The sequence below is a fragment of the Nocardia sp. CA-107356 genome, from assembly GCF_050946365.1.
Classification (GTDB): Bacteria; Actinomycetota; Actinomycetes; order Mycobacteriales; family Mycobacteriaceae; genus Nocardia.
Genome location: NZ_CP191992.1, coordinates 4529738 through 4645080, shown reverse-complemented (window position 1 = coordinate 4645080; position 115343 = coordinate 4529738). Strand labels below are relative to the sequence as shown.

Genomic DNA, 115343 nt, shown 5'->3' with positions numbered 1-115343 from the left:
CCGACCTCGGTCAGGAGCGCCGCATGAACGCCGCCCACTCACCCTCTTCCCGCCACCGGCCGGTCGCAGGCACAACCAGCCACGCCGAAGCCGTGGCATCGGTGCTCGCAACCGCCTACACCCCTGGTGACCAAAACATCTCGGTGCGACCGCGATCGGCAGGAATCGACACGATTCATATCGATGTCCGCCGCGAAATCTACCGGTTCGTCATCGACGTCCCCGCCGCCCACGCCGTCCAGGTCGCCGCTGTTTTAGCTGGTCTCACCGCACCGCAACCCCAGACCGAGGACCACGACTGGGTCCAACTCGGCCGCGACGGATTCAACGCCGGATTGGAACACCCATCACCGCTGGCCAATCCCACTGTCGCTGCGGCCATCTCCGCAAACATGTCCGAACCCGACCGCGTCGCCGAGATCACCGCGCAATACCGACGCGGCTGGGACGCAGCCTCCGAGGACAGCGCACGAGCCGGGCTTCCGTATTCATATACCGCACCCAACCAACCCGCCCCGCCGAGCCAACCCGTCTATTTCGTGTGGGACCACCAGCACGACGAGGCGGTCGCGATCCTGCGCGAGCACGGCCACACCCCGTGGCGTCGCTACCGTGCCCTCAGCGCCGACGGACATGCCCGCCTCGTGTCACCGCGATGGGTCAAGCAGCAACAGCCCGCGACCACGGCGCAAGCTGCATATCTGCTCCAGCAGATGATCCTCGCCGGCTACCGCCCACATGTCCTGGCATCCATGCCGAACTAACCCACCAGTCCGCCCGGTTCGCCTCTTCTGTGGTAGCGGTGCACGCCGGTCCGAACCTGCGATCACTGAACTCTCGAGGCTCCCCCGATGACCGATTCTTTCGACACACAGCCGGCATTCTTCGATGTCGAGCTCGCCCGCGTTATCACCGCATGCCGCAACCATGACCATCACCTCACCGACAGCGAATCCCGCACCCTCGCAGCGGCATACGCCCAGCAGGGCACACCACTGGCGAACTGGGGCACAGGCATCGATGTCGCACATACCGCACGCTTGTTCACTGACACACGGCGGCTGCTCGATGCGGCCAGCATCCTGGCTGATGACACACGCACTGCCTTGTGCGCGCTGGCCGAATACCTCCGTGACCGCGCCCGCGGGGTGCCCACCCGCGCGGACTACGAGCATGAACTCATCCAGATCTATGCCCGCGAAATCGCCTTCCTGCGCGCCCGGGGGCATATGCCATACATCGCCAGGACCGGCTTGGGCGGCAGCTGCACCGGGCTAGCGGCATCTCTGAACGACAAGCACGAGCTCTATGCCACCAACGGTGATGCCTGCCTGGTCGGCAGTGAAACCGAGGAGAGGCCTGGACCGTGGTCGGTGGGCATCTACGAAATCGACACCGGCCATGCCACGACCGACGCCGTGCACCCTTGCTTGGCCACCGCATACTCCGACGCGGTCGCAGCGCTTCCTCGACCTCGCGCCCGCACTCCACTACATCTGCTGCGGCGGATCGCGACGGCGCTCCGCCTTTACCGAAAAGGACCCCACCAGGTGAAAACGACCCTGCACCTACCGGCTCATTTCGCTGATCGCCTCGATCAGATCGTCGGCCTCGATGCCCAAGGCTGCGTAGTGATCGACGACCGCTCGGTCGGCCTGGTGGCGCTGACTGCCTGCTGCCACGCCTACGGGAAGGGCTCGGCCCATTCAACCAGCGGCGTCAGCTGCCGCGCCTGCCACAACGACGTCGACATCAAACACGCCGGAGGCGATGTCGAGGTGGCCATCGGCCGCGACAACATTGACATCGTCATCGAATCCTGACCTTGATATTCGGGCAGACTCGAGCCCGAAAGTGCGTTTCCGCCACCGTGTAATTCATCCTTCCAGCGGCGGAATTCCTCGCTGTCCACGTCATCGGCGGACCTGTGACTTCCTCGACACCAACGCCACCGTCTGTCCCGTCAGCGCGGTGCCGGTCTGTCGGGACTGCGATGAGCTTTGAGGAAGCGGTGGTAGACCTCGACCCCTTACTCCCATCGGTGCCCGAGTGACTCCCGCGCCTCGACATCGCCGATCTGCCCATCTGCGCCGCCGGGCGCAGGCCATGAGCCCGCTGCAGTCCCCCAGAACGTCCAGTCCGATCACCATCGCAAAGCCGCCGTCAACCAGCGCGATGGTCGCCGCCCCTGCCTACCGCGACTGGGCTGGGTGCCTTCGCAACTCGCTGGTATTCACGCCGACCCCGACGAAGTAGCTGACATGCTCGAGGACGAACGAGAAGAACCCGGAATCCACTAATGTCCAAACATAATCCAACCCCCGACCGCGTCCTCGTCGATGAGATCGACGCCCTGATCGAGCAGCAAGTCAAAGCGGGCCCTGTCACCACCGCCCCTGAGACGTGCCCGAACTGCCACGATGACTGGCACATGCTCCCGATCCGAAAGACGCTGCTGATGATGCGGCTGAACTACTGCGGATGCGAAGACTGCCACCGCAACCTCGACGCCTACGACTACGCTGCGGACACCAGCGCCATCATCTGCCCCGGCTCGCGCTTCCACGGCCCCCTCGAACCCCTCGAGACACGCCTCGACCGCGCCGGAATCATCACGATCGACATCGCCGAACTACTGCGTGAACCTGCCGCCCAGACACCACTTCCACCGCCCCCACCCAACGGCTGTGCATTGCGCTTCCAGTTTCCCGCAACCGATACATACCCGAGACCGGTCTGGGCTTACCGGCTCTCACGCCCCTGGCGCGACACCGATTACGTCGTGGTCATGCACGTCCGCCGCGCCATCGACGCCGACACCGGGCCAGCCACGATCTCCGAAACCGTACTGTTCCGCTACTTCCCGCCCGGTACGCAACGACCACCAACCCGCGAATCAATCCTTATCGGCAGGTCACTGATGTCCATCGTCGACGACGACAGCGTCATCGACCGTCATGGCGTCAACATCGAACTCGGTGACCACGGCGCACGCCACCGCACCGACGGCCACGTCGACCCGGACCTGTTCGCTCAGCAGATCACCGGACAGATGGTCGTAGCAATAGCGGAATAACCGCTCACGGAACCGCCCGCCGCAAGACACCCATCCGCGGGCGGCCACCCACAGCACTCCCCCGCACCAGCAATGCCGTTGTGCGCTAACGATAGTCCCGGCCACGCTCCCGGACCGGAGTCGTCAGCGAATGCTGGCCTGTCGCAGTCGGGGTCTGATCCACCCGATGATCGCCTGCTGTGTCGGGTCACCCCTTTCTCTGCCCACACACCCATCCGGGACGCGAATATGACTGAATCCGGCGTACTGTTCGATCTTGCGGCACTGGCCCAACCCAATATTCGCCTCGATGACTTTGACGGACCGATGCCGCTGGTCTGGTCCTATGGGCTAGGTCTTTGGCCGGTTTCCGGTTGTTGCTGAGTGGATGATCTCCGACGGCTCGTCTGGGCGAGATTGCTGTGTAAGCATCTCGTTTCGTGCGATGTGACGACTCCTATTCCACAGTCCCTAGCGTGTGGCGGCTGCATCGGTGCAGCCCCGCTGTTGATCGACTCGGCGTCCTTAGCTCGCTTGACCTGCCGAACGGGTTGGACCTGGCTGCGTTGTCGGCGAGGAACGGCACCGTCGCGGGGCAGGAGTTCTTGATCAATACCGATGGTCGGGTGATTGTCGAGGTGAACGCATTTTTCGCATCGCGGCGGATGCGGAATCGCCGCTCTGGTACGCGAGAGAAGTACGCGCGCGGGTTGTGCGTATGGCTCGGGTATTTGGATGCCGTCGGCCGGTGTTGGCGCGATGTGCTGTCCGAGGATGTGGATGCGTTCAAGTTCTGGCGCATGACCGACGAGGCCAACCCTATGCGGGTAGCTGGTTCGTCGGTGGGCGATAACATCCAGGCGATCAACGCCTTCTACGAGTGGGCGCAAGCGCGCTACGGCGTGCGCAACCCTGTCGATCGTCGAGACTCGGTACCGCGGCGGTACGGGCCGATGCGGGTGGAACCTTTCGCGGCGACGCCGCACGTGGTGCGAGATCGCGACGTCAAGTGGCTCGATCCTGGCGGCTATAAGTGCTGGCGAGATGTCGGGTTGCGAGGTTTGGGTCGCGATGGCCGCGAGATGCGTGGTTGGCGTAGTCGAAATACGCAGCGCGACTGCACTTTTGCCGACGGCTTGTACGGTACGGGTTTGCGGGTGTCGGAGTGGGCGACCGTTCTGACAGTCGAACTCCCTACCGAGGACCATTCGCGTGGCTATTACACCTGCCGTCTTGCGTCCGAATGCGGCAAAGGTGGACGGGGGCGTCGTTATTGGATGCCTCGTTCGGTGTTGGTGGATGTGCTGTCCTACGTCGAGTCCGGCCGCGCCGCCGCCGTTCGCAGGGCCCGGGTAAAGGGGCTCTACGACCAGATGGCCGACCCGCTGTTGTTGGTGTGGCGGGGTCGCAATCGTCGTGTGCGGCTGCGCGCGGTCAACGGGACGGTGGCGGAGGTGTCGTTGGATGCGCTTGATGCCGTGATGCGGGCGCGGATTTTCCGGGAGACTGCCGCGGGGTTGGAGCCGGTGGCGTTGTGGCTCAACGAAGATGGGCTGCCCCGTCTGGCGACTGCGTGGGAGCATACGTTTACCGAGGCCAATCATCGGCTCGCTCGGATCGGGTTGGGGGCGGTATCGGCGACACCGCACATGTTGCGGCACTCCTTCGCTTTGCGTTGGTTCTCGGTCGGCCGGTTGATCTACGAGCAGCGGTTCGCCCATTTGGATCGTGAGGAGTTGCGGGATTTCCGGGCGCAGTTCGGCGACACCTGGTACCTGGTGAAAACGCTCATGGGACACGCTGATGTCGCGGTGACCACGAGCGTGTATTTGGAGCCGTTCCGTGATCTGGACGTGTCGGTGCTCATCGAGCATGCGCAAGGTGCGGCCATGTCGGCGTTGATGGCGGAAATGTTCACCAGCCACCCGCAGGTGATCAGTCGCCCGTCCAGGGGTGGCGCGTGAGCCGGGGGCGGGCCGCGGTGCAACCGGGGGCCGGGTATCGGCTTCCTCAGCGGCTGTTTCTCGGGCCGAACGAGTGCCGGGTTCTGTTCTTTCCTGAGCGTGGCGGCGATCCGGTCGAGCTGAACTTCATCGATTTGCCGGTATCCAAGGAGTTGCGAGACTGGTTCGCTACGGCGACGGCCGGGGCCACCGGGCCGTCGGGTCCGCGCCGCACTGCGATGTCGGCCAGCGACATCGTCTCGACGTTTTTGCGGTTCGCCCGATATCTCGACGGACTCGACAATCCGCCTCGGTCGCCGCAACAGCTTCAGGCTGCCCACATGAGCGGCTATATCCTGACCGGCGGAGTCGGGACCACGTTGCATCGGGATCTCGCGACGCTGCGTTCGGTGTTCCGGTTCGCTCCAGAGGTTCCCGCGGAGTTCGCCGCACGCCTTGCGACGGCGCGCGTCGCCAAGGGCGACGAGCGCGAGTCCAGCTACACCGAAGCAGAGTTCAAACGCATTCTGGGACACGCTCGCACCCAACTGCGGGCAGCCGCAACCCGGATCCGCGCCGCGAACAGCCTCTTGGATCAGTGGCGCGCCGACCAAGTCAACCAGGAATCCGACCCGCGACGCTGGGAGCTGGGGTGGTTGTTGGATCATCTCGACCGCGAAGGCGACGTGCCCCGTTCGGGAGTGGTGCCGGCCCGGGCCAACAAGCAACATCAGGCGGAAGTCGTCAATCGCCACGGCGGCGCTGTGGCCGTGCTGGCTCATCTGTATCCGACCTACATGGAGGTAGGCGCCGCGGTCGCGTTGATGATCGGATTGACCGGACACAACCTCGGCACGGTCGCCGCCGCGACCGTCCATCACCATCGCGCCGATGCGGAGGCCGGCGGAGCACCGACGATCCTCGTCGACTGGGTCAAGCCACGTCGTGGATCTCGGCGCGCGAGCATGACCGTTCCCTTGCAGGACATCGCCCCCGACGGAGGCCGCACCACGGGGCGTGACGATCTCACCACGCCGTTCGGGCTCTACACCCTGCTGCTGGAATTGGGTGCCCGCGCCCGCGCCAGAGTCGGCAGCGACAGTCTCTTCGTCGCATTCACGCCCATGGGCAACGGCAGGGGTCGCGATGTCGCCGGGTTCCGGATACAGATTCCGAAGTCGATCCTGCTGCGCTGGGGCGAGGCGGCGAAGCTGCCCTCGGATGTCTCCGAGCCCGGCGGCGGTGTCCCGGAGGTGCTACGGGTGAGATCTCGGCGGCTGCGCCTGACGTTCCTGGAGTTGTATCAGCGCCCGGTCGCACACACCGAGACGACGCTGGTGAACGAGTACCTGGCGCGCAATCGCGGCAACCTCACCGAATACCAGCAGGTCGTCGCCGACGTGCTGACCGAACAGGTCGGCAAGGCGCGCGCGTCGACGATTCCGGTGTTGTCCCGAGACGACATCGCGGAGGCGCGCACCGATCCGGGCGCAGTCGCAGCCAGGTTCGGGATTTCGACCGAGACCTTGACCGAGTTGATCAACGGCAAGCTCGACACGGTGCTGGCGGGATGCGCCGACAACCTCAACAGTCCCCACTCGGTTGCCGGAAAACCCTGCCAGGCATCATTTCTGCTGTGTTTGTCGTGTCCGTGCGCGCGGGCGACACCGGCGCATCTGCCGGTTCAGGTCCTCGTACACGACGCACTGCTCACTCGCCGACCGGAGATGACACCGTTGACGTGGGCTCAGCGTTTCGCCGAACCCGTGACCCGGCTGGTCGACCTGCTCGATCAGCATCCCGTAGCGGCCGTCGCGGACGCGCGCGCGAACGTCTCTCGCTTCCAGAGGTTGCTCGTCGACCGCTTTCTGAGCCGTGGATTGGACATGCCGTGACCGCAGCCCTGCATCCTGTCAGCGATGATCTGCCAGGCCCCGACACGGTCGTATTGTGCAACGTTGCGCTGAGAAGCGGTACCGACCCGAAATGCTTGTCTCGGTTCGGCGATGACCGATGGAACCTGAGCCCCGGAGTTCTGCATCGCCACAGCAAAGCGATCTCCGTCGACTTCACCCGAGTACCCGACGAGTTCCGGGTTCCGGTCAAACACATCCTGTGGCTGCTGCTCAACGACGAGCCCGGCAAGGACGTGAACTACCGGTTCACCACAGCACGACTGACGATGTCCAGCGCTTCGGCCGTCGCGCGGTTTCTGCGCAGTTTCGCTCAGTGGCTGCACGCCCGTGGCATCGCCCGCCTGGCCGCGGTGACCGCCGCCGATTTGGACGCCTACGCAGTAGACGTCCGAGCGGCGGATTTCTCCCACGGCCAGCGCGAGGATCTGCTCGCGGCGGTCGTGAGAGCCTGGTCGGTGCGTGGACGTCTGCTTCCTGCTGACCGGCTACCAGAGGCCCCGCCGTGGAACGGCGACCGCCTCCGTGACGTACTCGGCACAGGTCGTGAGGTCGGTGAGAACCGAACGCCGCGAATACACCCCGACACGATGACAGCCCTGTTGGCGTGGTCGCTACGGTTCGTCGAGGTCTTCGCCGACGACATCGTCGCGGCGTTCACCGAATACCTCGAAATCTCCAGCGCGGCCTACCGCATGCAGCGCGATCGCCTTCCCAAGAACGAGATCTACAGCCGTCGCAGGCCGCCCGGCCAGACCAGACAGCTGTTACTCGCCCATCTCGACGAGTACCGCAGACAAGGGCACTCCCTGCCCGGGAAACGCAGCGCCGATGGCCGATTGGTGCCCAACGCCTACTTCCTCAGCGCCCAGGCCGGTATCGCCATCCACAGCAGGTCGCTCGAAGCGGTCTTCGCCGAGCACGGTGCGATGCCGATCGACGATGACACCTACCTGTTCGCGCCCATCACCGCGAGGCTCGACGGTCGTCGGTGGCAGAACCGGTCGATCAGCTACGCGCAGGCGCCGGTGCTCGCACGTCACTTGACGACCGCGTGCTTCGTGATCACCGCCTACCTGTCCGGTCAACGGCCCGGCGAAACCTTGAACCTCGAACGCGGGTGCATAACCCGCGACCCCGCGACCGGAATGATCCTGTTGCGCGGCAAACACTTCAAGGGTGTCCGCAACACCGACGGCACCCCGGCAACCGACGGTGTCGAACGTGTCGATCCATGGGTCGTCGTGGAACCTGTCGCGACGGCAGTGCAGGTGGTAGGCCGACTGCACGAGGCACCGCTGCTGTTCCCGAACACGATGGAGGTCAACGGCCGTTCCTCGCCGGACCAACTCAAAGCCCGAACCGTCCACGCCGCACGCAACGACCAACTGATGACCCAGGACATCGACGGCTTCATCGACTGGGTCAACCAGTACTGCGCCACACAGAACAGAACAGACGCCATCCCAGCAGATCCGGTCAAGGCGAGTATCAGCCTGGGGCGGCTGCGCCGCACACTGGCATGGTTCATCGTCCGCCGACCCCGCGGCTTGGTCGCCGCCGCCATCCAGTACGGCCACATCCGCACCGGCATGACCCTCGGATACGCCGGAGACTACGACTCCGGCTTCCCTGACGACCTAGTCTTCGAGGAATGGCTCACCCGCCTCGACGCCCTTGGCGACGCCCACCAACGTCTGCGCGACGGCGAGCATGTCTCCGGCCCCGCCGCCGAGGTCTACCGCCAACGTGTCGAGTCTGCGACCCGCTTCGCCGGGCGAGTGCTGCGCACCTCGCGCGACGCGGCGGCATTGCTGGCCAACCCCGATCTCCAGATCTATCAAGGCAACGCCATGACGTGCGTTCTCGATCCCGCGCGAGCGGCCTGTCGGCTCGCTGGCGACGACCAAGGCACCCGCCGCACCCCCGACATCACCAACTGTCGCCCCACCTGCGCCAACATCGCCCGCACCGACCGCGACATCGCCGAACTGCTCCGCCAAGCCGACCAACTGCGCCTCGTCGTGGCCGATCCACTCGCGCCGCCGATCCGGTCCATGCGCGAACGGCGGGAGCTGACCCGGATCGAGAAGATCATCGCCGACCACCGGAGCAGCTGATGAGCACGACCGACAGCGGCGAGCGAGAAGCCATCCGCGCCGCGATGGAACGGCTGCTGGCCGGCCAGCCGACGAACTCCACCGGCGCGCTAACCGTGCTGCAACTGGCAGCCGAAGCCGGAGTCAAACGCTGGGTACTGACCCACAAGTACACCGACCTACGAGAGGAATTCCAGACGCGCCGAACTCGGGCCAACGGCGTGCCCGCCGCCTACCAGCACCTGCATGCCCGCGTCGTGGACCTGACCGCTCGCAACGAGCAGCTGCGCGCCGACAAAGCCGAACTGGAACAGCAGGTCGCCGTCTACGCTCAACTTATCCACGAACTCACCACCGAGAACACGCGCCTGCGCAAAGCCGGCCCAGTGAACGTCACCGTCCTGCAATCGCCCGACCCTGATGCGGTCGGGCGTTCATAGGGCTGAGATCTGGCCGCGCGGCCGACAGCGGTGAACAGATCCGACGCTGCAGTGTGGACCTTTCGACCCGATCATCTCGGCCACCTCCTGCACCGTCGCCTGCGCGATCGATAGACCACGCTCGTTCGTTCCACCGGGCATCACCCGCGTGCCGTTGTCGACGTGCGGTCAGGGGGCCGTGTAGCAGCTGGGTCTATTGCGTCACCAGTGTGATGAATGCCAGACCCAGACCGGTGGTCCCGCCGAACGCGCCGAACCCGAACAGGGCGGCGTTGTAGACGTTTGCCCCGCCACGCCAGGACAGGAACCCTGCGAGCAGGCCGCAGATGGCGGCCACCGCCAGCAGCAGCACGCACGCCAGCCAGAACACACCCGACCCCGCGTGGACCGAGCCGACTGCCGTGTCTCCCACGGCGGCACTCCCCAAAAAATGCCTGTTCAGAGCTATATAGAGTTGCATGATAGCCAGTGTAGACTATCTATCATGGCAGACAAGGTGCGAATGACCCTCCAGACCCTCGCGGTGCTACGGGTCCTCCTCGTGCAACCCGCGGCCGAGAACTACGGACTACGCGTGGCCCAACGGTGCGGCCTGCCAACCGGCAGCGTCTACCCGATCCTCGCGCGCCTCGAGGCCGCCGACTGGATCACCAGTGACTGGGAGAACATAGACGAGTCCGCCGAAGGCCGCCGCCGCCGCAGGCTCTACCAGCTCACCCCCGGTGGCACCGACCACGCCCGCGCCGCCCTGCTCGAAACCCAGCAGAAGCTCGGCTCCTCCCACCCCACCGCGACCGGGAACCCGTCGCCCGACCTCGCCTGGGGGTACTGAACCATGGCATTCGTGTCCCGCAGGGCCGAACTCCTGTCCGATCTGCTCATTACTCTCACGGCGGGGATCCTGCCCCGCAGTCAACGCGACCGATACCGCGACGAGTGGCAGAGCGCACTAGACGACATGCGCGCCCAGCAAATGCCCACCACCGGGTTTGCACTCACCATGCTGCTTCACGCACCCTCGTTCCACAGGGCTGCCACCACAATCCAACACCGCCGGGGCATCCGCGCTGGCATCCTGATTCGCGCCGCCGTCGTCGCCGTCACCGCTATCGGGGCCACCGCCGCCGTCCTCGCCGGCATCGTCGCCATCGCCGTCGGTGCGGTCGCTATCGACGACGCCATCTACGCCGCTCGCTCCGAGGGCGCTGGCATCGGCGCTACCATCGTCACCTTTGTCGCTGTCGTCGCTGTCACCGCTGGCCTCGTTGTCACCGCCGTCACCGTCACCATCGCCGTTGTCAGAGACGACAGCGACATCGATTTCTTCGTCGTCATAGACTTCGCGCGTGAGATCTGGAGGCGTCGCGGAAGATCTGCTGACCGCCGAGACACCCCCCAATTCCCGTCCCTCGGTGAACGACCAATGGCCCCAGTTATAAGCGGTTGCGCGTCCACCGGCGCGGTCCAAGAACTGCGGGCGATCTACGACACCACCCTGAGCGAATACAGCTACCCGGAGATCATCTAGTACTCGCCCGCGCCACGGCCGCGACTCGGCCCAGGAGCCAACGACGAGAAGACCTGCTCTCGGAGAGCCATCTCTGCGAATAGTATTCCGTGACAGGCAATTTCGACAGTCGAGTTACAAGCTCGCGACACAGCTTTCCGACGGCTCAGGTGTTCGGTGGACACCTGGCACTGTGCCGTTCAGCCAGATATCACAGTACGAAAGCGGATTCGTCCGATAGGCATCCCTCAGACCTGTCCGGAATGGCGTATCGACCATGTCGATGATCCCGATCTGGCTGTGCCGGGCACAACAACCCTGAATTGGCGGGAGAAGAATGGGCGCTGAATCGACCGCCGCGATCGTACGGACAATACTGGACCCGGGATTTCGGCACCCGTGCCTGCTACCGGATCTTTCGAACCTCATTCTCGTGACGGCACAGACCGGCGATGAATTCTCCTCGCTCGCGGCACTGGTCGAACGCCACATCCTTCCTCTGCTGCGCGCCCACAACATTCGCCTGGTGGAGGTTGCTCGCGCCAGCTCGTTCAACGAGGACGGAATCATCGTCCTACAAGACACCCGCCAGCCCTATCACATGCATTTCGACGCCAAGGAACACGGTTTCCGCGCCCTCAGCGACGAGCACCGCAAAAACGGTGTCCTTCCGCAACGCAGCGGAAAAAGGACATGCACGTTGAAATTCAAGGGCTGGACCATGGATACGTGGCGCGACCGCGAACTCGGAACCCACCCGTATCTCCACGCGATCGGCTACAGCGCAGAGGAAGAAAACCGGATAGCCCGAGAACCCGTGCTGAAAATGGGCGGGCACCGGCAGATGATCTACCCGATCCACGCCGCACGCTGGACTCGCCAACAATGCCGTCAATATCTCTACGATCTCTTCGGTGTGTGGTGGCCGAAATCGCTGTGCCGACAATGCCCGTACGTATCGAAACGCGAATGGCCCGAACAGCTTTCACGATTCCTCGACGCCCCCGAAGAATCCTACCCGCATCTGGTCGACAAATTTTGCACCGTCGCGCTGAACGAAAAATCTGGACTCTTCGGTCCGGACGAAACCTTGACCGAACGACTACGCGCTTCGGGCGCGCACACGATCCTCGACCTGGCCGAACGCGAGATCCTTCAGAGCCCATGGGCCCTGTATCGGCTGCGGCGAGTCTACTTCGCCCCCGCCACTGGCGACCGATCTGTCGAGGTCGCACTCCGAGGCACCCCCGAATACACCCAGCAGATACGCGACCGCCTCTCCACAGCGCTCGACATCCCGACCATCACTGACCGCCACCACCACACCCGGCTATGGCTGGCCAGACGACCACCGCAGTCGAAAAAATATCCGCAAGTGGAGTGCTTCTACGTCGCCGCCCCCGCCCTCGTAGCCGACAAACAAAAACCCGGATTCGAAACACATTGGGTCACAAACACATCCGACTCCCTGCGTGAACTCGGCATGACTGCCGCCGACCACCTGCACCACCTCGTGAAGCAGTTATCCACCCCCGGGCCCGCGGCCCTGGCATCAACTTGAATACATCCCAGACGCGGACCGCATCCACATACCCGGCCCGACCACAATATGGCGCGCGGCGGCGCCATCGCCCCACCTTTCGATGACCACGCCACTCCCCGAGGGGCGCACACACGCCGACCAAGCAGGCGCAGGGGGCTCGTCACACCGGTTGCTTTGCTTCGTCGCCGAAGCGAATTCAACCAACGCCGATCCGCGGTGTCGCGCAATGCCTTTCATGGCCCCGGCCGTCGAGCTGGGGCCGACCGATTTCACGTTCACTCCCGCAGCTCAAGGATATTGCTGATGCCCACACTCCTCTACTACCGCGATCGCGTCACCGCTGACCTGAAGCGCGACGGCGCGACAGCCGACATCGCCGAACGCCTCGCTCAATGGCAGCCAACCGAGGATGACAACGGACTCCGTCTGGTTCGCGACCTGGTGCATACCGCTCCCGGTGGAGATGCCTTGTGGCGGCTGGACATCGACAACACCGACCTGGTGGTTTCGGCTGCTTTCAGCTGCGACGAAGACGGACTCCTCACCTACAACGGTGAACTGACACTGTCGATGATGATTGATGCCCGATTCGAGATCGCCGACACCGGGCTCGCCGCACTCGAAGACCTCACCGACTTCACCGAGCAGCAAGACGGCCAGCAACGGCTTTTCCACCTGTTGGACGCCATCACCGCCCACCTCAACACCGTCCTGTCCCAGGTGCTGCGCTTCTCCCAGCCAGAGGCCAACCCACGCAGTGAAGTTGCAACCCCGCAGCCGCCCTCGCCCGGCAACCCGGTACCCACCTTCGCCGAGATCGCCGCGCAGATGCGCCGCGACATCGCCTTCGTAGACCTCGCCGGGTTCCCCGATTCGAACAGCGCGTCGCCGCAGCTACCGCTCGGTGTGCGATCCAGGGCGAGCGCAGAACAGTTGATCACCCTGCGCGAGAAAGCACTCGGCCGAGGCCGCGACACCTTCCGGCAAGAACTCGACGACCTCATCGGTGGGTGGATCAACGCTGGCTGCCCGGCGATCGCGGTCGAGTCGATCACCCCTGCCGGGGGCGCCGAGCACGACACCGAGATCATATTGAGCAATGGGCTGCGGTTACTGGTCAACGAAACCGGCGTACAGATTGCCGACACCCGCGGGCGACGCCTGCACTTCCACGAGGCCATAGACACCGACGGCAGCCACGAACACCTCGACCTCGAAATCCGCCCCTAAAACTGACCGTGCGGGTTTTTCTCGGGGACAACCACTTCAACGATCACGATCGCCTGCGACGACCCCACGGACCATGCCATACGCCGAACGAACAGGCGATTGACATATTCGCCTCGCATGGCCTTCGCAACAACAGGTCGTCGCCAACAAGACTCGGCTGGTCCGAATGCAAACAGGCGAAGCGCGGCCACATCGTCGGCGACCTTGACGAAAGGAAAACAATGGAGCACATCGAGATTTGCCACCGCTGCGAGTTCGCGTTCAAGCCGATACAGGAATCCGGTGTGGCGATGCTGCGCGAATTCGAGGGGTACACCGTCGACTTGCGTCTTCAGCAGTTCCGCAGAGCCGTTCCGGGCGAGTGGCTCACGTTCATAGACTTCGATGAACCGAAAGGCCAAGAGTTGCTGAAGAAAATGCATGCGTATGTCACGGGCGCTGACACCGACAACGCCACCACCGCAGGACCCAATTGAATATCGCGATCGAAACCCTGCGATGCAACGTCTCTGGTGCCGTGTGGTTGGGCAGAACCGTGCGGACGGATGCCCGCGATTCGACGGCATTCCAGCAGACGCAAGGAGCCATCATGGGAAATAACACAACGGCAGAACATGCATTGACGGCGGATGAGATTCGCGCTCTACGGAGTGCGGACCATCTCGTATTCTCGACGCACGATGGGCGTACAGAAGTCAGAGCCATTGTAGACGAATGTCACTCATCGACCGGTTTCGAACAGCGTCGCGATATTCCATGTGACGTATCGGTCCTCGACTACGAACGGCCCGGCATCACATGCGCTGAAGTTTCCGCCTTCCACATGCGGCACTATGCGAAAACCGACCACATTGCAACAGTGACGCGGCATCTCGCCAAAGGTGATCGACTCATGCTGTTGTGGCGACGAAACAACCCGGATGATCCGCGTTACTTGAGTTCAGCTCCTGCTTCAGCGATCGATCCTTCCGGAGGAAGTGACTCACCGGCTCGCCTCCACACTTGATGGGCGTATCGCGGCGCTCAGGATCCGGTCTGCGCGCCAGCGATAGCCAGTCAAATTGACCGAACCGTCCGGCTTCCCGCACCTGCATCTGCGCCCCGGCCAAACCTCTCCATCGTTCAGTTCGACCCGACGGCTGTGACGCTCGGGCTCTCCCGTTTCGACGATGTCGGCGGTACCCACAGCGCTCTGCGGTGGCGTTCTTGATTGTCCGATTCGTGGGTTCCATTCCATCGCGCCCGAAAAGGTGCGGTGTTCGCAGTGTGCCCAACCGCCTCATCGATTCCGTCTCACCGGCCGCACGGGTGCTTCCCACGGGCAAACACCATTCCCAATTTCCCGATCGAAGGAGTATCTCGTGTCCGAAGTGATCGTTGCAGCAGACGGCGACCGCATAGTCGTCGCTGGGCTCAACCCCGATACCCCTGCGCACGCAGCGCTTGGCGCCCGTCCAGAGTGGACGCTGTCCGCGGACGGGCGGACTTGGACCCTGTCGGATACGCCCGCGAGCCGTCTCGGCCGCGCGAGCGTTGACGATGTTCGCGCGCTGCTCACCGGGTTTGGATGCACCATCGCCGAGGGACCGCGGCCCGGCGTCGCGCCTGCCGACTCGGCGAAGCCGTCAGTGGCGGTGCTCAATCACTCGGCGTTCCTGTGGGGACTGTCAGACGTGCTACGCGGGGACTACAAGCAATCGGAGTACCTGATGGTGGTGCTGCCGCTAATGATGGTCCGCCGCTTGGATTTCCTGCTGGAACCGACCAAGCGCGCGGTCCTCGACACCTACGCCATCCACGGCGACCGCCCGGACCTGCTCGCCGCTGCGGCCGAAACCCGAGGCCTCTACAACATCTGCCCGCTGACCTCGCTCACCGAGGTGCTCGCCGCTGCCGACCCGGCCGCCGCGATGCGCACCTATCTGGCGGGGTTTTGTGTGTCGGCACGAGAGCTGCTGGGACACTTCGACTTCGACACCCACATCACCCGCCTGGATCAGGCGGGTCTGGTTCGTGCCGTGCTCAGCGCGTTCACCGACCCACGGTTGGATCTGCATCCTGACCGGTTCTCCAACATCGAGATGGGTTTGCTCTACGAGGAACTGCTGCGGCGCTTCTGCGAGATCTCCCACGACACCGCCGGGGAACATTTCACCCCCATCGAAGTCGTCACGCTCATGGTCGACCTGTTGCTGGCCGACCCGCCCGCGCTCCCGAATCGGATTCGTGTCCTGGATCCCGCTGCCGGGACCGGCGGAATGCTCGCCGAGACCCACCACCGCCTGCGGCAGCACTACCCGGATGCCGACCTGATCCTGTGCGGGCAGGAACTCAACGCGCAAACCTACTCGATCGCCGCCGCCGAGCAACTGATGTCGGGGCGGTCCGGGCAGCTCGCATTAGGCAACTCGTTGACCGCGGACGCGTTCACGGATCAACGATTCGACCTGCTGATCGCCAACCCGCCCTTCGGTGTGGATTGGCGGCGCATCGCCGAGCCGATCCGCGCCGAACACACCCGCGACGGGTTCGACGGACGATTCGGCGCGGGCCTGCCGCGCACCACCGACGGCACCCTGCTGTTTCTGCAACACATGATCGCCAAGATGCGCCCCGCCGCCGACGGCGGCTCCCGCATCGCAATCCTGACCTCGGGATCGGCACTGTTCAACGGTGCCGCCGGATCGGGTGAGTCCGAGATCCGGCGTTGGATCATCGACAACGACTGGCTAGACGCGATCATCGCCCTACCAGAGGCCATGTTCTACAACACCGCGATCGCGCCCTACATCTGGATCCTGAGCAACCGCAAACCCGACGCCCGCCGGGGCCGGATCGCCTACATCGACGCCCGCGACCGCGTCACCAAGGCCCGACGTCGCCTCGGCTCCAAAAAGCATGAACTGACCACCGAGCAGATCGAGGCGATCGTGGCCGACTACCGCGACTTCACCGACAGCGCCACCGTCAAGATCATGCCCAATCACGCCTTCGGCCATCTCCACGTCAAAATCCGTCGCCCCATGCGTGCTCGCTGGGAGATCACCCCCGCTACCCGCGCCGCAGTCGCCGACCATCCGCAGCTGCGCGCGCTTCCCGACGAGATGCTCGCCGCTGTGCTCGCCAAACTCGACAGAGCCCCCGACCAAGTCATGACCGATCAGTCGAAGGCACGCATCCGGGTTGCCGAACTCCTCGCTGGCACCGGTGTCAAAGGTTCCCCCGTCCACCACGCTGTCCTCACGGCACTACGTGTCTGGGATCCCGACGCCGCACCAATGCTCGACAACCTGGGCCGCCCGGTCACCGACACCGACTGGTCCGACACCGAGCAGGTGCCACTGGAGGCGAACCTTCAGTACACCCCGGACCCGGCCGTGATCATCGACACCGAGCACTACCAGCGGCTCATCGAGCAATACCTCGACCACCACGTCCGCCCGCATATACCCGGAGCGTGGGCCGAGCCGACCAAAACCAGGCTGGGCTACCAAATCCACACCGTCAACCGGTACTTCACAAAGTTCCATCAACCCGAATACCGCGATCCCGACGAGATTCTCGACGAGATGATCGCCAGCGAGGAGAAGATCCTGGCGATCCTGCGAGAGATGAAGGGCGCGTTCGGCCGCCGCGTGAAGGCTACCGACAACGGCTGCTGACTCGTTTCTGGTACTCCCAGACCGCGCCGCACATCCCGTTCTGTTCATCCACGAAAGAAACTGTCCCGATTGAAAAGCTGGGCGCCGATCATGCAGATCAGCAACAGCTGAGGCCGCATCCTGAGCGTGGCTGTCGGATTCGCTGCGACATTCGAGCAGCCCAACGTATTGATCACCGACAAGACACACCGAATCCCACCGATCACCTCGACGCAGACAGGCGTCGATGAAGGGAAGCCGTGACCCGCCAGACATTCACCTTGGAGTTGACATTCGATCTGAATGTCGATGTTCCGGACGGAGTCGATCCGCAGATCTTCGGGAAAGCACTCGCCAAGGATGCCCACCAGAACCTGCGGTCAGCCTACCGATCGTATGACCCCGATAACCCGCAGTACTTCAACGCTGGTCTCGCCCGAGTCATCAGCTCGAAAGTCGAGGACGAGAAGACATTCCTTTAGGGGACGAGCAGAAGCGATGCCGCATGTACGAACACGACGCTCACACGGCCGCCGAGAACTTCCGGGATCTTCTGGAACGACTCGGCGCGCCACCAGAGCGAATCCGGCGAGCACGCCGCGACCTCACCGCCGCCATCGCGCGCTACGACGAGCTCGCCACCCGCATAGAGGAACAAGCCGGACTCCACAAACCTGAGGGCGCAGCGGATATCTCGCTCAGCGACGAGGCCAACCACTACCGCCGATGGTAGGCCATCGCCGAAGCGAAATTGGTTGTCCTCGACGACATAGCCACGACCGACTGAGACCGCCACATCGAGCCTGGCTGGTTCCGTCCCAGGGGGGACCACAGAACCCCTGACGACGATCCTCCTGTGAGTCGTAGGAGAAGCAGGCATATCGATAGCGGCACAATGCTTTTCGGTCTTGCGCTTCCTCTTCGTCCGCCTCCGTCCGATGCTGCTGTGCAGGCAACCTGGCTTCGCTGTCGCTCGGCTGGCCTAACTGACCGGTCGAACTCACCGTCGAGCGGCGCGCCACGGGCAGTTCGTCCTTCTCGTCAAGCGGTCTCAGCGCAGCGCTGCGACACCAATTGTCCTGCCCGATAAACCGATTCGCGCGAGCACGCGAATCTCATCCGGCGTGAGGAGCCCCGCATGACCAGTAATCGCGATGTCACCGACACCTTCGCCCGCCACGTCCGCCGACCAGACGACCGCGCTCACCGGGTCCGTACCCGCAGTGTATGGATCGGTGGAGACAGTTTGTATTCCTACGGGTCGCATTTCCCGCTGGCTCGGGTTTTCCGCGATCTCGATGGCATGGCGCGGGTGGTGTTGATCAATGACGACACCTCGAGCCGGACCACCGGCAAACACAAGTTCCACACTCAGCGCAGTCTCGATCACTACGCCAGCGACGTCCCGGCCATTCGCGCACCGTTCAGCGCGTTGACCGCAGCGAGGATCGTCGAGGAATCCATTCGGGTGCTGGACTGGCGCAATCACACATGGCGCCGCCGCTGCGGCGACCAGCCACCGCCTGGTGCGGTCATCACCGCTGCGCACCAAACGCGTTGGCGTGGCGGCCCGGCCCGGGACGTGGCCGATACCGATCTGGTCTGGAACGCCGCCGGTCAACAGGTGCGGCGTTTGGGCGACCAGTATGTCTGGCACACCCGTCGACCCGGACCGGCCGTGGGATTGTTCCCCACGGAGTATCGCGAAGCGTTGTTCGCTGCGGACTACCACAACTTCGAGTCTGGTCGGCGTTCGCCAGCGCTGTTTCTGTCCTCATGGGACGACCAGGACACCCGCTCCTATTTTCTGTGCCAGCTGCCGCCGTGCGACGCGGACACGATCGAGGATGCGCTCGAGGCACTCAAACCCGAGGCTGTGCGGCTGGCCGAAGCGATGGGCCGCCACCCGTCCCGCCAAGGTGACATGTTCGCCATCCCCATGCCGGGGCTGACCAGCAGCCAGCTGCGTCACGCGCACGCGACGATCACCCGGCGATCGACCGGCGCAATGCTGTTGGGCACCAACCACACCGCGTCCATGATCGCGACGCTGCCCGACGGCCGTCAATACGCCCGCGGCTGCTTCTACCACGCACCGACCGGCCGGCCAGCCGATCACGCCCGACGACCCATCGGCGACCGCCGCCAATGGCACGCCGTGGTCCCCAACACCGTCCCGCTGCTCAACTGACCGGCCCGCCGCGACGGCACATCGGCCACGGTCGCGGATCGACCCGACGCCGATAGCCGCAACCTCGCAACACCGAATTCGGATCCCGCAGCGGTGATCCCTCGCACTCAGAAAGGTGCCGCGTGATTCGGATACCGAACCTCGCCCACCAGGCGTGGATGACCAGTGACTTGCCCAGCGGCCCCGCACCTCTCGAAACCGGTGAAAAGGGCACCGTCACCGCTGTCCGCGACCCGATCCGTGGGCGGCGACAGAGCTTCGTCAACACAGCCAACGGACACGCCCTGATCCTGCCCGGCAACCCAACAACGTTCGAGGTTGCTGTGACCGACACGCACCAGTCCGGATCAGCTCCCACAGCTCGTGGTCCGCCGCGGGCTCCGGTGCCAGCCAACCGACCCGCTTACGCCCAGCCACATGATCAGGACTGCCCATGACTGTTCACGCTCAACTTCTCCCGCCCCTCACCGCTCCACTTCCCGACCACGACCTGACCTCGATCGGGAATGAGGTCGGCAACGACATCATCACCGCCACGATCCTCGCTGACCACCCGCGCACGAACCGGCCCGGTGCCGCAAAGCGCGCGTGGACTGTCGGCGGAAGCGGCGACTGAGTCGCGGGGCCTTCGCCCGCCGCGTCACTCGACGGGGCGAAGGCCCAACCCAAACTCCCACCAGCCGGGTTCGCCACCACCGGCATCCGGGTGCATTCCGTCAAACATTCAGCGCACCAACCTATTTGAGGAGGCTTCGATGACTGGAGCGAGGACGCATCGCGCTCGACGAATCACCGAGGCGATGCCTCTGGTCTCGATGCTGCGCGCGCACGGCCACGACTGCGACTACATGTGGTGGACCCGCCGCGATAGTCGCCATGATTGGTTCGAGTTGACCACTCCGCTGAGCATCGATGACCGGGGTGACACCCCGGTGAACGAGTCGAATTTCGCTGTCGCCGAATCCCGCATCGACGAGGTGGCCGCGTTCGGGGTCAGTTACCGATACGACCTGTGGCCAGGCGGAACCATCCGCACACTCGTGGTGCGTGGTGACGATGCCGCCGCGCTGCGCGCGCTCGATACGGTGCTCGCAGCCCTGGCCGATTCTGCTGTCCTCGACGACCAAGACGTCGCGCGACGCGAGTGGGATGAGAACCATCCCGACGGCGGCGAACGCGAATGCCGTGCGGACGAGGGCTGCCAGTGCATCTACCGGTCCCACCAGCATGTGCTCGATGCCCGTGACGACGCAGCCACCTATCCATGGTGCGGGGTGTGTTACCAGGACGTCGAGCAGTGGGACGACCACCGCTACGACCACCGCGACCCACGACCGCAACCGCGACACCCGTCCCACGACGAGGCGCAATTGGCGTTGTTCGCCACCTGAGCCGGCCGGGCGCCACTACCCAGTAGTCCTCTTTGCTACTGGTCGAGCGCACTTGTGCACGGACTGCGACACCCAGTTCGACAATCCACGCGTATCCGCTGACTGCCCCATTGGCCACGTACCGACCGAGCAAACGGACGGCGGAACCGATCACGTCTGTTCGGTCGTCAATCTCGTCGTCGCGTTCGTCGGTGACCACGGCGAATCCCCGCCGCATCGCGGGCGCTCGCCGACGACACCGAGCCGGTATCAACCGCTCGGTACCCGACCATCCACCATCGAATGGAGTACATGTCATGCCGCCCTTGTTCACCGTGTCCTGGACCGACGACTCCGACAACGTCTGCGCGTTGGTCGAGGACACCTTCGAGGAGTGGATCACGATGAAGTCGCAGGCGCCCTCTGGGCTTCTGCGGCCGTTTCGACAGAACTCACCGTCCTCGGAACGACGGTACTTCGCCGCCGGTCTCACCGAGACGCTGCGCAACGGCGGTAGCCAAACCACTAAGGTCACAGCGATACGCAGCCTCGATCCGCTCGCCAACGGCTCAGCCTCGGGACAGATCACGGTCGACGTTCACAACAGCAACCAGGATGCGCACGCTCAGTTTCGGTCGCCATGGCTCATACGGCAACTCATCGCGCGCGGTGTACGGCCTCGCGTCGCCGAAGACCTTCTCATGGTGTCGCCGACCATCATGCGCGGCGCCGACGCCGGAGAAGCCCTCGCCGAACAGGTGACCAGCTTCGAGCGGCGTCTGCCGATCGTCGTGATGAGCAGCGTGCCGGATCTGTTCCAGCGGCTGTTCCGCCCCTACAGCAACCCGCTCATACCACTGCGCCGCGACCATAGAACCCTGGCCGGGATCGCCGCCGGGACAGCTCGCTCGTGTGCCGGACTGGCGACCGTCGTGCTGGTCGATGAACCGTGTCGTGTCGTGTTCAACGAGGCGGTCGGCCCCTACTTCGACCTCGCCCTCGGTGGCTTGCGCGTATTCCGGCCGGACGCCGACCCAGCTGTGGTCAACGATGCCGGTCGTCACCCGCAACGCAGGGCCGAATCGTGGTACACCCACCCCACAGCGGCTCCCGCTTTCGTTGGACGCCTGCTCGCATCCGACGCTGTTTCCGCGGCCCGGGCAGCGGTGGCGGTCTGACCGACCGAACACCTGTCGGCTTGCCACAGCACCGGACGCCATTCGATATCCGACGCAAGATCACTCTGCGTTCGGTGCTTTTATGAGCGATTTGATGGTGCGACTCAAGAGCTGAACAGTGGTCGCGCTCGCAAAATTCACAGACGCTATCACCTTCGGGCAGGCGCCGCCGCAGACGTTTTCCAGTGCCGAGCCGGAATATCGCAGCAAGAGGAATGCGCATGCTTGGTGTGCGACGTTCGAAGTCGTGCACATAACCAGATGGGTGCGTTCCGGGATCTACCAAGATCCAGGCCAAACGCTTCAGGCTGATCTGCCGCAATGTGCATTCAATTTCCGGGCCGTCGAATTGACGGTTCTTTCTGCTTGGAGGATTTGCTATGGCGATTTTGCTGCCCGAAATTCGGGACGATGATAAGGAGCCGATTCGCTCGGTGCGCTATGTGCTCGTCTGCGAATTCGGCGATGACTGGGCAAACCGGCTGGCCAGCGTGGTACAGGTCATCGACTCCGCACCGACTCACACAACCGTCGACGCGACCGGGACACAGCAACACCGCCGCGTCGGCGGGGAGTATCTGATGTTCGAGAACACGTGCTTATCAGACGCATTGGAGTTTAACGACCCGATCGACATCGGCAACCATCGCCATCTGATGTGGAACTGGCCCGGTCCGGCACGGTCCTTCGACCCGATGGGACATATCGTCATCGACCTGGACGGTCCCGCGCCGATGGACCTGCTGGACGTCCTCGCCACGCTTTCCAACGGGACGATCCTGGACTGCGATTTATTTTCACGCGCCTGCCAGGACGTGATCATGAAGCAGTGGCGCGAGTACGGGTGCCACGAAACCAAGAACGCGATCCGTGTCGCGATCGGCGTCGACGAGCTGAGCGAGTACGCCGAGAAGATCATCGAGCAGTTAGTGTTCAGCGGCATCGTCGAAAAGGCCGGTGATGGCGGATATCCGAGACTCGAGGATGTCTCGTCGGTCGACTTCGGTGCAGCCGAGATCGCCGAGTGGATCACGGTGCGCCTCGACACGAGGGTGACCATCCCGAACGGCAGCATCGACTACGTGTTCGACCTTCGCCGGTCCCGTCTCGCATCGGCAGCGTGAACGCGGTGGATATCGAGCAGGAACGCACCGGGCTACTGGACATGCTCGCGGTACTGGACTACGCGATCATCGGCGAGGAACGCGACTTCGAGGACAGCGACGAGGAAGCTCGGGAAGCGCACGCTATGAACAAGATCCGCGGTGCGCGGTGGTACGTCCAGACCCGACTTCACGCGCTCGACACAGTTTGTCTGCTCAAGGTCCAGAGGGCTACGACGAACTACGGCATCGAGATATCCCGTGAACTCGTCGGAGTACCAGAGGCGAAAACCTACATCGCGGACATGCGAGCGACCGGCCACACCCTCACGATCACCGAAGGTGGCCGGGATGTGTTCGCGCTCAGTCCATCTGGTGGGTACACCATTGAGCTGCTGTTCCCCGAGGCGGCCAAACGATGAGCGAGATGCAGGTCTCGACGTGGGCGGACGGTTTCGGGTTCTGGCACGCGAAGGTGAGCGTGCCCTACAACGCCGAGCTGCCCGATACCGCCGTGCACGATCTCGCACGCCAGGCGATCCTGGCGGAACTGACACAGCGCGTGTCGAATTTGGACCGCGCCAGGATGCGGGCGGTACTGGTGGACATGCACCACGACACCGACGCCGAGACCCTGGTCGCAGAATATCGCGAGGAGTGGCCAGAACTCCTCGGCGACTGAGCAATTCAGAGCCCGTCAGCATGTCGGATGCACGATGAATAGAACAACCGGCTGAAGATCTCTGTCGATGCGAAAGATACGCGGGCTGGGATCGAATTGGTCGAGGCTCGCGTAACGCGAGCGGTATCCAGTGTGCTGAGCGTTGGCGCAGTTGTGTCGACGAAGTGGGACCGCCCGTTCGGCGATGTCGCGGCCTGGTCTACCTGGCACCGCTCTGATCCAACACGACCTGCATTTCGTCGCATCGACTGCAACGTCTTCATCGATCGGCGGGTAGGACTTCCCTGAAATCGTGCTGGGATGCGAATCCGTCGCGAAATATGCACACGTGTTACTTGGAGAAAGCCAATGGAAAAAATATGTGGTTGGAAATGTGGAGATAACACCCCAGGACACAATCATTACACTGTGATTGTCAGCGAGAACGGCAAATTATTGGGACGTCTCACCCCGGACGGCAAGACGGTGAATCGCAAGGTACATGCCGCAATCCTGTCCAAGGTCAAGGCCGACCAGATCGCCAGCCAGATCAACGCGGATAAATCAACCGCGTTCACCGCCGTCGTGCGCCCTTTCTGAACACAGAGACAACGGCGATGCCCCCGAACGCGTCTTCCACACGCCGGCCGGTCGATCCAATGATCAGAGCGAATCCCGTAACTCTCACCACAAATCCTTCGAGCCTTGCAGTTCAGCTCAGTCCATTTTGCGGCCACATGGCCACCTGTCTACGTCAGGAAGGAAACACTGTATGACCACCACGGAACTCGAACCCGCCCTCGAGGATCGGATCCCCGATACTCCCGGTGATGGCAATCCGCCCAGCGCGCTGGAGGTCCTTGAGGGGCTCGAGCTGGCCTATCCGACATACTTCGCCGAACCGATGAAACTCGTGCGCGGCCCTAACCGACCCGAAAAGCCCGACGATCCCGATTTCGATGCCGATCTGGCCAAGAACGGCAATGACATACCAATCATTGTCAGTGTCATCGACGGGCGCCTCGTCGTCGAAGACGGCTGGCATCGCACACGAGCGTTGCAGCGCGCCGCAGTCAAGGCGAGCGAGTCTGGTCAGAAGGTCCGCAAGGCGTGGATCATCGCCTTGCCCGAGGACACCGAGGCCGACGAGAAGCAGCGCGTGATCGCGCGCGTGCGAATGCAATTCTCCACCGGCAAGTACCGTGTCACCCAGGACGACGCCGACCGACTCGCCGCGACCGCGGCACTGTTCGAGGTCAAGGCCACCGACAAGGAAGTGCGCGAGAACCTCGGACTGACCACCCGCGAAATCAGGGCATATCGCAAGGTCGCGAAATCGCCGACCGCGACCGCTGCGGTCATGGACCACCAGTTCGACATCTTCCACGCCGCCGAGGCCGATCGCTACGCCGACGACCCAGACGCCAGGGCGCGGCTCGTCCAGGCCGAACTCGACGGCAACTTCGACTACGTCTTCGCCGAAATGGTCGCCGAGGACGAGGCCCGCGCCGCCGATGAGGCCGCCCGCGCGGAAGCCGAAGCCACCAGGATCCGGGTAGCCGCCGGCTACGAAGCGGCGGTCACCGACCACGCCGACCGCGGCTTCCACGTCGTCGACGAAATACCGGAAGGACTCGACTGCTGGCCCCTCGAGCTGCTGCTCACAGCCGCCGGTGACCGGGCCGGTGAAGTCGACGCCGCCGCGCAGCCAGATGCGTTCGCCGTCGTCCTGACCCAGCGGATCGTGCACATCGACACCGATGAGCTCATCGCCCCCGACCGGATCGATGACTTCACCCGCACCAATCCCGACGCCGAAGCCAGCAACGGCCAAGTCCACGCCCGGCACGTGCGTGAGGAAGACAGCTTCTACCCCAGCTATTTCTGCCTCGACCCCGACGCTGCCGCACTCACCGTCGACGAGGCCAGCTTCCCCGAGTACACCGACAGCGATGCCCGCGACAACCTCAGCAGTACCGCCGCGGACCAGCCGACGGAAACCATCGAGGAACGCCATGAACGCCAGCAACGCGAAGCCGAGCGAGACCGGCAACGCGCGGCCGACGTCAACCGGGTCCGGGCGCTGAACACCAAATCCGTTGCCGCGGCCAACCGGCGGCGCAAGTTCGTCCGCGAAAACTGGTTCACCGGAAAGAAGACCATACCGGCGGGAATGGGTGAACTGATCGGGCTGGTCGTGGGCAAGTCGGCACTGCTCGAGCGCTACACCACCTCAGTACTGGCCGCCGAACTGGGCAAGCACTTGTCCGATGCACCGGTCGGCGGCGGTGTGAAGGCCCGCGACAACCACGGTCTGCTCTACGCCGCGCTGCGGGTCGTCGCCGCGATGGAAGCCGATATCCTGCCCAACCTCGAGGTCAGTGAATCCAAGGCCAAGGGTTGGCGCGGCGTCCGGGAACCGCTGTGGAAGCCCTACATCGAACTGCTCGCCACCCACGGACACAAGCGCGCACCCTTCGACTACATCCTCACCGGCGAACTCACCGCCGACCAGGTGTACAACGGCGACACCGAACCCGCCGCCCCGGAGGATCAGCCCACACCTGAGACCGATTCCACCACCGATACATCGGATCCGGTCACGACCACCGGCCCGGACCTCGGGGCCGAGGGCTCCGACCAGGACGAGGCTATCGTGCGCGACGAGGAACTTGCATCGCCGAAGGCAGCCTGAAACCCGACAGGACCGTTCGGTCCCGGCGGAACGGCTGCCTGTCGGCTGTGACCGAGTGGGCGTTCTTCCTAGCCACAACGCTGGATGTGGAATCACGCTGTACCGCTGTTTTTCCGAACATCAGCTACACAGCTACCGCAGTCAGCGATCACCGCTGTGGCACAAAAGTTTTCGGTCAGTGCACTCACGTCCCATGTCCGGCAGTCTCTGCCTCCGTGTGCGATCGCCGGTTCGGCACACCGCGCCGGCGATCGCCTTCTCGATTCGACCGCCACTGATGTCTTCACAGTCCTCTTCGAGGCCCCGGGCGAGTACCGGACCCGCATCCGACAGCGGTCGGACACATCCGGGCTCGCGCCACCCTGGCGACATGGTTGCCTCCCGCCGCAGCCGCCACAGCGCACGCCTGATGCAGGCCGCCCTGACCGCAGCCGAACACGGACACCATGTGTTCCCGCTGCGGACACTCGCGAAAACCCCTGCCTACAAGGAGCATTGGCTCCACCACGCCACCGCCGATCCCGACGAGGTCCGCCGGATCTGGCGCGAACGCCCTTACAACGTCGGCATCGCCTGCGCGCCGAGCGGCCTCTACGTCATCGACCTCGATCCATCACACGGCGAGCAGGCTCCCGCGCCATGGGCCGGACTCGCCCACGGCCGCGAAGTCCTCGTCGCGATCGCCCAGGATGCCGGACACCCGTTCCCGGGCAGCACCTACACCGTGGCCACACCTTCATCGGGATTGCACCTGTACTTCCGTGCTCCCACCACGATCCGGCTACCCAATACCTCCGGCACCGTGGGATGGCGCATCGACACCCGCGGCGACGGCGGCTATATCGTCGCCGCCGGATCTGTACTGCCCCACGGCAACTACACCGTCATCGATCCGCGCCCACCTCAACCGCTGCCTGCATGGCTGATCACCAAGCTCACACCACCGCCCCTACCTACACGGCGGCCATCGCGACCGGTCGACATCGACCGCGCGAACCGCTACGTCCAAGTCGCACTGCACGCCCAAGCCGATCGGGTCCGTGCCGCGCCACGCGGTCAACGTCACACCATCCTGCTACTGGCCGCGAATTCCCTCGGACGCATTGTCGGCGCTGACATCCTCGACGAGAACAGACAACCACTCGCCCTCGGGATCCTCGACTACAGCACCGCCTATGCCGTGCTCTACGACGCCGCCAGCACCCACATCGGCATCGACGACTTCACCGACACCGAAGCCGCTCGCACCATCACCGATGGCCTCAACCACGGCAGCGCGCACTCGCGCCAGATCACACTGCGCACACCGTGATCACTGCTCCGTAACCGACACGGCCACAACTGAACTCGTCGACTGCGCCAATCACATAGGTCGGTTCGTGCGGATCAATCGGACCAGCAAATGAAGCAACCAAACGTCATCCGACCGCGACGGTGCCCCGGCACATCGTCGTGTACGCCCCAGCCTCAGCCACCATCACCCGCCGTGCAGTAGCCCACTAATGATGCGGCCGCGCATCAACTCGGCCCACACCTCCAAATCCAAGACACCGTATTGAGCGAAACCATCACTGTCACCACCCCGGACGGTCACGTCACCATCACCGCCCGCCCCTGGAATGCCGACCAACGCCCGCACGTGATCGCTGGACTCCGCCAGATCATCGACTCCCTGTACCGCGCGTTCCCTGAACTCTGCGGATCCGACACCGTCGAGCAGGCCGCATCCGATCTTGCACTCCGCGCAGCAATCGACAAGGAAGACGTCGCCGATGTTGTGTTGCAGACCGCGCCCGACGCCGAACTCGCACAGGCGGACTGCCATCGCTAGCGGCCATCACTCTCAAGCACTCTCGGTTCTTTCCTACTCAGTGAATGTGTCCTGAACCGGTCTGGGGTTCCCGCCCCCAGCGCGCCGCCGCCGCATTGCGCACCCGACTAGTCCCTAGGTGTCTGTCGTTCGTCGACTCGGCCGTGTACGCCGCTGCACCCTCAGCAGGTATCGGCGGTCCAGGGTTCCTTGGTCCGGTGATCGTCTGCGTGTCCGGATTCGTCGACGCCGTCGATATCGCGCACGTGTCCGGCATCACCCCGGGGCATCTCTCGGCACTCCACTCCCACCGGATGACAGACCCCACCCGAGCCAATCGGGGTGGCACTCATCCGCGACGACATCATCCGCCTGGACGCCGAATAGGCCGCCCAGATCACCACCTCTACAGAAGGAGACCGACCATCATGACCTTCGCCGACATCCTCGCCCTGTTCCTGTACATGATGCTGTGGGGGTAACAGAAATAATCCGACGTCGAATCACCACCGCTGGAACGGGATTCGTAGCCACAGCCGTCGCCATTGTCGTCGCGCTCTTCGGCTTCGCCTCGGGTATCGCTGGCCTCGCCAGCATCATCACATTCCTGTCCTCCTGGATCGGCCTGGCCGCGGCCGCCGCAATATGCGCGGCCGGAGGGTTCGCCGTAATTGGGTGGATGGCCTGGCGGTGGTCTCGTGCCCGCTGAAACCCCAGACACCATCGACGAACTCGTCGATCTGTAACTCAAACGCGGCATCGCCACTGGCGAATGCCGCCCTGACGCCATCAACCCCACTGAGATCGGCACACCAGCTGGCGAGGCTGCCCATTCGGCGTTGATCGGCATGCCGATCGACTCGGACACCCGTTCCTGCGTGTCCGATCCCCGCACGCGTGCTGTTGCTCCCGCCTGCGCGCACTTCCGACCCGAGAGGTATCACGATGAACAGCGACGACGATCCCCACAGACCCACGCCGTTGGGGACAACGATCATGGTTTTGCGGGGGCTGCCCGGGTCGGGCAAGTCGACGGTGGCCGCTCACCTCGCCGCCACCACCCCCAGAACAGTGGTCGTCTGTCGGGACACGATCCGGTTGCTCTACTTCCATCGCGACGGCATGCTCGATATCGAGGACGAGAACACCGTCACCGAACTGGAAACACGGCAGGCGCTCGACCACCTCGCCGCCGGGTTCAACGTCGTCATCGACTCCACCAACCTGCCCCCCGCATATGTGCACCGATGGCAGCAACTGGCCGCGACCCTCGCGATCGCGTGTGTGCTGGTCGACGTGCACGCACCACTCGAGACCTGCCTTGCCAGGGTCGCTGGCCGCCAGCAGACAGGAGGACGCGGCGTTCCTGCTCAGGTCATCCGCGACCTGCACCGACGGCATCCGCCCGAGACCTGGTGCCCACCGGCTGATCACAGCGTTGGTGAACGCCCCATGCCCGCCCCTGAACACCCGAAGCGCCGACGGAAGAACCGTCGGTAACCCGGCGACACCGCGCAAGTGCCACTCCGGCCAACGCGGATCTGTGTCGCTGCCGACACCGCGCTCGACCAACCTGAGCCGAATGTTGCCGTCGGTACAAGCTATCTCGGCCGATACTCACCTGCATTCGTCATGTGTTGCAACTCAGGCGGACGACCACTGTTGTGGTGTAACAAAACCCGTCACGGTCGGGATGGTTTCGCCTGAATCCGTCGCGTCCGTCGGCTCGCCTTGCCAGGGTTCGGGCGATTCGGTGTCGATGTTAGGCGGCTGCTCGCCGACACGGCTATCGACTGGATCCTGTTCGGGATCGCGAGCCGCGAACTCGGTGCCGGTGTCGGCGGTTCGGAGCAGATCCCGGACCTGTTTCGGCGATATCTGTATGATCTCGGCGACTTCACTGATGCTGCATTGCTCGGCGCGGATCGCGGCCGCGGCGTGTGCCTGCATTCGCTGGTGCTCGCCGATTTTCTCCTCTGCGCGTGTGCGGGCAGCCTGCACGCGGCGATCGGCCGCAGCGATCACCTCCGCGAGATCACCGTCGGCTGCCTCGATCGCGACAGCCGCGTCGATATAGGTCCGCTCAGCGGCGTCGATGCGGCTCAGGCGTTCTCGCGCGCGAGCATGACGTTGCTGACGCGCCAGCCGCTGCTGTTCGCGTCGCGCCGCCGCCGTCGATGGCTGTTGCGATGATCGAGCGCGCCGGGTGTTCGGTTCCTCCACGAGTACTCCTGACCGACTGATCCGATGATCACGCCAGTCCCCTGCCGATCAGCTTACGCCGCAGCACGAGCGTTCTCGCTCACCGCTATCGCGAACCGCTACAGTGGATTCCGCGCTATGTGTGCGGCACATGTTCCTGTCTTGGGCACAGCGCGTGTCCACAGGCCCGGCATGGCACTGCGGCAACCGGCGGGGAGTGTGTGCGAATTCGTGCGCACTCGCCACCGCGCCACCGCGTCCACCTTGGGCGAGCGACTCCCATCCCGACCCTGTCGACCACGACCGGCACTCTCTCTGCTCGTGTCCAACGAGCACATCCCGCGACCTCGCACTGTGTGCAATCCCTGTGTGATGACGCCGATCCTGGCACTAGGCGCCTGCATGAGCGGGGCGTGCCTCGTTCCGGTGATCGCTGGAAGGATTCCGAATGCCTGCCCTGTCCGTGCGTGCCTTGCCGGTGCGCGACCGTGTCAACCTGACTGACGTCGATCTCGCCGAACGTGAGCTCGGGTTGACCATCATCTGCCCCTACCCGCGCTGCCATGCACCTGTCCAGAGCCCCTGTGTACGCACCGATGTCACCGGCCGCCGCTGCGTGCTGCGGTTGCTGCATATGTGCCGCATCAACACCGCCAAACGCGAAAACACCATTGTTGCTGTCGAACCTCCGAAGGTCCGGTCACCGCGCCGCCGACGACGCTCACGTACCACGATCACGACACCCACGCTGGGACGAACAGCCCGCCAGCGCCCCGCGACACCCGACCGGCATCGCCGCCGCGCCGTGACCAGCCACGTGCACAGCCCTCGAAACCACCGCAGACGCTGACCACCCACGACACCTGGCCGACATTCCCCCAAGCGCCGCGATGACTGAGCCGGATGAATGACCAGCTCCACCGAGCTCGAACTCACCACCGCCACAGCGCATCCTGGCTGCCCGGTTCAACCCACACCGCAGCATGCGCGGCCCCGACGCACCCTCTCGCCGCACGGACGGCACCGCCCCACGCCCCGATATGCCCTACCGCGCAGGGCACCTCCCAACCCGCAAGGAAGATCCGATGAACCTCGAACCTGGTGACCGCGTCCGGATCACCGGCATCATGCCCAACGACCCGGACCCGCTCGCGGTCGGTGCCACCGGCACCGTGACCAAAGTGCGGGACTCGCAGATCGACGTCGACTGGGACAACGGGCGTCGACTGATCCTGCTTGATGACGATCCATTCGCAATCCTTACCGACACCGGCGGCGAGGACATCGAGCCCGCCGGGTCCAGTGAGCAGGGATCGTGATCGACAACGGCTGTGGCACATCGACGCTCACCGTCGAGGACATCGGTCCCTTCCAGATTCCATATCGAGTCATTGCCCCGTGGTCGACGCCTCAAACATGCACGAATACAATGCAACTCATCCTCGAAGGAGCCCACCATGGCTGGTGACACAGTCATCACCGTCATCGGGAATTTGACCTCTGACCCCGAGCTTCGATTCACACCCGCGGGCGTAGCGGTGGCGAATTTCACCGTAGCCTCCACTCCCCGCGTATTCGACCGCAACGCCAACGAGTGGAAAGACGGCGATGCGTTGTTTCTGCGCTGCAACATCTGGCGTGAGGCCGCGGAGAATGTCGCCGAAAGCCTCACCCGTGGTGCGCGAGTGATCGTTAGTGGGCGTCTCAAGCAACGCAGCTACCAAACCCGTGAAGGCGAGAAACGCACCGTCATAGAACTCGACATCGACGAAGTCGGACCCTCGTTGCGGTATGCCACGGCGAAGATCACCAAGACCCGACGCGGCTCCACCGTATCAGACGGTTTCGGCGGCACGGACAACGCCAGCGGCGGCGGCTTCGGCAACCAACCTGCCACGACAGACGGTTGGGCCACCGCCACCGCCTCTGGGGACGATCCGTGGGCCAGCCAGACCGCCGCGGCCGCTCTCGTCGGCGAACCGAATTTCTGATCTCGCCCGAATCCCCTGTGGCGGCTGCGGTTCCAGCGTAGTCGCCAAGGATTGGTGAGTGGCCGGGCCCGGGGTGTTCGTCTGGTCGGTCGCCCCGCCTGCCCGAGGGCTACCAGCTCGCACGGCGCCACGCGTCCGGGCCCGCGCCGGGGCGGACACGAATTTCCAGGGCGCGACGACCCCACCATATGCACGGTGTGTATGTGAGCGCGGGAAATTCGTCTCCGCCCTGATCGGCGCGTTCCCTCCCGAGTGTCGCCGTGCGAGCTGGCTTCACGCCCTCAGGCGGGTCGCCCGACCAGCCGCCCACCCCTCGTTTCGCAAGATGCCGCTTCGAGCGTGGGGTGCTTCCGCATATCACGAGACAGGAACACTCTGTTGCGTACGTCCTTCCTCGATTCCGTTGCATTGATCGACTACCAGCTCGGCCGCAATCGCGTCCAGGGCCGACGCGCTGCGGTGACCGCGCTGCGCTGCGCTATACCCGAAGACCTCGCCGTCGCCGAGTTCATGGCCACCGTCTTCACCGAACACCGCTACGATCACGCCCTGATCCGGCTCCGCAGCGCCTGGAAGCGAAGCTCCCCACAGTTCCGTGAACACCTCGACGCCCTCATGCCGTTCGGCGACCCGCATCTGTATCGCACCATAGTCCGAACCGAGGGCGCGCCCGGAACCGATGCCGACGAAGCCGACTCCACCGAGACAGACGCCGACGCACCGTCGCCGTGGAACCCGCAGCAGCTCGTGCCCGCCATCACCGACGAACGCCAACGCGCGCGCTTCAACACGGTGTTGGCGAAGATGGTCGACTTGTTAAGCGCACACCCCTACCCGAAGGCGCTCGACAAGATCGCCGACCTCCGCAAGCTGTGCCATCCGGACGACCGCGCATACCTCGACGCGTGCCTGCCCAGCGCTGATCCGCACCTGTACGAGGCTGTCGATCGCGACAACGACCTCGACATCCACTCTCGCGGGATCGACGCCACCGAATGGCGACCCGACCGCAGTCGTGAGCAGTTCCGACCGACTCGGATGCGGACCAGCGCGCCGGTCACCGCCCGAGTTGAAGCCGACCGCAACGATCCCGAGAAGTACCGCGAGCGTCGCCGCAAGGCCGAAGCGCTCCGCCGCGAGCGCGGCAAGATCGGCGAGCCCGCGATCGTCACCGACTACTTCACCAACCGCCTCTTCGAGGACAACGAAGCAGCCGCAGCCTATGACTATCTCGCGCTTCGGGCACGGATCTACCACAACCAGCCGCAGCCACCCGAGCAGGAGCGGCCTCGTCGACGCACCGCTGTCGTCGACGCCGAGGAGGCCCGCGCGAAATGGGATCAGTTCTATGTCGGCTTCGTCGGTGAACAGCTCGACCTGACCACGATCGTCGGTGGTGACCGCCCGATCTCGGAGGAACAGACCCATAGGCACGCCCAGAAGCGCACCAAGATCTGGGTCGCGGCCGACGATCGTGCCCCGTTCCAGAAGAACGGCAACGATCTCGACTACGACCAGCCTTCGACTCCGGCGCTGGCGGGCTGGCCCTGTGTGTCGTGCTTCATCGAACGGCCCGGGACCTGGAACCGCGCCGCGATGCATCGCATCGACGGCCAGTGGCGCAGCGACGACGGGCTGTGCCCGACCTGCCGCGCCGACGGACGCCACGGAATGCGGCCACTGCCGCAGGGATTCACCAACCGCGACCTGGTTATCGCGCGCTGCGCATACTTCACCGAGCACTATCCGCGCAGTGCTGATCACATTCTCGATCGCGTGATCTGCGCGCAGCCGCACCATCCCGCAGTGCCGATCATCCGTGACTGCATGAGCCCGGTCTATGGGCAACTCACCACTGGCACGGTCGATCTCGACGCCACCGCAGCCCCGAAGCCAAAGCGCACCCGCCAGCGCGGCCCTGCGCTCGGACGTGGTCAGCGCCAGGGCCGCTGCATCGGATGCTTCGAGGTCAAACCCGTTTACGACGATGACCACTGCACCACCTGCCGGGTCTACCTGGGGATCGTCGAGGTTCCCGACCGTCGGCAGACCGTAGCCGCCTGAGCACTTTCCACCGCTGACAGGGGCGGGGCGTCCAACAGTGACGCCCCGCCCCTCCTTCATCCGATTCAGGAGTTACCGTGCCCGGCACTCTCGCCCTCGCCGAATCCGCACACCCCGAACCCGGTGTGCGCATCCGAATCCTGCTCAACGCCCGCAGCTTCGGAGACACCCGCCACGCCCCGGTCATCGACTACATCCAGGCCTACGAGTATCGCGATCTGAGCCAAACCGCCAACGCAGACGACGCTCTGATCCTCGAACGCCAATTCGAGATGTTCAACGACCAGATCGAATCGGTGCACGCCGATACCTATTACGCCGCGGGCAACCGGTCGCTGTCAGTCGATGACGTCGTCGCGATCGAGGAGCGCTTCTATCGGTGCGACGGCTCCGGTTGGACTCTTCTCGCCGCCACGCCGAGCCTCGAATTGAGCACCACCAACTAACAACCACATCCAGAGGCCACGGATATCGATACTGGTGAGGCTTTGGTCACCCGGCCGATAGATGGCTGTCGGTGTCCACATCGCTCAGGGCGGTGCGTCGCGCGTTCTCACACGTGTCACCGCCCCCCTGGGGAAGTTCGAGCCGAGTTATTGCGACACGCCCCAGTGCCGGACTCGTCTGGTCAAGATGGCGTGCCTCGGCGATCATCTGCCGCGTCTGTTGTTTGGAGATATCCAGGATTTCGGCCACCTCATCGACGGTGCAGCCTTCATCGCGGATCGCGGCCGCCGCGCGAGATTGCTGGTGACGATACTGCTCGACCAAACTTGCGCTACGGGCAGTGGCCTCCACGATGCACTGCTCAAACCCTCTGATCTCCGTTGCTAGCTCCCTCGTGGCTGCCTCGATAGCCTCCACAGCGTCGACGTACAGCTTTTCGGCAGCATCAACGCGTAGTTGCCGTTCCCGCGCGGCTATCCGCCGGTCCAAACGGCGATCACGTCTCTTCTCGAGTTCCTGTGCTACCACCACAGGACGCCGACGTCCTCCACGTCGCGCCGCCTTGCCATCCATCGCTGCTCCTGACTGACCAGATCTGCGGGCCTCGCCAGTCCCCTGCACCACAGGGTACGGACCCGAGCAGTTCTATTCGGGTTCTCACCGCGAACGTCACCCCGGCATGGCTCCACCACCGTTGCCGCTGGGCGGACGCCGCTCCGCCCAGCGGAAAAATTCGCGGCAGGCTCCACATCCGCCCGCATTCACAGCGTCTGCGAACGGGCCGACCGGTATTCGCCACCTCCTGCCATTCAATCTTGTTCCTTTGTCACTCACCTAACGCGCATAACAACACACAATTTCTCCTTTGCCCACCTTCCCCCTCTTCTTTTCCCAACATTCCGCCGGTCAGACCTCTTGCATCCAGGCAGCACTTTTCAATAACGGCCTCTTCATGCTTTCTGCATTAATGCTCTCTGCATTAATGCATCCCCTGGCACTCGAGGCAACTCGCGGCCTGTCATGGAATGGTGACCGCGACCCTTCATAAGATCACCGCGGGCGACGGATACGAGTATTACACCCGCCATGTCGCGGCTCACGACGGTTCCCGGGGCCGGGAACCGTTGTCGGACTACTACTCCGCCCATGGTGAATCACCTGGACGATGGCTCGGAACGGGCCTTCATGGGTTGACAGTGTTCTACCGCGACCGGCGTCTGAAGTGTTCGCGTGTCAAGGCCGGAGACATCGTCACCGAAACGCAGATGAAGGCGCTCTTCGGTGAGGGGCGCCACCCGCAGGCCGATGCGATCGAAGACACAATCGTCGCCCACGAACTCGGTCGCGGGGCGAAACGCAAAGACGCCAAACGCGCCACGACGCAGGCGTCACGGTTGGGGTCGCCTTTCCGTATCTACAGTGGCGCCACCGAGTTTCGGCGGCGGTGCGCACTGGCATACAGCGATTACAACATCGGGCTCGGGCTCGATGAGTACGCGGCGATCCCCGATGAGGAGCGGGCGCGCCTGCGCACCGCGGTCGCTCGCACGATGTTCTCCGAGCAGATCGGGCGCCCGCCGCTCGATGTTCGCGAGCTATCCGGGTGGGTTGCTCGCGCCTCCCGCCAGCGCACCACCGCCGTCGCCGGATTCGACTGGACGTTCTCGCCGGTGAAATCGGTCTCGACGTTATGGGCCCTCGCACCACGACATATTTCGGAAAAGATCGAAGCGGCCCACCACGCGGCGGTGCAGGACGCGATCGCCTACCTCGAAGCCAACGCCGCCAACACCCGTCTCGGCCGCAACGGGGTGCGCCAGGTCGACGTCGACGGGCTGATCGCAGCGACATTCGACCATCGCGACTCCCGCAGTGGGAAGAACCAAGGCCAAGGCGATCCAGATCTGCACACCCATGTTGTGGTGGCCAACCGCGTTCGCACCCGCGACGGTGGCCTGTGGCGAACGTTGGACGGGACGATGTTCTACCGGGCGGCGGTGTGTGCCAGCGAGATCTACAACACCAGGCTCGAGATGCATCTCGAGACGATGCTGGGTCTGCACTTCGCCGAGCGCTCGGGCACCGATCCCGCCAAACGCCCGATCCGCGAAATCATCGGCATCGATCCAAGACTCAACGAATTCTGGTCCAGTCGCGACGCGGCAATCACGGCCCGCCTGGGCGAACTGACGATCCAGTTTCAACAGGAACTCGGTCGCGAACCCACCGCGGAGGAAATGTATCGGCTGATGCAGAAGGCGACGCTGGACACCCGCGGTGCCAAACATCCTCTGCGATCGCTGGCCGAACAGCGCGCGATCTGGCGCCAGCAAGCAATAGCGGTACTCGGCGGGCACACCCAGTTGGCGGCGATGCTGTCAACCGCCTTGCGGCAGCGCAGCGTTCACCGCGCTGTCGTCGATGACACGTGGATCGCGCGGTGCGCAGACCGGGTGATCGCCACAGTGTCGGCCGAGCGGTCGATCTGGCGGCGCACCCATGTGCGCAGCGAGGTCGAGCGCCTGGTCCGCGGGAAAATCCACCCCCACCAGTGGGCACAGGTGACCCGCGCGGTCACCGACGCTGCCCTGGCACCCAGTCGATCCCTGGCTCGGGGTGACCCCGACATTCGCGCCGAACCCGGATTGCGTTCGGCCCCCACGATATTCCGCCGCGCGGACGGCACGTCGGTCTACAACGCAGCCGATTCCCAGCTCTACACCTCGCCGAAAGTCCTCGACATCGAGGCACGGCTGATCGAGATGGCCCGTGAAACCGGCGCTCGCACAGTACCGATAGCGGTTGTCAAGGCGGCAGCCGATGCCTACAACCGGGACCCCGACAACCGCGACAAGCAGCTCAACGAAGGCCAGATCGCCACGATCGCCAGCTTCGCCACCTCCGGTGCGCGGATCCAGATCTGCAACGCCCCCGCCGGCACCGGCAAGACCAGCACCATGAAAGTCCTCGTCCGCGCGTGGATAGCTACCGGCGGAACCGTGCTGGGACTGGCACCGACCGCGCGGTCGGTGCGTGTGCTCGGCGACGACATCGAAACCCGTGTCGCGACCGTAGACAAACTGCTCGATGTCCTAGCCAAACACACCCCCACCCGGCAGCGGCTGCTGCAGGACACCGGAACGCTTCCGCCGTCATTGCCACAGTGGGTGCTCGATATCGACGCCGACACCTTGGTCGTGGTCGACGAGCACATCCAGATCTCCGACGCCGACCGGCTGCGGATGCTGATCTTCCTGCGCTCGCGGGGCGCGACGGTACGGATGATCGGCGATGACCAGCAGCTCTCGGCCATCGAGTCCGGTGGCGCGGTCATGGACATGATCGACGCGGCCGGGGACCTGACCCAAACACTGACCCACGTCGTGCGGTTCGCTGATCTCGCTGAAGGGTCGGCGAGTCTGCGTGTGCGCGAGGGTGATCCAGCTGGTTTGGGCTTTTACCTCGACCGCGGCCGAGTCCATGTCGGCAGCCCCGCCGCTGTGGTCGAGGGGACCTTCGCTGGATGGTTGGCCGACTACACCGCCGGCCGCGACACCATCATGCTCGCCCCGACCCACGCGATCGTCACCGAACTCAACCAGCTCGCCCGCGAGAACCGCCTGACCAGAGCCGGCGGTGTGCGCGGTCTGGAGGTCGACCTCGCCGACGAGCAGCGCGCATCGGTAGGCGACACGATCCGCACCGGTCTCAACAATCCCCGCATCCGCCTCGGCGCCGACGACTACGTGCGCAACGGATATCAGTGGGTGGTCACCGCTGTGCACGCCGACGGCTCGATCACCGCCGCGCGCCTGATGCGAGGCCGCCAGTTGGGCGGACGCGTCAGATTACCGGGCGACTACGTCGCCGCCCATGTTCGGTTGGGGTGGGCGGCCACCATCAACGCGGTGCAGGGGATCACCGTAGGGACCTGTCATACCGCATTGACCGGCCATGAGTCTCGTGAGCAGCTCTATGTCGCGCTGACCCGTGGTTGGTTGGCCAACCACGTATACGTGACAACCGCGATCGACGGCTCCGAGCAATCCTTCTGGACCGAGCTCGCCCTGCTGCCCCGCACCGCGGTCGATGTCCTGATCCGCATCCTCAGCCGCATCGGCGGGCAACGCTCGGCCCACACAGAGCTCGGCAATGCTCTCGATCCCTGGCTGCGGCTCGCACACGCCGCCGACATCTTCCTCGACGCGCTCGGTTTGGCCACCGAACACACCCTCGGCGAAGAAGCGATGACCCAACTCGACGCCGATGTCGAACAGATTTTGCCGTCACTGACCAGCAATCCCGGCTACCCGGTGCTGCGCCAGAACCTGGCGACGCTCGCCTTGCGCGGACGCGACCCCATCGCGGCGCTGTCCACCGCGATCGGTGCCCGTGAACTCGACACCGCCGACAACATCGCCGCGGTCCTGGACTGGCGCCTCGATGTTTCCGGGTCGCATTCAGCGACCCCGGGCCCGCTGCCATGGCTACCCGGCATCCCCACCGGCATCGACACCGATTCCGGCTTCGGTGAATTCCTTTCCGCGCGAGCGCGAATCATCACCGAACTGGCCGCCGCCATCATCAACCAAGCGCGCGAGTTCACCCCGTCGACCGCTCCGGTGTGGGCGCGGCCACTGGTCGGAACCGACCCCGGGCTCCTGGCCGAGATCGCGGTGTGGCGAGCGGCGTGCCAGGTCGACACCCAGGACCTGCGTCCGTGTGGGCCGTCACGATTCACCGCCGCCGAACGCCGCTATCACCAACACCTCGCCGCGCGGGTGACCGAGGCCATCGGTGATGTCAACCTCGCGGTCAACACGTGGGCGCCGCTGGCCAAACGCATCGACGTCCGCATCACCCAGGATGCGTTCTGGCCCGTTCTGGCCGACCGTCTCGAGACCGCCGACCGGGCCGGCATCGATGTCGAGACCATGCTCACCACAGCCGCCGCGCTGCGTCCACTGCCCGACGAGCTTCCCGCCGCGGCGTTGTGGTCTCGGCTACCGCTGGACCCCAGCGCACTGGACTCCACCGCCGCAGGCGCAGCCTCGGCGCGGCTCGCACCGCAGTGGGCACCGGTGCTGCGAGCGGTACTCGGAGACGAAGCCGCCGAACGGGTCATGGCCGACCCCGCCTGGACCAAAGTCGTCGCCGCGATCGAACGCGCCGACCCAACGCAGTGGACACCCAGCGAACTCCTCGAACTCGCCAGCGAACTGCTGCTCGGCGGCCGCACCGACCGCAGCGACCTGCTACGGCCCGACCAGTTCGCCATCGCGCTGGCGTGGCGCATCGACGCGATCATCCACAACGTCCCGACCTATCCGGACCCCCCACCGCCCGACGAACCCCCTGACCTCGACGACACCGGCCACCCCGACGATGTGCCCCCAGCACCAGGTGACCTTGCCACCGATCTACCCCCCGACGTGGAGCACAGTATGACCGAGGACGCCCACACCATCCCCGATCACAATCCACCCACCACCGGACCAGAGCCCGAACCTGCGCCAGCTCACTCCGCTGCGCCAGATAACTACACCCCAGCACCGGACAGCGCTGACCTCTCCGGTGCCGAACATTTATCCGACGACATCGTTGTCGTGACCGGTTTGTTCCGATCGGGCGGCATCGGCTTCTCCCAAGCGATCGCCAGGCTGACCAACCAGGCCAGCGACGAACAACTCCGCATGATGGGCAGGGTGGAAGCAACACTTCGCGCCTACGCCTTCCCGATAGCCCGAGCAAAACTGGAATGGGCGGCCCAGCAGCATCCCGAACACGCCGAACTCATCCGCGCCTGCATTCCCGACACCGATCCCGGCGTGTACCGCCCACCGGCCTACCGTCGTGATGACCACGCGCCACGTGACAGCCGCCGCTGGGTCGATCCTCGACGTCGTCGGCCTCCACAACCGGGCCGCAACGATCGACTCGACGAACACGACCAATACCTCGACCAACGGCCACATCAGTACCTGATCGACGCCGCCGCCGAACACGAGGAATACGTCGATGCCGCAGCCGAACCCACCGCAGATCCCCGGTCCCGGTATTCCACGGTGTCTGCCGAATACCGTGACTACGACGCGCCCGTTCGCGGCCCATGGGATCTGCCGTGTGTCGGGTGCGGATTGGAGCGGCCCACCATCGACCGCCCCGCGATCGATCAGCACACTCGGGGCAGCGAGTGCGACGACGGATTGTGCTCAGACTGCCGTACGGAAGGGCTACCCGGCATCCCCGTCCACGATCCCGCCCGCTACCTACGAGCCCGGTGCGCGTTCGTCGCCGACACACGATCTGCTGCCGATGCGATCGCGTTTCTGCGCCGGGACTACCGCCGCATGCGCAGCCGCGCCGGACGCCGCATCATCGCCGACTTGATCACCGACCACGGCCTCGACATCGCTGCGGCCGCCCCGGATGCCCCGAAGGCGCTCACCGACAGCGAACTCGCCCAGCGGATCGGTGATGTACACCAACAGATAGCGCTCGCTGACTCCTTGGATGCGGCGTTGCACGGCCCTGCCGCACACAACGCCGTTCCCGATGACCGCGGCAGCGACACCGCCGCCGCAGATGCCGTCACGAAGGCCCTCGCTGCAGTCGCCGCCGTGGACGACCTCAACAATGAAATCCAAGCGATCGGTCGACAGGCCGCACGCAGGCGCGCTGAGGTGGCCGGCGCCCGGATGGCGCTGGACTCGCTCACCATGCGCACAGAGGAGTTGACCCGAGAACCCAACTCCGCGCCGCGCGTCCTGGAACAGCTCGAGGCCCTCACCCGCCAGACCGCCAGTGCCCGCGCGGATCTGGCCGCCGCAAATGCAGCCCTCGCCGCCGCCGATGCCCGCAAGCGAGAACTGATCACCGACCGAGACCTCGCGCGCCGAGCCGCACAGGACGCGCACCACAATGCGGAGATGCTCGCCGGACCACCGGCGGGATGGGACCTGGTCCTTACCGGTGCGCATCGCACCGACATCCGCAGCAGCCCAACACAGTCTGTCCCCAGCAACCCGAAGGCAGCATCGCAATCCGACACGACACACGCCCGCCGCGAACTGGGCGCATTGCAAGCAGAACAGCGGCGCCGAGAACAGCTGACCCCGCAGCAGCGCGCGATCGAAGACCCCCACCGCCAGGCCCTGGCCCCATCCGCGACCGCACCCGATCCCGTCGAACGCGCAGCAGAGGCACCCGGCCAGGACCTCGGTCTTTAGATGAGTAAGTCCGAAGCACGGTCAGTTGCCGCAGGCGATCGGTGGCCGGATGACGGGTGCGCCGATGGTGTGGTTGTGCCAGATCGCAGCGGCTAGCGCGAGGAAGTGCTGGGCGACGCGGATAGCGAAAGAGAGAACACCTTTGGTTGTGGGTGCGCCTGGCCGCCTGCTCGCCGCGCAACGCCTGGTGTCCGTAGCAGCGGTGAGGCGGCGTGGGCACGGAGACCGAGACGCGACGAACCTTGGCCCGGGTGCTAGCGCTGTCGTTATTGCGCGCGGATCCATATCGGAGTGCCCAGGCAAATCACGTCCACATCGCCTGTACCGGGGAGAACAGCATGGATCGTCGCGCCGAAATCGGCTGCCGTGGAATCGTTCTCCGGTGTTCGGCCGCGGACGGTCATCGCTAGTTGGGTGATCTCGCGGGCGACGTTGATGTCGGCGAGCTCGGATGCTGCGGCCTCTTCGGTCTCGTTCTGATCGACGGCCAGCAGTTGCAGTGCGCGCCGTGCCGGGTCACTCAGTGTGGCTGGAATCGCTACCGGTACAGCTATGTCGGGGTTGGGTCGGTTGCCAGCTGCGCCCCACAAACACCATGCGACACGGATCGACCCGGCCCGGCCGATGCCCAAGGCCAGCAGCAGCCGCGGATCGGTGAACCCCTCGAACGCGAACGATGCTGTGCCGTGGACCGAACACGGTGTTCCCGGTCTGTGTGTCGGCGGGCCCGCCAGGAATTCCTCGGCGGAGGGGAGTTTCGCCACCAACTGATCTATCACTGCGTCTCGGTCCACACCGATCATTGTCCACTGTTGCGGATACTCCGCGCAGGTTCCCGTGTCGTGTGGTGAAAAGCCGGTGCGTCCGTGTTTCGTGCTACTGTTGCGGATTTGCCGCGCCGCAGGTCGGGTCGGACAGGCGACCGAGCAGGCGCGTGCACATATGGGAGGAGTGCCCAGAAGACCAGGGGGTGGCAACTTGCCTCGACGCCCCCGACCACACTGTGCGTGAACAACGATGACGAGCTGCGAGGTTTCACAGCTCGGTGTTACACACGAAGGACGATTCATACATGATCGTGTCCAGCCAAGTTCGGACCCCATCAGGGTTGAGCGCCAACAGATCTAACCGGCGATAGAACACCACGATCGCGGTCTTCCTCTGCATCTTCGGGCTGCCACCCCAGCGGCGAGCAGACACCTCCGAGGAGCCACCCGAATGCTGGATGGCACCGCCGGAGCCTATTCCGTATGCCGAATCGCCCGTGTCACACGCCAACAGAGGTAGATTGCCGACACCGCGAAGCCGACAGCATAAGACGACAGCAAGCTGCCCTCATCCCCGAACAGTAGCCCGACAACAACGCCCACAATGATGGTGCCGGTGATCAGGGATAGTCCCGAGCACCCCGCCTATCACCCACCAGATGATCCTGGCAGGAGTCCAAATGTTCGCCGTCTCGGCTGGGCGTGATCGATCGGAGAGTCCGCTCATCGGGCAGACCCTACCCACGACATCGGGGACCGGTCCCGGACGTGGAACTTGGCGACCTGGCCCGTGTTTCATGAGCGCGGTGCGTGGAGGATGGATCCCGTTGTCCGGGTTAAGAAGTTGGTGATGTGAGGTGGTCTGCGGTGGTTGGTTGATCGACCAAGATTCAGCTGAACACCCATCGTTTTGAGTATTGATGGATAGGAGCTTCAGGGGAGTCCCACTGTTACCGACTCGTCGATGAGCCGACGGTCGAGGTAGCAAGGGATCCGGCGGGGTGATGAGGGCCGTCGGCTTGGTGAGGCCCTTGCTCGGTTCAGCCCATGTGGGTAGAGCGGGCTAAGGGTTGATGCGGAGCAGGATGTAGAGGTTGTGGTGGTCAGTCAGGGAGACAGACAAAGTGCCCACCGAGCTGCGGTATAGGTTGTCGCTCGCGCCGATGCCGTCGGGATCATGCTCGAAGAATGTGGTGTTGAGGAGTTTCTCGCGTTCGAAGCGGACGTCCTGGCGCCAGGACAACGGTCCCGAGCGAATCCAGAGCTGTAGGAAGACCGGATGGAGTACCAGATACGCATCCGTGCCTTTCAACGATGCCAACTCCGCTATCCGCACGCCGAACAGTTCCTGATCGGGTTGCTCATCGATGAGTGACAGATCTAGCCGCTGGGCCAGACGACCCAATCCGGTCAGGCGCACCGGAACGACTAGTGTCCGCGCGATGAGCAGGACCAGCCCGAAACGCGTCCGGTGACCGCATCGTTTTCAGCGCGGCGCAGCTCACCCACAGCCGAGGCAGCCACTGCATGCTCAGCACACACAGACGTGTGACGACGACAGCACCGACCGACACAGCGACCGCGATAAGAGGGACTTTGGCGGCGAAGGTGAGGGCAAGAACTGCGACAGCGCCGTGGCCGACCACGATGAGGATCGCCATCCCCACGGTTTGCATCCGGAGTCCTCTGCAATCCGACAGGTGGAGAAAATGTCTTCTCCCACAGCCTAATTGGAAAATCCATTGTTCATAGCGGGGCCAGCGTGTGCCCGCTCTCCACCGTGCCGTAGCCACTGGTTGACGGCGGCGATGCTGACCGTGGCCAGGTAGGGGTGACCCGTTCCGTCGCTCACTCGTCGAAGATCGTGACGGGGCTCGCACAAATCCAGCAAAGTCGGAGCATGATCTCGTCCGCCGGATGCGGCCGCTCGTCGCCGGGCTCGAGCAGGAAGCCGCGCGTGGTCGCCAGGTTCTCACTGCCTGTGGCCTCATAGCAGGCCCGGCAGGCGGCAATCCGGCACGTCGTACAGCGGTACCCCCACCCGGCCCGGATCACCTCCTCGGCAGTCTGCGCGAAGTCCGCCGTGCACGAGGGGTGGCCACAGTCCGGGTCTTCGCATCGTGCAGCAGGCATGGGCGGCCGTGCGCGTGGCTCATCGCGTACTGGCCCTGGCTGCCGCGATCTGGCACAACGACACCATCGGTGCACCGGTCACCCGGTCACTGATCGCCTACGAATCACTGACCAGGCTTCGGACTTACTCATCCAGTCGCGTCCGGATCCAGGCCGAACAACCAGCGGCCCGACGAAAACCCGTGCCGCCGACGCCACGTCGCGGTCTCAAGGGGTGCTGAACGCCGCGCTGAGCATCCGGAAGTCGGGTCCGAATCCTGCCTCCTCCACAGGGATCTCATCCCCGGGCATCCCGAACCAGCCTTCGGGTACCGCGCGGAACGACAAGGCTGCGATGTCGTTGTGGTGTTCGGGCGAGCATCGATACAGCGGCCCGTTGGCGGCATCGAGGATCATGCGCATCTGTGGGTCGATGTGGTTGATGAACAGGCTGCTCATCGCGGTGCCGTCGTCGCTGCGGCGGGCGGCCTCGAATACCGCGTGCAGTGCGGCGAACCGCACCGCCACGGCCCTGTGCCGCCACCACTGCCGACACCAGGTGAGGTTGCCCTCCCGGTTCTTGCCCGCCAGCCGGAAGCACGTCACCGGCAGCAGCCACTGTTCGACGAAGTCGACGAAGCTGGTGAACCGCAAAGGCGGAGGTTGGGCAGAGTCCTCACCTGATGGCGATCGTGGTGGTGGTGGTGTCGGTGTCGCGAGTCCGAACCAGCCGGGCGGCACCGGTTCGGCTGTGAGCGAGGGGACCGCGACATGTTTGGTGCGGGTGCAGCGATGCAGGGGCCCGTTGGCCGCGTCCATGATCACTCGGAAGTGCGCGTCGACATGGTGCAGCAGATACGAGCTGACCGCGCCCCCGTCGGAGCGGGCCCGTGAGGTTTCGAAGGCCGGGTGTAGATGCGCGATCCGCACCGATACCGCGCGATGGCTCCACCACAACGGGCACCACGTGTAGGTGCCTTCCCGATTCCCTTCGGCCAAGCGCACATTGACCACCGGCAAAAGCCACGCTTGGGCGAAGGTCACGAAGTCGCGGTACTTCGGCGGGGGTGGTGTGCGCTTTTGTTTGCCGGTCATCGCTGCTCGTGTCCGTTTGGCGCGGCAACCTCGGTGAGCACAGGTGCGTTCGATAAGGCGGCCTTGGCGTATCGGTCCAGGGATTGCTGGATGACCACCGCGAATTCGGTGTCCTGCCACCAGATCTTGCGGATGAGCACCGGTTTGTGGCCCGGCAGCCGCACCAGCGCACGATCTTTCGGCAACGCCGCCAGCGCGGCCACGTTCAGGATCGGCTCGGCCCGCCAGCTGAGGCTGCGGTTGATCCCGCCCGGTCCGACGCTGTGGGAGTGGTCGGCGACGTCGTGTTCGTCGCTGAGCGCCGACCATTGGCCGAGGAATTCGGTGTCGCCGATCCCGCCGCCGTAGACCTCGATGGACTGCGCGCGGATGATCCGTAATCCGTTCTCGCCCCACAGGTCCTTGCCCTGTTCGAGGACCTGCAAGAAGGTCAGCAACACAACGCCGTGTCCTCCGGCGTAGGTGTAGTAGTCCGGCAGCGCCGCGATCGGGCAGCAATTTGCGGCCTCATCCAATACCGCCAGCATCGGCACCGCCAGCCGTCCATCCGGGCGCGCCCGCGCCACGGTGAGCGCGGACTCCAGCAGTTGTCCCACCAGCGCCGCAGTCAGCGGGGACGCCGAGTCCGGCCCAGCCATGCTCAACGCATACAACGTGTCGGTGGACCGGACGAATGCGCGTGGGTCGAACTCGGGCAGATCGTGAGTGGGCTCGGCTTGTTCGATGTCTACGATGACCTTCTCGTCGGGACCTTCGTGGGCGCTGATGATCCGTCGGCTCGGCGGGGTCACCATGTGCGCGTAGGTGGCGTCGCTCAGGACGTTCAGGAACCGTCGTGCCATGTCGTAGAGGCCGTCGCGTTGACGGCTGTAGAGGGCCTGCGTTTCCAGAATGCGGTGAGCCACAATCTCGTTGCCCGCCTTGCGCAGCAGCAACGCCGGTGTCTCGTCCTGGTCGCGTCCCAGCCATTCCACGACGTGCAGCAGGTCTCCCCCCGCCGATGCGGCGGCAAAGATATAGCTCGCGAGCAATTCTTGCGCGCCACCGTCGAAGTACGAATCAACTTTTGCTCCAGGCTCTTTCGAGGCGGAGACGAAGAACGAGGCGAGTTTGCGGGCCGCGGCCAACGTTCTCACCTGCCGCAGCAGATCGACCCAGAACCCGCACACCACCTCACCGGTGACCCCTTGCAGATCCGACAACCACACCTGGCCATGCTGCTCACGGCCAACATGGGTGTGCCGCAACAGGTCCGGTTTGTTCGAGGTCGCCAGCACCGGACCCCACCCCGACAGCACCGCGGGCACCGCCCACGCCATGGTCTTTCCGGTCCGGGTACCGGCCTCGAAGAACGCCCCCAACTCCGCGGGCACATGCAGCGCGACATCAGCGGCGACCGTTATCCCCAGCGGTGGGCCCTTCATGTCCCGGATCTGCGGCGGCGCGTCGGCCAGCAGCCGCTGCGCGGCGGTGGCGTTGTCGCTGACCCGAGCGATCCTCAGATCCCGTGGGCGTTGCATCGTCCTGGCGGCCGCGTCGATCTCCGGTCGTCCACCACGACGGCGCCAGATCCGCCATCCCACCGCTGCGGCGGCCCCGGCCATCGCGGCGGTGATCAGGGTCGACTGCCACGGCCATCGCCGTTGCCCCATCACAACTTCCACCAGCGCGGCGGTGGGATTCATCTGCACCGGCTGCCCCGCCCACAGGCTGCCCACGCTCAGCGCACCCCACAGGCACAATCCGAGGAAAATCGCCGCGAGCAGCACGACGAGTTTGGTCAGCTCCGGGCCCATCCCCGCGGTTGTCCGGCGCCGTGATTCGCGTGCGGCGCTCATCGACGACGCTCCAAGACAGAGGTCCCCGTCGATCGCCAGCCGCCGGTCGTGCGCGCATGCTGCGGGCTCATGCGACTGGTCCCGCGCTCGGTCCCGGCGCCTGCTGTGACGGCGCTGCCGTCGCGCCAGACGGTGACCAGTGCGTGTTCGTGCCGTCAGGGATGACGGCGCCGATCGCTTCGCCGATCACCTGCCCGGCGGCTGGTTCGCCGCCCTCAGCGGCAACCACGGGGATATCGGGCTGTGTGACAGCAGCTTCGGGTCCCACGGCGGCCGAGGGGTAAGGATTGCGTACGAAATCCACGATGTCGCGAGTCATCCATTTATCCAGCACCTCGCTTTGCATCCGGGCGACTTGCCGGTCGAGTTCGGTGTTGGCGTTGGTGACCGCAACGAGGTCGGTCTCGAGGCGATCCCGCTCGGTTTTGACTTGGGCTGCCTCGGCCCGTGCCGCTGCCAACTCTGTACCCAGTTGCTCGATGCGTCCGAGATAGCGGGCACCGGGCCGTTCGTGCCAGAACACGCCATCGCGCCCAGCACGGTAGGAGGCGTCGATATCTGTTTGGTCCAGCCCACTGCGGGCGGCGTCGCGGGTCGCGGCACTGATCGCGGCATTCAACCGCTCGAGCTGCCGGATGCGGGCCGGGTCGAACCCTTCGCGCTCGGCTTGCTCGGCCAAGAGGGTGTGCTGGGCCTCGAGATTCTGGATGTCGCGCGCATAACCGGCGAGGGAAGCATCCTCGATCGCGTTGAGCGTGTAGTCGAATCCGACCGGCGCGGTCTGGATGTTCGGTGGGATCAGTGCGTTTCGGGTCGGGAGGTTCTGCCCCGCCATCGTCGGATCAGGAGCAGGCGGGCTGGATAGGCGTTGGGATTGCGGGTGGTTGGTGGCGGGATGGGGATCCGTCATTGTTCGTCGACCTCACATGTCGAGGCCGCACGTGCTGGAAAGGGTGTTTCACGGCGGCCGGATGCGGTGTCCCCTGCGTTCGTCGCCGCTCGTCAGTGTTTCGACGAGAAGATGTGGGTATCAGCGGTTTTCGGCCTGGCCTATGGCCCTGCGGATATTCCGCGATCAGCGTTCGGTGATTGGTCCGGACCTCCCCCCGCGTGGTCGGTGGTCAGTGTTCGGTCCACACCGGGCGGTAAAGCGGCGATGATGTCGTGCCCGCGGCCGGTGTCTGGCTCAGCGACGATTACGTCCTTGTGGCGGCGAGGGAAACTCGCATGCGGATCAGTGAATGTGAGCTCACCGCGGTCGCGCGCCGCTGTGGTCTGCGATATCCGTGATCGCCATGCCGCCCCACGTTCTTGTTCTTGGGTGCCGTGGACTGCCGCTGATTGGACCGATTCCTCGATCATGACCCGGAACTGCGCCCGCGCGGTTGCTGGCGCTCCGGCGTCGTCGAGGCTGCTGTCGAGCAAGGCTAGTGCGTCGGTGTAGCGCTGGTGCCGGTCATGGAGGTCGGTCTCGCCGGCGGCGAGTATCAGGACGTAATCCTCGATATCTCGAACAGCCTGCGATTGCGGTGATCGCGACTCGTAACCGGTGTCGTACTGGTCTGCGGTGACGCCGGCATCGTAGAGAGCACCGACCATCCGATGGCCCATGCCAGTGGCCACGGCCGATGGCTCACTGATACGGCGGTCGCTATCGCAGTCGCGTTTGTGCATCTCCCCGATAAACAGAAGCTCCGGCAGCGCCGCCACCTCACCGAGATCAATCTTGTCGAGGATGTTGTCCATGTGGATCTGCTCGAGACGCAGCAACCCGTGCCCGTGGTCGAGCTGATCATCGATCTCCGCGCGGCTGCTGCGTAGTCGGTCGACCAGGCTATAGATGTCTTCGCGTAAGTCCCATGGCTCAGGTGTCATCGACTTAGAACCGTCGATCAATCGCTGCGCTGTCCGGTGTGCCTCACGGACGTGTCCTCGATATCCCCTCAGCCTTGCCTGCAGTTCGCTGCGGCTGATGTAGTTCGGCCAGATCGGCTCGGAACCGGTCGCTCCGTCCAGGATCGCGTCGCGACGAGACCGCACCAGTTCCTGATCGGGTGAGCTCAAAACCGACAGCATCTCGTCGAAAGCCGGCCCGGATAGATCATTCTCCGTGCTGTCGAACGGGTCTGGATCGGGAAGCGGCGCGTATTGCACTGTGTCGCGGATCCGCGCCTTGTGCTCTTCGCCGGGATCGACGAGCACTGGAGAATCCCCATACAGATCCAGTGACTCGGTACGGCCGCACAGGTAGTCGATAACGAAAAGCGCTGTCGTGGAGTCGCTGTCGCTCACCCCCAGCGCGGACAACGCGCTGCGTATCTGGTTACGTTCCCTCGGTGAGCGCGGCACCCGCAGCGCTTGGTGTGCCGCCGCGAGGTCCTGTCCGGTTGCGTCCGCGGTGAGGCAATGGCGCGCGGCCGCGAGGGCGAGGCGTTCGCGCTTGGACTCCAAGGCTCCTGTGCGCCACTGCTGTTCGCCGAAGCCATCGATGTTCCAGTCCACCGCGATCACGCCGGTATCGATGTCGATGCGCAGCCCGTACTCGCGGCGGTAGTGCTCGACAAGAGCGCTCGCCGCGGCTCGGGCGCGGTCTGAGTGTTCACGCCACACCACGACCTCACGCAGGGCTGCCGACGCCTCCTGAGGCGGTCCGGACAACCCGCGTGCGCGCATCACGGACTCGAATTTCTCTCGGTCCTCGTCGGTGAACCCGTTTGTAGCCTTGAGTGATTGGATATCGTCGTAGGCCCGGTACAGTGCCGCCCACACGAACAGGAAGGCGAGTTGCTGATGGGCGCCTTCTGGTGTCCCTACCAGTTTGGGGGCCAAATGATCGGCGCGATCGGCGTCGTTCATCGCAGAACACCTGATCCAGGCTCGCTTGCGCCAACCCCGCGGGTGACGAGGATCGGTCGACGATCGCAGTGTCCGGCGATATCGGCCGCGGCGTGCCGCGTTCGCCATCTGGTGACCACCGTGGATCGGTGTGAAGCAGGATTTGATCGCGCGACATCTGGTGTGTTGCAGTGCATGTCGACTCCTCCTTGGGGCTCGTATTCGTCGTGTCCGTTCACATTCCTGAGCTGCCCGGCCTCTGTCTGGCCGACTGCGGCAGCACCACAGATGCTGGTGAGTGGGCTCAATACACCAGTCGCCTGCCTGATCGTTCGGCTGCCTTGGTCACCGTTTCGTTCCCCTACCCTGGGCCTGATTCGGCTACCGGCCCGGGCTCAGCACCGAGGGCGGGCGGGTCTGAAGATGGTCGCGGGGATGATTCGGTCATCAGGGTGCGGTCGATGCCCTCGGGTAGTGCCGCGGTGATGAAGTCGCCGCCCCTGTCCGCGCCGATGGTGTCGGCAGCCACGCTGACATCGCGGGCATGGTTCGGGTCGACTTCGCTGCCTGCGAGCGACCCGAGGTCACGAGTGCGCACGATCTCGGTGGTGCGGCTGTGCCAATCGGATCGGCGCTCCCGAATCTCGGCACCGTGGAACTGTGCCGACCGAACGTATCCTCGGATCATCGATCCCAACGCCGCGCAGACAGTCGTGTCACCACCGGCTGTTTCCAGGGTCGAGACGAGCTTGCCGAGTGCGTACTCGAATTCCTGCTCGCTGTGGTGGCCATTGCTCGCGCCGTGGGCGAGTTGTTCGATGTGGCTGCTGATGGTGTGCACGGGCGCTGAGTCGTCCCAGGGTCGCAGCTCGTGGTTGGGGTCGTAGGCGAAGATCGGCACTCCAGCGTCTTCGAGGACTGCGATCATCTGCAGTCGCGCGGTGGTGGCAAGTTCAATGGGCAGGTGGTCGTATCGGTGCAGATCGCGGTCGCGCTTGTGCCGCTCACCGACCAGCCGCATCTCGGGCAGCACCGTGTCGCCCAGGTCGAGCTCGTCGAGGATGTGCTCGATGTGCTGGGCCTCGATGGGCAGCAGCCCGTAGCCATCCTGGAGATGTGCATGAATCGTTGCGCGTTGGGCGCCCAGGTCGTCGATGAGGTCGTGCAACCCCTGGACTCCGCGCTCGGCCAGGGTGTCGGGGCGGTCCAGTACCTGTCGGGCGTATCCGTGAGCGATCTCAAGCCCTCGGCTGTATGTGCGCAACTGTTGGTCGAGCGCATCGCGATTGACATACTCCGGCCACAGCGGCTCGGATTCGGCTTCGCCGCTCAGGATCGCGTCCCGACGAGCCCGCACACGGTGCTGATCGGGCAGGACCAGCATGGATAGATCGTGTTCGAACGCGGTGCCGGACAAGGCGTCCTCGGGGGCGTAGCCGATATCCCAGCTCCGAGGATCGGCGGCCGTGTGCAGGGTGTCGCGGATCGCGCCTTTGATCTCCTCGCCCGGATCGAGCAGAACTGGTGTTTCACCGATCAGATCGATATCGGCTGTCCCGCCACACAGATAGTCCATGACGAAAAGCACCGTCGTGCAGTGATGCTCGGCTATTCCTAAGTCCGCTAGGTCAGCCCACATCTGATCGCGTTCGGTGCGTGAGCGAGGGATCACCAGACGCGCCCGTGCACGCGCCTTGTCGGTATCGGTGAGTTCGATCCTGTCGAGGATGCCGAGGGCCGCTGATATCGCTGCGCGCTCCCGGTTCCACTGTGTGGCTCCTTCGCGCCGGTGTTGGTCGGCTTCCGCGTCGAAGCTCGGGTCGATGCCGATCACTGCGGCGTCGACATCGATGAGCAGGCCGTATTCGCTGCGATAGTGCTCGACGAAGATCGCGACCGCCGCGCGGCTGTGCTCGAAGTCTGCTTGCCGCGACCGTGCGGCCGCCAGTTCGGCGGCGCCTACGCCATCGACGATTGAGCCGAGGTCGACATGGTGTCGGCCGATGGCCGTAAGCGCGTTCACGTACTCGCGCTTGGCAATTGCGCGCCGCGCGAGCGCATCTCCCAGTGCCGCGGCGACCTGCTCTCTCGGGGCTGGGCTGGTCACCAGTTGTCGTGCCTGTGCAGCTTGGTTTTCTGCGTCGGTCACCTGATCGCGGGGATTGTTGTCGGCGGCCAGCAGGGAGGCGCGGTGCAACGCCGCCCACACCAGCAGGTACGTCATCTGCTGGCGTCGCCCTACCGGACGCGGGCCTGGCCGCAGCGACGGCACCGCCGGCTCACCAACAGTGTGACGGCCGGTCACCACTGCACACCCGATGCCGCCGCGATCTCGGGCAAGGTTCGCCTGCCAGGGCACGCGACGCGAGCAGCGGCCACGCTCCTGGCTCCTACGAGGGCTCTGCCAGACCCGGGTGTGGGTGCAGCGGACGGTTCATTCACTGCTCAACCTGATATCGTGTTGCAGATCGACTGGTTTCGGTGTCTGCTTGGATGCGGCGAAGGGACGTGTTCACTGATCTGGACCTGTGTCGACGTCGGTGCCCGGCCGTGATCCTGACCCGGGCGAGGTCTCCTCTACGGTCCAGTCGCGAGCGGGTGCCGGGGGCAATACTGCTTCGATCAACGCCGTAGTGGTGGTGGTGTCATCGACACCCGCCACGGTTACAGTGGCCGCCGCAGGCTGATCCAAGATCGCGGCGCGATCACGTTTTGCGGCAACTGTTCTCATCCGCGCGTCAAACCAGCGGCCGCGCTCGTCGGTCACCATCGCGTGTTCGTAGGCTGCCGCGATCGACTCGCTCAACGCGTCGCCTACCCTGAAGCGGACGTCGTCGCCGACACCGGCCCTGAACAGTTGCTCATCGAGCTCGTCCGCGTGTGAATGGCAGTCCAGGCGGGCCGCAGCGCTGTCGCGGGCAAAGCCTCGGGCCAGTCCTCCAATACTGATCGTTGTTGATTCCAACGCGCTGCGCACCGGTTCGACAGCGGTATTCGACAGATCCCCGATACCGACTCCGGCATCCTCGAGCAGGGAGATGATCTGCTGCTCACCTGTTTGCGCGGTCCGGGTCCCCGCCCAGGAGCGCTGTAGCAGATCGGCGAGCTTCTTGGAGCGTTCATCGACCAACACCAATGCTGGCACGTTCATCTCGCCTATCTCGGCCTCGTCGACCAGACAGCGGAGCAGGTCACGCTCCATCGGCTCGAGGCCGCGCCCATCGCGCACCATCGCAAGGATCGCGCTGCGCTGCTGAGCCATCTGTATCACCACCGCGTCGACCGACTCGTCGATCGGTCGACCAGGGTCGTGCGCCCATTGGTCGGCGTAGGCGTGCGCGGCCATCATCGTTGCTACATGCTCACCTAGCATCCGCTGCAACACATCCCGATTCACATAGTCCGACCATGGCGAATCCGATGGCTCCGCGGCCAAACGCTGATCGGGCGGGGACAACAACGCCAACTCTGCCAGCGCCTGAGGTCGCATCGACGCGACACCGGCTTCGGCGCGAAGGCTCGCGGCGCGCCCTTTCACCTCTTCCCCTGGATCAACCAGGACAGGTGAGCCGCGCAAGTCGAACTCCTCGGACCGCCACCCGGAGAAGTAGGCGAGCGTGAATTCGACTGTGCCCCTGGCCGCAGCCAGTTCGGGCCGAGCCGGAAACGCCGAAATAACCTCCTCACGCAGCCCTTTGAGACGTTCGCGCTCGGTGTCGTCGGCGGAAGCGGAGAACGACATCAGCCAGTGCGTCAACGCCGCCTTCACCGCTGCGAGTTCGTGCGGCAGCACGCCAGCCGATTCGATCACGATGTTGACCGATTTCCTCGCGCTCACCGCCCGTTTGAGGTCGGCTACACGTACCTCGCTGAACTCCTGCCACCCCGGGTCGATGTCGGGGTCCACCCCGACTCCCCCGGTTGCCGGGTCGATGATCAGCCCGTGTTCGGCTCGATAGAATTCGATCAGATTGGCCAGCGCCTCAGCCGCGCCCGGCGAACTGTCGCGCCACATCAGCGCGTCGGTCAGCGCCGCTGCCAGTTCTGGTTGCGAGCCGTCGTAGTTCAGGCGCCGCAGCCGCTCCTCGGCCGCGGCTCGGGCGGGAGCGATCGAATCCTCGAAAGCGCCGTCCATCTGCAGTGTCCCTGGATCGGGTGGCCTGCGCCATTCCCATTCGACCTGTTCGTCTTTGGCGCGGTGGAACGCAATCTTGACTAACAGATGCGCCATCCGCTGCACAGGCCCGGACCGGTCGGCCAACAAGCCGGGTGCTCCCGCGCTGGTGGGCGCCTGCGGTACATGGGGCGAGGGTTGCTGTCGGTTCTCCGAGGCGACCGCTGCCTTGTTGGTCTGAGTATTGTTCGCGGTCTCTTCGCCGACGATCGTCATCGCTGCTTGTTCGGTGAGCAGCTGGCGGATGCGCTGCACGTCGGATCGGTCGGGGATGTGCACCCGGTAGGACCCGTCCGCCGCTGCGACGGGTTCCCCGGCCGGATCCGCTTCGAAGAAGGCGCGTCCGTCGTCTCGCAATACCGTCGCGGCCCGCTGCGCTGCGCGCGCGGCCTCACGCGTCGAGGATGCACCGGCCTGCGGGACGACAATCACAACCGTGCCGCCGGTACTGGGTTGTGGCTGTGGGGTGATCACTGGCCGGTCCTAGCGCCGTGCGTGCCCCGTCGGCTGCGGTCGTGTGCGAGGCCAACGTCGTGAGGTGCCCAATCGGGCACTCCAACATCACCCCGCCACGCGCCACGATTCGTTTGTGCCTCGGCTGTCCGGCGCGTCCGAGCAGGGTGGGCCGGTCGATGCGGAACCGTGCACGCGCCACTGGCTTTCTCCTGGATCACCGGTACCGGATTCGATTGCAGCACAGCAGTTGTCGCGATCATCAGCACTTCACTCCGATGCATCGGGTCCGGTGCTCGCCGCGCGCGCTGCGCTTGGCGCGGCTGCGGGTGCGACCTGATCGACCAGGTTCTCTGACTGCGTAGCTGCCTCGACATCCGGTACAGCCGCCTCGATCGCTTCCCCGATCTGTTCCCCGCTGTCAGGCTGTGTCACCTCTTCTGGCGCGCCTTCGCTGTCGAGGTGATGTTTGATCGTGCGGAAAGTCGCGTCGGCGGCCATAGCCTCGACAGTTCCCTCAGTCGCCATATCGGGCGTTGGTACCTCACCCGCGCGCAGGGCTTCCTCGACGAAGGCCTCGGGATCGACATCGGCGTCTTCACGCAGTCGCGCAAAGTATTGCGCGGCCGCTTCAGCGTTCTCCTCGCTCAGATCGCCTGAACCGACAGCGGCTCCGAATCGGGCGGCCGCCTGCATCACGCTCTCATCGGCCTCCGCCTGCTGAGCCAGGTCCTCGCTCAAACCCTGCGCCCTGCGCCGGAATTCGCGGCGGTCGCGCACCTCCCCAACCTTCTCCCGCAGCAACTCCGCTTCCCCCGCGGCCTGCTGGTTGACGGCTGCGATCCGGGCCGCGTTCAGATCGTCGCGACGTGTCTGCTCGGCGGCGCTGTCGCTGGCACGGCGGTCGAAATCGGCCCGGTTGATGCGGCCTTCGTCCTCGATAACCGCCTTCGACGCCGCGAAGTTGGTCATCCGGGCTTCGTGCTGCGCAGCATCGCGTTCGTCCTCAGCGGCGGCGTAGCTCGTTCGCCGCCGATAATCGGCCACCTTGATCCGCGCCTCCAACCCTAGGAGGGCTTTGCGCGCGTAGTTGTTGTCCATCCGTGCGACATGTTCGGCCCAACCGCGTGCATCCTTGTTCGCGTCGAGCAGGTTCCGTCGCGCGATATCCTCATCACCGCGCTCCATGCTTCGGCGGGTGGCCTGCATGTCCAGTTGGTGCTTTTCGGTTTCTCGCTCGTCGCGTTGAGTGATGCTGTTGAGCCTGGCGTCTGTCTCGGCTTTGTCATTGGCGATACGGAGCTGGCTTTCCACAGCCGAGCGGGCCTCGCGGCTCAAATTCATCCACAGGTTCATCACCGAAGCACCAGTTTGAACTGCTCGCGCGAGCATCGCTGGCGACCCGGCTACGGCATCGACTTCGGCATTCATCGCCGCCGCCCGCCATCGAGGAAGCCGAAATCAGGATTTCTCCACGAGGCCAATTCCTGGTCGGCACTGGTGATGTGGCGCATGGTCAGCTTCATTTCCTGGCGGTGGTGGCCCTTCGAGGGAACACGCCGCAGGGGACTGGTGCTGGCGAAACGTGTTCCGCACGAAGGGAGGCGGCCGCGGATCGAATTTCTGTGCGACCGCCCACTCCCCATCACAGCCGGTGTCGCCCAGCCCATTCCAGTAGCCGCATTAATGCGGTTTGCATTAATGCAGCGCGCATGCCAGTACGCGCGCCAGTTCGCGATCACGTCAACGACACCGGCTCGGTTGAACCTCGCCGATCATCAGTTGCACCGCTTCGGTTTACACTGCCTGCCTCAGCAAATCGCTGGCATGGCGGCCATTTTCGGCGCACCATAGTTTGAGCCTGCACCGTTCGAGTACGAGGAGTTCGATGGAGTTGATCGCCACCTACAACTACGGCGGCGTAACTCATTTCGGCAAGCATCGGGGAGGCGCTGGTCGACTTGAGGACGATCCGGCGAGTGAGGCATACAACTCCTACGCCTGCATCGTGTCGATCGCAGGTTTGAGCCACCTGTATTTCGGTTTCGCGGTGCTCCTACAAGCTGCCCTCGCGATCGTCCGGCGGTGCCTTCAGTCGATCCGATACCGCCTGATCCGGGTGTCGGTGCCGACACCGGCAGCGCCGGGGCGCATGACTTCTCCGGGCGCTGCCTGTGAACAGGTCAGCACTCGTCGTCCTCGTGTCGATCGGCGGCTGCGTCGGCGCGGTCAGCGAACCCGCTGGTAGCGGTTGCGCTTTCAGGATCCCGCTCGGCTGCGTCGATGATCCGGTCGGTTCTATCGCCAGTTAGATCTGTTGCGGCTCAACCTGATTGGGATCGAATTCTTGCAGATCAGATCTTGCTAGATCGGCGGCTTGTTTGCAACAGTCTTCGATCGTGCCGGGAGACTGTCGCAGGCTTGGAAGTGGCCCGCCCGGGGCGGTTTTCATGGGGCGCTCACGGCGAGCTGGACGACCGTGGCGTCGGGAACTTCTCGGCGCGTGGAGTGGCGAGTTATGTTGTGGGAGTGGGCGGTAGCCTGGATTGATGATCCGGAATCGGAACCCGAGCTTCGAAGCGCAGGGGTGTTAGCGCGGGCGTCATCGGACCTAGGCAATTTCGGTGGCCGAAGAGTCGCCGGTGTGGTTCGTGCTATGTGTGAGTGGTGGCACAGATGAATACGCCTGCCGATGATGGTGATTCAGCGGATCCGGTGTGGCGGCGGCTGGAGGATCAGCTGGGTTGGTATCGGTCTCGTGGTGCGTGGGCGCAGAGCGCGTACAAGCGGGTGAAGGTCGCTCAGATCGTGGTGTCCGCGGTGGTGCCGGTGCTGGCCGCGGCCGGGGTGACGGGCTGGGTGACCGCGTGTGTGGCTGCGGTGGTGGTGATCGCCGAGGGCGTGCAGCAGATGTTCCAGTGGCAGTCGACGTGGTTGTTGTATCGCGGTACTGCGGAGGCGCTGAAACGGGAACGCTTCCTTTACGTGTCCGAAGCCGGCCCCTACACAGGCCCAGAGCGCCGTCGGGTGCTGGCCGAGCGAATGGACGCGATCATGGCAGGGGAGACCGCGTCATGGGCTGAGCAGCGCACACCCTCGGCGACCGACTGAACGGCTCCCGAACCTGTGTCGGACCGGATACCCTTGCGGCACTGTCGTTGTGCTGTCTCGGGGAGGGCCCGGTAACCGATGGCTCGGGTTTTCATCAGTCATGCCAGCGCCGACACCCAGATCGCGGTCGCGGTGAAACGGTGGCTGATCGGCCAACAGCCCGACCTGGCGGGGGAGATCTTCCTCGACGTCGATGACTTGCAGCCGGGCCAGGAGTGGAAAGACGCGTTACGCGACGCCTCGGACCGGTGCGAGGCGGTGATCGTGCTGGTATCGCAGCGATGGCTGGCCTCCCACGAGTGCCTCGCGGAGTACCGGGTCGCGGAGTATCTCGGCAAGCAGGTGTTCAGTGTCCGGGTGGAGCCGATCACCGGTGTCGACGTGACGTGCCAATGGCAGCGCTGCGATCTGTATGGTGATGGCCCGTCGACTGGCGTCTCGGTCGACGGTGCGGGGGATCCGGTGTCCATGTCGACTGCCGGGTTGGAGCGGTTGCTGGCCGGGTTGCGGGCGAGCGGGATCGGCGCGGATGTGGTGGTGTGGCCACCGGAAAATGATCCCGATCGGTCTCCGTACCGGGGGTGGGAGCCGTTCGATCCTGACGACGCCGCGGTCTACTTCGGGCGTGACGGGCAAATCGTGCGGGCGATGGACCGGTTGCGGGCGATGCGTATGGGCGGGGTGCGGTCGCTGTTCGTTATCGTCGGCCCGTCGGGGACTGGGAAGTCATCGTTCCTGCGAGCGGGACTGATCCCGAGGCTGCGGTGCGACGACCGGGATTTCGTGCTGCTGGATCTGGTGCGGCCCGAGCGCGACGCTGTCGGCGGTGTGCACGGTCTGGCCGCCACCATCCATGCCGCCCGCACACGGTTCGCTCTCACCGGCCCGTCTCTGGGCACGATCGCCGCCGCCCTCATCGATCGCGATGTGCTCAGGCTGAGGGGATGGCTCACCGGCATACAGCAAGCCGCGCATACTCGGCTACTGGACGCCGGTGCTGTGGCACCGACGCTGGTGTTGCCCGTCGACCAGGCCGAGGAATTGCTGGCGGCCGATGCCGGAGGCCTGAATCAGGTGTTCTTGGAGCTGGTCGGTGCCCTGCTCTCCGATGCTGCGGGGGTGCGGCCGTCGGTGATCGTCGCACTTACGATCCGCACCGATCGTTTCGACGCTCTGCAGTCACATCGGATGCTGGCGGAGGTCGGCAGTGAGGTGTTCGACGAGCTGAAACCGCTGTCGCCGGACCGGTTCCGCGACATCATCACCGCTCCTGCGGTCCGCGCGCCACACCGGCTCGAGCTGACCGCTGATCTGGTCGACCGGTTGCTCACCGACTGCGCCGACGGCGCGGATACCCTGCCGCTGCTGGCGTTAACGCTGGCGGAGCTGTACCGCGCGCACGCCTCCACCGGTGTCCTGACCCTCGACCATTACATGGCGGTCGGGGGCATCGAGCGGATCGTCGCCACCCAGATCGACCAGGTCCTAGACCCCGACCCCGCCACCCGCCGACAGCAACTCGACGTGCTGCGGTCGGCGTTCATCCCGTGGCTGGCCACCGTGACCGCCGGAAGCGAGGTCCCGCAGCGGCGGGTGGCGCTCTGGGACGATCTGCCTGTGGCGGCGCGGGGGTTGCTGGACCGGTTTGTCGATGCCCGCCTGCTGCTCAAGGACCGCCGCACCACCAGCGAGGGCGAAGACGAGACCGTGGTCGAAGTCGCGATGGAAAGCTTGCTGTGGCACTGGGACACCCTGGCCGACTGGTTGCACACCGAAGCCGCCGACCTGCGGACCGCCGACGACATCGAACGCGCCGCCGCAGACTGGCACCGCAACGACCGCGGCACCGCATGGCTGTGGACCGGCTCCCGGTTGGCTGACGCGGAAATCCTCGCGACCCAACCCGGCTACCGGGAACGACTCGCCCCCGCAGCCGATTTCCTCATCGCGTCCCGCCGCCAGGTCAACGACCAGATCACCAGCCTGCGTCGCCGCGCACGCATCCTCCTCGTCCTGACCGTGGTCACCGTTCTCACCGCCACCGCCGCGGTCATCGGCCTGATCGCCCAAACCCAGGCCAGCCATCGAGCCCAGGCCGCTACCCACCGTGCGGAAACGCTCGCGAAGCAAGCAGTAGCAACCCAGCTCACCGACCAGGCCGACAGCATGTTCACCGGCACTACCGCCGACGGCCCCTACCGCGCCATTCAGCAGGTCCTCGCCGCGCACGCCCTCTCGCCTGGCACGACCGATTCTGCTGTCCTCAACGCTCGCTACCGCACCAGCACCATCGCCAGAACCTGGAGATCCGAAGTGACCCTAAACAGTAGCGATTTGGGTGCCAGCAGCGATGGCACTACGGTCGCCGTCAGGACCGATGACCGTCTGGTCATCACACGCAGCGGCTCCCCCGATCAGCAGGTTCGGTTACCGGGCCAAATCGTACCGGGCCAGATCGGGAATCTGGCTGTGAGTGGAAACGGGAGTGTTATCGCCGCTGGCGATAACACTCGCAACCTGTTCATCAACCGCGTCGGCGCTGCCGACCAGTGGATCGAACTACCGCACCGGGTCAATGATGTGGCTGTCAACCGCGACGGCAGCACCATCGCGGTAGGTGACGACGATGGCAACCTGCTGATCATTCATAACGGCAGTGTTGATCAGAGACTGAAGCTGCCGGATGGTGTCGGCGCGGTAGCTGTCAGCGGCGACGGAGGCACGGTCGCTGCCAGCGATGCCAGTGGAAACTTGCTTGTTATTCGCTCCGGCCGTTCGGAACCGCTTCGTCGTATGTCGGGCACGTCCGGCAATGCCGTGGCCATCAGTGATGACGGCGACACCATCGCCGCCGCCACAGGAGACGGAAGCGACCTGATGATCGTCCGCGCTGGCGCACCGGACGAGCACGTGCCTTCGAACGGCTATCGGAGCGTGGCCGTCAGCGGTGACGGCAGCACCGTGGTCGCAGGGGGTGGTGACGACAACGGCGGTGTGCTGGTGATCGACCGTTCCGATGCACGCGAACCGCAACAGCTACACCTACCCGGAGCGGTCGGGGGTGTAGCTGTCAGCCGCGACGGAACCACTATCGCCGCCGCCGGCCCGAGCGACCTGCTCATAATCCGTCCCGGGATCCCGGACCAGCACGCGAAACTACAGGGTGAGTCACGGAGTGTTGTCGTCAGCCGCGACGGAAGCACCATCGCCGTCGGCGACCTCAACAGAAATCTCCTAATCAACCGTGCCGGTGCCTCCGACCAGCGACTGCAGCTACCGGGGGCGATCGAACTGGTCGTGGTGAGCGACGACGGAAACGCCGTCACCACGAGCAGCAGCGACGGCACCTGGCTGCTGCTTCATCCCGGAACCCAGAAGCCACACCTGCAAATGCCGCACCAGATCTCCGATATCACCGTCAGCCGTGACGGGCGCACCGTCGCGGCCCTCGATGACGACGGCAACCTCCTCATCACCGGCCCTGCTTTCCCGGACCGGCGACTACAGTTCCTAACGCCACAGAAGCAGTTCGCCAGCTTGGCCGTCAGCGGTGACGGGAACACCGTCGCCGTACTCGGGGACAACGACGTACTCGTGATTCGCCCCGATCGCCCGGTCGAGCACATCGGATTACCGCCGAACGACATCGGGTCGACACTCAGCGCTGATGGAAGCACAGTCATCGGTTGGGCGGCGGACGCCAACGCTGTCGACATCATTCGTTCCGGAACCTCGGCGCGGCGCCTCGAGCTGCCGCAGCAGATCGCTGGTGTGGATGTCAGCGATGGCGAACGCACCATCGTTGCAAATGACACGGCGGGCAACTTGCTCATCACTCACCCAGGTGTCCCCGACCAGCGCCGACACCTAGCGAAACCGGCCGCCGGTGTGGCCGTCAGCAGTGATGGGAGCACCGTCGCAGTAGGTGATGCGGATGGCGGTCTGTCCATCATCCGCCCGGGAATCCTGGACCAGAAAATCCAGCTGCTGATACCGATCCAAGCGTTGAGTATCAGCCGTGACGGAAGCACCATCGCCGCCTACGATGCCAGCGACCTGCTGATCATCCGCCCCGGCACCCCGAACCAGCAGCTCCCATTTCCTCAAGGAATCAGGGGTGCCGTCGTCAGCGATGACGGGAAGACTGTCGCCGTCGTGGACAACGGCGGCTCGGTGTGGCTTGCCGAACAAAGCGGCACCGAGTCAGTATCGGCAGTCGTTGCGACGCCAGGACCATCCATTTCCAGTCTCGCCGTTACGAATTCGAACGTGGTCTTCGTAACCAGCGACGGAGTCGTACATCAGGTGCCGATACTGACACCCGACGCCGATGCGCTGTGCGCGAAGCTCAAAACCAGTCTGTCAATTAACCAGTGGCAGCAATGGATTTCCCATGACCTGCCCTATCAACGGACCTGCCCCGCACTGCCGCCCGCACAGGACGGGTAAGCAGTCCGAGGTCCAGAACTCGCAAATGACGTTCCCCCTTCAGATTCTGACCGAGACTCCCGATTGCCCGTGGCAACAAGCCGAGCCAGGCAACAAGATAGAGCCAAGGCCATCCGGAACAGTTTGCCTCGCAGAGCCGACCGGATCCGGCCGCCAAGCCATCGCACCATCGGCACCGGGGTACTCGCCGACCGCCAGGTGTCGGCGAGACCAGACTTGAGCGCTGGTGGGCCGGTTTCAGCAGGGGCCAATGATCGTCCGCTGGCTGCGACGGCGTCGCCCGCCATCGAGATCGACGACCGGGCGCGTGTTTTCGGCAGCGTCCTTCTCCAGCATGAGGAGCTGGACCACTGATGCATAGAGCTGTAGCCGGTCTTCGAGGTCGGCGCAGTGGGCGAGCAGTTCGGCGTACTGGGTTTTCAGTTTCTCGTAGTGGCTGGGTTCGGCCGCCGACGCAGCTGCCTGGACGGCTTTGACGCGAGCCTGGAACAGTTCTTTCAGATCGGTGTGCTGGTGGGTAAGCCGCCAGCGTTCCAAACCGGCCTCGACGGCGAGCTGAGAGACGCTGAGACGGCCCGTTGATCGCAGTGGTTTGCCGGCGAGCAGGCGGTCCATGGCGGCGAGGAGTTTCTTGCGGATGGGGTCTTTCTCGGTCGCGGCGGTCGGGGTCACTGGTGGTTCTCCAAGATGGTGTCGAGGCGGTCGAGTTCGTGTTGTTCGCGACGGTGCCGGATCGGTGGAGCGAGTGAGTCGGCGATGATATTCGCGAGTTCTTCTCTGCGGCTGCGGATTTCGGCGACGTCGCGGTCGGTGCGGGCTATGTTTTGACAACGGGGCCGACAGTCGTCGGTGTCGGGGGTCGTGAGTGGATCCTGGGCTTCGCCGCGTAGCAGGCAGGCAGCCTGCTTGGGATCGAACACGCAGGTCATACCCTTGCCGTGGAAGATCTGCAGCAGCGGATTGCCGACCAGGTCGCGAGCCTGCTTGACGCTGGTGAGAACATATCCGACGAACTGTCTGCTGGCGGTCGAGACCCGTTGGCGGTAGGCGTCGGAGGCTGGGCCGCTGACGTGTTCACCGTCCTGTAGCGCCTGTTCGTCCTCGGCCAGCTTCTCCAAGCGAGCCAGGAAGTCCTCGAAGGCGTACTCGTCGGGAAAACCGGAACCGTAGTCCCCTGCATAGCCCTGAAGCAGTCGAGTGTGAACATGCCCGTACTGGATCGCTCCGGCAACCAGCCCGCGTGGACGGCGGCGGACGAACCAGGCCAGTGTCCTGCGAAACCTCGAAATATTCAGCTGGCCGCGGGGATCAGTAGGAATGCCGCGAACCCCGCGACGGTCGCCATGGTCGTTGACCCAGGCGACGAACGCAGCGAGATCGAGTGCAATTTGACCGCCCGCGCGTGCCTGCCCCTTGCGTTTGGTGTTCGTGCGCCGCAGATGCGCTTCGATCCGGCTCGGGAACAGCAGTGGATGATCGTGCAGCCGCTCCAGCACTGCAACCGCGTCGGCAACCGGTTCGACGACCACCCAGGGGTCGCGGCGCAGGGCTCCGGCGGGGAGCTTGTTTCCGCTTGCGTCGACGACGTTCTTGAAGCAGATTCCAGACATCAGCCACAGATCGGCGGCCGCGTCGTGCTCGATGCATCCGCGGCGCAGATTGAGAACCTCCCCGGGCCTGGCACCGGACAAGTAGGCGACGATCACCAGGCACGCTGTGCTCAGATGAGTCGCCAGTGTCGCGGCTTCGTTGTAGGAGATCGGACCGTCGTGCCATGGTGTGCCGTCGAGTTGCCCAGTGATCGGAGTATCGAGATAGGCGTCGTCGGCCACCGGGATCCCGGAGTCGAGCAGCATCCGGCCTGCGGGGCAAGGTGCTGCCCGGGTATTCCAGGATCTTGCCGACGTGGGCCCAGTTGATGCCGATGGCCCCGTCCGCACCGATTTTGCCGGGTAGCAACCCGCCGGTGCTGCGCAGTCGTGCCAGTAATCGGTCATGCGTTGTTCGGCCTGCCCTACCGGTGAGCGGACGAGACGCCCTCGTTCGTGCCGTCCCTCGGTGCTGCGACTGCGCATGAATAGATATTCGGTGTGCGCGGCCAGGATGTCGGCCGAGAAGTCCTCGACGAACCGCAGCGACCACGAAAGAAGCGGCTGCATCGTGTCTTTGCCGATCCTGGGGGTGAGGTTTTCCCGGCTGGGTGTGGTCTTGCCGAGCAATTCGTAGGCGGCATCACCGCCCAAGGGCGGCAGAATCGGTAACCGCATCGGCTCGGGAAGGACACTGCGGTAGGACCATAGCCGCCGAACCTCGGTGATTCTCCGATATTTCCGCTCCAACGGGATATCGGCGTCACCGATGGCGGTGAGGTAGCCATCCAGCAGGTCTGCGGTGACCTGGCAAAACTCGGTGATCTGCTGGTTGTGCAGCCAGAGCAGGAATTCTCTGAACGACTGCCATATGGCCGGGATGCTGCGGATCGAGGACCGCGCGATTCTCATGCGGGTTATCCCGGGCGGGGAATCGGTGTTGATCAGCTGCCAGACGTAGTGCTTGGCGGCCAGCCGAAGCGGTGCGGGAACGACCGCGAAGTTCACGCTCAATGCTGTGGCGTCTGCTTCGAAAATCGCCTCGTTGAGATGCCAGCGGTCCTCACCGAACCGCGACAACCCGTCCAACCCGGTGCCGGACAGCAGCTCGCGGCGTAGCAGCACCGGGGTGTCATCGCCGGGGCATTCGACACCGTCCGGCGGATCACCGACCCGAAGCCTCTGCTGGGCAAGGGGATTCATCGCAGGTCCAGCTCTCTGTCCAAGAACCGCTCCACCAGAGCACGGTCGGCGTCACCGGCAGCGGCGCGTGCGTCGGCGATGTCGGCGTCATCGTGGCGGCTGATCAGGTCGGCGAGCTGGGCATGCGGCAGCGCGAATCGCTGTGCCCAGGACAGCGGCGTCATTTCTGCTCTGCGAGCCTCAAGTCTGTCGTGGACCAGTATTTGGATGGGCAGGTGGTGCGGTAGGGCTCTGGCGCATGGGCAGTCCAGGCATTGCATGAACGATGCCCGACACGGCTCCCCGGCCGGGGAGTGCGGGCTGTCGTCGTTTGCGATGCAGGCGTTCATCACCGTGTCCAGGTCCCCGCCGATCATCGGCTCGACGAGCATCACGTCCACCCCGTGTTCGGCAGCGACGGTGTCCGGATCGGTGCGCGCTCGCGTGATATCGGCCTTGGTCACTCTCGCCATCACCCCGCGGGCCCGCGCCTTGTCGAGCTCTTCGGCCAAGGCGTCGGCGACCACTTTGCGGTATTCGGCAAGGTTACCGCGGTTGCGTATCAAGTAGTCGTTGACCAGGGTCGACTCGGTGTGAGCGATAGGTTTCTGGTGGAGCTTGAGGTAGGTCAGCCGAATCCAGTCCAATCTGATGGTCAACGGCAACGGTCTCCCGGTTCCATCAATGGCGTCGGAGGGAAGGTTGTGCCGCCTGGACCAGGCCGACATCCAGGTGTCCGGATCGAACCGGCGCAACCCCCGGCCGGCGCTGCCGTTGGTGCTGCGGTAACCCAGGAGCAAACTGTCGACACCGGCGATCTCCCGGGAGCGAGCGGTCAGTTCGACGAGCAGAGAGTAGACACCGAACGGTGTGTGCAGCTCGTCGCGGGCCGACAGCTGGTGCGGGCGTTCGGGAATGCTGATCCAATCCGGGACTTCCGACAACGCCATGGTGATGTGAGCCCGTCGGCCGCGGCGCGGTTTGCGCGCATCGAGAATCGCGGTCGCCAGCTCCCCGCTGTGCCCGTCGGCGCGGTGGTGCGCTGCGGTGACAGCAGCGATCACGCTCGGATTCTGGCCGGTCATGATGCTTAGCTGGATCGCTGCCGCGGTGACCTCATCTCGGGTGAGATGTGCCCAGCCGACGATACTGACGACACTTCCGAACCGAAACACCCACTCCAGAGGCATTTCTCGCGTGCCACCGGACCCGAGCCGGCCGGTTCGCCGGGGAACCTCACCGTTGCGGTCGACGAAATCCAGCAACTCCAGACGCCGATCGGGATCCTCCAGCCTCCCCTCGCGGTATTGCTCGAGCACCAGCCGGTTCCCGCGGATCCGGGCCGCAGCAGCCCGAAGATCCCCGCGGGCCGCATCGGCGAGACGCTTGAACTCGGCCCGGCTGTAGCTGTTCTTCCTCTCCGCCTCGCGGATTCGCCTGCGGGTCTTCTCATGAAGTTTGATCACCACCGCCTCATCGAGACCCTCAGCATCCCGAAGCAGCCTCTTGAACACCTGCAGGTCCCGAGCGGGGTCGGCGACCGCCCCTCGACGGCTCTGGTGATAGCCATCGATATGTTCCGGAGTCAAGTGCCTCATCTCCGAAGGCGGCCAAGCCAGCGACGCCAGATAAGTTGCGAAGAAACGGATCTGGGCGAAGGTCAACTCCATCGACCGTATCGAAGCCAATCCGGATCCCGGCGCGGTCCGGCGGGCGAACGCGGTCGCCAACCCGCGCTGGATCTGCGAATCGACTGGCAGGCCCGCGAAATCGAGAACTCGTTGCCCGCTACCGTCCTGAGCGAAACACCGGACGACCAACCCCTCACCGAAAAGCCCTCGCGCCGTCGCGGTCCCTCAATCCGGCATCGTGGCGTGGCGTCCGCGGCGGCTCACCGGGCCGATCCCAGCGGGTCGCTGATAACCTGCGGGTGCTCAGCGAATGCCTGTGCCATGAACTGCCCCACCGGGAATCCGTCGGCGTGGGCCAGCAGCACCTCCACCTCCAGATTCCGAAACGGTGCCAAGTAAACGTTTTTCGTGGTCTCCACTCGGCGATGACCAAGCATCGTCTGCACCAGGCCCCAGGTGTCGCCGAACTGGACGCGGAAGTCTTTCACCTCCTCCTGGCTCAGATGCCCCAGCCGCACGGCGTAGACGAGCTTGCCGATCGAGAACCACTTCAACGCGTGGGAATGCCGGTGCATGTGGGCGGTGCAGGTGAAGTTCGCCAGCCCCAGATCCGCAATTCGGCGATTCGAGACCTCGAAGGTGTGGTGCCAGCCGTGCGGATCTCGCGGCATCCCGTCCTCGTTCAACCACAACCACACCGGCTCCAACCCCGCCGACGTCTCACGAAACAGCTTGCGCCGCAGTGCTGGCCGGATCAGATTCCAGGAGCGGCTCACACTGCCACCATCACTGCCCGGAATCACCACCGAGCGGCCGGAACGATGGACGTTCACGATCCGTACCCCAGGCAGCTCCGCGTAGCGGCCGTCGGCCTGGGCCTGGCGCGCCGCGCGAGCCCGGGCGCCTTCGACATACGACCAGACTCCGCTCAAGGGGCGACGCGGAATCCAATACCGGTGCCCGTAGCCACCTTTGCCGCAGCTGTCCGCGAGTACGCAGGTGAAGAAGCTACGGCCGGCCTCCAGCCGCGGCAGCTCCGGTACCACCACACTCGCCCATTCGCTCAACCGCAGACCCGTACCGTAGAGGCCATCGACGAACGCGGCATCTCGCTGCTCGTTTCGACCTCGCCACGACATATCACGCCGACCGTCGAGGTTCCTGCCCCGCAGACCCAGATCCCGCCAGCGGCCGATCGCGGCCGGATCCAGCCACTTGACATCGGCTTCGCGCGTCGCGCTGGGGAACTTCACCTCAGCGAAAACATCGATGACGTCGCGATCGCGGCCAGCAGCCCACTTGTAGAACTTCTTGCATGCCGCAACGTCTTTGGAGAACGTCGAGGTACCCACTGTCGAATCGTTGGCAGGATCGGTCAACCGCCAGAACTCGAACTCCTCCGCGTCATCCTCCGTCGCATCCCACCACCGGCGATGCCGGGTCTCGAGGAAGTTCAGCCACAACGCCAGCGAGTGCGCGTAATCACGGTTCGTCGTCTCGGCCAGAACCCGCATCTTAGGAGATCCCAGAAACGCGTTCACTCGTAGATCAGGAAATCCGCTGGGGGCCAACATAAATCGCTGACCATGACGAATCCCCAACTCCTGTATCCAGGGGATCAGTTCAGACTTCCTGTCCGCCACCGCATCAGGGAGACCATCCCAAGAACGCTCCAGGTCAAGCTGATGCACAGTCCAACACCCAGCACCCAACAGTGCCACTCTCCTTCGATGATCGAGTCATCGAACCACAACGGGAGGACGGCTATAGAAGGTCGGCTGCTTCTCGGTCCATCGGAGTACTGCTTCCGTTGCCCATGGTCATGCCTTCCTGGTGGCGGCGGCCGGGCACCAACCCAACGGCCGTATAACCGGCCGCCTGGTGTTTGTGTGGGTTGTTGTCGGCCACGTGGGCATAGCCTCACGTTCCGGCTCCCGGCGTCGGCGAAGCCTGACGCGAGCTTGTTGCAGTAGCGGCGCGTTGTGCCGAGGCCCGCCGAAGGCTGGACCATCCCACAGGGCGGAACTTCTAACTGGCGGCCGGCCGCTACTACGCCTTCGCCAGTTCCAGACATCGATTGCGCAACACATCCATGGTCGCACCGGTTTGCCATGTTGATGTGCCGAACGCAACCAATTCCGGCACGAGGTGGCTTAATTGCCGATGGCGCGGGCGACCTGAGCGAGCACCAGACTTGCGAACTGGGCGGCGTCGCTGACGGTCATCTCGTGGCCGCCGTCCCCCATGTCCACGACGATGGTGGTGAGCTGTTCTCCTGCCGGGTGATCAGAACGTGCGAGGACCACACGCCTGGGATTGGCGCGGTCGGCCACGCGCATGGTTTCGTCCTTCGCGAAGTGAAAGTGTCCACCGTCGGGTTCGTCTGGGTCGTGGTGGCGTTCACACCATGATGGGCAATTGCGTAGTTGGGCCGCATTCGACATGCCGGAGCCTCCCCTTGATCTTCTCGGCGCGAGAGGTTCCCAGCGTACTACCGCGAGTTCGCGGGGGGCAGTCGGTCACTGCGGTTGTCGTTCAACTAGCGGCTTGGGCGACCTGAACCGACCCCGGCCAGTCTGGAAGCTGTCGGCGCACCGCGAACGTACACCGTGCGCGAAATCGGTCAGGCTGAGCCCAATGGGAGTTAATTCGCACGCGGCAAGTGCGATGGCTTGATGGCGGCGATCGCCTCGCCGACCAAGTGGGCCTTGAAACGCTGAACTTCGACCAATCTCACCCCCGACTGGCCGACCGAGTCAGCGAGCAGGCCTACCCATCCGGTTCCCGAGCTGCGCAAGATCAGAGACAAACTTGACAGAAAGGTCGCGCGATTCGGCGTCGTCAGCGCTCAGTGCCCGGAAGATATCGAGCACCCTGGACGGGCCTGCCTGGCCGTCCCTGACCCCGGCCCCGGCCAGCCGGTGAAGTTCTCGCGCGACCGCGGCGAGCTTGAGCTTTCCGGGATCGATGTGGTGGATCAGTTCCCCAGCCTCGTGCACCAAGTCGTGGATCGGTGTCACGGGTTCTGCGCACTCATCTTGCATACGTGATGCCAAGACCAGTATCTCGTCCAATCCGATTCTCTGGCAGACAAGCCCGAACCAGTAGTTATTCAGTAGTTCAGCATTCGCTTTGAGCGCATCGAAGGTGAAGTCGGTACTGAATCCGGATGGAACCACCTCGGCGGGTAGCCCTTGTTGCGACGGAGAGAGTCCCATCTGTATCCGCGCACTGATGAAATAGCCCCCGTTGAGGTCGACCGCCGCTGCGGGCAGCTCCCCTTGGGAGAAGCGCGGGTACTGCTCAGGTTTCAGCGTGGAGCGCCGGACACCGGCATACATTCTGCTCCACACGTCGCTGAGGAATGCCTGGTGACTTTTGGCCTCCTCACAGCGTTGACGGGCATCGCTTTCGGTACCGGAATCGAATGCCTTCAACACGGCCATTCGGACGGCGATAGCGTAGGTGGCAGCAGGCAGTGCCCAGCGGTGATCCCACACCAAGCCCTCCACAGTCGCCGGTGCCCTGTCCGGGATCCATGCCATCCATTCATTCGGGTCGCCAGCCCAGGAAATGGCCTTCAAACTCTGCGGCCGGAGCCAGTATCCGCTATCAATATTCGATGCGAAGGTGTCCACGGCGAGCGCCGAATCGCGCTCGGCCAGCGCGATCTTGGCTGCCCACACGCTGTCGCCGCGGGGGCGACCCGCTTCGAGATAGGCTGCGGCAGTCTTGAGGGCGGTCGAGGAATGGGCCCTGAGAAAGGCGAGGTTGTCGCCGCGAGCGGTCTTCCATGTGGCGAGCTGAAGATCCTCGATCCGATTCAGTGCAGTGTCGATGCGCCCGAGTGCTGCCGCGATGGGATCCGCACCAGCACCACCGCTGTTCATCCATGTGATGAGTTTGTCGGCGATATCTACGGCCTTGAATGGCATCTCGACCAAGTCCACCGAGTTTTTCAGCGTCTCGAGGCCTGGAATCGAGGGGTCGCCTGCACCACCCGCACTGCGCAATGTCAGTGTTTCCAGGACTCTTCCCGCATATGTAGCGGCGAGGCCGTTCGCGACCTCGCTGGTGAGCTCGGCGACATTTCCAGGACCGTCGACTGGCGGACTCCACGAACCATCTGAGCGGATGTAGGACTGCGTGCCTGGAATGTGGAAGACAATCTCACTCATCTAGCCTCGTTCGCATCCGTGGTGGACGGCCGCCGGCGGGCAGTCGTGAAATTGTGCCCCAGTCTATGGTGGCCAGACAGTCACCGGCAGTCGTTCGCGTCAACTGCCCAAGCGACGCCGTGTGAGGGTGGCCGTCGCTCGGCTGAAGACTCGGTATGAAGCCGATGGGATCGGCGAACTGTACGACGAGGAACGTTCCAGCACAGCGATACCGACCCCCTCTGAGGGCGTCTCGGCCGATACACTATGGCTTCCAAAGCGCGGCCCGATCGGTTGCTGCGCCCTCCGCAGCGGGCCGGATTCGCAGCTCATCTGCACACCGGTGCGGAGTTGCCGGCCTATCGTGGTCTGCGACCCGTTGCGCTCGTGGGTTTGCACACGCCCAGGAACATGCGGTAGTAGGTGTTGCCGTCGTCGATGGTGCTGGTTTCGATGCTGATCGAGCTCAGTCGGTTCTCCCCCATGCGCAGGTGCAGGTGCTCGGTGGCGTGGCGGCCGTAAGCGATCTCGGTGCTGGTCGTCCATAATCGGTAGAAATCCTCGTTGCGGCCCAGCCGCGTCAACAACTGCTGCGCCAAAGCTGATTTCCGGTGGTGGCCCACAGCCGCTTTGAGCATCTGTACCATCACATGCGCTTCGCGCTCCCACTCGAGCAGGATGTCCTTGGCGACGGGCAGGAAATGCCACACCACCAGGTTGCCTGCTCGATCGAGGTCCGGAAATAGCTCGTATAACCAGTGATTCGCCACCAGCACATGCCACAACGGGTCGAAATACCCCGCCAACATGTGTGCTCTGGCGAGGTCGTCGAGCCGCTCCAGCACGGCAGGAGTCGCACGTAGACGGGCCCGCATCTGTTCGTGCCCCACGAGGTCGAGGGAAGGTTCGCGGAGGTTGCGCAGGTGTTTGAACTGTGCCGAGGACAGCTCGTACCCGATCGCGAGGAACTTCAGTGCCTCTGGCCTCGGCACACGAACGCCGGACTCGATCTGGCCGAGATAAGCGGCGCTCAGCGGTATATGCGCGCACGCCTTTTCCCGCGACAACCCTTTCAGCTCACGGATCTGCAGCAGGTATCGCCCCAAAGTCGGCGGCTCCAACCCTGGATGCGGGTTTCCCGCCATCGCCACACGGCCGCCGGATAGTTCGCTGGTCATCGTCGAGGTACTCCTTCTCCGCTTAAACGGCAATCGCACGATGTTTCCTGCGCAGCCGCGTTGGTGGACTGAATCTCCGTAAGGCACGGTCACTTTCATGTGACGAGGCGATAGGACGCCAACCGCCATCCGTTCTCGGTTCGCCGGACCATGGCCACCGCGCGTAGCACGCGGAATACCGTTGTGCTGCCGTCGAGATGCACGACGGTTTGGGTGATGGTCGCGCTGACATTGCACTGTTGGTCGGTTGCTGGGGCTGTCTGCTCGATGTGGGTCGCGGCAGTGATCACGTCACGAGAAGCGCGCCACCCGGACCACTGCGGCAGTTCACGGATACCGGTTGCGGGTGGGCTGTCGGCATCGCGGGCGAGTCCGTCGGTCAGCCACGGTCGTGCCCGTGTGAGCGCCGCACCGGCGGCTGGGTCCGACACCGGCCGCCACCCGAAGATGGTTGTCAGGGCGTGGGCGACCACGGTCTGCGGATCGGCGTCGTCCGGGACCGGACCGTGCACATGTAGTTCGGCATCGCCGACCGGGGGGTGTCGGTCGGTGGCCTCGTCGCGGTGCCGGTCGATCAACACGGTCGCCACGATCAGCACTGCGAGAACAATTCCGACGACGCCGAGCCGAGTCCTTGTGCTGGTCATCGTGGTTCACCATCACAGTCCGTGAGCGGATCTGACCCCAATAGCGGTGCACGCGGTCGGCTGTGTGGCCGCCTGGTTGCCGATAAGATCGAATTAGTCTCCAACACAACGGTTTTCGGTCGATTCATTTCTCGGGATGCTGCTGTTTCTGGATGCCTGGCTTGCTCGCGCGCGTCGTCGGCGCGGGGACCGGCCGGGCAGGTGCGTCGCCGGAGAGCGCCGCAGTAGGTCGAAGTGTGTTGCGTGGTCGCGGCGGAATCGGCTGGGGCTGGTCGCGGTTGTGGGGCTACGGCGCACCCGGTGAATCGTCGGGTTGTGATGGTGGGCATATTGGTTCCTTGGTTGTAGTCAGCTCAGCGTCTTCGCGAATTGGGGTGTCATGGCCAGGATGTTGTCGACATACGGTCGGGTCTGGACTTGGTAGTCGCTGGCGCCGGAAGGAAATCCACCAGAGGACAGGACCGCGCCTTCGCCAGCGTTGTAGGCGGCCAGATATAGTTCGGCGGGCCCAGCGGGGGCGTGGACCTTGCCCTCGGCGATCCAGGTGTCGACGTGTTTGGCGATGGCGCACATGTAGCGGCCCTGCCCGATGATCGCGTCAGGTGGATCCCACACACTGGCGTCACCGTCGCCGTCGGCGTCGATGACATAGGGTTGCCCGTCGTCGGGATCGATAGCGGCCGCAGTGCCGGGTAAGAACTGTGCGATGCCTTGGGCACCGGCTTCGCTGCCCGCACGCGGGTTGAACCCGGATTCCTGTTTGCCCTGCGCCGCCAGCATCGACGCGGGGATCTGCGGGCACAGCGATCCCGCTTTGCGGTACCAGGGTTCGTATTCGGGTGGAACCACACCGGGCGCGAGGTCGTCGTCGACCGGCACGCTCGGGCATCCGCCTGTGGTTGGGGCGGTGCCAGGTGAGCGCGCCGTGCCTGTGATCGGTGAGCTGTCGGGGTAGCCGCCGCCAGCGGTGGTGATATGGACGTGGTCCATGTGGTTGGCGGTGTCTCCCCAGCCCGCGTTCGTCATCAGTTGTGGCTCGCCGTGGGCCGGGTGGTACACCTGCCTCCAGATGATGTAGTCGACATGCAGGGCATCGGCGTTGGCGAGCACGAAGTCGCTGACACTGTCTCCCAACGCTTTTCCCTCGCCACTGGTGTAGTCGGGGATCATCACGTCCACAGCCCGGCCGGAGGGATGGTCGGGCAAGCTGTCGTATTCGCGCCAGCCGCCGAACGTGGTGATCTCGGGGAATCGGACAGCGAGGGTGCGCATCACCCGGATCGCGTCGATTTGAAGGTTGGCTTCGGAGCCCCTGTCCGCCGGTACCGGCGCCAGAGGGGTCTCGGGGCCGGGTACAGCCACCGCGATGTCCGGATTCTTTGTCGCGTCGGTGCTGATGTCGGGGGCGGGGGGCGTGGCGCCGCCGGGTTCTGCAGCGTCAGCCAGCCAGGTCTGGGGGTCGATCGGTGTGCCGCCGGATAGTCGCCCTCCGCCGGTCCAGGTTTCGAAGTGCAGGTGTGCCCCGTCCGGGCCCGGGGGGTCGGTGCTCCCGTTGTATCCGACCCTTGCGATTTGCTGACCGGCGTGCACGCGGTCGTTGACACCGACCAGCATGTCGCTGGAAGTGTCGAACATGTGCCCGTACACCGTGGACATCGCCTCGCCGCCGATATTGGAGTCGATCACGATCCACGCCCCGAACCCGGTCGCCGGCCCCGCGGCGACCACCACGCCATCGGCGGCGGCGTAGATCGGTGTTCCAGCCGACGCCGCCCAGTCCAAGCCCTGATGAAACTCTCCACCCCCGCGAGGTCCGAATCCCGAAGCAAGAACGTAGGTTCCGGACTTCATCGGCCGCACCTTCCTCGCACCGCCTGCCCTAGCGGGAGACGGCGTCGCGCAGCTGGTTTGCACGTCGTCGAGCATCGTCAGCACGACCAGGCTCGTCGCTACAACGCACACCAGCACCAGCATCGCCAACACGCTCACCGGTCTCACGGCAGCCACCCTGACCGGCACGGCACCCCTCGCGGATCAGCGCACCGGTATTCACCGGATCGCCACCACGCGAACGCGACTTCACTGGCCAGCCGAGAAGCCAACACTGATGGCAGACACCAGATTTCACTGCCCAAGGCGACCTCGACCGTGTAGCCACCACGCGCCCTCCCCCCATCCCCGCGGGAAACAGCGCGGTCGCCGTCACGCTGAGTCGGCAGTAGATGCGCCCTCGGCCGCATTGTTGCCACCCGAACACGACGGTGCGCACACGTGCTGACCATGCCGACCGCGTTCACGACCCGGGATCCGCACCGGTATCGGGCGGCCCATCCGGCGACAGATGCGGGTCGGCGGCGGTGTCAGACTGCCGGCCAGTCACAATCCCGGACGGCATGGCCGCGTCGAGCAGTTCTGCGACATCGGATGATTCGGTCGCGCTTGATTCGTCGCCCGCTGTATCTACCAGCGCGTCGTCGGCCTCGCGGCGGGAACCGAATTTGGGAACAGGTGCCAGTGGTGTGTGCCGAGCGGCATCAGGGCTCGGGGCGGACACAGTCACCCACGTTCCATTGCCGGTCAGTTCGCGGGCCTGATACAGGCTGCGCACGTCGATCTGCGCCAGGCCGGTGCCGCCGCTGACTCCTGCATTGAACTCGACGTCGTCGAGGAGTCGTCGCATCGTGTCCGGTGATCGCGTCCAGTCAGCGATCGCGCCTTCTGCGAATATCCAGGCGCGGCACAGAGCATCGTCACGGCCGCGCCACTGAGTGGAGATCTCGGCGGCGCGGCCGAGTAGCCGGTCGATCTCGGCGTCTGTGTCGGCGTGCTGGGCGCCTTGCCGCATTCATAGACTCGGGCGAGTTCGGCGCGCATAACCTGTTCGCGCCAGTACGCGGCTTTATCGAAGTAGTGATGGGGGTTTGTGTAGTCACGGGTGGCGCCACCGTTGCGCGGTTCGGTAGTCCACCACCGCAACCCCGCGGCTGCGCCTGCTGCGCTCTCAGCGCCGGGTACTTCCTCATGTGATGTCATATACACACCACCAGGCGTAAGCTGTTGTGGCACAAGCTATTTCGACGCAGTTCGTCTGCGATGCGTTCCACGTTCAAGTGCGGCAACCCGGGGTAATCGCACACTGCGGACGGATCGGAGCTTTTCAGAAATTGGCCGATTTCGCCTTCTGGCTCCTCCGTCGTCGGTGCAGGCTGCGGATCGGTCATCACTACACTTCCTCCAGCTCTCTGCTGCTGCTTGTAGGTTCTCGCCGTACTTTTCGCCGCGATTCGGCATGTGGGTTCGCGCGGCTTTCTCATCGTTCTGTCGTGGACCTTTCTCGCCGAAATTCCGCTTTCTTCGGTTGCCGATCGGATTCCGTTGCCTTGTCCCGCAACCTGAAACGCCTCCGAAATTCCCGCGGAACTTCCGACGACACCGCCGCTTTCCACCTGTCCAGGTTCATTGGTCGAGTCCGTAGTCAGGACTCGGTCCCGACTGTTGAGGCGGCGGGGCGTCAGCATCGGCGGTGCCGAAATCTGGACCCTCATCCCCGAATGTGGCTTGAAGTAGATCTGCGATTGCCGCGCCGCTGTTCTGCCCCAACTGTGTATCCGGGGTATGCGGGTGATCCGACACTGCGATGACGTCGTCCTCGCGGACCAGATGTTGCATTTTGTAGCCCCTCGGTCCCTCGATCGTTGCGAGGTATCGGCGTTCGAGGGGGCCCGCAAGCAGTCCCAGCGGCACGGCCTCCGCGACGATCCGGCCCTCCAAAATGCCGATCGGCTCGTCAGAGTTAGCGCCGAACGTGTTGACCCACAGGATCGATTGCCCGGGACTCAGGTCGCCGGAGCCATCTCTGTCAAGAGCCGCAATGGCTCGTTCGGCACGCCGAAGCCGCGATCGCGCGGACGCAACATCGTTTTCCTGCCCGACCAATGCCGCAGCCTTGACCGCTACAGCGGCAGCGTCCACCTCGACTGCCACGCGAAAGCGATTTTGTAAACTGAGCACGACATTCACCGTCCTCGTGCCGGACTCGGCGACATCAGAAATGCGGACCTTTTCGGTGTGATTCGTCCGAAGAGGAGTTCCATCTCATGAGGTACGGCCGACACCCACCACCGCCCGCGCACGCCCCAACGGCAGAGACACGGACCTGCAATCTCACCAATTGCTCGGAAGCGAACACTGGGCGAATTAGCGCTGAGACAATCGAACTCAGTCATGAGAACCTACAGCTCTTGTAGGTTTCGGCGGTAGTTGTCGGCCGGCCTGCCATTCCGCACGCGAACCATGGGGTTTCCCAGCGGTTTGTCGCCGTCTTCCTCTCATTGGTTTGTCGCTTTCTTGTGGCGGGAGCGATCGGATGTATTTGCGCATCCGGCGTGGCCTGGGCTTCATCGACGCGGGTGGTCATAGCGAGAGCCCGGGATCCTGTGAGTTGGGTGCGTCGGCGGCGGGGTCGGGAACCTCTCCCGGTTCCCATTCCGGGGTTGTGGCGGGGTGGATCGCTGCCACGATCTGGGCCGAGAGGCCGACATCGCCGACTTCGCGTGGATGAACTGCTCGATCGAGTTGCGCGTGCGGCGGCTCTGTCTCCAAGGCTTGCTGTGCGCGCGCTATCAGTTCTTCCGGCGTCGTCAGCACGGGTGAGCTCGGCTCGGGAATGGGGTGGTGCAGGGTGTCGGCGATACGTTCGGATCGGCGTTGGAACCATGGGTCGCCCATGTCGTCCCAGACCTCTTCTATGGCATCGGGTGTGTCCATAACCTCGGCGGTGCCGGCCATCATTCGCGGCCAGTCGTCCATCGCATGCTCGCGGACTGTGGCTCGCTCGGTCTCGGTCATGTCGATCAGGACCGCGATAGTCTCCACGTTCGCCGCGAGCCCGGCCATATTCCGACGCTGTTGCCTGGCATCGGGCGCCGACTGTGTGGTGGAGTTGTCTGCTCGGCGTTGGCGACTGCGGAGAACCTCGACCGCAACCATGTAGCGCAACTGCCACGCGTCGGCCTTGGCTGTTTCCAGAAGGCTCGCCCGAATCGATTCCTCGAGGTGGGGGGAGTTTCGAACGTCGAGCCATTCTTGGTCTAAAAAACCGACCACACGAACTCTGTCGATACGTTGCCAGGAAACTCCGGCCGAATGCGCCCGTTCCTCGGCTTCACGCCGCTTGTATTCGTTCTCTTCACTATGCGAGTAATTCCATACCGAATTCGCCGCCGCGAGGTCGCCGACTTTCCGCAGCATTTCATCAGTCGTCGCCGACATCAAAATTCCTTTCGTCTAATACGAGAGCTAAGAAACCCCGGACCGGATTCTCATCGGTTGTCGTAAACGACAGATCACCGACAAGCGAATGGGACTACCGACAAAAATCATGGGAACCTATAGCTCTCATGCGACACCGTCCGCAGTATCGAATTCTGCGAAGCGGGCATTGGTGTCGTGCAGGCCTTCTGAGAATTCTGTGTCGCTGAATTCGAGATGGAATGGGATTCCGGGTTGTCCGCCTTCTCCGATTTTGAGGACGAACTTGCCAGTTCCCGGTGGGAGAGGGCGAATGGCTCCAGGTTGAATCGCCTCTCCGGTCAACGCTTGGGGCGCCGACCAACTGGTGACCATTGCTCGCTCGGCGGCGGTGAACGGGACAATGTCGTGGAGCCGGTTGACCTCTTCGCCGGGTAATGCGCCGAACACTTTGGCGCGGGCACGTTCGAGGAATCCGAGGGCACGGTTGATGGCGGCGTCGGTGCCCAGTGATTGCAGGTCTTTGATGCTGTGGCTGATCATGATCAGCGCTGTGGCGATGACACGCTGCAGCCGGGTGAGTTCGTCGACGCGTTCGACCATGAAGTCGCCGAGGGCGAGCACCTGCCACAATTCGTCCATGACGACCTGGAAATAGCGTTGTGGGGCGAGTTCGGCGTCGGCGAGCATGTTCAGCGCCTCCACCGCGGAGAACCCAGCACCCCAGCAGGCGAGCATCACAGCAGCTTTGAGCTTCTTGTCACCGTGGGGAATATGGGAGACGTCGATGCACACGGCGGTGGAGTCCAGGTCGATTCCTACCGTGGTGGGTGCGTTGAACACCGCACCGAACGGGCCTTTGGTCAACGCCCGCAGTGACTGGCGCAGAGGCACGATCGCGGCCGCGTAGTGTTGGGCGTCCTCCGCGGCGGCGTCGAGGCGCAGTTCGTCGCCGCCTGCCACGATTACCTCGAGTAGGTCATCGAGGATCGGCTGATCGTGCGCGGTGAATCCGCGCCCTCCGTCTTTCCGCGGTGTGTACAGCGTGCTCAGAGCGGTGGCGATGACCGTTTCCTCGAAGTCGGCGACGCGGCGCCCGCGTACGAGTTCCACTAGCGCGCAGATCAGCGCGATCTGCCGTGCGCGCAGCTCCTGGGCCAGTGTCTGCGCCCGTTCATACATTTCGGCGGCTTCCAGTTGCGCCAGGACTCGGCCCATCACTCCGGGGTCGAGGGGGTTGAGGTGGCCGTAGCCGTAGCCGAGGTCGATGACCTGGCCGCCGACCAGTTCCACCAGCCGCCGGTAGTCGGGTTTGACATCGGCCAGGATCAATGGGGTGATGCCTTGTGCGATGCCGCCGAGCACGATGCGGCGCACGAGTGATGATTTGCCGAAGCCGTTGAGCCCCAGCACGAACAGGCTCGGGGCGGTGATGAAGCCGCCTCGGTTGAACCAGTTCATCGGGTCGAAGCACACCGGCGCACCAGTGCGCAGGTGAGGCCCCATTGGGGTGCCGACCAGTGGTGCTCCGGCTCCGACCGACCACGGCCACAGTCCGACGACTTGGGCTGTGGTGCCGCGCCATTCGGCTGGTCGCCCGACTGTGGAGGCTCGGCCGCCACCGCGTCCGGCGTATCCGTTGTCGGTCAATCGCAGGGGGTGCCGGTTGAATGTGTCGTCGACTGCTGTGTGGGCGAGCATGGCGCGGTTGCGGCGGCGGTGATCGTCGCGCGAGATCAGCATCGATGCCCATGCGCCACCCAATCCTCCGCGGCGCTGGCGCGATTCGAGTTGTGCGCGCTTGTCGGGGGCGAGAACTCGCGGCCCCCCGGGCAGCGTGTCCGGTGCTCGAGTGCGCTTGCGGCGGGAGTGGTTTGGGGTGGGGCGGCGCTTGGTCATGGTCAGCTCTCGAAGATTTCGGGCACGGTGGCGTGTTCGGGCAGGATCACTCCCACCCCGAGTGATCCGGCGAATGCCGCGGATTGGTAGGTGTTGCAGCGGCGGATCGTCAGCCGTGCTTGTGTGGACAGATCGGAGACGAGCGCTTCGATGCGCGCGAGGTCTGCGCCGCGGGGCGCGGTGAGGGTGATCAGAATTCCGTAGCGGGTCAGTCCGTGCCCGCGGGCCTGTTCCTGGCGTGCCTGTTCTGCCACGGCGACTCGGATGCTGGCGGTCGCTGATACGAGTCCGCCTTTGGTGTTCTGCTCAGCGACGCGTGCGTTGCGGAAGTCGTCATCGACGATGTGGGTCGCTTCGGAGGCTGAATGCGGGCGGTACACGATCGCGATGCGTTTGCGGGGCAGGTCCGGATTCGGTTCCAGGAGCCGTTGCAGCACGCGTTCGGTGATCACCCCGGGCGGTGCTTGGGTCATTTCCCAGGTCACGCTCACCGCACCGGCATGCAGCAACTTGTCGTAACGTTGTTGTTCGTCCTGCGGTCCGGCCATCGCCCAGGTGACTGCGTGCCCTTTCGGGTCGGTGGTGGCGGCTTCGAGGTCGGCTTGCGCGGAGGGATCGTAGGCGCGGCGCACAAACGCGATGATCTGTTGGGCGGTCATCGGTTCCGCGCGAACTCCGGCCTCGGCCAGCGCCACGAGGATGCCGGGTAGTCGGCGGCCGATCTCGAGGGCTTGTTCGGCGGGGATCTTGCGGCGCTCGGGGGTGGTGGCCTCGAAGGTGATCGCGATGCGTGGTTCGAGCTGGACCCGTTGGCTGGCCAGTTGAGTCGCCAGCTCCCACATGACCTGTCGCGCGACCACGGGGGCGTCCTCGCGGGTGATCGCCGAGACTTCGCTCATCAACCGGTTTCCGGTTTCGGGCACCGTGTCGATCACGGGCACAATCGCTTTCACATCGGGCGCGCCACCCAGTGACGCCAGGAATGTCCCCCACGCGGCGACCCATTGGTCCACCAGTGGCTGATCGACGGCTTCGGCGCCTTGGGGCCACGCCCGCAAGACGATGGTGTATTCGTCGAATTTCGGCAGGTGGATCATGCCGAAGGTGTGGCCGTCGACGGCGTGGCCCTGATACAGGCGTGAGGGAGCCAGCAGCCCGGGCAGGGTCGTCGCGCCACCGGGGATGACCGAGAATGAGCCGGAGCGGTACAGGTGCTCGCCGCGGCGCGCGCCGCGAAACCACTGCCATAGCAGCACCGCGCGTGTGTATCCGGTGCGGCCGCCGATCTGGATTACCAAGGGCGCGGTGACCGCGGCACCCACCGCGAGAACGATTCCAGCAGGGAGCAATCCGAATATCGCTTGGGTGAGAACAGCGGCAATGACGACGGCACCGGCGGTGACCATCGCCGGCCACGACAATCCGAACAGGCCTTCCGCGCGTGGCCGTGATCCGGCGCTATAGGTGCGTTCGATGTGCTCTGCGCTCATCGCGGCGGCTTCCTTTCGTGCCAGATGTGTTGTGTTGGTGCGGATCTCACCGCGAAATGTGGTGTGATCCCAGATCCGGTGGCATGCGGTTCGCAGTTGTTCCGGTGGTTTGCGCGTGTCCACCTGTGACGTCGTTGCCGATTCGGTCGACCACCTTCCCTGCCCGGGTCCCGGTTGCCTGGGCACCGATGCCGCGCTGAGCGGCGGTGCGCGATCCGGAGGATGTCGCCGCGGGTTGCAGGGGGTGCGCGGCGCCTTTGGGGCCCGCCGAAGGTGACGGCGGCAGTTGCGGACGCCCGCCTGTACCGCCCGTTCCGCCGCTTCCGGTGCCGCCGCCTCGCGGTGGCGTCGGGCCTTGTCCGCCGGTCGAGACGAACCCTGCGGTTCCCGCGCCGCCGGACGCAGCGCCGCGGGCCAGCAGTGCTTTGCCTCCGGTGAACAGGGCCGCGGCGGCACCGACTGCGGCTCCGGTCGCGACGGCGCCGCTGCCACCGGAGCCGACCGCTGAGAGCGCGGGCGAAACCAGCCGCACCAGCGCGGGCAACACGAACGCCACGCTGCACAGCAGCACGATCCCGATCAGGCCGCGTTGCGCCGAGTCGAGTTTGCCGGCTTCGTTTTGTGCGACATCGGTATTCACTTGATCGGCGGTGACGAACGCGATCATGTACACCAAGGCGGCGACGGGTTTGAACAGCAGGAACGCGATGATCCAGGCACCGAGGCGCTGGTATGCCTGCTTGCCGCTGCCCGACGCTGCGGCGGTGAGCGGGAAGATGCCGACCGCGACCACGAGCAGCGCTTGGCGGATGATCGTCAGCACCGTCATCGCCAACGCACCGAGGATCCCGACGATCGCGACCAGGAACACCAGGCCGGGCCCGTAGACACCGAACCGATCGGTGCGGGCGAGTAATTCGGCCGCTCCACGCGCGTTGCCGTTGGTGGCGTCGTTGATGATCCAGCTCGACAGGCTGTCAGTCATCCGTGCCGAGGTCAGGATCGCTGTCCCGGCGACCCAGGTGGACAGCGTGCTGCGGGCGAGCATCTTGAACGCCTCGTCGGCGTGCTCGGCGGCCAGGTGCGCGCGGGCGATGCCGATTCGCACCGCCGAGATCACAATCGAGAACGCGAGCAGCCACGTTTGCAGTTGCCGGGTGTAGGAGTCGATGCGCCCCCACAGTGTTTGGGTGGGATCGGCCTGATCGCCGGGGCTGCTGAGAATGCGGTCGTTGGGGATCCAGGCCCAGCTCGTGCTCATTGTGAGGGCGTCGCCGAGTCCGCTGAGCAGGATCTCAGTGACCTTGCCGAAGGTCGAATCCCACAGTTTCGATTTGGTGGCCTCGATCGCGCTGCCGGGATGGGATGCGGCGTTGCCTGCTTTGCATACCGCTGAGGCGCCGTCGCCGAGGAAATTGCCGACTCCTGCGGGGAGTTGGGACAACATGTCGTGGATGTCGTTGCAGACCTGATCGAACCCGTAGGTCGTGGATGTGCCGGACTCGGTCGGGCCGGGGCTGGTCGTCGTCGGCCCCACACTAGGCTGAGCCAACGCGGCGGTCGCGGTGGTGACAGCGAGTCCGGCCGTCACGATCAGCAGCACGGTGATCCGGCGTAAGTAGGTTATGACCATTGGGTCCACCCGGTGAGGTCGTAGACGGTCTCGGTGGGTAGTTGGTTTCCGTTGCCGCGCAATCGCCAATCGCCCTGATACCAGACCATCGGGATTTTCGCGGTCACCCAGGAGCGGGCCTGCGCGGATTGTTCGCCGCGCACAGCCAAGCGCACCACGGCGAGGTCGTCGGCGAAGGTGTCGATGCGAAAGGCGTCGTAGGCGATGAGGGTTCGGGTGAGGGACGCTGGTTGCTGGTGCGGAAGTCTCCCAGAGTTGATGCCGGAATCGAGGGTGGCTTGATCGGCGGGACTCAGTACGAGGCGCGCGGCGCTGACCGCGCGGTCACCGGGGCGGGCCGCGACCTGGTAGAGGCTCATCGCCGCAGCCAGTGCCGCTCCCTGCGGGGTGTGAGCGTACCCGTCGGCGACACCGTCGTGGATGCGGGTCGGGCCATCCGAGGTCGAGAACGGCACGACAGCGCCATGGACCCGCTGCCAGCCGCCCTGCTCACGCAAACCTGCTGGCGCAGCGCTCAGCCAATCGGGGTCACCAGCGTGTTTCGGGGGGACAGTCTGCGCCCGCAGCGCTCCGTCTGGATTACGCGGAATATCGATACGGCGCCCGAAAAGATCGGTCTCGGGAACATCGAAGCCCTCCCCTGTGCTGCTGACTGGAGGCATCGGTGGTGCCGCCGATGTCGCGCTGGGGGGTGAGATCGTGGGTTGGTGACCGTTGGTGGTGCGCTTGATCGCGAAGGCGATAGAACCGGCGATCATGATCGCTACGAGCAGCGTTGCTGCGCCGATCGTCCACACGTTGGTCCGCTGACCCGAGTCGGTGGGCGTTGTTTTCTCTGGAGTCATTGTGGCGGCTCGAGTTTCACGACTGCGGTGATCGACTCCGCTGATCGGACACGGGGTTGCGTGGAGTCCGGGTCCGGCAGGGCAAGCCACCAGTCCCCGCCTGCCCACACCACTGTCGCGGTGTTGATGGCGACCGATGTGTCAGGGAAGCTGGTGTAGACATCGACGTGGGCTGCGGCCGGTGTGTAGTCGGTGATCGTGTATCCGCGAACTCGCGGAGCCTGGGTCGGGTCGGCGGGCGAGCGGATCGACAGCAGACCTCGCGAGATCACCCATTCGTCCTTTCCTGGCCCGCTGAGGATTTCGGATTTCGCGACGGCGGCCCACGCGTCGTCGGGTGCCAGCGACATGCGGATTGTGTGGACGATGGCGGCCAGTGCCGCGCCCTGCGGATTCTGGGTGAACCCTGTCGCGGCGGTGCTGGTGTAGTTGCGGGGGCCATCCGCGCCGACGGGTAGACCGACACCGTAGAAGTCCTGCCAGTGGATGCCCGAGGGCGTCGCCGAAAGATCCGGTTGCCTTGGGGGCGGAGCTGTGTCAGTGCGGTCGTCGGAGGCGCATCCTGTGCTCGATCCGAGCATCAATGCGGCCAGGATGACGGCTATCGCTGCCACGCCGGGGAGTTTGGGGATGGAGCGGGAGAGGTTCATTCTGGGTGTCTTTCGTGAGCGCGCGGATCACAGGAGGAGATCCATCAGCAGCGACGCCGCGATCGGCCAGGCGACGGTCGCGAAGATCCAGGACAGCAGCACGCGTGCGGTGTCTCCTGGGGCGGCCGGTGGGCCCGGGGGTGGACGGAAGTGCTCCCATCCGGCCCGTCCGCCGACCCAGGCCAGGCGGGCGATGAGGCCGGTCTCGACCAACCACAGCGTCCACTGGAACAGTTGCGATAGCTCGGTGGTGACGTCGGGAGGTAGGTGCTTGTACGCCAAGACCGTCTCGATCATGAATCTTTGCTGGGCTACTGGCCCAGCACGCCGTTCATGATCGTTCCGGCGCTGGTGGCGACGATGCCGCCGATCAACGCGCCGACGATCATCTTGGGGGATTCGATCATCCCGGCTTGCCATTTCTCCCACGCGAACTTGCCGCCGGCGAAGATCATGGCGCTCACCCCGGACAGCAGGACGAACCACATCAGATATCGCACCAATTTCTCCAGCCCTTGGCTGCCCGGCGGTGCCTCGGGTTGGTAGTTGACGACTTGGGAGAGCACTGCGCCGGCGTGCTCGGCGAGGGGCGACAGCAGCCAGCTCATAACGGTTCTCCGATCGTTGTGCTGTGGGTGTTGTGCAGGGCGGTGATCACTGCGACCAAGTCCTGGCCGAGGTTGTGCACGTCGCGCGGCGCGGCCGCCAGTTCGTCGCCGCGGGTTTTGGTGTTGGGTGCATCGCCAGGTGTCCAGACGGGCAAGTCGGTGTGGGTGGTCAACATCCACGCTTCGTGCCACCCCACATGCCACATGTGCTCGACCAGTCCGCTGTACAGATCGCGGTCGCGGCGGATCTGGCTGGGCATGCGCCCTGGACGCGCCGCGACGGTGACCAGTCCCACGACGATGCTGTCGCCGGCCAGTCCGGCGTGATGTTGGCGCAGCAGCGCATCGGCCGCGGCCAGTCCGACCGCTGTTTCCCGCGCCACCACAACCACGTAGGGGGACTCGGCGCCGATCGGTGCGGGCCAGCGTCGTGCGCAGTCCGCCGCAGGTGCTAGCGCCCGCTCCAAGCTGCTGGTGCCTGCTCCACCGTGAGCACCCAACAGCCACATCAGTGGTGGGCGTCCGTCGCTGATCGCGGTGCGGCGCAACAAAACCGGGCGATCCCAGACCGGTGCGCGTTGTCGCGGTGGTGGTGCGACCACCGCACGCGGTGTTGGTTTCCGACTGCGATGTGTATCGGCTCCGGTCGCAGTTTCCAGACGTTGAGTGGTTCGGGTCATGGTGGTCATCACCCGGTCCTCATGTGGGTTCGACCGCGGCGACCACGTTGCGATCGTCGCGTTGAGTTGTCGAAATCAGTTGGTGGTGAACGACTGTCGAGCCGAGCGGGCGTCGTTCGGTGATTGATACCGACCAGCGATCGGTGCCCGCCGCGGTGATATTCACGCAGTGGGTGGTGCCGGTGGGTACCGCATCGATCCCGGCCTGAATTTCCTCGTCGGTGCCGAATCGACCCTCAGGTGCCAGCAGTACCCGAATCGCCGCTGCGGTCCGCTCGACGTAGTAGGTGTGTTCGAGTGCCAGGATCACCTGCGGACCGGAGTCACGGGAACCCGCTCCGTTGCCACTGACGCGTTCAGGGCTGTCAAGGATCTCGCACCATTGCGCGGCAGATGTGCTCATGCCCCCTGCCACACTTGCCGTGGCTGTTGCTGGTTGTGGGGCGCTGTCCTGATCGGAGCGTGTGATCGATGTCGTCGACAGCACCCAGGCTCCCAGTGATATGACGGTGGCCGAGGCCAGGGTGGACACAAGTGCAATCCCCACTCGGCCGCGAAACCGTGTGGGGCGCAACGCTTCGCGGACCTTTGGTGCTGCTGGGTGGTCGTCGATGTCGAGTGCGTCGACTACAGTGGCGGGGTCAGGGTCCTCTGTTCGCGGCAACCAGACGGCGTATCCGGTGCTCTCGTCCATCGCGTGCGCGGCGGCGGTGTCGATGATGTCGCGACCGCTGTCCTGGTCGTCGTGATGTTCGGCTGACAGCCAGGCTGCGTAGCTGCTCTCGGAAGACTGGGGTTCGGCGGCGAGTTCCGGTGCGAGGGAACCGAATCCGGTCAGTTCTGTCCAGGCGCTGTCGTCCCATTCCGCGGAGGGACGGTCGATGTTGTGAGCGCCGGGCTTGTGGTGGCTGTTGTCGATCAACTGGTCTCCTCTCATCTGGCGTGGTGCGATGTCGGCGGGTGTTATCCCGCTGTCGCCGGTGGCACTGCGGCGCTCACACCGGGTGATGGCGCTGCGGTCGGCTGTGGTGTTGGTGAGGTCGTTGGCGCGGTGCTGGCCGGTGCGCGTGCTGTGGTGGGTGACGGGGCGCTTGGACTCGACCGGGTCGCCGGGGAGGCGGAGAGGTCGGTGATGATCGCGGTGAACCAGTCGGTGGTGTATTTCGCTGGTGCTTGGCCGGTCTCGGTGATCGGGGTGTTCAGATATGCGCCTTGCCGGTCGATCGTGTCGCTGAATTTCACCCAGTTGGTGGTGTCGATCAGTGCCGCGTTATCGGTCACGTTGGACACCACCGCTTGGAATGCTTGCCCCACCAGTCGTGTGCCGGTCGACGGCGGAATCAGTTGAGGTAACGCGCCCAGAAGTTTCTGTCCGAGTACTGCCAAACCAGCGCCGGGATTCGATAGTCCCGCAGCGGCGATTTCGGCGATGTTCGCCGGTGTGACAACCGCTTTGGCGACGGTCACGACCGCGTTGATCGCGATGGTGCCGACCTTGAGCACCGCCTTCAGTACGTTGTTGATGTCGAGCGGGGTGCGCGGGTCGCTGGCCTCGGCGACCCGCTGCGACAGCGATGTGTTCGGCGCCAACGACAGTGAGGCGAGCGAATTTCCCTGCACGTCGTTGTTGACGACATTCGTCACGGTTTTGATCGCGGTGAACGCCAACGCTTGGGTTACCGATGCCAACGCCCGCAGCGGATCACCACCCGCGTCGCCTGCCGCGCCGACGATATTGGAAACAACCTTGAGAATCGGGGCGTTCTCGGGTGCGTCACAGGCCAAGTCACCTGAAACGCAGAAGCTGGCCACGCGGCGGGTGAGGCTGCCGAATCCGGTGCTGGTGGTGCGGGTGGGGCTGATGCCACCACCCGTTGCGGGCTGTTGTGACAGCGCCGCCAACCCTGTGACGGCCTGCCCGACGGTGCCCGGCGCGACATCGGGGCGGGTTTGGCCCGTGGCGCCGGGCAATGTCGGGGTGTTCGCGCTTCGGGTGGGGTCACCGAACATCGCCACAGCCGCGATCCGGTCCGGCGCGATCCCGCTGCCGCCGCGCCCGACCTGCTGGGCGAATACTGATGCCACCTGTGCGGCGTGGGCGGAGCCGGCGACCGCGATGCGGCTTTGGGGGCAGCGGGCCAGGAAATCCGAGGCCGTCTGGCGCACTGCGGCTACCGCTCGCTCCACGCTGTGCTCGTAGGGAGTTGGGCCACCCTCGGCCGTGACGGCGTTCACCTCTGCATGAAACCGCACGTAGACACGTTCGAACGCCCCGTCCTCGGTGGTGACCAACGGGCGAAAGATCTCGCCCAACAACCCGGAGTCGGTCCTCGGGCCGGTGTCATCGGCTGCCTGGCCAGGGCCTTGAATGCCGATCGCCATGAGTTGCGGGCAGTCCTGTTGTGCAGGTTCGCCTTTCGCCGAAGGCGCAAGAAAGAGCACTGCGGTAGTGGCTGCCACCATGGCAGCCACTGTCCGCACGGCAGCGCCGATCACGAGCATTCCTCACCAGCGGCAGCTGGCACGTCGACGGCTTGTTCGTCGTCTCCTGCTGCATCTGCTACCGCTGTGTCCTGCCCAGGGGCTGTGTCTTGCCCGGGCGGTATGTCGTCTTCGGCCGGTGTGGTGGTACCGGTTCCCAGTGCTGCGCCCGCTGCGGCACCGACGGCCGCGCCCGCCACTCCTGCGGCGACCGTCAATGGGACTCCGACGACAGCGGCTCCGGCGATGCATCCTCCGAGCCCGCCGACAAACGCACCCAGTGGAGCTGCGACTCCCCCCGAGACCGCACCGCCGATGACACCGCCTGCGACACCGCCGATCGCCATCCCCGCAAAGCAGCCCGCCACACCGCCGACAAAGCCGCCAGCGTTCGCGCCAACAGCCCACCCTGCCGCTCCACCGACCATCGTCGCTGCCGCCTTGCGGTCGGACTCCTCGGTCGACAAGCCGAGAGCGTCGAATCCTGCCGCCGCCCACCATTCGGCTTTGTCTGCCAGATCCTGGCCAACAGCCTGGGCTTCCGGAGGAACCCAATCAGGTACGGGGAACTCTTCGGTGCCCACGCGCAGCGTGCGCTGGGGTGGTTCCGGTTCGGCGGGCTGCGCGGGTTGCTGGTCGCCGGGGGCGTCCTCTTCGTCTGGTTCGTCCTCTACCGCAGGCGTGGCAGGCGGCTGCACGAGGTGCTGCGGCTGGGTCTGCTGCACGGGTTGAGGCCGCGGCGGGTTCGGAATCAGATCGACAACAGTCGGTGTGTCCTTGGGCGCAGGTGGTGTCGGGGCCGTACTCAGGCCAGGTTGGCCCTGGCCCGGGCTCTCCAGGCCTGGCTGCTCGGCACGGGCCGGTCCAGCGATCAAGGCGGCCACTACAGGCAGCGCTGCGAACGCCAGCAAAGGGCGCTGTCGGATATTCATCGAGTCCTCATTCGCTTGATCTGGTGGGCCCACGCGAGTTCGCTTGTACCGGTGGGCGATTGCCGTGTGCACGGTCCCGTCTTCGGACGGCGCCCCCGATCACCGAGCCCTACTCGTGCTCGGTCGAGGCCGAGCCGGGGATAACGCTGCTCCGAGCTAGGGCCGTCGCAGCGGTGTGAACGGATCGGAAGCCATGTCGCCGACATCAATCGCCACGCATTCGGCGATCGTTTTCGCGGCGATGAGCTGCGACCCGTAGCTGCTCACAGACGCCATCCAACGACGTCCCGACTCGTGCCAGCGATAGCGCGCGGGCCAGATCATGTGGCCGGTGAGCCTTCGCGATCTCCAGCAGCCCGCCGACCAGCCGCACCAGCAGCAGCAGCGATTTGTCTGATGGATCGCTCGTGGCGCGGTCGAGTTGGGCCAGGCCGAATGCCACTCGACCGAGGTTCGGTCGAGCTCGGCGCCGGCGTGGGGCCACAGCGTCGTCCTCAGGTGGGAGGTGTTGCGCGCAACGCGCCAACTCGAGAGTGGCCGCCGTGAACGGTGCACCCGCCCGGTCTCCGACGCGGATCGACCACACGGCGAACACTCCAGCCAACCGGGCAGCGGCCCACGCCAGATCGTCCCCCGTCCAGGCTGGCCGTGAGCGAAGCTGGTCATTGAATTGCCCGGCATCGGCGAACATTCGTGACCACATCGCCGGATGCGACAGCAGGATTCGGTCCCGGTCGAACGCAGATGGACGGCGCACACCGTGCCATTCGCTGATAGCGTGGCGGCGCGAAAGGCGTCCGGGTTCCCACTGGCCACGCAGCGCCCTCAAAGACAGGTCGGTGCGAATTTCAGTATCGGAGCGCCGAAGACCCGACCCGCCCGCGACCTGCGCCACATACGTGCTCGGCATCCCATCGCTTCCGATTCCGATGGGCCACACAGGGATCCCGGATCGGCGCACTCGCCGAACGAACTCATCTTCCGACAGGCTCGCGACCGACGCGGCCCGCAGATACAGCTCGACTCGTGTCCAGGCTGCCGACTCGGATGCGCTCGGCGCGTGATGCGCCGTTTCTTTCGGCAGTGGTGGATTGTGTCCGACCTCGTTCATATCTCCGATGGCCTCATTTCGATGAACAGCGTTGATCTTCAACAGGTTTCAGCACTATCCGATCGAGTCATCACCGATGCGGTGGTCGTGGACTACCGGAGTCGCTCCCTGCGAAAACCACACTGCGGGGACACGTAAATTGGTTAGGCCACGATATGGATCGGCAAGTTGCCTGACTTCGTCGGCGCTACATCCGGACCCGCCACCAGCGAGATCCGGGAAACCCATCGAAATTAGGGCGCACTGCCCATACTATGCCGAGTTTCCTTTTGTCGCAATGGTTTCTGCGCCCCGTATCACTCGTCCATATGGGCGTCGTTGACTGCCATCCGCCTCTGACCGATTGGAGCCACTGCGCGCCGACGCCCGAAGTTTTTCGTTCACAGCGGGACTCATGTTGCCTGCCATTCAGCAGCGCTAATTGTCTGCGTCCACGCTGTATTCAGGTCTCCTGATCGCCTGTCGCAATCACTGATGGCCACGCGCTGATATCGCCTCGTCGCCAGCCGCGAGCACTGGCGCCACAGCTACGGCCAGTGTGCGACTTCAACTTTCCGGCATCGGTCAGCGATATCGGTGTTGAGTCGAGAATGATCGCTGCAGTGGGGATTCAGCCAGCAACGCGGTCATATCGGCCATAGCCGACGCTTTTGTCGGCACTGCGCGTCGAACATGGTGAGGCTGGCGCGGTCCAAATGTCCGGCGCACTGCGTTGCACGGGGAAGTATTTGTCGATATTCCAGAACTGTGATCGTGTGTGAACGGTGACGGCAGTGGAGATCGGGAGTTGCCGCATCGCGGAGTTCTGTTCGGGTTTCATTTGGTGTTGGGGAATCGGTGCCGCCAGTTGAGGATGTCGAGCCACCCGGTGATGTAGCTGTTGGCATCGATGGCGGCTGGTAACCCGGGGACATCGGCAGCGTCGACCAGATCTGACAGATGCTGGGTAAGGGTTGAATACCGGGTCGACAGTGCGTATTCCATGTCTAGGGCACGTTCCTTGGAAAGCTGGCCGCGTGCGGTGAACCAGGTCGCATGGGCATTGATTCGCTCCAGGCAGTAGACCGCTACCAGATCATCAGCTATTGCGACCGCTTCGGGATCCTTCACGGCAACAGCGCGTGCCGAGAGGGCATCCGCGGCCATTCGCTCCATAGTCGCGACATAGACCTCGGTTGCTGAGGAATCGGGGCGAAAAGAACTCGCCCCTGTCCGGGCCCTGTCTCGGGCTTCGGCCGTGATCGTCTGCTCACGTTCGTGGAGCATGCTGTGCCACCATGGCAACTGTTCGCCCCGCGGCTCGACGTACAGATCAGATGTGTCCATGCGCGATAGTGCGCGGCCGGTGGCAGCCTTGAGTGCAGGATTAGCGCCTTCGGCGATCCCGATGCCGGTGACCCGCAGAAGATAGTCCCCGATGAGGTTGGCTCCCGAAATCCCCTGTGCTCCACATACTTCGACGCAGGTCTCGAGAACAGTGTGAGCGGTTTCCGACGCGGCCGGTTTGATGAGCATGTCCAGAATCGCTGCACTCGGATCCCGTGCTTCGTGACGTGCCCGAGCAAGGTTCGTTAGCGCTGTGAGCGCGTACAGGCTCGCTGCGCAAGACACCAGAGACTCTTGTGCACCGTCGCGGTCGGCCAACAGGATCTCACCAGAGGTGGGCCGCTCATTGGCGTAACGGCATGTAATCGCCCACCCGGCGCGCGCGCTGGCCAGCGCGGCGCCTGCGAACAACACCCGCCCCGATCGCAGGGCTGCGGAGCTGAGGTGAAAACGCTCATGATGGCTGAGGTCGCAACGGAATTCGCCGTGCTCGTCGAATCCGGCCGAGGGCCCACTGAGGAGGGCATGTTCTGGCAGGACCATTGCATCGAAGCAGAAGGCGGCGTGGTCCATGGGCGGGCCGAGAGTTGTCGGTGGCAACGACACGATTTCGACAGCGTCAGCGACGCGATCGCCAGTCCGCAGGCGCACCACAAAGGGCCAGACACCTTCGTCGCGGCCATCAGCGATGAGACGGGCAAGCAGGACGAACGTTTTCGCGACCCCCGCCAACCCGACGTTCGGCCACATCTTGATCGCCTCGGCGCTGGGGGTGTGTAGCGTGATCTTCCGTGCGTCGCGGTGCCAGACTGCGATGGTCCCGAGCCCGAGAAGGTTGGTGCCGTAGCCGAGTTCGGTGGCCGCCAATCCTCCGACCGCGCGCACGTCGTCCAGTTCATCCAGGCAGCTGAGCTGATAGGGCTCGTCGGTGCCGAGTCTGTCGATGGTCCCGATACCGAGATTGAAGTGGTTCAAAAATGGCAGCAGCCTCGGCGCATGGACCGCTGCACCGTCATATATCGCGCACAGCAGCCCGAAATCCTGGGCTATTGCGCGTGAGGACCCGCCGAGTCCGGCGACAAGCTCACGGAGCAGCTCGTAACCGCGGCGGATTTCGTCACTGTGAGTTCGTCCGGGGACCGGGCGATCGTCCAGGGTTTGCAGCAGCGCGCGGACCCACGCACGCTGTTTCTGGTCATCGCCAGCGATGCACCGGCTCAATGCGATACTCGTTGGCCGCCTTGTTCGGCTGGAATGTACTGAGCGCCAATAAGATTTGCCGCCGCGGGTGGCGTGGGTGGTCATGAGTCTCCAAACGTCGTGTGGTGGCTGATCTGTGGGAATTGAGGGAGGTCGGTGACGTCGTCCGTCACCCGCGGTGGTGGACCGCGCGGGAGAAATAGCTCGCTCATTCGATCGAGCGGGGTCCTCCGGTCTGCAGCGACCGGGATCGCGCGCGACGCGATGGGCGGGGTGCTACCTCCGATATCGGTCGGCTATGTGAGTTGAGGTCGGTAGGTCGTCGGGAATCAGTACCTTTTGCTGCTCGGGTGGCCAGGCGAACGTCGAGGCAGGCTTGAGGCGAGATTCCGCGCGTGAGCACGGCGAGGTGGGCATGAACGCTCACCCAGGACGATGTGTCGAAGCGGAGGCGAAATCGGATGTCGGCCTGTTCGACGCCTGCCAGTAGCCGGGCGCGGGTGTGGGCCACTTCGGCGACATCATCGGGATGTGTCTCGGGGATCTCGCACATCCAGCGGTCCAGTGGGGGCGGACCGGTTTTGATCCACTGGTGCACCAAGCCCGTTGTGAGATCGGTGATCCCGACCGCGTGACGGGATTGGATCGGGAGGGTGCTCACCAATTTCGCGCACAGTGTTGGCGACGGGGCGTCGTGCTCATTGCTGATGGCATAAGCGATGGCGCGGATTGTCCGTCCATGCCCGTTGGGGACACTTGCGGCAGCGATGAAAAGGTTTCTGCGCGTATTCGTTGCGACGCCGGTTGTCACCACCGTTGCGCACCACAGTGTTGGCCCCTCGGGTGTTTCGTCGAACAGCCTCATCAGGCCGGCTGTGTCATCGGTACCTTCGAAGTGCCGCATCAGCTCCGGCAATGCCCGTGCTGGCGTCTTGATGGCGTCGGCGTCGATCAGATCCTCGAATGTTGAATCCGCCGTCGTGAAACCTTTCTGGCTCCGGCACATCAGCGTTCCGACACTGGGCCGGGGCGGAACAGGCTGGAACCGGGGTCCGCCCCACACGTGGACTGCGAATACCTCATTGTTCGGTCCGACCACGGGAACCGCGATGATCTGCATCCGCACACCGGAGGACAGGTTGCACGAACGGATCTGAGGTTCGCCGCTACTGATCGCCTGCCCGATCATCGGCACAAGATGCTGATTCATACTGCTGCTGCTGGCAATTCGAGTCCTGCTCAGGCGTGTCCATCGTCTGGGCTGCGCGCCCTCGGCGACGACCCACCAGGTCCTCCGATCCGCCAATGTCGCGACCAATACCCACGGATTGGCAGTGCCTGGACCGTCGCCGGATTCGTCGCGATCAGTTCGATCCGATATTGCGGTGTGCTGGGCTTGGGGCCTCGAGGCATTCATCTGCGCCTACCGCTGTGCGATGTCGACGCACAGAATCGGCCGCTACGGCGGACAGGTGCACCCAGTCGGCGGGGTCGATGACCGTGTACTGCTACGCCCACGTTGCCGATGACAACCAGCGTGGAAATCGCGGCGGGAATGACGAACTGGATCGCCATGCTCATCGCCTCTGCATCATCGTCGCCGAGAACGCGCAGACAGCACCCTTCGAGCCGCCCGAACCGGGGTGCGCCGCTGAGTGTGCAACGTCGACTACGTCCAGGCGGCGCGGGCCACGCACCGCAATCACTGACATGACCACCACCACGACTGCCAACGTGGCCGCCACAATGACTGCAATATTGTCGTGGCTCATCGCTGTCCGCCCGCAGACGTAGCATCGCTGCCTATGTCAGCAGCGACTTCGACGGCGGATGTCAGCGCAGGCGAAGGTGCGTTCAAGGGTTTGTACCGAGCGATGGACGACACGATTGCCGCGGCCGCGCGGTCGGGATCCGACAGCGGCATGGAATGACCCGCGTCCTCGAGGTGATACAGGACTGCGCCAGATATCCGGGTGGCCAGATACTGAGTTTGTGCCGCAGGGACCACCTTGTCGTACTCGGCCGTTATCAGCTGCACCCGAATTTCGTTCAGTCCATCCACTATCGGTGTGGCCAGCCGGAATTTCGTGACCGCGGTGCAGATGTCAGCGGTGACTCGCGGATCGACTGGCTCGGTGCTCGGAATCAGTTGGGCTCGACCGGGTTTGGCGTGGGTGGCGAGGCTGCGGAGTCGCGCTGCCAGAACGCGGTGTCCGGCCGCGTTGACCGCGTCCAGTGGGCCGCGACGGCGCATCCACCGCAACGTGGCGGAGGCGGGTCGGAACGTCCGCAACGCTGGCCACCATGGTTCTTCACCGGATGCCCCGAACAGCACGATGTGAACGATCCGCGACGCCTGCTGCCGATGGCGGCCAACGTATTCCAGGACGGTGAAGCATCCGATGGAATGGGCGACCAGCACAATCTGGCCGGGGACGTGGTCGATCACGCAGGCCAAATCGTCTGCGAGCCGCCCGAAGTCGGCATCGGATCGTCGATTCGGCCTGTCAGAGCGACCGTGCCCGCGCGCGTCGAAGGCGATGTGTGACGCCCAGTGCCCGGTCAACGGCGTCAGGGCCTCGATCAGCGGCTCCCAGAAGGTCTTGTCCGCGAGAAGACCGTGAATATAGATGACAGTCACCGCGGGAGCTGGACTTGTCACTTCGGTCGCGTCGAGCCGAAGACCATCCTCGGAGTGCACGCTCAGTGGCCGGATGTGAATTCTGATGCTGGTCAAGACGTTCTCCTGTGAGCGGTGACCACGAGCTGTGATCCATGGGCGGGGACGTGGGTGATATTGCGGACGTGGTGGCGTTCGGGTGCCGCGCCAGCGGGCAGCGACAGGGTGTAGCGGCTCAACACCTCGCGCAGCACGCAGTGAGCTTCGAGCAATGCGAACTGCGCGCCGAGGCAGCGGCGCACCCCTCCACCGAACGCGTACCAAGCGTGCGTAGGGACTTGCCCGGTGAGGAAACGCTCCGGGCGAAAAAGTGTTGGGTCGTCGTAGTTTTCGGGGTCACGGTGGGTGAGCAGCGAACTGGTCGTGACGTAGATCCCGGCGGGGAGTCTCCAGTCACCGATTTGCAGGTCGGTCGTCAGTCGCCGATAGGTGCCGCCGATAATGGTGTGCAGCCGCAGGCCTTCTTTGAACACCGCATCCACGTACTTGTCGTCGCCCCCGGCGACAGAGCGACGTGCTTTGTCCTGGATGACCGGGTGAGCGGCCAGTTCGTGCAGGGTCCAGGCCAGCGCGCTGGCGGTCGTCTCGTGGCCAGCCAACAGCAGAGTGATGAGCTGATCGCGAATCTCGGTGTCCGTCAACGCCACGTCGGTCGCCGCGTCGCCGGTGCCGACAGCCAGGAGCCGCGACAGTACGTCGGTGCGCTCTGCCACCCCTGGATCGGCGCGGCGTTCGGCTATCTCCTCATCGAGCAGAACGTTGATCTGGGCTTCGATGCGCTGATAGCTGGCCCACGGACCGAATCGGCGCAACCGCGGCCAATTCAGCCCTGCCAATACGAGCGGGTGAATCGTGACGACTCGCTCGATCAGCGGTGTGATCTGGCTTCGGCGAACGGGATCGGTCAACCCGAACACGACCCGCAGGATCGTTTCCAGAGCAAATGCGTTCATCCGCTCCAGGCCCGCTACATGTCCGCGCTCGTGTCCGGCCCACGCGTCGAGTTCTGATTCGGCGATCTCCTGGATCGCGGCGCGGTAGCAGCGAAGGGCCGCACCGTTGAACGCGGGCATGAGCAGGCGACGCAATCGCGCATGATCAGTCTCGTCGGCCACCATGACACTGGTGGATCCGAGGAGCCCGGAGATCAGATGATTGCCCTCACCGCCGTGGACCTCGGTCGAGGTGGCTGCGAAGACCTTTCGGACGTGCTCCGGTTTCGACACGACCACCAACTCGTCGGCATACGGCGGTACCCGGATCGCGAACACATCGCCGTGCCGGTTCATCAGCCGTCGCAGCCACCACGCCCGCCGCCGCGCATACAGCAGCGACTGGATCACAACAGGCAATCGAGAGCCAGGGGGGAAATCGGTGGCATGCGAGGCCACAGCAACAGGTTTCCGGGTCATCAGAGCCTCCTTCGGCTGGTGTTCTCAGAGCTCGACGGTGCCGGTGAGGAGGTCGACTGCCCGACCGCGGCGACATCGGTGCCACCACGGCGAGCTATCAGCGTTGTCGACAGGAGTGCCGCGGCAGCAGTCACGGCGGCGAGCAGCCCGAAAAGTTCGTGGACGGAGCTGAGGACGTCCCGGCCTGGCACGAGAATCGCCGAAACGACCGCTACGCCCAGGGCACCGCCGCTCTGGCGCGCAGCCAACATCAGTCCCATCCCCGCCGACGAGTGACTCACGGGCACCGTGGCCGCGGTGATCACCGACAGCCCGATGATCACCACACTGGCTCCGCCGCCTTGTGCGATCGCCACCACGACCCACAGCCCCCAACTACGGTGCGGGCCAAGGGCGCTGGCTATCACCACGAACGCGGCAGTTACCACCACAAACCCGCCAGCGCAGTACCATCGCGCCGTCACCGCAGTCGCGGCACGGCCCACCACGGCCGCCGCCATGGCGGCCGCTCCACCGACACCGACGCAGGCCGCGCTCTGCAGCAAACTCAGGTGCCATACGCTGACGAAGAACATCGGGATTGCCAGCAGGTAGGCGAACAACGCGAACCCGAGCGCCACGGAGGCCACGGTGTTCAGCGCGAAACACCGTGAGCGCCACAAGCTCACCGCTAGGGCAGGCTGTGGGTGGTGGCTGCGTCGCACTACCCAGAGCGAGGCCACGATTCCTGTGGCGCCCACCGCAAGGGTAAGCGGGCTGGTGTAGCCCCAACGGTGGCCTTCAGTAATGGCTGCGACGAGGGCGGCGATTCCAGCCGACAGAATGACCGCGCCCGTCACATCGGGCAGACCTCGGTCTCGCCTCGTTGTGGCGGGCAGGACATAAGCCCCCAGTGCGAACAGGGCGACACCGAAAGGAATGTTGAGCGCGAATATGCTTCGCCATCCCCAAACGTCGACGAGCAGCGCCCCGATCGCGGGACCAGCAGTTCCCGCCAACGCCCCGGAGGCGGACCACGCGCCGATCACTCGACTTGCCTTCGCCGGTCCAGCAGCGGTCAGCATCGCACCGAGCGCTGACGGCAACAGCAACGCACCCGCCCCGCCTTGTGCGAAGCGCGCAGCGATGAGCCAACCGGCCGTCGGCGCAACCGCGCACAGCAGCGATGCCGCTGTGAACGCGCCCAGCCCTGCCAACATCACTCGCCGATGTCCCATGGTGTCCGCCAGATGACCGGCAGCGGCCAACAGTCCGGCGAAGGTGATCGCATAACCGCTGACCACCCACGTCAGCGTCGCAGGAGCGACGCCGGGAAACGCCGAAGCTATCGGCGCGAAGGTCATGTTGACGATGGCGGCATCCAGAAAGCTCAAAAACGATGCACCGCAACCGAGTACCAGCACCGCCCGGCTTATCACCAGACCAGTGGGACGGCGGTCGGCGTTGGTCATTCCCATGACGCTTCAGCTTCTGTGATGCTATGGCGCAGCGAATCAGCCGCCACCGTCGGGCCAAGGGCATTAGCCGACACCGACGCCGCGGTCATGATCGGCTCCCGATGTCGTAGGCGACGGCGGTGAGCCACGCGGCACCGGAAGCCAGTTGCCCCCTCGCGGCGTAACCGTTGTGGCGTGCGACGGTGTCCGCGAAATGTAGCCAAACGAGCGGATTCGCCAGGGCGGCATTGTCGGCCAGTAACTGTGCCCACGCGGCCCCAAGTTGCCCAACCAGTCTGGGCAGCAAGATCAGGGGGTTGCTCGCGACGGCGGCAGTGACCTCACTCCACCGGGCCGCTGCGGTGTCGGCGTCTTGTGGTGATGGTGCCGCTGTTCGTGGGTCAGCTGCATCGATCAAACGCGTCGAAAGAGATTGCTGCGGAATGTAGTCGACGTTGCCGCCGCCGACTTGGAAGTCGTTGAGGACAATGGTGGTCCAAGCATCGCCCAGAGCGTCGGACAACAGCGCACTGATCGATGCGATTGCGCTGATCGGGTCATTCAAGTTGGCTTGGGCTGCGATCTCGGCGCCGATCCGCAGCAGCGCGGCATTATCCGGCGCCGAGCACGCCAGATCACCGTCGACACAGATGTCGATGACGCGGCCTGCGAGCATGCCGTACCCGACGCCTGTGCTGGCAATCCCGCTACCACTGGCCGGTCCGCTGATGATCTGTATCCGCGACACGGCATCGCCGTTCGTACCCGGTGCCGGGTCGGGCACGGCTTGTCCTGGCCGACCCGGGAAGGTTGGGCTGCCCTCGAGCCGAGTCGGATTGGAGTACATCGCGATCGCAGCGATCTTCTCCGGCGGCACGGGCCCAACTCCCGCGCCGACATCCTGTGCGAACGCCGACATCGCCTGTGCGCCTTGGGAATAGGCAACTCCAGCGATCAAACTACCTGGACACTCCGCGACAACCTGCGCGGCCGCGGCGTCGAGCTGGTTGCGTGCATCGCGCACCGACGCCGCATAAGGATCTGGCCCACCACCGGGCACGATCCCGCCAAACCCAGCCCGATAGCTGATGTAGCTGCGCTGCACCAGCCCAGGCGCCGCAGCCAGAACCGGAGCCATCAGCGTGCCGAGCACACCGCTATCGGCCAAGGGGTCCGCGGTCGGTGACGATTGGCCAGTGCCCTGGATGCCAATGACATAAAGGGCCGGGCAAGCTGCGATCGGCACCGCGTAGGCACTGCCGGCAGCGGAGGTCGTGGTCAGGATCGCCGTCGCAGTCAATGTCAAGACAGTGGCCACAGCTCGTCCTGGTCCGACTCTGGAGGTCGACGGCTTCCCCGCACAAACCCGCTTGCCACGATCGCGGAGTTTGCTCATTTGGCTTCCACTTCCGCCACAAGACCTTGATGCGAGGTTCCGGCCAGGAACAGGCAGCCACATTCGCCGTGATCGGATATGATGGCGCCGAAACCTTCTACTATGCTGTCTATTTCGTTGACAGCACCGAATCGGTCACTGCGAGCTGACAGTAGGTGCATCGATTCGTCGTCCGCGGGGCATATCCCGACAGATCTGCTGTGGATTCCAAGATGTTCGTTCGTGGCGATAGAGCGCAGCAACGGTCGTCCTCACTGTGTGGGTGCGCACAACCGTCACCTGTTGCGACTGCCGCATACAGCTATCGCCAGCGACGATGTCGACAGACTCGGCGAAACATGTTGTGCAGAAGGGGCTTTCAGAAAGTCCAAGATCCCCTACGAATGCAGAACAGCGGCTCGCCGTATCGCATGCACGGAAATACACCGCCGAGAGATACCCCAGATCGGCGAGCCAATTGATTCTGAATACCGCCGAGAACACGGCGGAAGTCCTTGCGCGGTAAGCACGTGCGAGAAGGACACGGCCCTTGCGGCGCATTTCGTGGGGGAAGTTATACGCCGCAAAGGCCGGTCACATGCCTGTCGCAAACCGTGGTGAAGCTACGGGATCAGCGACAGGACGAATCCGGCCAAGTTGGCCAGCGTGTTGAGCACATAAGCGCCGTTCGCCAGGATGCCCGATCCCGCGCTCAGTCCGTTCAAGATGTCCATTGGTTCCCCTCCCTCCAGGTCCCTCAGTCCGTGTTGACATGAAGGACGCTACGTGGAGATGACTTCAAATGCAAGCAATATTGGACATTTCAAGTCACTAGAGGACAGCGCGAGACGACTCATATGCCCTGAGATGATTCGACATGACTGCTAAGGTGGACAAATGGATACGCGTGGGGAGAAGAGCGCGGCCGAGGAGACATCCGCGGATGCTGTCTCATCATCGGGTGATGCGGATGGCTCGCGTCAGGTGTTGCTTTCGCCCGATGAGCTCAAGAAGTACGGGCAGATCCTGAGGCAGCGACGAGAACACCTTGGACTCACGGTGGTCGAAGCTGCCCGTCTCGGCAAGGTGTCGCGACAGACCATGCACGACATCGAGGCTGGGAAGAAGGCACCCGGGCGCGGAGACACTTGCAGACGACTCGATAAGGCCTACCGCTATGTGCCGGGCTCGGTTTTGAACCTCTACAACTTCAAACAGCTGCCCGTCAACGCCGATGACCCGGTCCCCGCACCACCGCCGCGCGTGCCTACGACCGACTTTCGCGCTGAGCTCCCCCTCAAAGCCCTCATCGAGCTGGTAGAGGCCGACCAGCGACTCGAGAAGATGGCGCAATCCAGCGATGACCCCGAGTTGAGGGAGCTGCGGCAGGCGATCGGTCGTAGTACCGATCGCTTACTGCGCGCATTCGTCGTCTCGCAGGTCGAAGGCCGCCGCGCGGCCGGTCACGATGATGGCGAGTTCATCGCGACCCTCCTAGCCGTACAAGTACGACCGCCGATCGCCGACGACGAACAAGACCGCGATGAATCGGCCTACCTCCGATGGCTACTCGGACGGCCCGAGCACATACCTCCAGAAGATCAGGCACGCTACGCCGAACAATTCGCAAACCGCACGCAGGGAAGATGATGCTGACACTCGAGATCAAGCTGAACCGACTGTTCCAGCTTAGGCACGACTACGGCCAACCCGAACGCACCACCGATGATGTCGCCCGGACGGTGTCCCGGCGAATCGGCACAGCGGTCCGGGGTGCGATGCTCAGCGAGGCTCGCTCTGGACAGCTCACGAACTTGCCTGTCGAAATCGCCGAGGGACTTTCCGCTGAGTTCGGCGTAGACCCCATCTATCTGACAAACGATGAAGGTCCCGAGGTCAATCAGATCGACCTCTTCATCCAAATATTCATCCTGCTACGTGATCGTGGGCTGCATATCGCAGGCAGGGCATTCAGCTCATATGACCTGGACACCCTCGAACAGATCCTCGAAGTACTCAAGGAACCCACATCCCAGGAAACGGCTTCGGTGCGCAACACGGCGTAGCCCACCGAAGCACATCGACTGATCTTGAAGGTCCTAAGGAGAACTACCCATATCGAGTCGGGTCCAGGCCTTCGCGATGGCGAGCACAGCGCGCTCATCTGTCGGCCATGCCGGACTGACGGCATCTGCCGCGGCCCCGGACTCTGCGCGATCAACCGCCTCTGCAACTGCGCGAGCCCATGCTGCCTCGTCGTTTGCATGACCGGATAAGTTGAGGATCGGGGCCAGCGCCACGATCGCGTCCTCGATTTCGACACGCATCCTGTGTTCTACAACGATCGCCGATCGTAGGTGCCCAGAGTTACCCAGCCGAACCTCCGGCACGACCGCCGTCAGTGCCGTCCACAGCGGCTCCAAGATTCGCGAACGCCTCTCAGCACCGTGCGAACCTCCTGGCGACAACCGCGCGACCTCGCAGGTCATGAGCGCAAGCTGGGTGCCGATCGTCTCCGCCTGGATCTCGGACTCAGAGTCAAGGGAATCTCGCTGCATAGCAGCAGCGAGCGCTGCCGCGTCCAGACTCGTCGCAAACAGACCTGGGCTGCTCTGGAACCTCCTGCCTCCCAAGTGATCACAGAGGACATGACCGAATTCGTGCATCGTCTGCTGGATCTGATGCCGAAGTGACCGCCGCCCGTCGTATCGAACCACGAGGCGATCCTCGAGTAACAGCAATGCCGCGCTTTTTGGTCGCGAACCCATCGTCGTTCGCCATGCAGCAACGTCTATCTGCAAGCCGGTCTGCTCGCCGAACCAATCACAGATTTCGTCAACTTTCCACAACCCCGGTCCAGGCAAACTCACCATCGGATGCGGCAGACTGCCTGATCGGCGAGCGCCGCCACCCACGGTTGCCGGGCCCCGGCCAAAAATACTGTGTGACAGGACTTCTCGCGGGCACACTGGGGGGTGGCGAGCGTGCCTGGCGCACCCAGGTTCCACTGCAGCGTCATGGGCTCGCCTGGGCGACGAAAGACCATCTTCAGCTTTGAGTTTGCTCTCCGAACCTGTTGGGCGGTCACGCCAAGCCCCCGCCCAATGCCTGCAGTCCAGATATTCACTTTCCCGCTCACCGATGGAGACGTCGATGGCAGACGGACCCGGTCCTCGTCCAACGCTACGCAATTGATTGCTCCCCCGAGCACCACAGAGTGGATACGACTAATTCGATTGCGGTCATCTGGTCCGAGGATGAAGCAGTAGCCCGCACAGCTCACCGCACGCACCAGGCCGAGCAGATCACGGGTCGAACAGACTTGAGCTGAATTTCGAACCCCAGTTTCGGCCGCGGCCCGACCGATACTTCGAATGGCCAATTCTCGAACTCAGGTCAGCACTACCCGGGACTGTCCGAATGGGCTGGCTGCTGTATTCGCGGCCACAGTTGCTCCGGCGAGTCGTAGCAACGAAACAGTCCCAGCACACCACCTCCAAACACGCCAAAGCCCGGCGAGCCGACGCTGCTACCGCGACGACCGTGGCGAGCACAAACAGCACCAAGCCAGCACCAAAGGCACAGCCCCGGACCACCGGGTGTAGGTATCTACAGCTGCCGTGCCCAGGACCAGTGCCCGCTGCTATCGATACCGTCGTGGCCGCACTACAAGGCCCTGCAATCCCAAAGCTGACCCATACCGCAAGGTGTTTGGCGTGTAGCCCGGCCAGTCGCCGGGACTGCTTCCTAGCGACATGCGGGAATCGAGCTGCGCGGCCACGCGCTTCAGGTGATCTCGTGCGATGCGTGAGTCGGGATATCACAGCCACGCCTCTCGTGCGGGCTGGACCGTTTTGGCCGCCACCATTACTCGATACGCAGCTGCTTTCCGAGCGCACTCGTCGCGGCGGCATGACCGGTGCAGGCGGCATTCACGCTGTGCCTCCGGGAGCGTGAATGCCCGATCCGGGGCGCTGTGGCTCAAGATCATCGGCAGGACAGATTGACAGGTGGCGGCTATCGATCCGATAGATCTGCTCGACCGGGGTACAGCTGTCGTGGTCGGTGCAACGCCAGCGAGCACGACGAACAGGCCCAGCAGAGGGCCTATTACCGCGATAACCACAACGACCGTCCACACCGAGTCCCATCCTGACATCGCGATCACCACCCTCCGGCACGCCGATTACAGAGACGGTGCCGCGATGTCGAGCGGCCGCATATCGTGATCATGGCAACGCCCTCGCTGGGACCGCTGCGACACCGGCCGTGCAGGGCCACAATTCCTCTGGCGAGGTCGTGGCGACGGCGCACGCCCGGCCCACAGCCTCCAGGCAGTTGCGCCCCTGCAGATCGGTCAGGTACCGGTGGTGGGGCACCACCACGGCGTCGGCGCGGTGGTGGTGCACCTGGTTCAGTAGGTGTTCGATCGGATCGGTGATCGTGTCGGTCTTCGGCTGTAGACCCACCGGCCCCAGAACAGCGGCCATTCGCCACTGGTACTGGAGGGCGATCGCGCGGATCTCCATCTCTTCCGCGTCGACGACCGCCTGCGCGGCCGCGCGATTCCCGGTTGCGCGCAGGTCTGGGCGCAGCAGTCCGACGACGATGGGGTGCGGATGCTGTGTCGCCAGCGCGCTCAACGGCCACGGTCCCCGTTCACACGTGGACCGCATCGGCGCGGCGGCACAGGTGTCAATGAGACCGCATTCGGTGGGCATACGGCCTGTGCCGACGTCGTCGGCGAGCAGCAATGCGCCAGAAGAAACGGCGTGATGGCGGGTTTGGGAGATCACGTCAACACCGCATCCTTGAACGTCGCGATTGCTGTGGCCAGCTCGTCCGCTCCACACCGGAAACCGATGTGCCCGTCCGGCCGGGTCAGAACCAGCGTGTCCTTGTCGTGGTGGCCGTAGCGGTCGAAAATCCCGGGATTGTCGGCGACGTGAGCACCGGCCGGAGCATTCGCCCCCGCTTCGGGTGGTGCGATCACTTCGGTTCGCATCAGATCGTGGAAGGGCGCAACGGCTTTGGCGACATCGTCGGCCACTGTGGAGTGTGGGCGGGCCTGTAGCACCATCAGGGTGTAGTCGGGGTGGGCCAGCAAATCGTGCACGCCCCTTGTCGAGGTGATGGGGGTATTGGGGGCGCGGTCCCCGGCGGTGAGACCGGCAAGCGGTGTCAGACCGGGCTGAGCGATGACGTCACGGTAGTGAAAGCCCAGTCCCGCAATCAGCTCGGCGGCCTTGGAATGGAAGTCCGGCTCCCGCATGATTCTGAGGCGAGCCTCGATACTGTGACCGTGGAACATGATGGCACGCAACATGTCCGTGGCCTCACCCACCTGGTCAGCGATCGGGAGCCGTTCGGCCTCGTAGGTGTCCAACAGCGATTCCGGGGCGCGGCCGCCCAAGACGGCGGCCAGCTTCCAGCCCAGGTTGAACGCAGCTTGAATACAGGTGTTCATCCCCACGCCACCGGTCGGGGGATAGACGTGCGCCGAATCGCCGACAAGCAGGGCCCGTCCGCGGCGGAAAGCGTTCGCCCTGCGGGCCATGATGTCGAACTCGGTGCACCACTTCAGCTCGCCGAGGACTGTATCGGGCAGCCAGGAGCTAACAACGCGTTGGAACGCCGCACGGGTGGCGATGGGATCGGGGTGGGCGTTGGCCCGGGGAGCGTCACGCTTATCGCTGATCAGCCCGCGGTAGGCCGACGGCAGCTCGGTGATGAGCAGCATCTCTTCGGGGTCGACCCGGTATTCGATCCATTCGCTGCACCCTTGGGGCGGATTGCGCATGTACACGTCCATCATCCGGAACCGTGTCCCTGTATAGGAGATGCCATCGAAGCCGAATCCGCTCAGAGTGCGGACGGTGCTGTTCACTCCGTCACACCCGACCACCCATCCCGGGGTGGTCACTTCCCGGCCGCTGCGCCGAGCGTTCTGATGGTGCAGGACGGCGGTGATCCGGCCGTCAGGGTCAGTCGTGATGGACTCCAGCTCGGTGCCCCACTCGATCGTGCCGCCGAGCCGTTCGAACGCTTCCCGCAGTATCGCCTCGGTGTCTTGCTGCTCGACGATGAGGATGTACGGGTTCGGGGTGTCGAGCTCGGTGAAGTCGATGTACTCGGCGGTCTCCACGCCGCGGAAGAAAATCGCCATACCCCGGTGCTTCTTCCCGACGTCGAGGAAAGGTGCCAGAAGGTTGCGCAGGTTGAGTAACTCCGCAGATCGAGGCTGGACGGTGAACGCGCGCGAGTTGTCGGCGGGGCGCAACCGCTTGTCGACGAGACGGCACGGCAACCCTTGGGACAATAATTCGATGCCGATGATCAGTCCGGTGGGGCCAGCGCCCACGATGAGCGTCGCATCGCACGAAGTAACGGATCGTGACAGAGACATGGAATTCCTTTGCGCCATGCCGGACTCCCGGTGAACATGTGATCGGCAAACCGGGATCGGATTTCATCTGATGGTCGAAATGAAAAGTCTTTATTTCGTCGATGCTCGCGCGTTTCTCCTGGTAGAGGCTGCTTTGTGTTGACGACACGACTGTCACATAGTCTGGATAAATTTGAAATGGGGGAACCCCCACGCATCCCCCAGAAAACCACCCATTCATTACTCACCCATCCGTCACGAATTTATTCCTGTACCTGGCGGTTTGATCCACCGCCGGACCAGCGAAGGCACCGAAAATTCGTCGAGCAGGCAGTCGGGCAGCACAGCTCGATGCCCGCGCGGTCAGACGCGCATGGGTGGACGTGGGGGTGCGTATTGAGGATCGCCGGGCGAATTCCGGCACGGTGCGTCGTGTCCGTTTCGTGGTGGTGAAGGCGAGAATGCCCGGCATTGATGGGCCGTCCGCGTGTCACGTCACATGAGCCGCTGAAACGGCAGCACGCATCGCTGACCGAGTACAGTCGGCGAGCCCGTCGTAACTCCCCCGTGCACCACCGGTGCCCGCACCGGCTACCTCGACTACGGAACGCCACCCGAATTGCATTGCACTACGCGCAGGCGCCCAGAGTTGAAACCAAGTACGTTCAGTGACCGCGCCATCACACGCTCGCGTGCGCTACTGCATGTCCACCCTGCCGATCACAAGACCCGCACTAAGAAGACTTTCCCGTCCGGCTCTACAGGCCATCTGCGACACCAACTACCGAGGAATCTCGGCATTGGCCGGGATCCGGGCGAGTCGGTACAGACGAATTCCGACATCACCCTCAGCCGATTCGCGCAGGAGCCGGACCAGGAGGTCAGGACCGTCGGGGCGAATGCCCCGACGGCGCTCTTGGGCTCGGCGGTGTCGAGATTCGTCTGCACATCGCGTCCCGCCGCGTGGCAGAACGGTGTCCGAAATGGTCTGTAATCGGTGCCGGAATTCACCTGTCTAGCCACCCGTCACTGGCTCACGCGCCCTGCCCCGATCCCCGTGGTGGGCATGGACCGTCTTCCCAGTTGGGCTGCCAAAGATGAGTCGCCCCGACGACGACGGCCGCGATGCCGCTATTTACGAGGCCGGGCACTGTGGTGCCCATCTGGACGCGGCTTGTGGCCCGCCGGAATGTATTCGTGGACGTGCCCCCGCGACGAAATGCCCAGCTTGTTGAGTATCGCCTGAACTTGCTTTTCGACAGTCTTGTGGGTTGTGCCACGGAGGTCGGCAATTTTGGGATTGCTGTGACCTGCCGCGATCAGAACTGCGACGTCCTTCTCTGCCCGGCTCAAACTACCCCAGGGCCCCAGCGCCGGATCGGTGGCGGTCTCACTCAGTGCGGGTGAGGGGTCGAGGATCAGGTCGCCCAATGCAAGCCGATGCACGTCGTCGCTGAACGGACGCAGGTCCCGCTCACCGCGGTTCATTTGGGCGATGAAGACGACGTCGCCGAGTACTCCACGCGCGGTCTTGATCGCGTCGTGGCATGCGACCGCGAATGTACCCATGGCGCCGATGTCGACACCCAAGTTGGACCGCAGAGTCTTGACACCTCCCGCGAGGTGGGCGATTTCAGTGGCGACAAGCACAGGATCAGCGGTGCCGCCGTCGATGATCGCCGCCAGGGCCCAGCACCGCAGTTCGATCGACCATGCCGCACCCCACTGATCGCCGATGTCCATTTGGTCCCTGAGCGTGCCGCGCAGGACCTCCGCCGCTTCGATGGGATCGCCATGTTTGGTCAGTGTCACGGCCCACGCCAGCAAAGCCCAGGATGTCACCCACTTCGCTCCTGACTGGCGGGCACGCTCCACCGTGTCACAGGAGATCTCGATGGCGCGGTCGCCGGTCTCGTCAAGCAGAGCCGCAGCCAAACCGGCGAACATACCGGCCAGGACGGCGGCACCGTAGTCGCCACTGTCGAGGAATTTTCGACGTGCCCGCAGCAGCACGGCGACAGCCAAGGGATCCTGGTCAGCCATGAACATCCGCGTCCCCAACACCAAATCAAGGACGGCGGACAGGTCCTCGAGTGCCGCAGGATTGCGCCGCCAGTCGGTACCATCCGGTACGTAGGAGATGATGCATTCCTCAAAGAGGCTCGTGGCCTCGTCGGATTGGCCTTGCCGGACGAGCATCCACGCTACGGCCGATTTGGCCTCGAGCTGGACATCGGCGGGCTGCGGCGTCAGCTTCTGGCTCGCTTTCAGACACCGGTCGGTCCAGCGCGAGACCTCGCGGATCGAACCCTGCAGGAAGGGCTCCCGCACCCGAATCAGATCGCGGCAGATCTCCAAACCCACGAGGGCCTCGCCAGGCGTGGTGGTGCTGTTCTCGATCGCGGTGACGATGTTGGGCCACGCTGCCCTGATCCCGTCCAGCAACTCGCGCTCGGCCGGGCTGAACCAATGGTGTGCGGCGTCGGCAACTGTGTCCCGGTAGTAGTGCAGGTGTCGACGGGCCAAGCGGACGCGTTCATCGGGACCGCGTTGCGTGAGCCGGTCCCCCGCGAACAGCCGCAGACTCTCCAACAGGGAGTATCGAACGGCGCTGCTGGTGATGTGGATCGTGACAAGCGACTGGTCGACGAGTCGCTCGAGAAGTCCTTCGATCTCGTGCCTCGGTAGCGTCACCTGCCCGTCGTCACTGCTCTGCTGCTCGTCAGCGCAGACCGCTTCGATCGCCTCGATGTCCGCACCCACTGCGGTGGTGCTGCCTGGGTCGCTCTCGGTACCGCCTCCCGCCGCCGCGAACACCGACAGCCGTTCGAACAACAACTTTTCCATGTCGCCGAGCAGGTTGTAGGACCAGGCGATGACATTGGAAACCCTGTGATGGCGCGTGTCGACTCCCGAACGTGGCCCGGACGTCCATCCCAGCCGCCTATCGCCTGGACGTCCAGTGAGCTCGTCACGGAGACCTCTCAGAGACTGATGCCGCATCCTCGCCGCCGCCAACATGATGAAAAGGGGAAAGGCACCGACGTGGGCGCAGATCTCAGCAACAACACCTTCCTCGCTTGGGCGAATCGGGGCGCAGCCGGTGAGATTGGCACGCTGCAAGAACAGGGCCACAGCGTCGGCTTCTGGTAGCTGCTTGACAGGGATCAGACGCTCGTCGATCCATCCTGTCGGGCAGCGGCTGGTAGCCAGGATGATCAGCCCCGGGACGGCATCGAGCAGAGACGGGATCAAAATCCGCAAGCCGTTGAGCACGTGTTCACAGTTGTCCAGCACGAGAACAACGCGCCGACTACACCCCAGCTCGTCTGATTGGTCGAGGCGCTCGACCAACGCGTCCCACGCATCCTTCCGCGAGTAGTCGGCCCCGATCACCGCGTCCGCGGTTTCCCTCTCCACCGCCGCGTAGTCAGACTCAATCGCCGCGTCGTCCAACTCCACCACTGCGGAGTCCGACTCCACAGGCAGTCGCGCCAGTCGTACCCAATGCACCTGAACACCGCGGGCCGCGGCCAGGCTGCCAGCCTCGGCCGCTAGACGGCTCTTCCCGATTCCCCCAGGACCGACCAGAGTGATCATCCGATCTGATCCGCCCCTGAGCAGGCCACTGATGAGCTGCAAGTCTTCCGCACGTCCGACGAAGCTCTGGCCCCGCGTCGGAACTGCGCTCCCCACCCCAGGTTTAGTCACCCACTGACTATAACGTCAAAGCGGCCGAGCGGTATTCAAACAATTCTCACCGGACTCACCCATCCCCGCCAGTGGATGGTTTATGGGTGACTAATGGGGGACCCCCATTACCGTAGCACCCTATGGGGGTGCGCACTCCCCAGCCAACGCGCGAAACGATTCATCCGATTTCGGGCCGACGATGGACAAACGCCCCGAAAAGCGCGGCACTCTGGGCCTTCTCGTTGCATTGAGAGGCGCCACTTCCCTGGTGAGCCGTTGCCGGTCACCGTCGTGAACGGATTCGAAAATGAATTGATAAATATGGGGGTGCGTTTTGGGTAGGTCACCCATTCCGGTAGCGACCGTGGGTATGGCAAGGTGCTGTTCGGCCGCCGAAACAATTGCGTTCGATTTCGCACAAGTGACGAGACCAATACCAGGCCCGTGCACGCTTGGACGCTGTCCAAAAGGGGAATTATGTTGAGTTGTCCTGTGGCCCATGGGTCTCCTGTCGACACGGACGACGACCGTTTTTCGCTCGCCGATGAGACGTACACCAGCGATCCGCATGCAGCACTCGAGCAGCTGCGGGAAAAGTACGGGGCGCTGGCACCGATCAACTTGGCGGAGGGCGTACCGGCCACTCTCGTGCTCGGCTACCGGGCAGCGGTGCGGATCCTCTTCGACCCCGAACACTTTCCGGCCAATCCACGCCAGTGGGAGGCGACTGTCGCCGAGGACTGTCCCCTGCTGCCGATGCTGGCGTGGCGGCCTGCCGCGCGGTACACCGACGGGACCGAGCACGCTGGGTTGCGGGAGGTATCCCGCGCCGCCATCGACCCAGTCGACCTGTACGCGATGCATGCCACCGTCGAAGATCTCGCCACTGCAATCGTCAACACCTGGATCGAGGCAGGAAGCGCCGACCTCGCAAGCCAGTATGCGCTCCCGCTGGTCTTTGCCGTACTCAACAATCTCATCGGCTGCCCTACGGATATCGGGAAACGAGTCACCGCTGGCATGGCCGCCCGCTTCGACAGCACCGCTTCAGCAGAGCGGGGCATGAACATGCTCATCGATGCGCTGAGCGAATTGGTGCAGCACAAGCGCGACCAGCCCGGCGACGACATGACCACGCGGCTGATCGACCATCCGCTCAAACTGAGCGACGAGAAAATCGTCGCCCAGCTGGCGAGCTTCTATGGCGCCGGCATCGAGGCGACACGCAACCTGATCCTCAACGCCGTGTACCTGCTGCTAACCGACGACTCATTCGGCGGCAGCGTACTCGGTGGCAACCTGTCCCCCCGCGACGCCGTCGACTGGGTGCTGTTCAACAACCCGCCCATGGTCAACTTCTGCATCACCTACCCGAAGCAGCCGGTCCTAGTCGACAACACCTGGCTGCCCGCACACCAGCCGGTCGTCATCTGCATTCTCGCCTGCAATCTCGATCCGGACGCCGATGGCGAGCTGAGCATTGCTGGCCCTCACACCGATCCAGACGCCGTTGATCGCACCGGCAACCGGTCCCATCTCGCGTTCGGCACCGGCAACCACGCTTGCCCTGCCCGAGACGTGGCGTACCAGCTCGCGGTCGACGCACTCGTCTACCTGCTTGACCTGGTCCCCGAGATCAGGCTGGCCAAACCCGCCGAGGAGTTGGGGTTGCGGCCAGGCCCGTTTCAGCGGGCGCTTGAGGCGCTACCGGTCGTGTTCCCCCGCGCCAAACCGATCCTTCAGGCACAGCGGACCAGACCGCGAGATTCCCAACCGACGAGAGGGTGACGAAGACATGCAGAACGGGAGACCAAGTGAAACCGCGAGAGCTATCGGCCACATTAGGGCCCGTCACCAGACAGCCGAGAACGGATTGATATTCAATGATCCACTGGCCGTGCCGATCCTCGGTGAACCAGTCCTGCCCGAAACAGACCTCGACCGCGGGCTCCACCCAGACGTAGTTCGTCGCCGAAGGCTGTACATCGCAGCACGCTCGCGATTTGCCGACGACTGCGCGGCAGCCGCCATCGCCAGGGGAACCGAACAGGTGGTGATCCTCGGTGCCGGACTCGATACGGCCCCGTACCGCAATGCCCACAAGAATGTCCAATTCTTCGAGGTCGATCATCCCGACACCCAAACCTGGAAACATCACCTACTCAGGAAGTCCGGGATCGTGATTCCGGACTCGCTGACCTTCGTCCCCATCGATTTCGACCAGTCCACACTCGCGGACGGACTCGCCGAGGCAGGCCTCGACCGCACCCGCAGTGCGGCGTACATCTGGCTCGGTGTATCGGTCTATCTGACCAGACCCGCAGTCGATGCCACCCTCAGCTACATCACCGACCACGCAGGGTCGGAAGTTGTCTTGGACTACTTCTACCCCGTTACCTCGACACCACGTGAGCACACGACTGACCAGCTTCAGGCGCGCGCCGAAAGTACCGCACGCCTTGGGGAACCGTGGCATACCTTCTTCACCGCCGACGAAATCAGCTCCCTCCTAAAGTCTTTCGGCTATAAGCAGATCGTCGACCAGTCGGGATCAGAGCTGGTGGCAACCTACGATGATCGGGCAATTGCCCGCCCGACAGAATCGGGACCACACGTGATCCACGCCTACGCGGCTTGACTTCACCAACAGGCACGCCATCACCGTGCCGTCAGGCGCGCCGCCCGTAGCCCGCCAGCAAAAGGACACCGCCGACACCGCAGGCGATCTCGCGCAGCGACTGGCCCTCGGTATCGCGGGCGATGTCGCGACGGTCCTCGGCGAGCGCGAGCACTAGCTCGAGAGTCAGGCTGCGCTTGGTGTGCTCTCCGAGGGCGATGCCATCGAGGAGTCTGACCGCGCTGGACGCCGGTGAAATGCCCAGGAGCAGTCCAGGACCCAGATATCAGGGAATGGATCTACGACGCCGAGGTCGCCGAAATCCCCTACACCGCTTTCGCATCCAAAGACCGGATTACCTCGCGGCTGATCGTGCACCGCGTCAAAGACGGCGCCCGCCAGGACGAACTATTCCCGGTCTGGGTAGGCTCGGCCGAGCGGCGAGGTGCCAGTATTCCTGGTCCTTTTCCCGCTCGACCTGCCCCCGAACCGGACATGCCCGCTTTCCGGGCATCCGGCTCTCCGATGATTACGACGTGAGTGGTGTGGCGGGGTGCGCGTGGACCAGACCGTGGCAGTCGCCGCAGACCACCAGGGATTTGCGGCGGCGTTTGGTCATGACCTGTGCCCAAACGGGTTGTTGGTGACCGGTTTCGGGGAGATCAGCCAGCGCACGGACATGGTGGACTTCGATATTGTCCGTGCGTCGACAGAGCTCGCACCGCCCGTTGACGAGCCGTTTGACCAGCTCTTTGTTCGGATAGACCGGCCCGGTCGAGTCGCGATCGGTGAGGACCGCGCTCTTGCGCCGTTTGAGCGGTATTCCGCCGAAATGTGCGACCAGTGGTTTCCTGCCCGTGCGTTCGACGCTGACCTGGAAGCGCGTGCGCGGCCCGTGCGGTGTCGCGATTTTGGCCTTGAAACGGGCCGCCATCTTCGACACCGTCGAGCGATGCTTGCACGCGAGCGTTTTGAGCATGGAGGTCTCCATGACCCAACGCAGCCGGTGCAGCCGGTAAACGTCACCGGCGAGCAGGTAGTACTGGACTATGCCCCGATACCGGGCTCCGAAGTCGCCGACGATGGTGTAGTCGGTCTCGTTGACCAGAGGTGTTCGGCACGCGGGTTGGCCGCGTGAGACGAACGGGGCACTTTTGGCCTTGAGCACCGACGCGGGGACATGTAGCCGGACCGCCCCGTTGACCGAGCGGCGGTTCCGCCGGTCGGTCGCGGTGGGTTTGCGTGTCCTGTGACTGCTGGACGCGACGGAAATCTCGTAGCCGAGAAACCGCGCCCGCTGGGTGCGAGCGTGGGTGATCAGCGTCTTGTCCGGTGACAGCTCCAGTGCAAGGTCGTTGCGCAGGAAGTCGGTCAACCGTTGTTTGATCTGCTCGGCTTCGGCCTTGGGACCGGCGAACCCCAGCAGGGTGTCGTCGGCGTAACGGCAGTAACGCAACCGCCGGTAGCCCGGATCGTTCGGGTCCTGGCTGGGCAGCGTATGCAACTGCCGATACAACGACCGCACCTCGGCGCGGTCGTGTTGTCGGCGGGCACGCGTGATCGCGTACTGCACTTTGCGGTACTGCAGGTTGTGCGCCCGCAGTCGGCCCCGGGTGTAATCCGGGACCAGAACGTTCTCGACGAAATCATCCAGTTTGTGCAGGTAGATATTGGACATGATCGGGGATATTACGCCTCCAACGCAGTTGGCAATGTTCGCCCTCCTGGTCGGTGCCGGTGGCTGGGGTGTCGCTGTTGGTGCGTTCGCGGATGGGGATGCGGTGGCGGATGGTGATCTTCTCAGGTCCGATGAGGACGTCTTTGACCAGCAGCTTCAGCACGCGGCGGCGTTCGTCGACGGTGGCGGTTTCGGCGGTGTTGTTGAGTTGGGTGAGGAATCCTTGCAGGTCCGCGGCGAGGGCGAGGTAGGCGTTGCGGTCGGCGAGCTGGGCGTCCAGGGCGTCGATCTGGTTGCGCAGGTTGGTTTCTCGGGCGCGCAGGTCGGGCATGCGGGCGCGCAGCTCGTCGATGGTGATCAGTTGTTCGCCGAACGCCTCGATCATCGCGGCGATGCCCGAGCGGGCCTTGGTCAGCGCGGTGTCGAGCCTTT

Annotated in this window: 92 protein-coding genes and 3 pseudogenes (1 of these 95 cut by a window edge); 44 read left to right on the top strand and 51 right to left on the bottom strand. The window is 64.3% G+C overall.

Annotation, left to right across the window (positions count from 1 at the left end; translation table 11 throughout):
- Positions 1–23: 23 nt before the first annotated feature.
- The 7 genes from ACQP1G_RS20755 to ACQP1G_RS20725 all read left to right on the top strand — a co-directional run bounded on the left by ACQP1G_RS20755 (position 24) and on the right by ACQP1G_RS20725 (position 9450).
- Positions 24–764 carry a hypothetical protein gene (locus ACQP1G_RS20755; protein WP_433206822.1) on the top strand — a complete coding sequence of 247 codons (741 nt, stop codon included), beginning with the start codon at positions 24–26 and terminating at the stop codon, positions 762–764.
- An 87-nt stretch (positions 765–851) separates the two neighbouring features.
- Complete coding sequence (locus ACQP1G_RS20750; RefSeq protein WP_433206819.1) at positions 852–1823, top strand: hypothetical protein; 972 nt, start codon at positions 852–854, stop codon at positions 1821–1823.
- Positions 1824–2299: 476 nt separating this feature from the next.
- On the top strand, positions 2300–3076 hold the full coding sequence (locus ACQP1G_RS20745; protein WP_433206816.1) for a hypothetical protein: 777 nt from the start codon (positions 2300–2302) through the stop codon (positions 3074–3076).
- Between the two features lie 545 nt (positions 3077–3621).
- Entirely contained in the window at positions 3622–5019 is a 1398-nt protein-coding gene (locus ACQP1G_RS20740) for a hypothetical protein (RefSeq protein WP_433206813.1), read from the top strand.
- Positions 5016–6893 carry a hypothetical protein gene (locus ACQP1G_RS20735; protein WP_433206811.1) on the top strand — a complete coding sequence of 626 codons (1878 nt, stop codon included), beginning with the start codon at positions 5016–5018 and terminating at the stop codon, positions 6891–6893. Before ACQP1G_RS20740 ends, ACQP1G_RS20735 begins: the two co-directional genes overlap by 4 nt.
- Positions 6890–9031: a hypothetical protein gene (locus ACQP1G_RS20730; protein WP_433206808.1), complete on the top strand. Its 2142-nt coding sequence runs from the start codon at positions 6890–6892 to the stop codon at positions 9029–9031. Before ACQP1G_RS20735 ends, ACQP1G_RS20730 begins: the two co-directional genes overlap by 4 nt.
- Entirely contained in the window at positions 9031–9450 is a 420-nt protein-coding gene (locus ACQP1G_RS20725) for a hypothetical protein (RefSeq protein ID WP_433206805.1), read from the top strand. The genes ACQP1G_RS20730 and ACQP1G_RS20725 overlap by 1 nt, the downstream gene beginning before the upstream one ends.
- Positions 9451–9643: 193 nt before the next feature.
- On the opposite strand, the gene ACQP1G_RS20720 is transcribed toward ACQP1G_RS20725, so the two are convergent.
- Positions 9644–9862, bottom strand: coding sequence for a hypothetical protein (locus ACQP1G_RS20720; protein ID WP_433206802.1), 219 nt, complete (start codon positions 9860–9862; stop codon positions 9644–9646).
- 72 nt (positions 9863–9934) lie between these two features.
- On the opposite strand from ACQP1G_RS20720, the gene ACQP1G_RS20715 reads away from it, so the two are divergent.
- From ACQP1G_RS20715 to ACQP1G_RS20615, 21 genes are all read left to right on the top strand, one after another.
- Positions 9935–10282, top strand: a complete 348-nt coding sequence (locus ACQP1G_RS20715; RefSeq protein ID WP_433206799.1) for a PadR family transcriptional regulator — start codon at positions 9935–9937, stop codon at positions 10280–10282.
- A gap of 3 nt (positions 10283–10285) precedes the next feature.
- Positions 10286–10978, top strand: a complete 693-nt coding sequence (locus ACQP1G_RS20710) for a hypothetical protein (RefSeq protein WP_433206796.1) — start codon at positions 10286–10288, stop codon at positions 10976–10978.
- A gap of 412 nt (positions 10979–11390) precedes the next feature.
- Positions 11391–12518: a hypothetical protein gene (locus tag ACQP1G_RS20705; RefSeq protein WP_433206793.1), complete on the top strand. Its 1128-nt coding sequence runs from the start codon at positions 11391–11393 to the stop codon at positions 12516–12518.
- Positions 12519–12803: 285 nt separating this feature from the next.
- Positions 12804–13730, top strand: a complete 927-nt coding sequence (locus ACQP1G_RS20700) for a hypothetical protein (RefSeq protein ID WP_433206790.1) — start codon at positions 12804–12806, stop codon at positions 13728–13730.
- A 221-nt stretch (positions 13731–13951) separates the two neighbouring features.
- Complete coding sequence (locus tag ACQP1G_RS20695; RefSeq protein ID WP_433206787.1) at positions 13952–14206, top strand: hypothetical protein; 255 nt, start codon at positions 13952–13954, stop codon at positions 14204–14206.
- Positions 14203–14736 carry a hypothetical protein gene (locus tag ACQP1G_RS20690; protein WP_433206784.1) on the top strand — a complete coding sequence of 178 codons (534 nt, stop codon included), beginning with the start codon at positions 14203–14205 and terminating at the stop codon, positions 14734–14736. Before ACQP1G_RS20695 ends, ACQP1G_RS20690 begins: the two co-directional genes overlap by 4 nt.
- A 355-nt stretch (positions 14737–15091) precedes the next feature.
- Positions 15092–17392, top strand: coding sequence for an N-6 DNA methylase (locus ACQP1G_RS20685; protein WP_433206781.1), 2301 nt, complete (start codon positions 15092–15094; stop codon positions 17390–17392).
- Positions 17393–17631: 239 nt separating this feature from the next.
- Entirely contained in the window at positions 17632–17853 is a 222-nt protein-coding gene (locus ACQP1G_RS20680) for a hypothetical protein (RefSeq protein WP_433206778.1), read from the top strand.
- Positions 17854–17876: 23 nt separating this feature from the next.
- Complete coding sequence (locus ACQP1G_RS20675; protein WP_433206775.1) at positions 17877–18104, top strand: hypothetical protein; 228 nt, start codon at positions 17877–17879, stop codon at positions 18102–18104.
- 405 nt (positions 18105–18509) lie between these two features.
- The gene (locus ACQP1G_RS20670; protein WP_433206772.1) at positions 18510–19562 is read left to right on the top strand and encodes a hypothetical protein; all 1053 of its coding nucleotides are present in this window, start codon (positions 18510–18512) and stop codon (positions 19560–19562) included.
- A 433-nt stretch (positions 19563–19995) separates the two neighbouring features.
- Positions 19996–20178, top strand: a complete 183-nt coding sequence (locus tag ACQP1G_RS20665) for a hypothetical protein (protein WP_433206769.1) — start codon at positions 19996–19998, stop codon at positions 20176–20178.
- Positions 20179–20317: 139 nt separating this feature from the next.
- Entirely contained in the window at positions 20318–20953 is a 636-nt protein-coding gene (locus tag ACQP1G_RS20660) for a hypothetical protein (RefSeq protein WP_433206767.1), read from the top strand.
- A gap of 296 nt (positions 20954–21249) precedes the next feature.
- Complete coding sequence (locus ACQP1G_RS20655) at positions 21250–22110, top strand: hypothetical protein (protein WP_433206764.1); 861 nt, start codon at positions 21250–21252, stop codon at positions 22108–22110.
- A gap of 581 nt (positions 22111–22691) precedes the next feature.
- Entirely contained in the window at positions 22692–23234 is a 543-nt protein-coding gene (locus ACQP1G_RS20650) for a hypothetical protein (protein WP_433206761.1), read from the top strand.
- Positions 23231–23635, top strand: a complete 405-nt coding sequence (locus ACQP1G_RS20645) for a hypothetical protein (protein WP_433206758.1) — start codon at positions 23231–23233, stop codon at positions 23633–23635. The genes ACQP1G_RS20650 and ACQP1G_RS20645 overlap by 4 nt, the downstream gene beginning before the upstream one ends.
- Positions 23632–23895, top strand: a complete 264-nt coding sequence (locus ACQP1G_RS20640; RefSeq protein ID WP_433206755.1) for a hypothetical protein — start codon at positions 23632–23634, stop codon at positions 23893–23895. Before ACQP1G_RS20645 ends, ACQP1G_RS20640 begins: the two co-directional genes overlap by 4 nt.
- Before the next feature lie 408 nt (positions 23896–24303).
- The gene (locus ACQP1G_RS20635; RefSeq protein ID WP_433206753.1) at positions 24304–24474 is read left to right on the top strand and encodes a hypothetical protein; all 171 of its coding nucleotides are present in this window, start codon (positions 24304–24306) and stop codon (positions 24472–24474) included.
- Positions 24475–24646: 172 nt separating this feature from the next.
- Positions 24647–26569 (top strand): hypothetical protein, encoded by a 1923-nt coding sequence (locus ACQP1G_RS20630; RefSeq protein WP_433206750.1) that lies wholly within the window; start codon positions 24647–24649, stop codon positions 26567–26569.
- A 370-nt stretch (positions 26570–26939) separates the two neighbouring features.
- A complete protein-coding gene (locus ACQP1G_RS20625) occupies positions 26940–27881 on the top strand; it encodes a bifunctional DNA primase/polymerase (RefSeq protein ID WP_433206747.1) in 942 nt (313 codons plus the stop codon).
- 243 nt (positions 27882–28124) lie between these two features.
- Positions 28125–28400: a hypothetical protein gene (locus ACQP1G_RS20620; protein ID WP_433206744.1), complete on the top strand. Its 276-nt coding sequence runs from the start codon at positions 28125–28127 to the stop codon at positions 28398–28400.
- 924 nt (positions 28401–29324) lie between these two features.
- Positions 29325–29879: an AAA family ATPase gene (locus ACQP1G_RS20615; RefSeq protein WP_433206742.1), complete on the top strand. Its 555-nt coding sequence runs from the start codon at positions 29325–29327 to the stop codon at positions 29877–29879.
- 144 nt (positions 29880–30023) lie between these two features.
- Here ACQP1G_RS20615 and ACQP1G_RS20610 read toward each other — a convergent pair whose 3' ends face one another.
- The gene (locus ACQP1G_RS20610) at positions 30024–30329 is read right to left on the bottom strand and encodes a hypothetical protein (RefSeq protein ID WP_433206739.1); all 306 of its coding nucleotides are present in this window, start codon (positions 30327–30329) and stop codon (positions 30024–30026) included.
- A 6-nt stretch (positions 30330–30335) separates the two neighbouring features.
- Between ACQP1G_RS20610 and ACQP1G_RS20605 the strand changes: the two genes are divergently transcribed.
- The 6 genes from ACQP1G_RS20605 to ACQP1G_RS20580 all read left to right on the top strand — a co-directional run bounded on the left by ACQP1G_RS20605 (position 30336) and on the right by ACQP1G_RS20580 (position 35082).
- The gene (locus ACQP1G_RS20605; protein WP_433206737.1) at positions 30336–30572 is read left to right on the top strand and encodes a hypothetical protein; all 237 of its coding nucleotides are present in this window, start codon (positions 30336–30338) and stop codon (positions 30570–30572) included.
- A gap of 457 nt (positions 30573–31029) precedes the next feature.
- Entirely contained in the window at positions 31030–31431 is a 402-nt protein-coding gene (locus ACQP1G_RS20600) for a hypothetical protein (RefSeq protein WP_433206734.1), read from the top strand.
- A gap of 235 nt (positions 31432–31666) precedes the next feature.
- Entirely contained in the window at positions 31667–31900 is a 234-nt protein-coding gene (locus ACQP1G_RS20595; protein ID WP_433206731.1) for a DUF4314 domain-containing protein, read from the top strand.
- A 138-nt stretch (positions 31901–32038) separates the two neighbouring features.
- Positions 32039–32572: a single-stranded DNA-binding protein gene (locus ACQP1G_RS20590; RefSeq protein WP_433206728.1), complete on the top strand. Its 534-nt coding sequence runs from the start codon at positions 32039–32041 to the stop codon at positions 32570–32572.
- A gap of 378 nt (positions 32573–32950) precedes the next feature.
- On the top strand, positions 32951–34636 hold the full coding sequence (locus ACQP1G_RS20585; protein ID WP_433206725.1) for a hypothetical protein: 1686 nt from the start codon (positions 32951–32953) through the stop codon (positions 34634–34636).
- A 77-nt stretch (positions 34637–34713) separates the two neighbouring features.
- Entirely contained in the window at positions 34714–35082 is a 369-nt protein-coding gene (locus ACQP1G_RS20580; protein WP_433206722.1) for a hypothetical protein, read from the top strand.
- Between the two features lie 46 nt (positions 35083–35128).
- Here ACQP1G_RS20580 and ACQP1G_RS20575 read toward each other — a convergent pair whose 3' ends face one another.
- Complete coding sequence (locus ACQP1G_RS20575; protein WP_433206719.1) at positions 35129–35656, bottom strand: hypothetical protein; 528 nt, start codon at positions 35654–35656, stop codon at positions 35129–35131.
- A gap of 452 nt (positions 35657–36108) precedes the next feature.
- Here ACQP1G_RS20575 and mobF point away from each other — a divergent pair, with 452 nt between their 5' ends.
- On the top strand, positions 36109–42312 hold the full coding sequence (gene mobF / locus ACQP1G_RS20570) for a MobF family relaxase (protein WP_433206716.1): 6204 nt from the start codon (positions 36109–36111) through the stop codon (positions 42310–42312).
- Between the two features lie 21 nt (positions 42313–42333).
- Here mobF and ACQP1G_RS20565 read toward each other — a convergent pair.
- The 3 genes and pseudogenes from ACQP1G_RS20565 to ACQP1G_RS20555 form a co-directional block, all read right to left on the bottom strand.
- Positions 42334–42438 (bottom strand): annotated as a pseudogene (locus ACQP1G_RS20565) (IS982 family transposase); the annotation flags it as partial.
- A gap of 140 nt (positions 42439–42578) precedes the next feature.
- Positions 42579–43106 (bottom strand): hypothetical protein, encoded by a 528-nt coding sequence (locus ACQP1G_RS20560; protein ID WP_433206713.1) that lies wholly within the window; start codon positions 43104–43106, stop codon positions 42579–42581.
- Positions 43107–44142: 1036 nt separating this feature from the next.
- Positions 44143–44499: a hypothetical protein gene (locus tag ACQP1G_RS20555; RefSeq protein ID WP_433206710.1), complete on the bottom strand. Its 357-nt coding sequence runs from the start codon at positions 44497–44499 to the stop codon at positions 44143–44145.
- Positions 44500–45187: 688 nt separating this feature from the next.
- Between ACQP1G_RS20555 and ACQP1G_RS20550 the strand changes: the two are divergent.
- Positions 45188–45316, top strand: a pseudogene (locus ACQP1G_RS20550) (IS982 family transposase); the annotation flags it as partial.
- A gap of 103 nt (positions 45317–45419) precedes the next feature.
- On the opposite strand, the gene ACQP1G_RS20545 reads toward ACQP1G_RS20550, so the two are convergent.
- From ACQP1G_RS20545 to ACQP1G_RS20515, 7 genes are all read right to left on the bottom strand, one after another.
- A complete protein-coding gene (locus ACQP1G_RS20545; protein WP_433206707.1) occupies positions 45420–46286 on the bottom strand; it encodes a DUF4913 domain-containing protein in 867 nt (288 codons plus the stop codon).
- The gene (locus tag ACQP1G_RS20540) at positions 46283–48124 is read right to left on the bottom strand and encodes a type IV secretory system conjugative DNA transfer family protein (protein WP_433206704.1); all 1842 of its coding nucleotides are present in this window, start codon (positions 48122–48124) and stop codon (positions 46283–46285) included. The genes ACQP1G_RS20545 and ACQP1G_RS20540 overlap by 4 nt, the downstream gene beginning before the upstream one ends.
- A 67-nt stretch (positions 48125–48191) precedes the next feature.
- Positions 48192–49034 (bottom strand): hypothetical protein, encoded by an 843-nt coding sequence (locus tag ACQP1G_RS20535; protein WP_433206701.1) that lies wholly within the window; start codon positions 49032–49034, stop codon positions 48192–48194.
- 140 nt (positions 49035–49174) lie between these two features.
- A complete protein-coding gene (locus ACQP1G_RS20530) occupies positions 49175–50980 on the bottom strand; it encodes a hypothetical protein (protein ID WP_433206698.1) in 1806 nt (601 codons plus the stop codon).
- A gap of 340 nt (positions 50981–51320) precedes the next feature.
- Positions 51321–53183: a hypothetical protein gene (locus ACQP1G_RS20525; RefSeq protein ID WP_433206695.1), complete on the bottom strand. Its 1863-nt coding sequence runs from the start codon at positions 53181–53183 to the stop codon at positions 51321–51323.
- A 288-nt stretch (positions 53184–53471) separates the two neighbouring features.
- The gene (locus ACQP1G_RS20520; protein ID WP_433206692.1) at positions 53472–55607 is read right to left on the bottom strand and encodes a hypothetical protein; all 2136 of its coding nucleotides are present in this window, start codon (positions 55605–55607) and stop codon (positions 53472–53474) included.
- A 249-nt stretch (positions 55608–55856) separates the two neighbouring features.
- Positions 55857–57017 carry a hypothetical protein gene (locus ACQP1G_RS20515; protein ID WP_433206689.1) on the bottom strand — a complete coding sequence of 387 codons (1161 nt, stop codon included), beginning with the start codon at positions 57015–57017 and terminating at the stop codon, positions 55857–55859.
- Between the two features lie 457 nt (positions 57018–57474).
- On the opposite strand from ACQP1G_RS20515, the gene ACQP1G_RS20510 reads away from it, so the two are divergent.
- The 3 genes from ACQP1G_RS20510 (at position 57475) to ACQP1G_RS20500 (ending at position 63146) form a co-directional block, all read left to right on the top strand.
- Positions 57475–57834 (top strand): hypothetical protein, encoded by a 360-nt coding sequence (locus ACQP1G_RS20510; protein WP_433206686.1) that lies wholly within the window; start codon positions 57475–57477, stop codon positions 57832–57834.
- 428 nt (positions 57835–58262) lie between these two features.
- Positions 58263–58697, top strand: a complete 435-nt coding sequence (locus ACQP1G_RS20505) for a DUF4231 domain-containing protein (RefSeq protein WP_433206683.1) — start codon at positions 58263–58265, stop codon at positions 58695–58697.
- A 78-nt stretch (positions 58698–58775) separates the two neighbouring features.
- Positions 58776–63146 (top strand): TIR domain-containing protein, encoded by a 4371-nt coding sequence (locus ACQP1G_RS20500; protein WP_433206680.1) that lies wholly within the window; start codon positions 58776–58778, stop codon positions 63144–63146.
- Between the two features lie 237 nt (positions 63147–63383).
- Here ACQP1G_RS20500 and ACQP1G_RS20495 read toward each other — a convergent pair whose 3' ends face one another.
- From ACQP1G_RS20495 to ACQP1G_RS20345, 31 genes are all read right to left on the bottom strand, one after another.
- Positions 63384–63818: a hypothetical protein gene (locus tag ACQP1G_RS20495; protein ID WP_433206677.1), complete on the bottom strand. Its 435-nt coding sequence runs from the start codon at positions 63816–63818 to the stop codon at positions 63384–63386.
- Positions 63815–65938 (bottom strand): hypothetical protein, encoded by a 2124-nt coding sequence (locus tag ACQP1G_RS20490; RefSeq protein WP_433206674.1) that lies wholly within the window; start codon positions 65936–65938, stop codon positions 63815–63817. Before ACQP1G_RS20490 ends, ACQP1G_RS20495 begins: the two co-directional genes overlap by 4 nt.
- On the bottom strand, positions 65935–67587 hold the full coding sequence (locus ACQP1G_RS20485; RefSeq protein ID WP_433206671.1) for a hypothetical protein: 1653 nt from the start codon (positions 67585–67587) through the stop codon (positions 65935–65937). The genes ACQP1G_RS20490 and ACQP1G_RS20485 overlap by 4 nt, the downstream gene beginning before the upstream one ends.
- 221 nt (positions 67588–67808) lie before the next feature.
- On the bottom strand, positions 67809–69062 hold the full coding sequence (locus ACQP1G_RS20480) for a site-specific integrase (RefSeq protein ID WP_433206668.1): 1254 nt from the start codon (positions 69060–69062) through the stop codon (positions 67809–67811).
- Positions 69063–69701: 639 nt separating this feature from the next.
- On the bottom strand, positions 69702–69992 hold the full coding sequence (locus tag ACQP1G_RS20475; protein ID WP_433206665.1) for a DUF6907 domain-containing protein: 291 nt from the start codon (positions 69990–69992) through the stop codon (positions 69702–69704).
- A 312-nt stretch (positions 69993–70304) separates the two neighbouring features.
- A complete protein-coding gene (locus tag ACQP1G_RS20470) occupies positions 70305–71561 on the bottom strand; it encodes a hypothetical protein (protein ID WP_433206662.1) in 1257 nt (418 codons plus the stop codon).
- Between the two features lie 503 nt (positions 71562–72064).
- Positions 72065–72883: a helix-turn-helix domain-containing protein gene (locus ACQP1G_RS20465; protein WP_433206659.1), complete on the bottom strand. Its 819-nt coding sequence runs from the start codon at positions 72881–72883 to the stop codon at positions 72065–72067.
- A 95-nt stretch (positions 72884–72978) separates the two neighbouring features.
- Positions 72979–73530 carry a hypothetical protein gene (locus ACQP1G_RS20460; RefSeq protein ID WP_433206656.1) on the bottom strand — a complete coding sequence of 184 codons (552 nt, stop codon included), beginning with the start codon at positions 73528–73530 and terminating at the stop codon, positions 72979–72981.
- A gap of 348 nt (positions 73531–73878) precedes the next feature.
- Entirely contained in the window at positions 73879–75528 is a 1650-nt protein-coding gene (locus ACQP1G_RS20455; protein ID WP_433206653.1) for a peptidoglycan DD-metalloendopeptidase family protein, read from the bottom strand.
- Between the two features lie 295 nt (positions 75529–75823).
- Entirely contained in the window at positions 75824–76375 is a 552-nt protein-coding gene (locus ACQP1G_RS20450; protein WP_433206650.1) for a hypothetical protein, read from the bottom strand.
- A 184-nt stretch (positions 76376–76559) separates the two neighbouring features.
- Positions 76560–76751 (bottom strand): hypothetical protein, encoded by a 192-nt coding sequence (locus ACQP1G_RS20445; protein ID WP_433206647.1) that lies wholly within the window; start codon positions 76749–76751, stop codon positions 76560–76562.
- A gap of 235 nt (positions 76752–76986) precedes the next feature.
- Positions 76987–77550, bottom strand: a complete 564-nt coding sequence (locus ACQP1G_RS20440) for a hypothetical protein (RefSeq protein WP_433206644.1) — start codon at positions 77548–77550, stop codon at positions 76987–76989.
- Positions 77551–77943: 393 nt separating this feature from the next.
- On the bottom strand, positions 77944–78801 hold the full coding sequence (locus ACQP1G_RS20435) for a hypothetical protein (protein WP_433206641.1): 858 nt from the start codon (positions 78799–78801) through the stop codon (positions 77944–77946).
- A 126-nt stretch (positions 78802–78927) separates the two neighbouring features.
- Positions 78928–80679: a hypothetical protein gene (locus ACQP1G_RS20430; RefSeq protein ID WP_433206638.1), complete on the bottom strand. Its 1752-nt coding sequence runs from the start codon at positions 80677–80679 to the stop codon at positions 78928–78930.
- 2 nt (positions 80680–80681) lie between these two features.
- Entirely contained in the window at positions 80682–82169 is a 1488-nt protein-coding gene (locus tag ACQP1G_RS20425) for an SCO6880 family protein (RefSeq protein WP_433206635.1), read from the bottom strand.
- 46 nt (positions 82170–82215) lie between these two features.
- A complete protein-coding gene (locus ACQP1G_RS20420) occupies positions 82216–83802 on the bottom strand; it encodes a hypothetical protein (protein WP_433206632.1) in 1587 nt (528 codons plus the stop codon).
- Positions 83793–84647, bottom strand: a complete 855-nt coding sequence (locus ACQP1G_RS20415; RefSeq protein ID WP_433206629.1) for a hypothetical protein — start codon at positions 84645–84647, stop codon at positions 83793–83795. Before ACQP1G_RS20415 ends, ACQP1G_RS20420 begins: the two co-directional genes overlap by 10 nt.
- Complete coding sequence (locus tag ACQP1G_RS20410) at positions 84644–85261, bottom strand: hypothetical protein (protein WP_433206626.1); 618 nt, start codon at positions 85259–85261, stop codon at positions 84644–84646. Before ACQP1G_RS20410 ends, ACQP1G_RS20415 begins: the two co-directional genes overlap by 4 nt.
- Before the next feature lie 63 nt (positions 85262–85324).
- Positions 85325–85594 carry a hypothetical protein gene (locus ACQP1G_RS20405; protein WP_433206624.1) on the bottom strand — a complete coding sequence of 90 codons (270 nt, stop codon included), beginning with the start codon at positions 85592–85594 and terminating at the stop codon, positions 85325–85327.
- Between the two features lie 14 nt (positions 85595–85608).
- Positions 85609–85905 (bottom strand): hypothetical protein, encoded by a 297-nt coding sequence (locus ACQP1G_RS20400; RefSeq protein ID WP_433206621.1) that lies wholly within the window; start codon positions 85903–85905, stop codon positions 85609–85611.
- Positions 85902–86594: a hypothetical protein gene (locus ACQP1G_RS20395; RefSeq protein ID WP_433206619.1), complete on the bottom strand. Its 693-nt coding sequence runs from the start codon at positions 86592–86594 to the stop codon at positions 85902–85904. The genes ACQP1G_RS20400 and ACQP1G_RS20395 overlap by 4 nt, the downstream gene beginning before the upstream one ends.
- A gap of 10 nt (positions 86595–86604) precedes the next feature.
- Positions 86605–87507 (bottom strand): hypothetical protein, encoded by a 903-nt coding sequence (locus ACQP1G_RS20390; RefSeq protein ID WP_433206616.1) that lies wholly within the window; start codon positions 87505–87507, stop codon positions 86605–86607.
- A 41-nt stretch (positions 87508–87548) separates the two neighbouring features.
- Positions 87549–89048 carry a cutinase family protein gene (locus ACQP1G_RS20385; protein WP_433206613.1) on the bottom strand — a complete coding sequence of 500 codons (1500 nt, stop codon included), beginning with the start codon at positions 89046–89048 and terminating at the stop codon, positions 87549–87551.
- A 29-nt stretch (positions 89049–89077) separates the two neighbouring features.
- A complete protein-coding gene (locus tag ACQP1G_RS20380; RefSeq protein ID WP_433206610.1) occupies positions 89078–89998 on the bottom strand; it encodes a hypothetical protein in 921 nt (306 codons plus the stop codon).
- 205 nt (positions 89999–90203) lie between these two features.
- The gene (locus ACQP1G_RS20375) at positions 90204–90440 is read right to left on the bottom strand and encodes a hypothetical protein (protein ID WP_433206607.1); all 237 of its coding nucleotides are present in this window, start codon (positions 90438–90440) and stop codon (positions 90204–90206) included.
- A 1485-nt stretch (positions 90441–91925) separates the two neighbouring features.
- Positions 91926–93302 carry an acyl-CoA dehydrogenase family protein gene (locus ACQP1G_RS20370; protein WP_433206605.1) on the bottom strand — a complete coding sequence of 459 codons (1377 nt, stop codon included), beginning with the start codon at positions 93300–93302 and terminating at the stop codon, positions 91926–91928.
- Positions 93303–93843: 541 nt separating this feature from the next.
- Positions 93844–95052 (bottom strand): GAF domain-containing protein, encoded by a 1209-nt coding sequence (locus ACQP1G_RS20365; protein WP_433206602.1) that lies wholly within the window; start codon positions 95050–95052, stop codon positions 93844–93846.
- A gap of 351 nt (positions 95053–95403) precedes the next feature.
- Entirely contained in the window at positions 95404–96372 is a 969-nt protein-coding gene (locus ACQP1G_RS20360) for an alpha/beta fold hydrolase (RefSeq protein ID WP_433206599.1), read from the bottom strand.
- Positions 96369–97727: a cytochrome P450 gene (locus tag ACQP1G_RS20355; RefSeq protein ID WP_433206596.1), complete on the bottom strand. Its 1359-nt coding sequence runs from the start codon at positions 97725–97727 to the stop codon at positions 96369–96371. The genes ACQP1G_RS20360 and ACQP1G_RS20355 overlap by 4 nt, the downstream gene beginning before the upstream one ends.
- A complete protein-coding gene (locus ACQP1G_RS20350; RefSeq protein WP_433206593.1) occupies positions 97727–99178 on the bottom strand; it encodes an MFS transporter in 1452 nt (483 codons plus the stop codon). The genes ACQP1G_RS20355 and ACQP1G_RS20350 overlap by 1 nt, the downstream gene beginning before the upstream one ends.
- Before the next feature lie 91 nt (positions 99179–99269).
- Positions 99270–100481 carry a cutinase family protein gene (locus tag ACQP1G_RS20345; RefSeq protein ID WP_433206590.1) on the bottom strand — a complete coding sequence of 404 codons (1212 nt, stop codon included), beginning with the start codon at positions 100479–100481 and terminating at the stop codon, positions 99270–99272.
- A gap of 954 nt (positions 100482–101435) precedes the next feature.
- On the opposite strand from ACQP1G_RS20345, the gene ACQP1G_RS20340 reads away from it, so the two are divergent.
- The gene (locus tag ACQP1G_RS20340) at positions 101436–102188 is read left to right on the top strand and encodes a helix-turn-helix transcriptional regulator (protein ID WP_433206587.1); all 753 of its coding nucleotides are present in this window, start codon (positions 101436–101438) and stop codon (positions 102186–102188) included.
- The gene (locus tag ACQP1G_RS20335; protein WP_433206584.1) at positions 102185–102604 is read left to right on the top strand and encodes a hypothetical protein; all 420 of its coding nucleotides are present in this window, start codon (positions 102185–102187) and stop codon (positions 102602–102604) included. The genes ACQP1G_RS20340 and ACQP1G_RS20335 overlap by 4 nt, the downstream gene beginning before the upstream one ends.
- A gap of 33 nt (positions 102605–102637) precedes the next feature.
- Here the strand turns inward: ACQP1G_RS20335 and ACQP1G_RS20330 are convergent, their stop codons facing one another.
- The 4 genes from ACQP1G_RS20330 to ACQP1G_RS20315 form a co-directional block, all read right to left on the bottom strand.
- Entirely contained in the window at positions 102638–103411 is a 774-nt protein-coding gene (locus tag ACQP1G_RS20330) for a DUF6545 domain-containing protein (protein WP_433206581.1), read from the bottom strand.
- Positions 103412–104767: 1356 nt separating this feature from the next.
- Positions 104768–105334, bottom strand: a complete 567-nt coding sequence (locus tag ACQP1G_RS20325) for a hypothetical protein (protein WP_433206578.1) — start codon at positions 105332–105334, stop codon at positions 104768–104770.
- Complete coding sequence (locus ACQP1G_RS20320; RefSeq protein WP_433206575.1) at positions 105331–106944, bottom strand: FAD-dependent monooxygenase; 1614 nt, start codon at positions 106942–106944, stop codon at positions 105331–105333. The genes ACQP1G_RS20325 and ACQP1G_RS20320 overlap by 4 nt, the downstream gene beginning before the upstream one ends.
- A 1110-nt stretch (positions 106945–108054) precedes the next feature.
- Positions 108055–110619 carry a helix-turn-helix transcriptional regulator gene (locus ACQP1G_RS20315; protein WP_433208684.1) on the bottom strand — a complete coding sequence of 855 codons (2565 nt, stop codon included), beginning with the start codon at positions 110617–110619 and terminating at the stop codon, positions 108055–108057.
- Between the two features lie 375 nt (positions 110620–110994).
- On the opposite strand from ACQP1G_RS20315, the gene ACQP1G_RS20310 reads away from it, so the two are divergent.
- Together ACQP1G_RS20310 and ACQP1G_RS20305 are read left to right on the top strand one after the other, a co-directional pair.
- On the top strand, positions 110995–112404 hold the full coding sequence (locus tag ACQP1G_RS20310) for a cytochrome P450 (RefSeq protein ID WP_433206572.1): 1410 nt from the start codon (positions 110995–110997) through the stop codon (positions 112402–112404).
- Positions 112405–112411: 7 nt separating this feature from the next.
- Positions 112412–113254, top strand: coding sequence for a class I SAM-dependent methyltransferase (locus ACQP1G_RS20305; RefSeq protein ID WP_433206569.1), 843 nt, complete (start codon positions 112412–112414; stop codon positions 113252–113254).
- 31 nt (positions 113255–113285) lie between these two features.
- On the opposite strand, the gene ACQP1G_RS20300 is transcribed toward ACQP1G_RS20305, so the two are convergent.
- Positions 113286–113408, bottom strand: coding sequence for a hypothetical protein (locus tag ACQP1G_RS20300; protein WP_433206566.1), 123 nt, complete (start codon positions 113406–113408; stop codon positions 113286–113288).
- 68 nt (positions 113409–113476) lie between these two features.
- On the opposite strand from ACQP1G_RS20300, the pseudogene ACQP1G_RS20295 reads away from it, so the two are divergent.
- Positions 113477–113656, top strand: a pseudogene (locus tag ACQP1G_RS20295) (IS1380 family transposase); the annotation flags it as partial.
- A 106-nt stretch (positions 113657–113762) separates the two neighbouring features.
- On the opposite strand, the gene ACQP1G_RS20290 reads toward ACQP1G_RS20295, so the two are convergent.
- Complete coding sequence (locus tag ACQP1G_RS20290; protein ID WP_433206563.1) at positions 113763–114911, bottom strand: group II intron reverse transcriptase/maturase; 1149 nt, start codon at positions 114909–114911, stop codon at positions 113763–113765.
- On the bottom strand, positions 114880–115343 hold the 3' end of the coding sequence (locus ACQP1G_RS20285) for a recombinase family protein (protein WP_433206560.1). Its footprint extends 1228 nt past the window's final position; the window shows 464 of its 1692 coding nt (coding positions 1229–1692); its start codon lies beyond the right edge, outside the window — the gene reads right to left on this strand; its stop codon occupies positions 114880–114882. The genes ACQP1G_RS20290 and ACQP1G_RS20285 overlap by 32 nt, the downstream gene beginning before the upstream one ends.

Excerpts from the sequence above, each read along its gene's own strand:
- ACQP1G_RS20415 (WP_433206629.1), bottom strand. The coding sequence starts at position 84,647 with ATGACTCCAGAGAAAACAACGCCCACCGACTCGGGTCAGCGGACCAAC.
- ACQP1G_RS20290 (WP_433206563.1), bottom strand. The coding sequence starts at position 114,911 with ATGTCCAATATCTACCTGCACAAACTGGATGATTTCGTCGAGAACGTT.
- ACQP1G_RS20530 (WP_433206698.1), bottom strand. The coding sequence starts at position 50,980 with ATGAACGACGCCGATCGCGCCGATCATTTGGCCCCCAAACTGGTAGGG.
- ACQP1G_RS20490 (WP_433206674.1), bottom strand. The coding sequence starts at position 65,938 with ATGAATCCCCTTGCCCAGCAGAGGCTTCGGGTCGGTGATCCGCCGGAC.
- ACQP1G_RS20725 (WP_433206805.1), top strand. The coding sequence starts at position 9,031 with ATGAGCACGACCGACAGCGGCGAGCGAGAAGCCATCCGCGCCGCGATG.
- ACQP1G_RS20575 (WP_433206719.1), bottom strand. The coding sequence starts at position 35,656 with ATGGATGGCAAGGCGGCGCGACGTGGAGGACGTCGGCGTCCTGTGGTG.
- ACQP1G_RS20660 (WP_433206767.1), top strand. The coding sequence starts at position 20,318 with ATGACTGGAGCGAGGACGCATCGCGCTCGACGAATCACCGAGGCGATG.
- ACQP1G_RS20615 (WP_433206742.1), top strand. The coding sequence starts at position 29,325 with ATGAACAGCGACGACGATCCCCACAGACCCACGCCGTTGGGGACAACG.
- ACQP1G_RS20380 (WP_433206610.1), bottom strand. The coding sequence starts at position 89,998 with ATGAATATCCGACAGCGCCCTTTGCTGGCGTTCGCAGCGCTGCCTGTA.
- ACQP1G_RS20350 (WP_433206593.1), bottom strand. The coding sequence starts at position 99,178 with ATGACCAACGCCGACCGCCGTCCCACTGGTCTGGTGATAAGCCGGGCG.
- ACQP1G_RS20405 (WP_433206624.1), bottom strand. The coding sequence starts at position 85,594 with ATGATCGAGACGGTCTTGGCGTACAAGCACCTACCTCCCGACGTCACC.
- ACQP1G_RS20640 (WP_433206755.1), top strand. The coding sequence starts at position 23,632 with ATGAGCGAGATGCAGGTCTCGACGTGGGCGGACGGTTTCGGGTTCTGG.
- ACQP1G_RS20755 (WP_433206822.1), top strand. The coding sequence starts at position 24 with ATGAACGCCGCCCACTCACCCTCTTCCCGCCACCGGCCGGTCGCAGGC.
- ACQP1G_RS20525 (WP_433206695.1), bottom strand. The coding sequence starts at position 53,183 with ATGACGTACCTGCTGGTGTGGGCGGCGTTGCACCGCGCCTCCCTGCTG.
- ACQP1G_RS20445 (WP_433206647.1), bottom strand. The coding sequence starts at position 76,751 with ATGACCGATCCGCAGCCTGCACCGACGACGGAGGAGCCAGAAGGCGAA.
- ACQP1G_RS20465 (WP_433206659.1), bottom strand. The coding sequence starts at position 72,883 with ATGACCAGCGAACTATCCGGCGGCCGTGTGGCGATGGCGGGAAACCCG.
- ACQP1G_RS20510 (WP_433206686.1), top strand. The coding sequence starts at position 57,475 with ATGGAGTTGATCGCCACCTACAACTACGGCGGCGTAACTCATTTCGGC.
- ACQP1G_RS20710 (WP_433206796.1), top strand. The coding sequence starts at position 10,286 with ATGGCATTCGTGTCCCGCAGGGCCGAACTCCTGTCCGATCTGCTCATT.
- ACQP1G_RS20355 (WP_433206596.1), bottom strand. The coding sequence starts at position 97,727 with ATGACCCGGAAACCTGTTGCTGTGGCCTCGCATGCCACCGATTTCCCC.
- ACQP1G_RS20395 (WP_433206619.1), bottom strand. The coding sequence starts at position 86,594 with ATGACCACCATGACCCGAACCACTCAACGTCTGGAAACTGCGACCGGA.
- ACQP1G_RS20480 (WP_433206668.1), bottom strand. The coding sequence starts at position 69,062 with ATGCGGGTTCTGGCCGAGACGACGAACCGTGATTACGCGCACTCGCTG.
- ACQP1G_RS20335 (WP_433206584.1), top strand. The coding sequence starts at position 102,185 with ATGATGCTGACACTCGAGATCAAGCTGAACCGACTGTTCCAGCTTAGG.
- mobF (WP_433206716.1), top strand. The coding sequence starts at position 36,109 with ATGGTGACCGCGACCCTTCATAAGATCACCGCGGGCGACGGATACGAG.
- ACQP1G_RS20630 (WP_433206750.1), top strand. The coding sequence starts at position 24,647 with ATGACCACCACGGAACTCGAACCCGCCCTCGAGGATCGGATCCCCGAT.
- ACQP1G_RS20545 (WP_433206707.1), bottom strand. The coding sequence starts at position 46,286 with ATGACCGGCAAACAAAAGCGCACACCACCCCCGCCGAAGTACCGCGAC.
- ACQP1G_RS20715 (WP_433206799.1), top strand. The coding sequence starts at position 9,935 with ATGGCAGACAAGGTGCGAATGACCCTCCAGACCCTCGCGGTGCTACGG.
- ACQP1G_RS20425 (WP_433206635.1), bottom strand. The coding sequence starts at position 82,169 with ATGAGCGCAGAGCACATCGAACGCACCTATAGCGCCGGATCACGGCCA.
- ACQP1G_RS20590 (WP_433206728.1), top strand. The coding sequence starts at position 32,039 with ATGGCTGGTGACACAGTCATCACCGTCATCGGGAATTTGACCTCTGAC.
- ACQP1G_RS20500 (WP_433206680.1), top strand. The coding sequence starts at position 58,776 with ATGGCTCGGGTTTTCATCAGTCATGCCAGCGCCGACACCCAGATCGCG.
- ACQP1G_RS20515 (WP_433206689.1), bottom strand. The coding sequence starts at position 57,017 with ATGAATGCCGAAGTCGATGCCGTAGCCGGGTCGCCAGCGATGCTCGCG.
- ACQP1G_RS20320 (WP_433206575.1), bottom strand. The coding sequence starts at position 106,944 with ATGTCTCTGTCACGATCCGTTACTTCGTGCGATGCGACGCTCATCGTG.
- ACQP1G_RS20610 (WP_433206739.1), bottom strand. The coding sequence starts at position 30,329 with ATGCAGGCACACGCCGCGGCCGCGATCCGCGCCGAGCAATGCAGCATC.
- ACQP1G_RS20540 (WP_433206704.1), bottom strand. The coding sequence starts at position 48,124 with ATGAGCGCCGCACGCGAATCACGGCGCCGGACAACCGCGGGGATGGGC.
- ACQP1G_RS20655 (WP_433206764.1), top strand. The coding sequence starts at position 21,250 with ATGCCGCCCTTGTTCACCGTGTCCTGGACCGACGACTCCGACAACGTC.
- ACQP1G_RS20385 (WP_433206613.1), bottom strand. The coding sequence starts at position 89,048 with ATGGTGGCAGCCACTACCGCAGTGCTCTTTCTTGCGCCTTCGGCGAAA.
- ACQP1G_RS20675 (WP_433206775.1), top strand. The coding sequence starts at position 17,877 with ATGTACGAACACGACGCTCACACGGCCGCCGAGAACTTCCGGGATCTT.
- ACQP1G_RS20595 (WP_433206731.1), top strand. The coding sequence starts at position 31,667 with ATGAACCTCGAACCTGGTGACCGCGTCCGGATCACCGGCATCATGCCC.
- ACQP1G_RS20430 (WP_433206638.1), bottom strand. The coding sequence starts at position 80,679 with ATGACCAAGCGCCGCCCCACCCCAAACCACTCCCGCCGCAAGCGCACT.
- ACQP1G_RS20625 (WP_433206747.1), top strand. The coding sequence starts at position 26,940 with ATGGTTGCCTCCCGCCGCAGCCGCCACAGCGCACGCCTGATGCAGGCC.
- ACQP1G_RS20700 (WP_433206790.1), top strand. The coding sequence starts at position 12,804 with ATGCCCACACTCCTCTACTACCGCGATCGCGTCACCGCTGACCTGAAG.
- ACQP1G_RS20695 (WP_433206787.1), top strand. The coding sequence starts at position 13,952 with ATGGAGCACATCGAGATTTGCCACCGCTGCGAGTTCGCGTTCAAGCCG.
- ACQP1G_RS20475 (WP_433206665.1), bottom strand. The coding sequence starts at position 69,992 with ATGTCGAATGCGGCCCAACTACGCAATTGCCCATCATGGTGTGAACGC.
- ACQP1G_RS20485 (WP_433206671.1), bottom strand. The coding sequence starts at position 67,587 with ATGGAGTTGACCTTCGCCCAGATCCGTTTCTTCGCAACTTATCTGGCG.
- ACQP1G_RS20460 (WP_433206656.1), bottom strand. The coding sequence starts at position 73,530 with ATGACCAGCACAAGGACTCGGCTCGGCGTCGTCGGAATTGTTCTCGCA.
- ACQP1G_RS20600 (WP_433206734.1), top strand. The coding sequence starts at position 31,030 with ATGCCTGCCCTGTCCGTGCGTGCCTTGCCGGTGCGCGACCGTGTCAAC.
- ACQP1G_RS20670 (WP_433206772.1), top strand. The coding sequence starts at position 18,510 with ATGACCAGTAATCGCGATGTCACCGACACCTTCGCCCGCCACGTCCGC.
- ACQP1G_RS20650 (WP_433206761.1), top strand. The coding sequence starts at position 22,692 with ATGTTCGAGAACACGTGCTTATCAGACGCATTGGAGTTTAACGACCCG.
- ACQP1G_RS20435 (WP_433206641.1), bottom strand. The coding sequence starts at position 78,801 with ATGTCGGCGACGACTGATGAAATGCTGCGGAAAGTCGGCGACCTCGCG.
- ACQP1G_RS20665 (WP_433206769.1), top strand. The coding sequence starts at position 19,996 with ATGACTGTTCACGCTCAACTTCTCCCGCCCCTCACCGCTCCACTTCCC.
- ACQP1G_RS20330 (WP_433206581.1), bottom strand. The coding sequence starts at position 103,411 with ATGGTGAGTTTGCCTGGACCGGGGTTGTGGAAAGTTGACGAAATCTGT.
- ACQP1G_RS20745 (WP_433206816.1), top strand. The coding sequence starts at position 2,300 with ATGTCCAAACATAATCCAACCCCCGACCGCGTCCTCGTCGATGAGATC.
- ACQP1G_RS20340 (WP_433206587.1), top strand. The coding sequence starts at position 101,436 with ATGGATACGCGTGGGGAGAAGAGCGCGGCCGAGGAGACATCCGCGGAT.
- ACQP1G_RS20535 (WP_433206701.1), bottom strand. The coding sequence starts at position 49,034 with ATGACGGATCCCCATCCCGCCACCAACCACCCGCAATCCCAACGCCTA.
- ACQP1G_RS20505 (WP_433206683.1), top strand. The coding sequence starts at position 58,263 with ATGAATACGCCTGCCGATGATGGTGATTCAGCGGATCCGGTGTGGCGG.
- ACQP1G_RS20305 (WP_433206569.1), top strand. The coding sequence starts at position 112,412 with ATGCAGAACGGGAGACCAAGTGAAACCGCGAGAGCTATCGGCCACATT.
- ACQP1G_RS20365 (WP_433206602.1), bottom strand. The coding sequence starts at position 95,052 with ATGAATGCCTCGAGGCCCCAAGCCCAGCACACCGCAATATCGGATCGA.
- ACQP1G_RS20400 (WP_433206621.1), bottom strand. The coding sequence starts at position 85,905 with ATGAGCTGGCTGCTGTCGCCCCTCGCCGAGCACGCCGGCGCAGTGCTC.
- ACQP1G_RS20450 (WP_433206650.1), bottom strand. The coding sequence starts at position 76,375 with ATGCGGCAAGGCGCCCAGCACGCCGACACAGACGCCGAGATCGACCGG.
- ACQP1G_RS20750 (WP_433206819.1), top strand. The coding sequence starts at position 852 with ATGACCGATTCTTTCGACACACAGCCGGCATTCTTCGATGTCGAGCTC.
- ACQP1G_RS20420 (WP_433206632.1), bottom strand. The coding sequence starts at position 83,802 with ATGGTCATAACCTACTTACGCCGGATCACCGTGCTGCTGATCGTGACG.